Raw genomic sequence first — 111,944 nt, forward strand, 5'->3', positions numbered from 1 at the left:
GCGCAGCTCGACCGCCGCCGCGCCCGCCCGGAGGGCGACGGCGGTGAGGCGAGTTCTAACTCGCCTCACCACTCACGACCCGTCAGGGCGTGGGGAGGCGGGGGAGGATCGACGCCGCCGCGGTGCGGGCCAGGGCGCACGTGCCGTCGCCCGCCGTGCCCGCCGTCTCGACCACGCTGATCTCCGCCAGTTCGCGGCGGCCCGGCAGGCCCGGGGCCGGCTGGGTGGTGTCGACCAGGCAGAACGCGCCGGCCGCCCGGACGCGGGCGTCGCGGCCGCCGAGCTGTTCGGCCGGGCCGCCCGGCTCCGTCGTCTCCACCGTCAGCTTCAGGCTCACCTTGCCGCGGATGCAGCTGTGCCCGGACAGGCCGGTCGCGGTCTGGCTGGCGGGGCCGGCGGCCGCGTCGAGGTCGTGGTCGTCGAGCAGGGCGCAGGGCGCCACGCGGCCCCACGAGCGGTCCGGGAAGGTCAGCCGCCCGACCTTGCCCGCGGTGATCGCGGCCAGCGCCGAACCGACGGCGGCGTCCGCGACGCCGCAGCGTCCGTCCTGGTCGGAGCCGTCGTCGGTGACCGACAGGTCCAGCCGGTTGCCGTCGGCGAAGGTGATCGCGCGGGTGCACGCGCTGCGGTCGTTGAACATCGACTGCTGGATCGCGACGCCGTCGGGCACCGGCCCGGGGTAGGCGTAGGGCTTGATGTTCGGGTCGGAGTCGAAGGCCAGCGGCCCGACGAGGATCGTCCGCGGCCCGGCCTGGGCGTGGCAGTTTTCGAACGTCGGGACGGCGACGGCGCCGGGCGCCACCGCGGGCACGTCGAGCAGGCTGCAGTAGTCGACGTTGCCGAAGTCGCCGAGCGCGCCGGCGGCGGTCAGCGGCGAGGGCCCGGAATTCGGGTCGGGCGCGGCCTGTGGAGCGGCGCAGCCACCCGCGAGCAGGGCGCAGAGCATCGCGACGGCCAAGCTTTTCGGACGCGGGTACACGGGGTGCAAGTATCACCACATCGCGCGGAAAAACCAGCCCTGACGGGGACATCTCTCAATATTCTCCGGATCGCCGCGAATGAACCCGCAGTTCAGGCGGATTTCGGAGGACGCACGGGGGTTTCACCGAAGTCCTGAACGATTTTCGGCTTTGCTGTCCCCTAAGGGAGCGATCCTTCCCGCGAGCGATGCGGAAGCGGGTACTCCGGTGGTGAAGTGGAGCTATCGGAAGTTCGAGGAAAGGGAAAGACGATGAGCGCACCGGTCACACGACGGCTGTCCCGTCCGCGCCACGGCCGCATGATCGGCGGCGTCTGCGCCGGCCTGGCCCAGCGGTACGGCATGAAGCCCGGCACCGTGCGGCTGCTGGCCGTGCTGTCCTGCCTGCTGCCCGGGCCGCAGTTCGTGGCCTACCTGATCCTGTGGGCGGTCATCCCGTCGGAGTGAAGTGTTTCGCGGAAGATCGTTCGCTGCGCCGGTGATCCGAGGAGATCACCGGCGCACTGCTGTCCGCACGGGGGTGTGACCGAAGGCGGCGCTTTCTGCGTCAGGGGCGCCAGCAGGACATCGCTTCGTCGACCTCGTCCACTCCCAGCGGCGGCCTCGGCAGCTTCGACGGCTTGCCGGGTTGCGCGCGCAGGCCGTCCAGGAGCATCGCCAGGCAGCGGCGCCACAGGTCCGGCTCCACCGCGGAGGTGAACTCGATCACCGAGCCGATCATCATGTGCAGCAGCGGGGTGTCCGTCGGGGAGAAGTCGGCGCGCAGGCCGCCCGCCTCCTGGGCCCGCTCGACGAGCCGTGTGATCAACGGCACCAAGCGGGCTTTCTCCTCGGCCACGTGCTCGTGGCCGAACTTGTTCGACAGCATGATCTCGCGCAGCCCGCGGTCGCCCGAGTGAAGCTCGATCGACTTCCAGGTGAAGTCGACGAACGCCTGCCACGCGTCCTCGGCCTTCAGTGCCTCTTCGGCGAGCGTGCTGATTTCCTCCATCCGCTCGGCGAACATCGCTTCGACCAGGTGTTCCTTGCTGGGGAAGCGGCGGTACACCGTGCCGACGCCGAGGCCGGCGTGGTGGGCGATGTCGTCCAGCGTGGCGTCGAGCCCGCGCCGGCCGAACACCTCGCGGGCCGACGCGAGGATGCGACGGCGGTTGAGTTCAGCGTCACGCCGCAGCGGCCGCGCCGGTGCGGCGGGACCAGCGTCCCGTGCCATGCCTCCAGTCTAACCCGAGAAGTAGAGGCGTCCTCTCCGGTTCTTGTGTACCTTGGACCGCGTAAGGGGAGATACCTACTCCACATAGTCTTCTGATCACTTTCTGTGAGGACACTCCATGCCCGAGTCCACGCTCGCCGTCGCGCCGTCGGGGGACACGCGCGCCGCCGAGAACCCCCACCACGCCAGACGCTGGCTGATCCTGGTGATGATCGGCATCGCGCAGCTGATGGTCGTGCTGGACGCGACCGTCGTGAACATCGCGCTGCCCTCGGCCCAGGTCGACCTGGGCTTCTCCAACGACGCCCGGCAGTGGGTCGTCACGGCGTACGCGCTCGCCTTCGGCAGCCTGCTGCTGCTCGGCGGCCGGCTCGCGGACCTCTTCGGCCGCAAGAACACCCTCCTCGTCGGCCTGGCCGGCTTCGCCGCGGTGTCCGCGCTCGGCGGCTTCGCGACCAACATCGAGATGCTCCTGGTGGCCCGGGCGGCACAGGGTGTGTTCGGCGCGCTGCTCGCGCCCGCCACGCTTTCGCTGCTGACCACGACGTTCACCGACCCGAAGGAACGCGGCCGCGCGTTCGGCGTGTTCGGTGCCATCGGCGGTGGCGGCGCGGCGGTCGGGCTGCTGCTCGGCGGCGTGCTCACCGAGTACCTCGACTGGCGCTGGTGCATGTTCGTCAACATCATCTTCGCGGTGATCGCCTTCGTCGGCAGCTCGGTCCTGCTGAGCAACCAGAAGGACGCGGGCCCGCGGCCGAAGCTCGACCTGCCGGGCACGGTGACGGCGTCGGCCGGCCTGTTCGCGCTGGTCTACGGCTTCGCCAACGCCGAGTCGGACTCGTGGTCGGCGGTCTCGGTGTGGGGCTTCCTCGCCGGCGGTGTGGTGCTGCTCGGCGTGTTCGTGTGGCTGCAGCAGCGCGTCGAACACCCGCTGCTGCCGCTGCGCGTGCTGCTCGACCGGGACCGCGGCGGCTCGTACCTGGCGATGTTCCTGCTCGCCATCGGGATGTTCGCGATCTTCCTGTTCCTGACGTTCTACGTGCAGCAGAACCTGCAGTTCACGCCGATCCAGAGCGGCGTCGGGTTCCTGCCGATGGTGGCGACGCTGATGCTGTCCGCCACGACGGCGACGGCGGTGCTGCTGCCGCGGGTCGGCCCGAAGCCGCTGGTGCCGACCGGCATGGCGATCGCCGCCGCCGGCCTGTTCTGGCTGAGCGGGATCGGCCTCGACAGCACCTACGCCTCCGGCGTGCTGGGCCCGCTGCTGGTGATGGGCTTCGGCATCGGGCTGGCGATGGCGCCGGCGATGAGCGTCGCGACCTTCGGCGTCGAGGCGCACGACGCGGGCGTCGCGTCCGCGGCGGTGAACACGATGCAGCAGGTCGGCGGCTCGATCGGCACGGCGTTGCTGTCGACGCTCGCCGGCAACGCGGCGACGGCCTACCTCGTGGGCAAGGTCCCGACGCCGCAGCTGGCGGCCGAGGCCGCGATCGAGAGCTACACGACGGCGTTCACCTGGGCCGCGGTCATCTTCGTGGCGGGCGCGGTGCTCAGCGGCTTGCTGCTGCGCCCGGGCGTCCCGAAGGGCGAAGCGGCGCCGGGCGCCGTGCACATGTAGTTCCCCTGACGTGAAACGGGCCTCCTCCTCTCGGGGAGGCCCGTTTCACGTCACCAGGCCGTGGCGGTAGGCGTAGACGACGGCCTGGACGCGGTCGCGCAGCTGCAGCTTGGTGAGGATGCGCGACACGAACGTCTTCACGGTCTCCTGGCTGATCACGAGCCTCGCCGCGATTTCGCTGTTGGACAGGCCGTCCGCGATGAGGCGGAGGACCTCGAGCTCGCGGGGTGTCAGCGGGACGTCGGGCACGCCGCCCGGGGTGGGCCGGATCCGGGCGGCGTGCCGGCCCACCAGCTGGCGCGTCACGTCCGGGTCCAGCAGCGCCGCGCCGGTGGCCACGGTCCGGATCCCGTGCAGCAGCCGGTCCGGCGGCGCGTCCTTGAGCAGGAACCCGCTCGCGCCCGCACGCAGGGCCTCGTAGACGTACTCGTCCAGGTTGAACGTCGTCAGCACCAGCACCTTGACCGGGTGCGGCACGCCGGCCCCGGCCAGCAGGCGGGTGGCCTCGATACCGTCGAGCACCGGCATCCGCACGTCCATCACCACGACGTCGGGGTGCACCCGGCCGGCGAGGTCGACCGCGGCGCGCCCGTCCCCGCACTCGCCGGCCACCTCGAAGTCCGGCTGTGCGCCGATGATCGTCACCAGCCCGGTGCGGATCAGCATCTGGTCGTCGCAGACGAGGACCCGGATCGGCGCGGTCACGACCGGCTCCCGGTGGGGATCCGGGCCCGCACGACGAAGCCGGCGCCGTCGTGGGCGTCCGCGCTGAAGTCCCCGCCCAGCACGCCGACCCGTTCGCGGAGACCGGTGAGGCCGCGGCCGCTCCCGCCGGGTGACCCGCTCCGCGAGCCGGACCCGGCCGTGCTGATCTCCACCTCGATCTCCCGTTCCCCGTGGCGCACCCGGACGGCGGTGCGGCTGCCGTGTGCGTGCTTGAGCGCGTTCGTCAGTGCTTCCTGCACGACCCGGTAGGCCACCAGGTCGGCGCTGCCCGCCGACTCCGCCGGCGTGCCCTCCTCGGTGAATTCGACCGGCTGCCCGGCCTGGCGCGCGTGCTCGACGAGCGGCCGCAGCCCGCCCGGCGGCGGCGCGGCTTCGGGGTCGTGGCCGGGGTTGAGCAGGTCCAGCAGGTGCCGCAGGTCGGCGATGGCCCGGCGGCCGGTGCCGGTGATCGCGGTCAGCGTCGTCTCCAGGCGCTCGGGCGCGGCGGTGAGGTACCGGGCGGCTTCGGCCTGCACGACCATCGCCGTCACGTGGTGGGTGACGACGTCGTGGAGTTCGCGGGCGATGCGGGTGCGTTCGGCGGTGAGGGTGTCTTCGGCGACGCGCCGGCGGCGGCCGGCTTCGGCCATCCGCGTCAGGCGCAGCCACGCGCCGATGCCCCACGCGAACACCAGCAGCAGGTAGAACGTCACGAATTCGGTCACCGGCTCGAAACCGAGCCGGAAGAGGACGACCGCCAGGACCGCGTAGGCCGCGGAAAACAGCAGTGCGGTGGTGCGCCGGCGCCGGGCCACGTGGGCGCCCGCGCTCACCAGCGCGATCGCCAGCACGGTGCCCCCGACCGAGTGGTAGCCGCGGATCTGGTCGGCGGCGAAGCCGAGCGACACCAGGGCGAGGCACAACGCCGGCCACCGCCGCCGCCCGGCGAGCGGCAGGGTTTCCAGCAGCAGCACCCCGGCGGCCGCCGCGTCGAAGGGCCGCGCCGGCACACCGCCGAGTTCGGTCCCGTGGTTCTGCAGCGCCGGCACGAACGACGCCACCAGGAACAGCAGCCCCAGCGGGAGATCCCGGACCACGACGTCCAGCCGGCGCCAGCGCGCCAGGAGCGGCCGGTGATCGATCACCGGGCGAGTGTAGTGACGCTGTCGACCCGCCCGGCGCGCCCGCGGCGGGGCACCAGGCGGCCGCGGCGGTGGGCCAGCCACAGGAACGCCGTCGTCCCCAGGAGGCAGAACAGCACCGCGTACAGGCTGCCCTCCGGCCCGAAGCTGCCGCCGGTGATGACCGCCGGGCCCGACGTCACGGCGTCCAGCAGGCCCTGCGGGGTGCCGTTCCCCGACACCTCCGTGCCGAAGAGCCCGGCCGCGGCGAAGTTCCAGCCGAAGTGCACGCCGATCGGGACCCACAGCCGGCGCGTCGCGACGTACGCGGCGGTCAGCAGGCCGCCGGCCTCGATTCCGATGGCGAGCGCACCCCAGAGGCTGGCGTGCGGGTTGAACAGGTGCGACAGGCCGAACAGCACCCCGGTCAGCACCAGCGCGATCCCGGTGCCGGTGCGTTCTTCGACGATCCGGAACAGCACACCGCGGAACAGCAGTTCCTCCGTCACCGCGGCGGCGGCCATGAAGCCGACCAAGCCCACCGTGCCCGGCACCGAGCCCCAGCCGCGGACCTCGTAGTCCCCGAGGAGCGCGATGTTCGCGATGACGATCCCGAACAGCACGACCCCGGCCAGCACCCCGCGCGCGACGGCGCGCCCGGCACCCGGACCGCTCAGTTCGGTGACCGGCCGCTGTTCGGTCCGCCGCACCACCCAGCGGTAGACGACCACCGTCAGCACGGCGGTCACCGCGCCGAGGACGAGCGTCAGCCACGGATTGCCCTGCACCGCCGAGACGACTTGCCCGCCTGCGAACGCGACCGCCGCGACGGCCAGCAGTTGCCAGACCAGCCTCATTGTTTGCTCCTTCGCCGATTCCGCGGCCGATGTCCCGCGGCTGCGACGAACGCTAGGGATCCGGCGACCGGGAATCGTCCCCTCGCGGTGGACACCTGCGGGTAGCTCGCACGGGGGACAGTTGAACCTTTCCGTCCCTCCGCGCACTAGAGAGACTGAGGACGGGCGAAGGAGGACCGCGTGGGGGCGTCGAGAGACCTCGATTTCAGCGAGTACTTCGCCGCGCGCGTCCAGCGTTTCCGGCGGGTGGCGTTCGCCCTCTGCGGCGACTGGCACGGCGCGGAGGACCTGGTGCAGGCGATGTTCGTCCAGCTGTACCGGCGCTGGCGGCGCGTGCGCCCGGACACCGCCGACGCGTACGCGCGCCGCATCCTGCTGAACCTGTTCCTGGCCGGACGGCGGAAATCCGGGCGGGAGTACGTGACGGCGGTGGTGCCGGAAGCGGAGTCGCCACCGGGCCGGGACACGCCGTTGCGGCTCGACGTGGAGCGCGCGCTGACCGGCTTGACGCCGCGGCAGCGCGCGATGGTGGTGCTGCGGTTCCTCGAAGACCTTCCGGTGAGCGAAGTGGCAGCGCTGCTCGGCGTCGCCGAAGGAACGGTCAAGTCCCACACGGCCCGCGGGGTCGAAGCCCTGCGCGCGGCCCTGCCGGCGCCGACCGCCGAGGAGTGGTGATGGAAGAGATCCGGTCCTTGCTGACGGCGTACGTGACGGAAGACGAGCCGCCGATCGGCCTGTCCGGGGAGGCGGTCCTGTCGGCGGCCCGCCTGGCGCGCCGGCGTCACCTGCTGACGGGGGCGGTGGCGCTGGCCGTGGTGGTGCTGGCCCTGGGCCTGGCGGTGGTGGTGCTCCCGAACCGTCATCCGACGGCGAGCTCACCGTGCCCGCCGGCGTCCCCGGGCGAGTCACGCTCGGCGCTGGTCGACCGCCTGAGCTGCGTGGTCGGCCGCGCGGTCCGGTGGTTGCTGCCGTCGGATGCGGCGATCACCCGCTTGACGATCCCGGGGGAGACGCCGCCGCCGGACCCGTTCCACCTGATCGCCGACGCGATCGGGGAGGCACCGCAGCAGGCGTTGTTCCACATGGGGGTCCGGGTGACGGACGCGCGCGGTTCGGGTTCGGTGTACGTGCTGATCGTGCCGGGCACCATGGGGCCGCCGTGCGGCGAACCGGGCGAGATCCAGTGCCGGACGGAGCAGACGCCCCAGGGCGTGTTGCGGCTGTCGACGGTGCGCACGGGTGAGGTGGTGAAGAACCAGGCGACGCTGGCCGGACCCGATGTGCTGGTGCAGTTCTGGTCGAACAACAGCGGGGTGCTGGAGCGGACCGGGGTTTCGGTGCCGAAGCAGCGCCCGGAGCCGACGTTGACGCTGGAGGACGTGCGGGAACTGGCGTTGACGCCGGGGCTGGGCTTCTAGGGCCGCCGGGAACGCAGCTTCTCGATGACTTCGTCGTCCCAGCGGTGGGTCCTGATCAGCCGGTAGCGTTCCGCCGCCACCCACATGTACGCCTCGGCGTCCGTGCGGTCCCCGATCAGGCCCGCCTGGCGCAGCATCGCCACCACCGGCCCGAACTCCTCCTCGAACCACCGCTGCGCCACGCTCGCCCGGTCGCAGAACTTGCCTTCGTCCTGCATCAGGCGGAAGCCCCACGCCTCCACGTGCTCGCCCAGCTTCGCGTAGTCCCACGGGTCCGTCACGATCACCGACGCGCGCGCGTGGCCGGTCAGCGGAACGCGCTCCAGGAACAGCCGCCGGTAGTCCTTGACGATCAGGTCGCCGCGGTGGCGGATCCCGCTTGGGTCCAGTTTGGTGCGGACCACCGTCACCGATGCCTCTATTGTGGACAGTCCCTGGGCGAGGGCGACCGAGACCCGGTGGTGGCCGTCGATGACGAAGTGCAGTTCGCCGACGCGGTAGACCTCGATCGGGGGGATCTCCTCGCCGCGGCGGGCCGCCAGGGCCAGGCGCTCCCAGCGCTCGCGGACCCGGGCCGACGTCGGGCGGAACCGGCGGTCGAAGTCGCGGCTGCGGTCGACCGTGCCTGCGATCGAGTCCAGTTTGATCACCCGCAGGCCGATCCGGTGCTCGCCGAGGTAGCCGAGCGCCTCCACCACCTCGTGGAACGGCAGCATGATGTTGACGTCGTCGGGCTCGCGGCGCAGCCACGTCGAAAGCCGCGAGAGCACCTGGCCCCGGCGCGCGCGGAGGAAGTCGTTCTCCGCGTCGGCGCGGGGAAACCCCGTCTCTTTCACGATATCTCCATGATCCGGTGGCCCACCACGTTGCGGATCCGCGTCGAGCCGACGACCCGGTCCGGCACCGGCTCGCCGTGGGGGTGGATGTGCCCGTGCAGCAGCCACTTCGGGCGCAGCACCTCGATCGTCCGGTGCAGGCACGCGAACCCGCGGTGCGGCGGGTCCGCGCGGTCGCCGAGGTCCAGCGGCGGCGAGTGCGTCAGCAGGACGTCGACGTCCCTGCCGTCCCGGCGCCGCCGCCACCGGGCGCGCCGCACCAGGCCGCGGGCCCGGCGGGCCTGCTGGCGCTGCGTCCACTGGTTCGGCCCGTCGTTGTAGCGGATCGAGCCGCCGAGCCCGGCGAACCGGAGGCCGGCGACGTCGACGACCCGGCCGTCGGCGTTGACGCCGCCCGCCGGGCCCGGCCAGACCGTCGGGAAACCGTCCTTCATGGACAGCCCGCCGTAGCGGGTGTAGCCGCTCAGGTCCGGGTCGTGGTTGCCCGGCACGAACACGCACGGTGCGTCGAGCGCGCTGGCCAGGAACGCGAGGTAGTCGTAGGGCAGGTCGCCGGCGCCGATGACGAGGTCGACGGAGACGGCGCGGACCGCGTCGGTCCACAACCGCTCGTCGACCTCGTCGGAGACGACCAGCGCTTTCGGCATGCGCCCAGGGTACGACGCCCGGGCCGTCGGTGAGGCTTGTTCAGCCGTCGGCCGCCGCATGGCTTCTGCAGCGACGCGCAGCTCCCAGCGCGGGCCGCGGCGGCCTGACCAGAACAAGCCTCATTTCATCCCGTGCGCGAAGCCCGGGTCGGCGACGATGACGAAAGTGATGACGAAGATCCACACGAGGCTGAGCGCGAGCGCCCAGAACTTCAGGTTGGACAGCATTCTGGACATGACGGTTCTCCGAAGGAATCCGGTGGAACGAAAGGGGACCTAGAGCCAGCCGTTCTTCCGGAATATTCGGTACAGCAACAGGCAGATCGCCAGGATCACCGTGATCACCAGCGGGTACCCGAACTTCCAGTGCAGCTCGGGCAGGTAGTCGAAGTTCATCCCGTAGATGCCCGCGATCATCGTCGGCACGGTGATGATCGCCGCCCACGACGTGATCTTGCGCATATCGGTGTTCTGCTGCAGGGAAATCTTCGCGACCGTCGCGTCGACGAGCGTGGACAGCAGTTCGTCGAACGCCGCCACCCGCTCGGACACGGTCGTGAGGTGGTCGGCGACGTCGCGGAAGTAGGAGCGGACCTCGTCCGGCACCAGCCGCGTGTAGCCCTCGGCCAGGCGCTGGACCGGCGTCGCCAGCGGCATCACCGCGCGGCGCAGCTCGAGGACCTCCCGTTTCATCAGGTAGATCTGCTCGGCGCTGATCTGCGACCGGGGCGCGAAAACCTGCGCCTCCATCACGTCGATGTCGTTCTCGATCCGGCCCGTGACGTCGAGGTAGTGGTCGACGACGTGGTCGGCGATCGCGTGCACGACCGCGGCCGGCCCCAGCTGCAGGCGCTCGGGGTCGTCGTCCAGCTCGCGGCGCAGGCGCGCCAGGCCCGAGTGGTTCCCGTGCCGCACGGTGATCACGAAGTCGCGGCCGAGGAACACCATCAGCTCGCCGGTCTCGACGATCTCGTTCGCCGTGGTGGGTGATTCGTGTTCGACGTACCGGACGGTCTTGACCACCAGGAACAGCGTGTCGTCGTAGCGCTCCAGCTTCGGCCGCTGGTGCGCCTCGAGCGCGTCCTCGACCGCCAGCTCGTGCAGCCCGAACGTGTCCGCGACGCCCTGGATCTGCAGGGCGTCCGGCTCGTGCAGCCCGATCCAGACGAATCCTTCGTGCCGCTTCCGGACCTCTTTGATCGCCTCGGAGTGGGTCCAGCGGCCGGGCAGGCGCTTTCCGCCGACGTAAACGGCGCAGTCGACGACGTACGCGGACAGTGGCACCGGAACCGGGCGGACCGGGACCGTGCCCTTGTTGCCGCGGCCGCGCAGGCCGCCGAGCGAGGGAATGGCAGGCATGGGATCTCCTGGTGTCGTGCGTGGTCGTGCGAGACGACTGACCAGGGGCGGAAATGCGTCCGCCCGGCGACACACCAGCGTTCCCGGGACGAGAAGGCCTACCAGGAGATGAGCCGGCCGGCGGGTGTGGTGGGAACGCTGGGACTACTAGGGAGCGGACTATCGCCACTACTCATCGAGTTCCTCACCTCCTCCGGGCCGGTGCAACGTGGCGGGGCTCGCGTTGACGCGCGAACACCGATGGTTGAGGGTACTCCTCACCACGGATGCGTGTCGGACCAGGCTCACGCGGTGTTACGCGACGGGAGTAGACGAGTGCAGTTCGGGCGGTACTACGAGGAGTTCGAGGTCGGTGCGGTCTACAAGCACTGGCCGGGCAAAACGGTCACCGAATACGACGACCACCTGTTCTGCCTGATCACCATGAACCACCACCCGCTGCACCTCGACGCGCACTACGCGGAGGAGACGACCGACTTCGGCAAGAACGTCGTCGTCGGCAACTACGTCTATTCGCTGCTGCTCGGGATGTCCGTGCCGGACGTTTCCGGCAAGGCCATCGCGAACCTCGAGGTCGAATCGCTGAAGCACGTCAAGCCGACCTTCCACGGCGACACCATCTACGGCGAGACCGAGGTGCTCGACAAGACGCCGTCGAAGTCCAAGGACGACCGCGGCGTCGTGTACGTCGAGACGCGCGGCTACAAGCAGGACGGCACGATCGTGTGCACCTTCCGGCGGAAGGTGATGGTGCCAAAGCGCTCGTACGGGGACACTCGGGGCGGCGAACAGCCGGGCCGGCCGGTGCCGCACGAATGAGGCTCTGATGGACCTGGACGGGATCAAGGGGATACTCCGCACGTTCGCGGAAGTCGAGGCGCGCGGGGTCTCGCCCCTGTACGAGCACTTGGCGCTGCAGGCGGCCGCGGACGACGACGTCGCCGGCCTGCTCGCCGCGGCCCGCGACGGCGAGGTCCGCGCGACGCTGCTGATGGCGACCGCGCACCGGCTCGTGCAGGCGGACCCGATCCACCCGCTGTCGCGCTACTACCCGTCACTGGGCGGGTTCGACGGCGTGGATTCCGACACCTGGCCGCTGTTCCGCTCGTTCCTGCTGGAGCGCGCCGAGAAGGCGCGCGCGTTGATTTCCTCGCGCTACACGCAGACGAACGAGGTCCGGCGGGCGGCGTTGCTGTACCCGGGTGTGGCGCGGGCGGCGCGCGAAGCGGGCGGGAAGGTGTCGCTGCTGGAGGTGGGCTGCAGCGCGGGCCTGCTGCTGGGCCTCGACCGCTTCGGCTACCGCTACCAGTGCGACGGCGGCGACCAGCTGACGGCCGGTCCGGCGAAGGCGGCGGTGGGCCTGCACTGCGCGCTGGACCTGGCCCCGGGCGCGGTGGTGCCGAAGCTGCCGAAGAAGCTGGCCGTGCTCGACCGGGCGGGTCTGGACCGGGCCCCGGTGGACCTGTCGGACGAGGACGAGCTGGCCTGGCTGGAGGCGTGCGTCTGGGCGGACCAGCCGGACCGCATCAGGCTGCTGCGCACGGCGGCGGCCGAGCAGGCGCGCCACCGGCCCCGGCTGATCACCGGGGACGGGGCCGACGACCTGGCATCGGCGGCTTCGACGCTGGAGGGGCCGCTGGTGGTGATCACGAGCCACGCGCTGGCGTACTTCCCGGCGGAGAAGCGCGCGGAGTTCGTCGCGACGCTGGCCGAGCTGGCGGCCGCGCGGCCGGTGTGGTGGGTCTCGGAGGAGTTCTACGGGGCCGGGCTGGAGACGGTGCTGCCGGGGCGGTCGGACCTGGCCGGTTCAGACGGGCTGGCGACGTTGGGCGTCGTGCGGTGGGAGGACGGGAAGCCGGAGGCGCACGCGCTGGCGCGGACGGCGCCGCACGGGCAGCGGATGACCTGGTTGCCGCTGTAGTCAGGCCCGAGGCAGCGCATTCCAGTCGCGGAGGGTGACGTAAAGCAGGTCCACCAGCTCCCCGGCCGCCTCCAAGGCGGCAAGGTCTGCCGCATCGGACCAACGCGCCTCCGATGCGTCGTCACCAGCCGTGAGGATTCCGCCCGCGACCTCGCAGGCGTAGTCGAAAATCTCGTACGGCCCCCGCCGGACCGAGCCGACCAGTGTGCCCGGAATCACGTCGAGGCCCGTTTCCTCCGACAGCTCCCGGATGACCGCGGTTTCGTCCGTTTCGCCCGGTTCGACTCGGCCACCCGGCAGCGACCATTGCCCCGAACCGGGGTCGTTCCGGCGCCGGATGAGCAGCAACCGGCCGTACGCGTCGTGCGCGATCCCGCCGACGCAGCGGATCGTGGTGCTGGTGAGGCCCTCCATGTCCCGAAGGGTAGACGGAACCGGCCCGGAGGCGGGCGAGCTGTACACGGAGAGTAGCCGTACGGTACACTTCGGACCGCGTGCTGACCCAAGCGCGGGACTTTCCTCCCGCGCGCCTGTTCAGTGCGGTACAACGTAAAAAGTCAAGTTCTCTGCAGTTGTCCGGTGTCACCGTAAGAGACGGGATTTGATCGCGGTGAACGTGAAGAAGATTGCGGGCCTCGCCGGTATCGCGTTGGTGCTGTTCTTCGTCATCGCCCAGCCTGGGCAGGCTGCCGGCCTCGTCGGCAACATCATCGACTTCCTCCGCAGCTCGGCCGAATCGGTGATCACCTTCGTCAGCAGCGTGTTCAAGGGCTGATTGCGGGGTTACCCTCGAACCATGTTCGCGCCACGCGACCCCGACGAGTACCTCCTCGACACCGAGCGGCGGGTCATCCGCATCCGCCGCCACTGGGCGGTGCTCCTGTGGGACACCTTCGAGGCGGCCGCCCTGCTGGCCGTCTGCGTACTGGTGTCCTACCTGCTGCCGCCGGCGCTGTACATCGGCCAGAACATCCTCTGGTACGTCGCGCTGCTCGTCGTCCTGCGCTTCGCCTACGTGGTGATGGAGTGGTGGGTCGAGCGTCTGGTGGTCACCGACAAGCGGTTCGTCATGACCACCGGCGTGTTCACCACCAAGGTGCTGATGATGCCGATCAGCAAGGTCACCGACCTCAGCTACGTCCGCACGGCCACCGGACGCATGATGGGCTACGGCACGATGGTCGTCGAATCCGCCGGTCAGATCCAGGCGCTGAACAAGATCGACTTCCTGCCGCGGCCCGAAGAGTTCTACGACACGATCTCGGAGCTGGTCTTCGGCGACAAGCAGAAGCAGGCCGAACGCTTCTCGATGATCAAGGCCCAGCGCGCCGCCCGGGGCAAGAAGCCGGTCGGGTGACGTGCGCCGGGGTGTCCCGGCCGCAGTGTGACGCAGTGCATCGTCGACAATGGACACGATGCGCATCGACCTGCACGCCCACTCCACCGCTTCCGACGGCACCGACTCGCCGGCCGGGCTCGTCGCCGCGGCCGCGAACGCCGGGCTCGACGTCGTCGCGATCACCGACCACGACACCACCGCGGGCTGGGCGCCCGCTTCCGAAGCGGTGTCACCAGGCCTGACGCTGGTTCCCGGCGCCGAGCTGTCCACGGTGTCGACCGACCCCGAGACCGGCCGCCAGATCAGCGTCCACCTGCTCGCCTACCTCTTCGACCCGACGTCCGAGCCGGTCGTCGCCGAGCAGACCCGGCTGCGCCTCGAGCGCCGCACGCGGCTGCGCCGGATGGCCGAACGGATGGCCGCCGACGGTCTGCCGATCGACATCGACGAGATCTTCGGCCTGCTGCCCGAGGACTCCCCGCCGGGACGCCCGCACCTCGCGCAGGCGCTGGTCCGGGCCGGGCTGGTCAAGTCCGTCGACGAGGCCTTCGCCGACTACCTGAGCCCCCGCCGCGGCTACTACGTCGCCCGCCGCGACACGCCGGTCGAGGAAGCCATCGACATGATCGCCGCGGCCGGCGGCGTCACGGTCGTCGCACACCCCTTCGCCTTCAGCCGTGGCGCCACCATCAGCGAGGACACCCTGGCCGGGCTGGCCGCGCGCGGGCTCACCGGCGTCGAGGCCGACCACCCGAACCACGACGCGCCGACGCGGGCCCGCACCCGCGAGCTGGCCGGCGAGCTCGGGCTCGTCTTCACCGGGTCCAGCGACTACCACGGCACCAACAAGACGATCGCGCTCGGTGAGTGCACCACCGAACCCGGGCAGCTCGAGGAACTCGTTTCGCGCGCCACGGGGTTCCAGGTCGTGAAGGGCTGACATGGCGCTCTTCGACGCGAAACTGTTCATGAGTGCGACGATCACCCTGATCGTCATCATGGACCCGCCCGGCACCGTGCCGGTGTTCCTCAGCCTCGTCGGCCGCAAGCCCGTGGCCACCCGGGCGCGTGCCGCCCGGCAGGCCGTCCTGGTGTCGCTGCTGGTCATCAGCCTGTTCGCGATCGCGGGCCAGGCGATCCTGGCCTACCTCGGCATCGGCATCCCCGCGCTGCAGGGCGCGGGCGGGCTGCTGCTCCTGCTGATCGCGCTGCAGCTGCTCACCAGCAACGGGCACGAACCCGAGGCGGCGGCCGAGGACGTCAACGTCGCGCTCGTGCCGCTCGGCACGCCGCTGCTGGCCGGGCCCGGCGCGATCGCCGCGACCATCGTGTTCGTCCGGCAGGCGGACGGGCACGTCGGCGCGTACATCGCCCTGGCGCTGGCGATCGTCACGACCCACTTCGTCATCTACCTCTGCATGCGCTACTCCGGCCTCGTCATCCGGCTGATCAAGGAAAGCGGCATCACGCTGCTGGCCAAGGTGGCCGGCCTGCTGCTGGCGGCCATCGCCGTGGAGCTCGTCGCGAACTCCGTCCGCGGGTTCATCGCCGGCGGGAACTGACCGCCACCCGGGTTGTCCTGCCGGACAGGATCCGCCCGGTTCGTTGACATCGTTGGCACCACTGCCGCAGATTGATTTTCAGCTCAGTGGTTGAAACGATTCAACTCCGTGCGGAGGCCTCGATGAAGTGGCTCAGAGCATTCCTCCCGGTCGCGGTGCTGGTGGCGAGCGGCGTGGCCGCCGCGCCCGCCGGCGCGGCGCCCGGCTGGCAGAAGTACGTCGTCGCCCCTTCGAGCCGGGACGTCCGGCCCGTGAAGGTGCTGTCCACGACCGGGGACGTCACGAACCCGGACGGCCTGCTCGGGCGCGGCGTGGCGACGTTCAAGCGGCAGGCGTCGCCGCCGAAGCCGGTGTGGCCGGCCGGGACCACGGCGGCCGCCTCGTCGTTCCACGCGCCGAACAACGGCGGGAACGGCCAGCCCCGGACCTACGACCCCGGCAACGCCGTCGACGGCGACACCGGGACGTTCTGGAACGACGACACGATCGGCGCCTACCCCGACGTCCTGACCATCACCGCGGGCGCGCCGGTCGCGCTGCCCGGCGTCACCGTTCTGTCCAATGTGGACGGGGTGCCGCAGGACTTCACGGTCGAGGTCCTGGACGCGGGCGCGTGGCGGGTCGCGGCTTCGGTGACGGGGAACACCGCCGTGCAGCGCGCGGTGACCTTCGACCGGCCGGTGACGACCGCGCAGGTCCGGATCACCGTGACCAAGGACCAGAACACGCCGTCCGGCGAGTTCAGCCGCGTCGCCGAGGTCTGGCCGGGCGTGGTCGCCGACCCGCCGGTGCCGACCGCCGTCGTCGACTTCGGCAAGGTCGTCGCCGGTTACCCGAAGATCGCCTTCGCGGGCGCGTCGGCGAACCGGCCGGGCGTCCGCCTGGCGTTCTCCGAGACCCTGCAGTACCTGGGCGAACGCTCCGACTTCACGCGTTCGGACTTCTCCGGCGGCCCGGGCACGGACCAGTACGCCGTGCCTGCGACGCCGACGGTGTGGCGCGACACGAAGGGCTGCGCCGCCGGTACGCAGGTGTGCGCGGACGGCCTGCACGGCTTCCGGTACCTGCGGATCAGCCTCGACGCGCTCGCGTCGGACGCGCCTTTGGCCCAGCCTTCGGGCGAGGTGCGGATCAGCGGCGTCTCGCTCGACTTCACGCCGTTCCTCGGCACGCCGTCGACCTACCGCGGCTGGTTCGAGTCGTCCGACGAAGAACTCAACAAGTACTGGTACGCGGCGTCCTACACCAACGAGCTGGGCATGGACACCTTCCGTGAGTCCGATGTGGACCCTCGGGGCGCGTTCTCGCCGTCGCTGGACGGCAAGCTGGTGCTGCACGACGGCGCGAAGCGCGACCGGGACCCGTACGTCGGCGACGTCGCGGTGTCCGGCCTGACGGAGTACCTGACGCACCAGGACGGCACGGCGGCGAAGAACGTCCTCGCCGACCTGGCCGACCACCAGCGCGCGGACGGCTGGATCCCGCCCGCGTCGATCAACGGCTACACGCTGCCGCTGTTCGACTATCCGCTCTGGTGGGTGACCTCCAGCTGGGACTACGTGCTCTACACGGGCGACACCGCGTACGCGTCTTCGTACTACTCGCACCTCGTGAAGACGCTCGACAGCTGGTACCCCTCGGTCACCGATTCGCGCGGGTTGCTCGCGAAGGGGCTTAACGGCACAGGCGGCTACGGCGACTACGCGTTCCTGCCGCGTACGGGCGAAGTGACGTACTACAACGCGTTGTACGTCCGGGCGCTTCAGGGCGCGGCGGGCCTGGCGCGGGCGACGGGACACGCGGCCGACGCGGAACGCTGGCTCTCGCGTGCTTCGGGCGTCGCCGCGGCGGTGAACCAGTATCTGTGGGACCCGGCGGTGGGCGCGTACCTCGACTCGGCGACGGGCGCGGTGCGGCACGGCCAGGACGGCAACAGCCACGCGATCGTCGCCGGGATCGCGTCTCCGGCGCAGGCCACTTCGGCGTTGGCGCGGCTTGCGGCGGGCGCGTTGCCGTACGGGAACCCGTTCATGGACAACGACACTCTCGTCGGCGACGGCACGAAGCGCGTGTACGCGTTCACGTCGTTCCCGGAGCTTCAGGCGCGGTTCCGGAGCGGGCAGGCGGCGTCCGCGATCGACCAGATCAAGCGGATGTACGGCTGGATGGCCACGCACGACCCGGGCATCACGGCGTGGGAGGGCATCGGCGAAGGCGGTTCGCACTACGAGCAGGGGTACACGTCGGCCGCGCACGGCTGGTCGACCGGCGTCGTGCCGGCGCTGACGAACGAGCTGCTGGGCGTCTCGCCGACGTCGCCGGGCTTCGCGACCTGGACGGTTTCGCCGCACCCCGGTCCGGTTTCGTGGGCGCGAGGAGCGGTGCCGACGCCGAAGGGCGCGTTGTCGGCTTCGTGGTCGCAGCAGGGTGCGGTGTTTTCGTTGACGGTGACCGCGCCGCGCGGGACTTCCGGGTCGCTGGTGGTGCCCGGCGGCCGGTTGGTGCTGCTGGACGGGCGAGCGGTGCGGGCCGCGGGTCCGTTGACCGTTTCCGGTGGCACGCACACGGTGCTCGTCGTGCGGTGAACGGGCTTTCCGCGCGGGGCGACCTCGCCCCGCGCGGAAAGTGTCGGTGACATCTGGGGCTTCGCCCCAGGTCGGGGGCTCCGCCACCCGAACCCCCGAAAAAAGTGTCGGTGGTGGTGCGTAGCGTGGGCGCCGTGAAGGACCAGATGGGCTTCGACTTCGGCGTCGCGCAACCGGTGCGGCTCACGAAGGTCTCGCCGGCGCGGCTGGCGACCTTCGACGACTGCCCGCGCCGGTACCGCCTCGCGTACCTCGAACGGCCGACACCGCAGCGCACCGGACCGTGGGCGCACAGCACGCTCGGGGCGGTGGTGCACAACGCGTTGCGGGCGCTGTTCGACCTGCCGGCGCTGAAGCGGGTGCCGCAACGGGCGGTGGCGCTGGTCGCCGAGTTCTGGAAGGACGCGGGCTTCGAAAGCGAGGAGCAGGCGGCGCGGTACCGGGCGCGGGCGAAGGGGTGGGTGGCGGAGTACGTCGAGGACAACGACGTCAGCCACGACCCGGTCGGCCTCGAGCGGTGGGTGTCGGCGCCGGTCAGCTCGACACCGGGGGAGCGGCCGTCGATGATCATCGAGGGCCGCGCGGACCGCATCGACGCGCGCGACGGCTCGCTGGTCATCGTGGATTACAAGACGGGCCGCCGTCCACCGGACGAGTACGAGGCCCGGGCGTCGCAAGCGCTGGCGTTGTACGCGGTGGCGGCGGCCCGGACGTTGCGGATGCCGTGCACGACGGTGGAGCTGCACCACCTGCCGACGGGCACGATAGCGGCGGCGGAGCACACCACGGAGAGCCTGCAGCGGCAACTCCAACGCGCCGAAGAGACGGCCGGAGACCTGCGCCTGGCCACGGATACCCTGGAGGCGGGCGGCGACGGGGACGTGCTGTTCCCGCCCCGCCCGGACCGGCGCTGCGCCTGGTGCGACTTCAGGCCGAGCTGCGCGGCGGGCCAGGAAGCGGCCCCGCAGGCGCAGCCGTGGGACCTGCTCGCGCCCTGAACGGGAGGGAACGTGGCTTCACCGGACACCGACGAACTGGCGACGATCCCACTGCCGGCGGGAGGGCAGGAGGGCGGAAAAGCCCAGACGACCCCCGGTCGCCCCGCTACACCGGACGCCGGGGCAGCGGTGCCGGCTGACGGCGGGCAGGTGGGGCGCGCTGCCGGACCAGGGCCGGCGCGGGCCGAGGCCGGAAATGCTTCGGCGGCTCCCGGCCGCCCTGCTTCGCCGGCCGGGTCGGCGGCTGAGGCAGAGGCAGCGCGGACCGAGGGTGGTCCGGCCGTGCCGGCCGAGGGCGGGCAGCTGGAGCGACCCGAGGTCGGCCGGGTGGCGGCCGCGCCGCTGGACCGGGCTGAGCCTGAAACCGCGCCGCAGGATCGGGTTGAGCCCGAGCGGATCGAGCCGGACGGCACTGCCCCCGCGGTCTCCGCGCCTGCTCGGCAGGGCGGCCGTTGGTGGCGCGGGTTCACCGGCTCGCTGGCTGCCGGGCTTGCGGTCCTCGCCGTCGGGGTGCTGGCCGTGGCCGGGATCTGCCGGTTCACGGGTGCGCCGGGCCCCGGCCCGACCCTGCTGATCGGCCACCCGGTGGCGGCGGTGCTGGCCCTGGTGGCTCAGCGAGTCGCCGATCGTCGCAACGGGCCCGCGGCCGTGGGAGCGGGTGTGGCGGTCGTGCTGTTCACCGTCTCCGCGCTGACCCTCTTCTGGCTCGCCTGACCCCGGCCCGACGGCTCCCGACCGCGCGAGTTACCCCCGCAATCACGAGTGATGCCCGTCCAATCACAGGTGATGCCCGCTCAATCACGAGAGATGCCTCTTTGCGCACGTCAGCCCGCCTCGCACCGCGTGGCTGATGCCGGATCCCGGGTGACCGGAACCCGAACTCGCGTGATCAGGCAGGCATCTCACGTGATCAGGCGGGCATCTCGCGTGATTGGAGGGGCATCACGCGTGATTGGAGGGGCATCACGGCCGGTTACTTCAGGGCCGCCAGCGTTGTTCCTCGCTGCTCGAGCAGCACCGGACCGGCCGCGGCCAGGCGGACCTGGCCCGTGTAGCCGTGGCGGTCCACGCCTACCGTGCGGATCGTCGATCCGTCGTTCTCGTTCAGGACCGCCAGGCCGCCCTTGATCGGGACCACCAGCTGCTGCGCGAACGTCACACCCGGGCCCAGCGCGCTGCTCAACGTCCAGCGGGGCGCGAGGTCGTCGCGGGACAGGGCCACCACCTTCGACCCGCTGAACCAGTACACGTTCGCCGCCGTCTGGGTGGTGGCTTCGACGCCCGTCGGCGGGTCGGCCGCCAGGTCGGCCGGGGGGACGTCCAGGGGGTACGCCGCCCGCTGGGTTCCGTCGCCGTTGTAGATCACCAGGAGCTTGCGGTCCGGGAGGACCACCGCCGTCAGGTCGCCCGACATCGCCACCACGCGGGCTCGCTTGCCCGCCAGCACCGAACTGAAGCTGACCTGCGGCTCGTCGTCCTTCTCCGGGGCCGCCTTGTACACCGTCAGGCGGTCCGCCGGGTCGCCCGGGCACCGCTCGATCACGCCGACCTTGCCCGAGGCCGCCGCCACCGTGCCGTACGTGCAGCCCGTTCGGGGCTGCTTGCCCGCGTTGACCAGCGCCGGGACCTCGCCGTACTCCGCGCTCTGCACCAGGTCGTCGCGCCAGGTCGTGAGGAGCTTCTTGCCCGTTGCCGTCACGTGCGAGCCGTCGTCGACCAGCTGGGTGCCCAGCTCCGCGTTGCCGTTGCGCTGGGCCGTGATGCGGCCCGTCGCCGGGTCCAGCTGCGTGACCTCGCTGCAGTTGCGCGTCTTGTGGTAGACGGCGTTCAGCCGGCCCCACACCTGGTCCAGCGTGCACAACGGCAGGTCACGCGCGTAGTGCCAGCGGATCTGCCCGGTCAGCGGGTCGCGGGTGGCGACCTCGCCGCCGTCCGCGGTGGCGACCGAATCGCCCGCCACCACCGGGACCGGCGTCGCGCCGCTCGGGGCGCTCCAGATCTCCGCCATCGACCCCGGCACCTTGTCCGGTGCCGCGGGCAACGGCGGGGGCGGGGCCGCCTCGGTCCGGTCGGTGGCCGCGCTGTCGCTCGTCACACCGATGACCAGCGCGACGGCCAGCACCGCCACCGCGATCAGCGCGGCGAGCACCCGGTCCCGCCCGCGGTTCCACGGCGATCGGCGCGCCTTGACCCGCGGTGCGGGCGGGGTGACCTCGACGTCTTCGAGGACGTCCTCGGAGCCGTACTCGGGTTCAGGCGCGCTCTCAGGCGCCTTCTCGACGTCGCTCACGTACCTGAACCCCCGATGGAGAAGCCTCAGTCTGCCGACGCAGGTGTATCAGACGTCGCGGCCGGGCGGCGACGGCGGCGTCGGCGAGCCGGCCGCTCGGCGTTTTCGCCGGCTTCCTTCTCGACGGCCGGCCCGGTCGCCTCCGGGGCGTTGCCGGTGCGGGTGCGGCGACGGCTGCGGGTCCGGCCCTCGGCCGGCGGCGCCTCACCGTCGGCGGCCGGCGGGGCCGCGGCCGCGTTGTCCGCGGCCTCGATCGCCTCGGCCGAACGCGCACCACCGCGGGTCCGCTTGCGGGGGGCCCGGGTGCGCTTGCGCGGCGCCTCTTCCGAGGCGGCCTCGACGGCCTTGCCGCGGCCACGCGGGCCGCGCTTCTTGCCGCCCAGGTCTTCTTCCTCCTCGGCGGCCAGGCCCGCGCGGGTGCGGTTGGCCAGCGGCAGCCGGCCCTTCGTGCCCTCGGGGATGCCCAGGTCCGCGTACAGGTGCGGCGACGACGAGTACGTCTCCACCGGCTCCGGCTTGTCGAGGCCCAGGGTGTCCGAGATGAGCTTCCAGCGCGGCATCTCGTCCCAGTCGACCAGGGTGACGGCGACGCCGGTCCGGCCCGCGCGGCCGGTGCGGCCGATGCGGTGGACGTAGGTCTTCTCGTCGTCCGGGCACTGGTAGTTGATGACGTGCGTGACGTCGTCGATGTCGATGCCGCGGGCCGCGACGTCGGTCGCCACCAGCACGTCGACCTTGCCGGAGCGGAACGCGCGCAGCGCCTGCTCGCGGGCGCCCTGGCCCAGGTCACCGTGCACGGCGGCGGCGGCGAAACCGCGCTCGACCAGGTCGTCGGCCACCTTCTGCGCGGTGCGCTTGGTGCGGCTGAAGATCATCGTGAGGCCGCGGCCTTCGGCCTGCAGCACCCGGGCGATGACCTCGGGCTTGTCCATCGAGTGCGCCCGGTAGACGAACTGGGTGGTGCGCTCGTGGATCGCGCTCGCGTCGTTCTCTTCGGCGCGGATGTGCGTCGGCTGGCGCAGGAACGTGCGGGCCAGCGTGATGATCGGGCCGGGCATGGTGGCCGAGAACAGCATCGTCTGCCGCTCGTCCGGCACCATCCGCAGGATGCGCTCGATGTCGGGCAGGAAGCCCAGGTCGAGCATCTCGTCGGCCTCGTCGAGCACCAGGCCGCGGACCTTGCCCAGCACCAGGTGCTGCTGCTCGGCCAGGTCGAGGAGCCGGCCCGGGGTGCCGATCACGACGTCGACGCCCTTGCGGAGCGCCTCGATCTGCGGCTCGTACGGGCGGCCGCCGTAGATGGCCAGGGTGCGGATGCCCAGGTGCTTGCCGGCGCCCTTGAGGTCGTTGGCGACCTGGATGCACAGCTCGCGGGTCGGCACCACGACCAGCACCTGCGGGGTGCCGTCGCCCGGCACCTCGACGCGGTGCAGCAGCGGGACGCCGAAGCCGAGGGTCTTGCCCATGCCGGTGCGGGCCTGGCCGATGAGGTCGTCGCCGGCCATGGCCAGCGGCAGGGTGAGCGCCTGGATGGCGAACGTCCGCTCGATGCCGGCCTCGCCGAGCGCCTTGACGATCTCGGGCTTGACGCCGAAGGACGCGAAGGTCGGGGCTTCGGGCTCGACCTCGACGCCCGCCTGCAGCGGGTGCGAGGTGTCGAGCGCGGCCGGGCCGGTCTCGCTGTGTTCCAGCGCGACGGCGGGGGGCTGTTCGGTTGTGGGAATTTCTGCGGTCAGGGTGATCGCCTCTCTCGTGACCAGCGCGCACAGCCGTGGGTCCGCTCGACACTCGACCGGGAGTAAACCCTGGTCCCTGGCGCTGTTCTGAAGCGCGGAACCGGTCCGCCCCGGGAATGCCGGAAGAGGCGTGCACGCACATTGCAGTACGTCGGCAAGCCGCGTGACCTGCCTGTTCCCGACGCCGGTATGGCGTACGGAAGCTTGATATCGGACGCCAGTGTACCTGGTCAGCAGTTTTTCGACAGTACCCGGCGCGCCGGAACCAGTGTGATCGGTCTCGTCCCGACACGCCCGGGTGCTTCGGCGATACCCTGCCCCCGTGACCGAGCCGAAAGAGATCTCCGAGGGCGTAGTCGACCTTCTGGGTGTGATCGCCTACCTGGAACTGTCCGCGTTCGACCGGCTGGCGGAGGACGCGCGCCACGCGCCCACGATGGCCGGGCGCGCCGCGCTGGCGACCATGGCGGCCGCCGAGATCGGTCACTACGGCCTGCTCGCCCAGCACCTGGCCGCGCACGACGTCAAGATCGAAGACGCGATGACGCCGTTCGTGGCGCAGGTCGACGCCTGGCACGCTTCGACGCCGCCGAAGTCGTACCTGGAGTCGCTGGTCAAGGCCTACGTCGGCGACGGGCTGGCGGCCGACCTCTACCGCGAGATCGCCAGCTGGCTCGACCCGGAGACCAAGGACCTGGTGCTGACCGTGCTGGCCGACACCGGCCACTCCGCGTTCGCCGAACGCGAAGTCGCGGCCGGCATCGAGGCCGACCCCAAGACCCGCGACAAGCTCGCCCTGTGGGGGCGCCGCCTGCTCGGCGAGGCGCTGACCCAGGCCCAGTACGTCGTCGCCGAGCGCGACGGGCTGGCCGAGCTCATCGTCAACGGCTCGGGCGACCTCTCCGGAATTGCCGCGCTGTTCCGGCGGTTGCAACAGGGGCACACCAAGCGCATGCAGGCGCTCGGCCTGGGCTGATCCCGATGGAGTACCTGGACGTGACGACGCGGTCGGGCGCGGTCATGCGCCACCGGAACGAGCCGGTTCGGTTAGCCTTGCCGGGCACATCCCTTACGAATTTTCAGCGGAGGTCCCACGTGGAGGTCAAGATCGGCATCAAGGACACGCCGCGCGAGCTGGTGGTGTCCAGTGGCCAGTCTCCCGAAGAGGTGGAGAAGCTGGTCGCCGAGGCCCTGACGGCCGGTGACGGGCTCTTCCGCATCAACGACGAGAAGGGGCGCAAGTACATCGTCCCCTCCGACCGCATCGCGTACGTCGAGATCGCCCCCTCGGACGTCCGCAAGGTCGGCTTCGGCGTCGGCGACTGACCCACAGCCCGCAACAGCCACCTCGGGACGTTCCCGGGGTGGCTTTCGCGTGCCCGGGTTTCACCGGATTGTGGTGTTCTGCTTGGAGTGTCGCTTTTCCGCGGCTTAGCTTCGGCCGGTGACCACTCTCGAGCCGGCCGCCGTCGCGGATCTCGTGCGGAGCACCCTCTCCGCGCACAAGTCGCTGTTCCTCGCCACCTCGGGCAGCACCGGGCCGTGGGTCGGCGGGGTGTACTTCGCCGAGAGCGGCGAGTTCACCCTGAACCTCGTGCTCGAGGACCGCGGCCGGACGCTGGCGGCGATCCGGGAGAACCCGGTCGTCTCGGTCGTGGTCTCCACGGGCTCGCCGATGCAGCCGTTCCTGCAGGCCCAGGCGTTAGCCGAGATCGTCGGCCGCGACGAGGACGCGCGGGCGCGCGAACTGCTCGTCACCAAGGTCCCGGAGGCCGCGCCGTTCCTGGCCGCGCCGGTCACGGCGGTCCGGCTGATCATCCGGAAGTGGCGGGCCACGGACATCGCGAACGGCGTGCTGCCCGGCGTGGAACTGCCGAGCCCGCGCCTGCCCTGACCGCTAGGCGTTCAGCTCTTCCAGCGTCGTCGGCACGTGGAACGGCGGGGTGCTGGTGCCCGTGATCCGGTACCGGCCCCACGGGTCCGGGTCGGACAGCTCGCCTGTCGCCGAGTGCGAGCCCGTCTGGATCGACACGGCCTTCTTCTTGCCGCCCGCCAGCGCGGTCAGCTCGTCGTTCACCGCCACCCGGCCGTACCAGCGGTAGTAGCCGTCGATCGGCTGGAAGTAGCCGCGCAGCTCGACCGCCGCCGTCAGGGTCACGCCGTCGACCACCAGGGTGGCTTCGCCGCTGTAGCCGTCTTCGTCGTGCTCGCTCATGAGGTTTCCTCCAACGACTCCGAGGTGCGGCCCAGCTGGACCACCTTGTTGGCTTCCAGGGGCTGGTTCGGGTCGATGACCACGCCGTTCTGGCGGGTCAGCCCGTCGATCGCCGCCCAGATGATCTGGGTCAGGTACTCGACGACCGCGTCGCGGCTCATCGACCGGCGGGCCAGCCACCACTCGCCGGTGTTCTGGACCATGCCGACGATGCCGTGCGCCCACGGCTCGGCCGCGCCGGAGTCCATGTTGAACATCCGCATGTAGTCGCCGAGCAGCGCCGTCAGCGCCGTCGCGATCAGTTCCTTGTCCTCGGCCACCACGTCCGACGACACCGGCTTCTCCGGCCGCCCGTGCGCCAGCAGCCGGTACAGGTTCGGGTGCTCCTCGATCACCGTGAAGAACGCGTCGAGCGCCATCCGGATCCGCGGGACCGGCGCCAGTTCGGCGTTGATCGCCGGGATCAGCCGCTCGAAGAGGATCTCCGTGCCGCGCTGGCCGAGCGCCACGTACAGGTCGGCCTTGTCGTCGAAGTGCCGGTACAGCACCGGTTTCGTGACGCCGGCCTCCGCGGCGACGTCCTCCATGCCGAGGTCCGGGCCGTGCGTGTCGAGGGCCCGCAGCGCGGCTTCGACGAACTCCTTGCGCCGGGCGATCCGGTGCTTGCGCCAGCGGTCGCGCCGGGCGTCGCCGGTCGCTTCCTCGTCACGGGAGGACCTGCCGGGCTGCTTGCCTGAGCGCTTGACACGTTCGATCACGAGGGTCATGCTACGCACAGGTAACTGTTACCTCAAGTTACACATCCGGAAGGGGTGTCGGCAATGACGCGGACGCTGAAGGAACCGGACCGCGAAAAGACCGCGGACCGCCTGCTCAAGTCGTCGGCGAACAAGTTCTACGACCCCGACGTCGACATCGACTGGACCGCCCCGCTGGTCGAAGGCAAGCGGTTCATCCTCGACGAGCGCTCCTCGCTCTACGGCACCGAACTCTGGGACAAGCTGACCCCCGAACAACGCATCGAGCTGGGCAAGCACGAGGTCGCCAGCGTCGCGACCACCGGGCTGTGGTTCGAGATCCTGCTGATGCAGATGCTGCTCAAGGAGGTCTACGAGCAGGACCCGACGTCCGCGCACGCCCAGTTCGCGCTCACCGAAATCGCCGACGAATGCCGGCACTCGACGATGTTCGCGCGGATGGCGGCGCGGATCGGCTGCCCCGCCTACGGCCCGGTGCCGTGGCTGCGGCGCCTCGCGAAGCTGATGCCGACGATCTCCTACGGCCCGGCGCGCTACGGCGCGATCCTGGTCGCCGAGGAGGTCCTGGACCGGCTGCAGCGCGAGCAGATGAACGACGAAGGCGTGCAGCCGCTGGTCCGGATGGTCAACCGGATCCACGTCCTGGAAGAGGCCCGGCACGTCACCTTCGCCCGCGAAGAGGTCACGCGCGGCATGGCGAAGCTGTCGAAGGCCGAGATCGGCTACCAACAGTTCATCATCGCGGTCATCTCCTACTTCGTGACGCGGGCGTTCATCAACCCGGACGTCTACAAGGCGGTCGGCATCCGGCCGCGCGACGGCGTCGAGGCGGCCCTGAACAACCCGCACTGGCAGGGGACGATCGCCTGGGCCGGGGAGAAGATCATGCCGTTCCTGCAGGAGTCCGGGCTGGTGGGGCTGCCGGGGAAGTACTTCTGGCGCAAGTCGTTCCTGCTCCCGGCGGGCCGATGACGACCGCGTCGCGGCTGCGGGACCCCTCGGCCGGGCACCGGTTCGTCGCGAGCGACGGCGCCGCACTGCACGTCACGCAGTCCGGGCCGGCCGACTCGGCCGTGACACTGGTGCTGGTGCACGGCTGGACGCAGGACCACCGCACGTGGGACTTCGTGCTGCCGCGCCTCGACCCCGGCCTGCGCGTGCTGCGCTACGACCTGCGCGGCCACGGCGGTTCGGCACCCGCCCGGCGCGGCGGCGCCACGATCGCCCGGCTGGCCGACGACCTCGCCGAGCTGATCGCCGACCGCGTCCCGGCGGGGCCGCTCGTGCTGGCCGGCCACTCGATGGGCGGCATGACGCTGATGGTGCTCGCCGAACGGCACCCGGCGCTGGTCAGCGAGCGGCTGGCGGGCGCGGCGTTCGTGGCGACGTCGTCGGGCGACATGGACCAGCTCACGCTCGGGTTCCCGGGCCTGGTCGGCCGGAGCGTCACGCGCTTCGAGCCGCGGGTGGCCCGGTTGCTGGCCCGCCTGCGGAGCGACACGCTGCGGCTGCGGCCGGGGATGGTCCGCTCGGGCGCGCGACGGCTCGTGTTCGGCGACCGCCCGGGACGCGCGCAGGTGGACAGCGTCGTCGAGCAGCTGCTGTGCGCGCACCCGGCGAGCGCGGGGATGTTCCTGGACGCCATCGCGGCGCACCGCGGCGTCGGCGGGCTGGGCGCGCTGTGCGACGTGCCGTCGGTGGTGCTGGCGGGCGAGAAGGACCGGCTCTGCCCCCTGGCGCACGCGAAGGTGATCGCGGACGAGCTGCCGCACGCGGAATTCGTCCGGTTCCCGGGCGCCGGGCACATGCTCCCGCAGGAGCGGCCCTTCGAGGTGGCCCGCCGGATCTCGGCCCTGGTGCGGGTCGCCGCCGCGCGCTGAGCGCATGGACTATCCGGTGAGTTCGCGACCGCACCGGTGAACTATCCGGTTAGTCCGGCAACGGACTAACCGGATAGTTCACAATCCTGCCGCCGCCCGCTCAGCTGTCCTTGAGCGGGAAGCCGCCACCGATGCCGCGCCAGGCCAGGTTGGCCGTCAGGGCCACCGCCTCCTCGCGGCTCATCGACTGGTGGTGGGCCAGCCAGAAGCGGGCGCTGACCTGGCTCATCCCGACCAGCCCGACCGCCAGCAGCCGCGCCTTGTCCTCGTCGAGGCCCGCGTCCGCGGTGATCGTCTCGGTGATCGCGTCCACGCTCGCCGACGTCGCGCGGTCGACCGCTTCCTGGACGGCAGGCTCGCCGCGCAGGTCGGACTCGAACACCATCCGGAACGCGCCCGCGTCGTTGCTGACGAAGTCGAAGAACGCGCCGACCGTCGCCGGGACGCGCTGCTTGTTCTCCGTCGTCGAGTCCAGGGCGTTCTGGACGCGCTTGACCAGCTCGTCGACGTGGCTTTCCAGCAGCGCGATGTACAGATCGAGCTTGCCGGGGAAGTGCTGGTACAGCACGGGCTTCGAGACGCCCGCGACCTCGGCGATCTCGTCCATCGCGGCAGCGTGGTAACCGTTTTCGGCGAAGACCCGCTGCGCCGCGGCGAGGAGCTGGGCCCGGCGCTCGGTCCGGGGCAGCCGCACCCCACGTTGCTGCAACCGCGTCATCTCCGTCATGCTTCGTCCTCCCGTCATCTCTTCTTCGACGGGCGGGGTCGCCACCGCGTGAAGTCGCCCTGAAGATTACTCGCCGGTACGTGTGCCGCGCCAAGGGTCGGGCATTCTGGATCCGTGAACACCCCCGTGCCGGCGCGGGCGCCGCTGACCCACGTGCCGCTTTCGACCAGGGCCCTGCCGTCGCTCGACCCGGTCCCGCCGCCGTGGCCTGCGGCCTTCGAGGAGGTCGGCACCGCCCGGCTCCACGTCCGCCGCACGCCGGGCCCGGACGGCGTGCCGGCCGTGTACGTGCACGGCCTCGGGGGTTCGTCGACGAACTGGACCGACCTGGCCGCGCTGCTCGCGCCGGTCGCCGGCGGCACCGCGCCCGACCTGCCCGGCTTCGGCTACTCCGAGCCCGAAGCGGGCTTCGACTTCACGCTCCAGGCGCACGCCGACGTCGTGGCACGGCACATCGAGGCCGTCGGGGCGCCGGTGCACCTGTTCGGCAACTCCATGGGTGGCGCGATCGCGCTGCTCATCGCGGCCCGGCGGCCGGAACTGGTGGAGACGCTGACGCTGATTTCGCCGGCCGTGCCGGACCTGCGCCTCGACCCGCGGCGGCTGTCGGACCCGCGGATGGCGCTCGCCTACCTGCCGCTGGTCGGCGCGCGCGTGCGGGCCCAGCTGGCCGCGCTCGGGCCGCGGGAACGCGCCGCGCAGGTCATCAAGCTGTGTTTCGCCGACCCGTCGCGGTTCCCGGAAAGCCGGCTCGACGAGCTGACCGAGGAACACGGGGCCCGCGCCGGGTTCGCCTGGGCGGCACCCGCGATGGCCCGCAGCACCTTCGCCATCTTCCGGGCGTGGTCGACGCTGGGGAAGGCGTCGCTGTGGTCGGTCGCGCCGCTCGTCCGGGCGCCGACGCTGGTCGTCTGGGGGCGGGAGGACCGCGTCATCTCGGTGAAACGCGCCGCGCGGACCGCGCGGGCCATCCCGCGGGCCCGGTTGCTGGTGCTCCCGCGCACCGGTCACGTGGCCCAGATGGAACGCCCGGTCGTCGTCGCGAAGGCCGTCCTCGGCATGTGGGAGCACGTCGAAGCGGGCTCTTGGTAAGCCGATCGGGGGATGCCGAGTTCACTCGATGATCCGCCAGTCGGCGAGAGCGGTGCCTCGCCGCTGTGGCACCCTGGTGCGGTGGACCGGGTGAAGCAGGACGCGCGAGGCGAAGATCGGCGGGCTCCCCACCGCGCGTCGGCCCGCCGGACGCCGGAGCCCGCGGACGCCCCGCGCACCGGCCAGTACCGCCCGTCGAAGGCGCCGGCGCAGCGTGTCGGCGAAGACCGCTACCGCCCGGGCAGCCGCCGGACCAGCGCCGAGCCGCTGAGCGCCTCCTGGAAACCGCAGGTCGACACCGCGCCGGAGAAGAAGGCCGAGGAGCCGGCGAAGTCGGGCATCGCGAAGCTGACCAAGACCTACGGCTGGCGCGTCTACGCCCTGCCGATCCTGGTGATCCTGACCGTCCTCGTCGTGGTCAACACGGCCAACAGCCCGGCCCAGCCGATCGCCGAGCAGGGCACCGGCGCCGGGCCCGGCGCCGAGTCGGCGGGCGGCGACTCCTCCGGCGGCGCCATCGACGGCAACGGCGAGCAGGCCATCCCGGAGAACCCGGCCACCCCGGTCGACCTGAAGGTGCCGACCGCGGACCTGCCCGAAGGCATCCCGTTCACGCAGGCCGGCGCGGGCAAGTGGCACGTCGTCCCGGGCAGCGGCCCGAAGATCGGCAACGGGAAGCTGTACACCTACACCGTCGAGGTCGAGGACGGGATCGACCCGGCGAGCTACGCCGGTGACGACGCCTTCGCCACGGCCGTCCAGGGCACCCTGTCGAACCCGGCCCAGGGCTGGACCTGGGACGGCAAGATCGCGTTCCAGCGGGTGGACGGCAACTTCCCGAACCCGTCCTTCCGGGTGAGCCTCACCACGCCGGAGACCACCCACCGGCCGGACGCCTGCGGGTTCCAGATCAAGTTCGAGGCATCCTGCTACCGCAAGAGCCTCGGCCGCGTGCTGATCAACCTGGCCCGCTGGGTGCGCGGCGCCAAGGCGTACGGCGCCGACATGACCGGGTACCGGCAGTACGCCATCAACCACGAGGTCGGGCACGCCCTGGGCAACCAGCACGTCGGCTGCGGCGGCAACGACCAGCCCGCGCCGGTGATGATGCAGCAGTCGTTCGGCGTCTCCGACGACTACGTGTCGATGCTCAACGACATCCCCGGCGGCGACAAGGGCAAGGTGGCCAAGGACGGCCGCGTCTGCAAGACGAACTCCTGGCCCAACCCCACGCCGTAGGGTGTCCCAGCATCTGGACCTGGGAAGGCTTATTTGCCTGCGCGCGTTGTGCATAGTGGGATGGACGCGATCCGCGCGCGAGATGGAGGACCCATGTCAGCACTGCCGCCGCTCGTCGAGCCGGCTGCCGAGCTCACCAAGGAAGAGGTGGCCCGGTACAGCCGTCACCTGATCATCCCGGACGTCGGGGTGAACGGGCAGAAGCGGCTGAAGAACGCGAAGGTCCTGGTGATCGGGGCCGGCGGCCTCGGCAGCCCCGCGCTGCTGTACCTGGCCGCGGCCGGGGTCGGCACGCTCGGCATCGTCGACTTCGACGTCGTGGACGAGTCGAACCTGCAGCGCCAGGTCATCCACGGCCAGTCCGACGTCGGCAAGCTCAAGGCCGCGTCCGCGCAGGAGTCGATCGCGGAGATCAACCCGCTGGTCAAGGTGCACCTGCACACCGACCGGCTCGACTCGTCGAACGCGCTGGAGATCTTCGAGCAGTACGACCTGATCGTCGACGGCACCGACAACTTCGCGACGCGCTACCTGGTCAACGACGCCGCGGTGATCCTCGGCAAGCCGTACGTCTGGGGCTCGATCTTCCGGTTCGAGGGCCAGGTCAGCGTGTTCTGGGAGGACGCGCCGAACGGCAAGGGCCTCAACTACCGCGACCTCTACCCGGAGCCGCCGCCCCCGGGCATGGTCCCCTCCTGCGCCGAGGGTGGCGTGCTGGGCGTGCTCTGCGCGTCCATCGGCTCGATCATGGTGACCGAGGCGATCAAGCTCATCACCGGCATCGGCGAGCCGCTGCTCGGCCGCCTGATCAGCTACGACGCGCTGGAGATGAAGTACCGCGAGGTCAAGATCCGCAAGGACCCGGAGACCCCGAAGATCACCGAGCTGATCGACTACGAGGCGTTCTGCGGGGTGGTTTCCGACGAGGCCGCGCAGGCGGCTTCGGGCAGCACGATCACCCCGGCCGAGCTCAAGGCCAAGTTCGACAGCGGCGAGAACTTCGCGCTGATCGACGTCCGCGAGCCGCACGAGTACGAGATCGTCAACATCAAGGGTGCGACGCTGATCCCGAAGGACCGGATCCTTTCGGGCGAGGCGCTGGCCGAGCTGCCGCAGGACAAGCCGATCGTCCTGCACTGCAAGTCCGGTGCCCGGTCCGCCGAGGCCCTCGCCGCGCTGCACGCGGCCGGCTTCAAGGACGCGACGCACCTCGGCGGCGGCGTGCTCGCCTGGGCGAAGCAGATCGACCCGAGCCTGCCCACCTACTGACAGTGTGTCCGTGAAGGCCGCCTCCGGCTTCGGAGGCGGCCTTCACGGCGTTTCGCCCGAGTCGAGCTCCAGCGCTCAAAACGGTACGTGAGCAGCGCGTCTTCTCATTCGTGGCACATCCGGCCAGGTAGCGTCAGGTCCGTGCGGTCAACCCTCGAACGCCCTCCGGCGCACGTCTGCGCGGCCTTCGGCGGCGTCGCCGGCAGCTGCGCGCGGCTGCCGGACTCGGCGGCGTGGCGCTGCGGCGACCTCGTGCTCAAGCCGGTCACCGACAAGGCCCGGACGCTCTGGACCGCCCACGCGCTCGACTACGTCCGCGAGCCGGGCCTGCGGGTCGGGAAGCCGGTCCGGTCCACCGACGGCCGCTGGATCGTCGGCGGCTGGACGGCGTCGCGGTTCGTCCCCGGCACGCCGGAGCACCGCGGCGACCCGTCGGTGCTGGCCGCGGTGAAGCTGCACCGGGCCACCGTCGGCCTGCCGCGGCCGGACTTCCTCGACGCGCGCACCGACCTCGATGCGGTCGCCGACCGCGTCGCCTGGGAAGAGCTCGAGGTCCCCCTGGACGAGACCAAGGGCGGCCGCTGGTTCGAAGTGCTCGCCGGCGCCCGCCGCCCGGTCAACCTCCCGCACCAGGTGGCCCACGGCGAGCTGCTGGCCGGCCTGCTGTTCGACGGCGACGACGTCCCCGGTGTCGTCGACTTCGTGCCTTACTACCGCCCGGGCGAGTACGGCGCGGCGATCGTCGCGGTCGACGCGCTCGCCTGGGGCGGCGCGGGCCGTGACCTGCTCGAACGCTGGGCGCACCTGCCGGAATGGCCGCAGCTGCTGCTGCGCGCGGTGCTGTTCCGGCTGGCGTCCAACGCACTGAACCCGCGTTCGACGCAGGCGTCGCTGGACGGCCTGCGCGCGGCGGCGCGCGAGGTGTCCGGCGTCCTATAGCTGTTGACGCGGCTGGGATGATGATCGCGTGATCACCTACCGAAAGGGCCATGCCGCGTAGGCGCCCCGGAAGCCTGCGCCGCACCCGCCGGCTCGATGTAGCGGGGCCGCCGCCGGCCAAGATCCCCCAGCTGTCCCGCCGCGCGCAGCGGCAGCTCGCCTTCGCCGAAGCGGACGCCGGGCTGGTGCCGGGTGCCGTCGCCCGCGCGCTCCGGAACTGGGAGTACTTCACCCGGCCGCCGTTCCGGTTCTGGCGGCCGGACTGTCCCTGCCCCGGCTGCGATCCGCTCGCGGACCGGGCCGATCTGGCTGAGCTGCTCGGCACGCTGCCACGCCGGGAGCGGGCCCTGGTCGGGGCCGTCCTGGCCAAGGCCGACCGCCGGTTCCTGGCACGGACGCTGCCCGACCCGTTTCCCCCGTGGGCCGAGTGGTGGTTCGAGTGCCGGCTCGCCGACCAGTACGGCTGGGGACCCTTGTGACCGAGGTCGCAGGATCGCCGGTCATCTCGGATAAAGCGCCGCTGACCTCCGGACTCCCGGCAGGTGGACGGCGATCTCACCGGCCGGGCGCCGGAAACACCGCCGCAATGTCAACTGCCTGAAACATTCGGTCGAATCCGGTTAACACGGCCTCCTTAGCGTCAGGGCAAGCCCGAACCGCCGAGGAGGTGCCCGATGCCGCAGGTCGACACCCACTGCCCGTACTGCGCGCTGCAGTGCGGGATGAGCCTCGACGGCGCCCGCGTGACGCCGCGGGACTTCCCGGTCAACGCCGGCGGCCTGTGCCAGAAGGGCTGGACGTCCGGCACCCTCCTCACCTCGCCGAAGCGGCTGACCACCCCGATGCTGCGCGTCAACGGCGCGCTCGAGCCGGTCAGCTGGGACTTCGCCCTCGACCACGTCGCCCGGAAGCTGCAGGCGATCCAGGCCGAGCACGGGCCGGACGGCGTCGCGATCTTCGGCGGCGGCGGGCTGACCAACGAAAAGGCGTACCTGCTCGGCAAGTTCGCCCGCGTCGCCCTCGGCACCTCGCAGATCGACTACAACGGCCGGTTCTGCATGTCCTCGGCCGCCGCCGCCGGGATCAAGGCGTTCGGCGCCGACCGCGGGATGCCGTTCCCCGTCACGGATCTGAAGCAGGCCGACGTCGTGCTGCTCGCCGGGGCGAACCCGGCCGAGACGATGCCGCCGTTCACCCAGCACCTGCGTGGCACCGACCTGATCGTCGTCGACCCGCGGCGCACCCCGACCGCCGAGCTGGCGAGCCTGCACCTGGCACCCGCGCCGGGCACCGATCTCGCGCTGGCGCTGGGCATCCTGCACGCCGTCGTCGAAGGCGGCCACCTCGACCAGTCCTATGTGGACGACCGGACCAGCGGCTTCGCCGAAATGTGGCGGATCGCCGCGAGCTGGTGGCCGGAACGCGCCGAGCGCGTCACCGGCGTCTCGGCCGCCGACATGCGCCTCGCCGCCGAGAAGCTCGCCAACGCCCGCAACGCCTACGTACTCACCGCGCGCGGCACCGAGCAGCACGCCACCGGCACCGCGACCGTCGGTGCCTGGATCAACCTCGCGCTGAGCCTCGGCCTGCCCGGCCGCCAGGGCTCCGGTTACGGCTGCCTCACCGGCCAGGGCAACGGCCAGGGCGGCCGCGAGCACGGCCAGAAGGCCGACCAGCTGCCCGGCTACCGCAAGCTCGATGACCCGGCCGCGCGCGAGTACGTCGCCGGCGTCTGGGGCGTGGATGCGAGCAGCTTGCCCGGCCCCGGCCGTTCGGCCACCGAACTGCTCGAAGCGCTCGGTCAGGAGAACGGCCCGAAGGCGCTGATGGTGTTCGGCAGCAACGTGGTCGTCTCGGCGCCGCGCTCGCAGCGCGTCCAGGACCGGCTGGCCTCGCTGGACTTCCTGGTCGTCGCCGACTTCGTGCTGTCGGAAACCGCGGCCCTCGCCGACGTCGTCCTGCCGGTCACCCAGTGGGCCGAAGAGGACGGCACACTCACCAACCTCGAAGGCCGGATCCTGCTGCGCCGCAAGGCGTTGACGCCGCCGCCGGGCGTTCGCTCCGACCTGGACGTCCTCCACGGACTGGGGCAGCGGCTGGGACAGCCGGAGAACCGGTTCCCGGCCGACGCCGAGACGGTGTTCGAGGAGCTGCGGATCGCGTCCAAGGGCGGCATCGCCGACTACTCCGGCGTCAGCTACGACCGGCTGCGCAACGGCGAGGCCCTGCACTGGCCGGTTCCGGAGAGCGACCACCCGGGCACTCCGCGGATGTTCCTCGAATCCTTCGCCCACCCGGACGGCCGCGCGCGGTTCGTGCCGGTCGAGCACACCGGCCCGGCCGAGCTGCCGGACGACGAGTTCCCGTTGCAGGCCACCACCGGCCGCGTGCTGCAGCACTACCAGTCGGGTGCCCAGACGCGGCTGATCGGCGAGCTGAACGACGTCGTCCCGGAGGTGTTCGTCGAGGTCCACCCGGACACCGCCAAGCGTGCGGGCCTCGAAGAAGGCGACCGCGCGGTGGTCCGGTCCCGCCGCGGCGAAACCGTGGCGCGCGTCCGGTTCACGCAGTCGTTGAAGCCCGACCTGATCTTCCTCCCGTTCCACTTTCCCGGTGAGCAGCGCGCCAACCTGTTCACCAACCCGGCGCTCGACCCGGTCTCCCGGATGCCGGAGTTCAAGGTGTGTGCCGTGTCTCTCGAGTCAAAAACAGTGGTGCGAAGCGCCTCCGTTGAGGGTGGTGGCGGGGGCATGGATGGAGTGGATGGTGCCGCATGAGCCCCCGTGAAGTCGTCATCGTCGGGTACGGCATGGCCGGAGCCCGGCTGGCCGACGAGATCCGCCGCCGGGACCCGATCGCCGAGCGGGTCCGGCTGACCGTCCTCGGTGCCGAGAAGCACGCGGCCTACAACCGGGTGCTGCTGTCCGCCGTCGTCGCGGGCGGGATGAGCGCCGAAAGCGTCCGCCTGCACGACGACGAGTGGGCTCAGCGCCACAACATCGACCTGCGGCTCGGCGTCGACGTCGCCCGGATCGACCGCGAGAAGCGCTGCGTCGAGCTGGCCGACGGTTCCTCGATCGACTACGACGCGCTCGTCCTCGCCACCGGCGCCAACCCGTGGATCCCGCCGGTGGAGGGCCTCGAAGCCGGGCCCGGCGTGGTCGCCTTCCGCAGCCTCGACGACTGCGCCAAGATCCTCGACGCCGCCCGCTTCGGCGCGCCGGTCGCGGTGCTCGGCGGCGGGCTGCTCGGCCTCGAAGCCGCCCGCGGGCTGGCCGGGCGCGGCAACCAGGTGACCGTCGTGCACCCGCTGGGGCACGTCATGGAACGCCAGCTCGACCCGGCCGCCGGGCACGTACTGGCCCGCCAGCTCACCGACATGGGCGTGACGTTCAAGTTCGGCGCCACCGCCGCCCGCTACCTGCCCGGCGACGGCCTCAAGCTCGACGACGGCACCCTCGTCCCGGCCGACCTGGTCGTGGTCGCCGCCGGCGTCCGCGCCGAGACGAGCCTGGCCGAGGAAGCCGGGCTCGACGTCGACCGGGGCATCCTCGTCGACGACACCCTGCGCACCAGCGACGGCCGCATCCACGCACTCGGCGACTGCGCCCGCCACCCCGGCGCCCCGGCCGGGCTGATCCAGCCCGCCTGGGAACAGGCGTCGGTCCTGGCCGACGTCCTGACCGGCACGAACGCGGCCGCCCGCTACCGCGGCACGACCGCCGTGACCCGGCTCAAGGCCCGCGGCATCGACCTGGCCGCGCTGGGCGAGACCCAGCTCGAAGCGTCCGACGGCGGCGCCGAGGTGCTGACGTTCAACGACCCGACCGGCGGCCGGTACGGCAAGCTCGTCGTCCGCGAAAACCGCGTCGCCGGGGCGATCCTGCTCGGCCTGCCCGACGCGGCCGCCACCATCACCCAGTTCCACGACCGCGGGACGCTGCTGCCGGACGACCGGCTCGCCGTCCTGCTCGGCCGGGCGCTGCCCAGCGGCAGCACCCCGGCGGCCAGCCCCGCCGACCTGCCCGCGGCCGCGGTGATCTGCCGCTGCAACAACGTCACCAAGGGCCGGCTGATCGAAGCCTGGAAGGCCGGGGCCACCGACACTCCCGCACTGGCGCGGGCCACGCGAGCCACGACGGGATGCGGCGGGTGCTCGGACACCGTCGGCGGCATCGCGAACTGGCTTGCCGCGCAGTGACCGATCCCCACTGACCACCATGAACCGCCGCACGAAGGAGAACGCCGTGGCCCACCAAGGAAAGCACTGGATCGAACACTGGGAACCCGAGAACGAAGCGTTCTGGGAGTCCACGGGCAAGAAGGTCGCCCGCCGCAACCTGTGGTTCTCGGTCTTCGCCGAGCACGTCGGCTTCTCGATCTGGACCCTCTGGTCGGTCATCGTCCTGTTCATGGGCAAGGACTACGGCTTCTCCGCCGCCGACAAGTTCCTGCTGGTTTCGACGCCGACGCTGATCGGTGGCCTGATGCGGCTGCCGTACACCTTCGCCGTGGCGAAGTTCGGCGGCCGCAACTGGACGGTCGTCTCGGCCGTGCTGCTGCTGATCCCGACCACGCTGGCCGCGGTCGTGCTGCACCCCGGCACGTCACTCGGCACGTTCCTGCTGGTCGCGGCCCTCGGCGGGGTCGGCGGCGGCAACTTCGCCTCGTCGATGACGAACATCAACGCCTTCTACCCGGAGAAGCACAAGGGCTGGGCGCTGGGCCTCAACGCCGGCGGCGGCAACCTCGGCGTCGCGGCGATCCAGCTGGTCGGGCTGCTGGTGATCGGCACGGCGGGGGCCACCGCGCCGCGGCTGGTGCTGTTCATCTACCTGCCGCTGATCGTGGTCGCCGCGCTCTGCGCGTACTTCTTCATGGACAACCTCGCCACGATGAAGGGTGACACCAAGGCGATGCGCGAGGTCGTCAAGGACCCGCACACGTGGGTGATGTCGTTCCTCTACGTCGGCACGTTCGGCTCGTTCATCGGCTACAGCTTCGCCTTCGGCCTGGTGCTGCAGAACCAGTTCGGCCGCACCCCGCTGCAAGCGGCCGCGGTGACGTTCCTGGGCCCGCTGCTCGGCTCGCTCTCCCGGCCCACCGGCGGCTGGCTGGCCGACCGGATCGGCGGCGGCAAGATCACCTTCTTCACGTTCATCGGGATGGCGCTGGCCACGGTCGTGCTGATCATGGCGTCGACCTCGAAGTCGCTGGTGCTGTTCACGGTCGCGTTCGTGGTGCTGTTCGTGCTCACCGGCATCGGCAACGGCTCGACGTACAAGATGATCCCGGCGATCTTCCGGGCCAAGGCGAAGGTGGCGATCGCGAACGGCGCCGAGGAGGCGGCCGAGCTGCTCAAGGCGCGCCGCCTGTCCGGTGCGCTGATCGGCCTGGCCGGCGCGATCGGGGCCGAAGGCGGCCTGTTCATCAACCTGGCGTTCCGGCAGTCCTTCGCCGACGCGCACAGCGGGGTGCCCGCCTTCATCGGGTTCCTCGTCTTCTACGGGCTCTGCTTCGCCGTCACCTGGGCGGTCTACCTGCGGAAGCCCGCCGAACAGCCCACGAGTGAGCGCGGTCTGGCGCTCGCGGGAGCGGAGGTCTGAGATGCCCACCTTGGTCGTCGCCGGACACGGCATGGTCGCCCACCGGCTCGTGGAGGCGGTGCGCGCGGAAGACCCCTCCGGTACCTGGCACATCGTCGTCCTGTGCGAGGAGCCGCGCCCGGCGTACGACCGGGTGGCGCTCACGTCCTACGTGGACACCTGGGACCCGGCCACGCTGGCGCTGCCCGGCTCGGACTACGCGGGTGACTCGCACGTCGACCTGCGGCTCGGCGAGCTGGCGGTCTCGGTGGACCGGTCTTCGAAGACCGTCACCACGGCGTCCGGCGACGTCGTCTCCTACGACGCCCTGGTGCTGGCCACGGGCTCGCGGCCGTTCGTGCCGCCGGTGCCCGGGCACGACTTGGACGGCTGCTTCGTCTACCGGACCATCGAGGACCTCGACGCGATCCGCGCGGCGGCGATCGACAAGCCGGGCCGTGGACGGCGCTCGGCCGTCGTCATCGGTGGTGGCCTGCTCGGCCTGGAGGCCGCGAAGGCGTTGCGCGACATGGGCTTGTCCCCGCACGTCGTCGAGATGGCGCCGCGGCTGATGCCGCTGCAGGTCGACGAGGGCGGCGGCTCGCTGCTGCGGCGGCTCATCACCAACCTGGACGTCACCGTCCACACGGGAACGTCCACCGACGCCATCGAGGCGGACGGCGCTCGCTTGCTGGCCAAGCTGGGCAACGGCACCGAACTCGACGTCGACCTCGTCGTGTTCTCCGCCGGCGTCCGGCCGCGCGACGACCTCGCCCGGCAGTCCGGGTTGGACCTCGGCCCGCGCGGCGGTGTGCTGACCGATTCGTCGTGCCGCACCAGCGACCCGGCGATCTACGCGATCGGCGAGTGCGCCGCGGTCGAGGGCAAGGTTTACGGCATCGTGGCGCCCGGGTACGCGATGGCGGAGATCGTCGCCGCGCAGCTCACCGGCGGCGCCGGGACGTTCCCGGAGCCGGACACGTCCACGAAGCTGAAGCTGATGGGCGTCGACGTCGCTTCCTTCGGCGACGCCCACGCGAAGACCGAGGGCGCTTTGGAAGTCGCCGTCAACGACGCGGTCGCCGGGACGTACAAGAAGCTCGTGGTCACCGACGACGGCAAGACGCTGCTCGGCGGGGTGCTCGTCGGCGACGCCACTGAGTACAACACGCTGCGCGCGCTGGTCGGGCGGCCGCTGCCGGCCGAGCCGGGCGCGATCCTCGCCCCGGCGGGCGGCGGGGCCGCGGTCGGCGTCGACGCGCTGCCCGACGCGGCGCAGATCTGCTCGTGCAACGCGGTGTCCAAGGGCACGATCACGAACGCCATCCACGAGGACGGCTGCGACACCGTCCCCAAGCTCAAGGCGTGCACCCGAGCGGGGACCGCCTGCGGGTCGTGCGTCCCGCTGCTGAGCAAGCTGCTCAGCGCGGCCGGCGTCGAGCAGTCGAAGGCCGTCTGCGAGCACTTCCCGCAGTCGCGCGCCGAGCTGTTCGAGATCGTCCAGGCCACGCAGATCACCACGTTCAGCGAGCTGATCGGCCGGTACGGCTCGGGCAGCGGCTGCGCGATCTGCAAGCCGGCGGTGGCGTCGATCCTGGCGACCCTCGGCAACGGGCACGTGCTCGGCGGCGAGCAGATGACGTTGCAGGACACCAACGACCGGTACCTGGCGAACCTGCAGCGCAACGGCACGTACTCGGTCGTCCCGCGGATCCCCGGCGGCGAGATCACGCCGGACAAGCTGATCGTGATCGGCGAGGTGGCGCGCGACTTCGGGCTGTACACCAAGATCACCGGCGGCCAGCGGATCGACCTGTTCGGTGCCACCGTGGACCAGCTGCCGCTCATCTGGCGCCGGCTCGTCGACGCCGGGTTCGAGTCCGGGCACGCCTACGGCAAGGCGCTGCGGACGGTGAAGTCGTGCGTCGGGTCGACGTGGTGCCGCTACGGCGTGCAGGACAGCGTCGGGCTGGCGATCGAGCTGGAGCTGCGGTACCGCGGCCTGCGGTCGCCGCACAAGCTCAAGGCGGCGGTGTCCGGGTGCGCGCGTGAGTGCGCCGAGGCGCGGAGCAAGGACTTCGGCATCATCGCCACGGAGAACGGCTGGAACCTCTACGTCGGCGGCAACGGCGGCACGACCCCGCGCCACGCCGACCTGCTGGTGTCCGATGTGGACTCCGAGACGCTGATCCGGACCATCGACCGGTTCCTGATGTTCTACGTGCGCACCGCCGACCGGCTGCAGCGGACCGCGCCGTGGATCGAGGAGATGGAAGGCGGCCTCGACCACCTGCGCGCGGTGATCGTCGACGACTCGCTCGGCATCTGCGAAGACCTCGACGCGGCGATGGCCAAGCACGTCGACAACTACGCCGACGAGTGGAAGGGCGTCCTGGAGGACCCGGAGAAGCTGGCCCGCTTCACCTCGTTCGTCAACGCGCCGGGTACGCCCGACCCGGCGATCTCGTTCCGCGAGGAGCGGCAGCAGAAAGTGCCCGTCATGCTCGGAGTGCCGGAGGTGCGTCGATGACTACTTCGATCCAGCGAACCTGGACGGCGGTCTGCCCGGCCGGCGCGGTGCCCGAGCACGCCGGGGTGGCGGCGCTGCTCGACGGCGGCGTGCAGGTGGCGATCTTCCGGCTGCCCGGCGACCGGTTCCACGCTCTGTCGAACTGGGACCCGTGCAGCGGCGCGGCGGTGCTCTCGCGCGGCATCGTCGGCGACGCCGACGGCGTGCCGGTGGTGGCGTCGCCGGTCTACAAGGAACGGTTCGCGCTCGAAACCGGCCAGTGCCTGGACGCTTCCGGCGTTTCGGTGCCGGTGTACGAGGTGCGCGTGCGGGAAGGCGTCGTCGAAGTGGAGAGCCCGTGAGCGATGTGCTCCCACTGGCCGGTTTCGTGATCGGCATCACCGCGGCGCGCCGGGCTGACGAGCTCGGCGCGCTGCTGGTGCGCAAGGGGGCGAGCGTCCGCTACGGCCCGGCGATCCGGATCGTGCCGCTGACGGACGACACCGAGCTGCACGCGGCGACGGCGCGGCTGCTCGAATCGCCGGTGGACGCGGTGGTCGCGACCACCGGCATCGGCTTCCGCGGCTGGCTCGAAGCGGCCGAGGGCTGGGGGCTGGGGGATTCGCTGCTGGCACGGCTGTCCTCGGCGTCGCTGCTGGCCAGGGGGCCGAAGGTCACCGGCGCGCTCCGGGCGGCCGGGCTGTCGGAGGCGTACTCGCCCGCGTCGGAGAGCAACGCGGAGCTGCTGCAGCACCTGCTCTCGTCGGGGGTCGACGGGCTGCGGATCGCGGTGCAGCTGCACGGGGAGCCGCTGCCGTACTTCGTGGACACCCTGCGCGCGGCCGGCGCGGAGGTCATCGAGATTTCGGTGTACCGCTGGGTCGGCCCGGTCGACCCGGGCCCGGTGGACCGGCTCCTGGACGGCGTCCTGGACGGCTCGATCCACGCACTGCCGTTCACGAGTGCCCCGGCGGCGGCGTCGCTCATCGCACTGGCCAAGCGCACGGGCCGGCTGGCGGGGCTCGTTTCGGCGCTGTCCGGCCCGGTGGTGGCGGCGTGCGTGGGCCCGATCACGGCCGGCCCGTTGGCCGCTTTGGGGGTGCCGACGGTCCAGCCGCACCGCGCGCGGATCGGCGCGCTGGCGCGGACGGTGGCGGAGACGCTGGTCGCGCGCTCGCCGCGGCTGCGCGCGGGCGGGCGTTCGATCGAGCTCCGCGGCCAGGCGGCCATCGTGGACGGGGAGTGGCGAGAGGTGGCCCCGGCACCGATGGCGCTGTTGCGCGCGTTGGCGGCGACGCCGGGCCGGGTGGTGTCACGGCGCGAGCTGATCTCGGCGTTGCCGGGGGGCGGCGAGGAGCACGCGGTGGAGACGGCGATCGGCAGGCTGCGCACGTCGCTGGGGGGCGGGAAGGTGGTCCAGACGGTGGTGAAGCGGGGATACCGGCTGGCTGTCGACGTCTGACGGCGTGTCAGCGGCCGTGTCAGTGCGGTGGCCTTCCGGTGTCAGCGGGACCGGCGAAGGTGGTCTCACACCACCTACCGAGGAGATCCCGATGCAGAACTTCACCACCCCCGCCCCGATCGCCACCGTTCTCCACATCCCCGCCGGCCGCGTCCGGTTCGCCGCCTCGCCCCGTGAGGACACGGTCGTCCAGGTGCTCCCCGCCGACCCGGCGAAGAGCCGCGACGTGAAGGCGGCTTCGCAGGCCGAGGTGGCCTTCGACGACGGCGTCCTGCGCATCTCGCTCGAGGCGAAGAACCAGTACTTCGGCCCGTCCGGTGCGGTGGACGTCACCGTCGAGCTGCCCGCCGGTTCATCGGTCGACGTCACGGCCGCCAGCGTCGAGCTGCGCGGCGTCGGCCGGCTCGGCGGCGTCACCGTCGAGGGCGCCCACGGCGAGGTGGTCTTCGACGAGGCCGCGGGCCTGCGCCTGAAGTCCCACGCGGGCGACGTCTCGGTCGGCCGGCTGACCGGCTCGGCGGAGATCACCACCGGAAAGGGCGACATCCGCATCGCCGAGGCGTCGGCGGGCAACCTGGTCCTGAGCACCCAGGCGGGCAACATCACGGTCGGCGCGGCCCCGGGCGTCTCGGCCTCCCTCGACGCGGGCACGACGTACGGCCGGATCAGCAACGCGCTGAAGAACGAGGGCACGGTGGGGTTGACCATCCGGGCGACCACGTCCTACGGCGACATCGACGCCCACAGCGTGTGAGGCGGGCAGCGCCGTCCGCGGGGACCGTTCCGGACGGTCCTCGCGGACCGGTGCCGGCCGGCTTCGGCGCCCGGAATTGTCGGTGCCTTCCGGTAATGTGGATTACGGGGGGTGCCCCCGCGGGCCGGGGTCAGCCTGCCCAGGTGACCGCGTGCTTCTCGAACCCCCGCGCGGCCGCCACCCGGGCCGCTTCGGCTTCCGCTTCCTCGCGGACCGCCGGGCGCAGCGGGTCGAACGCCGTCAGCGTGAACGTCAGCTTCGCGCCGCTGCCCTTCGTGCGCCACGTGCCCGCGATGTCGCCGTCCGCCAGGAGGACCCCCGGGTTGCCCAGCATCTTCCAGACTTCCTTGCGCCGCGCCGGGTCCGGGACCAGCAACGCCTTGTCGCGGGCCTGGATGAACGGGTCCAGCGGGGGCAGCAGCCGCACCAGTTCCGGCTCCGGCGGGTTCTCCAGCGCCTTGAGGCGATCCGCCGGCAAGTAGCGGGTCTTGCCCTCGACCTCCACCGAAGCCAGGTCCGCCGGCCACGTCCGGTCCACCACCGCGCGGGCCGTGCCCGCGTGCTCCGCCGCTTCGCCCGGGGACGCCGGGCCGTTGAGCCGCAGGTACCGCTCGATCACCGCCGTCGCCGCCGCCGGGTCCGGCGTCTTCCGCAGCCGGCCGCGGCCCTCCAGCGGCGCCAGCGTCGCCGGGGACGCCCCCGCCACCAGGCGGACGCCGGCGTGCGGGGTCGCGATGCGCATCAGCTGCTCCTGGATGTGCGTCGCGTTGCAACCCCGGCACCACCGCGAGAACGACGGCGGCAGCACCTTCGTGACCGCCGCCGAAGCCGCGCCCTTCGTCATCGGTTCCGTGACGACCTTGCGGAGCGCGGCGGCCGCCGTGAAGACCACCTCGGTCGCGGGCAGCCCGGTCGCCGCCATTTCCTTGCGCTGCCACAGCATCCGCGCCTGCGCGTCCGCGTCGTCCAGCGGGATCAGCGCCCGGATCGCCTCGGACAGGTCCGAGCGCAGGTGGTAGTGCGGCGCGCCGCGCAACGTCCAGGCCAGGACGAGCCGTTCGTCGTCCTCGGGGGACACCGGGCCGTCGAGCCGGGCGGCGAGGGCGAGCAACGCGGTGTCGCGCATGCTGTCCTGCAGCCCGGCCCGGACGACGGCGAGGTCGGCGACGTCCTTCGCCGAGCGGTGCAGGCCGTGCTCGGCGATGCGGTAGGCGAGTACCTGACGGCGGTCCACTTGCAGCTCCTAGAACGTGTACTCGAACGTGTAGGCCACCTTGTCCTCGCCCATGGCGCCCCCGGCGGTGCCGCTGCCGGTGATCCCGGCCAGCTCGCCGGTGCCGGAGCCGGGGACGACGGCGAACGTCGAGGCGATGCCCTTGGCGTCGAACGTGTACTCGTGACGCACGATGAACGTCCCTTCGCGACCGTCGACTTTGCCCTCGAAGCGCTCGAAGCACGGCGACGTCGTCTGGCCACTGTCGTACCCTTCGCCCGCGTAGTACAGCAGAAGGTCGCAGATCGACTCACCCTCGATGACGCCTTCATACGCGAACGTGGCGTGCGCGTACGCCACCCGCGGGCCGCCCTCGACGCCGCTGAGGATCTTTTCTTCCCAGTTCTTCGTCGTGAATCCGTTCATGGGGATCACCCTGCCGGGCATACCTGTCAGCTTGTGTCAGGTATTTCTGCCAGAATTCGAGGCATGCGCGCCAGCCGTCTCCTGTCCGTCCTCCTGCTGCTGCAGAACCGCGGCCGGATGACGGCCGAGGAGCTGGCCGAAGAGCTCGAGGTCTCGGTGCGGACGGTCTACCGGGACATCGACGCGCTCTCGGCGTCCGGCGTCCCGGTGTACGCCGACCGCGGCCGCACCGGCGGCTACCGGCTGGTCGACGGCTACCGCACCCGGCTCACCGGGATGACCGAGGAAGAGGCCCAGTCGCTGTCGCTGGCCGGCCTGCCCGTGGCGGCGGCCGAGCTGGGCCTCGGCACGGTGCTGGCGGCCGCGCAGCTCAAGCTGTACGCCGCGCTGCCTGCCGAGCTGCGCGACCGCGCCGGGCGCGTCGCCGAGCGGTTCTACCTGGACGTCCCCGGCTGGCACCGCGGCATCGAAAGCCTGCCGGCGCTGTCGGCGATCGCCGACGCCGTGTGGTCGTCGCACCGGATCCGGATCCGCTACGAACGGTGGGGGCAGCGGGTCGTCGAACGGGACGTCGAGCCGCTGGGGCTGATCCTCAAGGCGGGCAACTGGTACCTGGCGGCCCGCTGCGACGGCACGGACCGGACGTACCGGATTTCGCGGGTGCTGGAGCTGACCGACCTCGGCGAGACGTTCGAGCGGCCGGCCGGGTTCGACCTCGCGCGGTACTGGCAGGAGTGGTCCGAGCAGTTCGAACGCCGGATGTACCCGCGCGTCGCGGTGGTGCGGCTTTCGCCGCGGGCCCAGGCTCTCGTACCGTTCTACGCAGGTTCTGTCGGCGCCCGCGCCCTGCGCGAGTGTCCGAACGAGCCCGACGCGGACGGCTGGCTCACCGTGGAGCTGCCGGTGGAGCCGGGCGAACCGGCCATCGGCGAGCTGCTGCGCTTCGGGCCGCACCTGGAGGTCCTCGAACCGGCGGACCTGCGGGCGGAGCTGGCGGAAGCGATCGAGGAGATGGGCGCGTTCTATGGGTGAGCTGAGCGGCATCGCGATCGGCGTCACGGCGGAGCGCCGGGCCGGCGAATTCATCACGGCCCTCGAGCGCTACGGCGCCGAGGTCCGGCACGCTCCGACGATCACCATCGTGCCCCTGGATGCCGACCCCCAGCTGCACGAGGCCACCCTGAAGCTGGTGATGTCGCCGGTCGACATCACGGTCGTCACCACGGGCGCGGGCTTCCGCGGCTGGCTGGACGCGGCCGAGGGCTGGGGCCTGCGGCCGCAGTTGCTGGACCACCTGCGGGAGTCGCGGATCTACGCCCGCGGCCCGAAGGCGGTGGGTGCGGTCCGCGGCGCCGGCCTGCGGGAGACGTTCTCGGCCGCGTCGGAGTCGAACGCCGAGCTGTTCGAGGCCGTCGCTTCGGCGGGCGTGCTCGGGCAGCGGACGGCGGTCCAGCTGCACGGGACACCGCTGCCGGAGTTGACCGCGCCGCTGGTGGAAGCCGGCGCCTGGCTGACCGAGGTGCAGCCGTACCGGTGGACCTCGCCGCCGGACGTGACCCCGGTGCACGAGCTGATCGACGCGCTCGTGGCGGGCGAGCTGGACGCACTGGCGTTCACCAGCGCCCCGGCGGCGGCGAACTTCCTGACGCTGGCCCGGTCGTACGGGCGCTACGACGAGGTGCTCGCCGTGCTGCGCGGCCCGCTGGTGGTGGCGTGCGTGGGGCCGGTGACGGCCGCGCCGCTGGCGGCGGCGGGCGTCGAGACGCTGCAGCCGGACCGCCAGCGCCTGGGCGCGCTGGTGAAGCTGCTGGTCACGAAGCTGGGCAAGGAGTAGCCCGGCCTAGAACAACGACCCCTCGGCTTCCTCCTCTCCGTCCGGTTTCCACCGGTACTTCCGCAGGTCCACGCGCTGCCCGTCGGCCAGCACGCCCTCCGCCCGCAGCCGCTCCAGCTGGTCGTGGACCAGGTGCGGCGCCGGGGTGCCGTTCGCGCGCAGGATCCGGTGCCACGGCAGGTCGTGCCCGTCCTCGGCCAGGATCGCGCCGACCATCCGCGGCGACGGCGCCCCGGCGAGGGCCGCGATGTCGCCGTACGTCGCCACCGTGCCGGCCGGCACCGACTCGATGATTTCCCGCACGCGCTCGTGCAGAACGTCGTCCATACCGACACTGTGCCGTACGGGTACGACACTTTCCGCAGCCGTCCGCCGCACCGGGAGCGTCCTTCGCCGTTGTCAAGCGTGCCGGTGCACCACCCGGGGGACCGGGCGTGGTTCCATCGCGGGGTGAACGGGAGGCGAACGGCGCAGGCGAACGCGCGGCTGGTGCGCACGCCGGTCACCGCCACACCCTCGTTCACCTGGGACGAAGGCGCCCGGCGGCTGCTCTCCGCGCCCGGCGGGTTCCGCCGCGTGCTCGGCGGCCCCGGCACCGGCAAGACCGCGCTGCTGGCCTCGGCCGCGACCCGCCGCATCGCCGAGGGCGCCGACCCCGAGAGCGTGCTCGTGCTCACCACGTCCCGCCGGTCCGCCGACGCGCTGCGCGCCGACATCACGCGGCGGCTCACCGCCGATCCCGAGCTCGCGCGGCCGCTGCCCCGGACCGTCCGCGAGCCGCTCGTGCGCACCGTGCACTCCTACGCCTACTCGCTGCTGCGGCTGGAGGCGATGGCCGGCGAGCTCCCGCCGCCGCGGCTGCTCGCCGGTGCCGAACAGGACGTCGTCGTCCGCGAGCTCCTGGCCGGTGACCTCGACGAAGAGGCCGGGTACTGGCCCGAGCAGCTGCGGCCCGCCCTGGTGGTCCCCGGGTTCGCCGAAGAGCTGCGTGACCTGCTGATGCGCGCGGCCGAGCGCGGGCTGGGCCCCGAGGACCTCGCCGAGCTGGGCCGCCGCCGCGGGCGCGAGGAGTGGATCGCCGCCGGGCAGTTCTGGGCGCAGTACGAAGAGGTCACGCAGCTGCAGGGCGCCGGCGGCAACGCCCTGGGCGTGGCCAGCGCGGCTGCCCTGGACGCCGCCGAGCTCGTCACCTCCGCCCTGCTGGCCCTGGAGGACGACGACGAGCTGCGCGAACGCGAGCGCACCCGCGTCCGGCACCTGTTCGTCGACGACGCCCACCACCTCGACCCGCTGCAGACCAGCCTGGTCCGGGTGATCGGGCACACCGCGGCCGAGTTCGTCGTGGCCGGCGACCCCGACCAGAACGTGTTCTCCTTCCGCGGCGCCGACGCGCGGCTGTTCGCCGACGCCGACCCGGACGGCAGCCGGACCGTCACGCTCACCACGGCCCACCGGCTCGCCCCGGCCGTGCGGCTGGCGGTGGCCAAGATCGGCGCGACGCTCCCGGGCGCGTCACCGCACCGCAAGATCGTCCCGCCGAAGGGCGCGACGGGCGGCAACGTCCGTGTGCGCGTGATGCCGACCCCGGCCGCCGAGGCGAGCTGGATCGCCGACCAGCTCCGCCGCGCGCACCTCGTCGACGGCGTGCCGTGGTCGGAGATCGCGGTGCTCGTCCGGTCGCCGGCGCGGACTTTCCTCGTCCTGCAACGCGCGTTGCGCGCCGCCGGCGTCCCGATCGGCTCGGCGACCGAGGAACTGCCGCTGGCCAAGCAGCCCGCGGTGCGGCCGCTGCTGGCCGTGCTGAAGCTCGCGCCCGCGCCGGACCTGCTCGACGTCGACCTCGCCGAAATGCTGTTGTCGTCGGCGCTCGGCGGCGCGGACCCGCTGGCGCTGCGGCGGTTGCGGCGCGGCCTGCGCCGGCTCGAACTGGCCGGCGGCGGCCAGCGGTCGAGCGACGAACTGCTCGTGGAAGCGCTGCGCGGCGGCGACATCCTCGCCGGGCTGGCCGACGCCGAAGCCGAGCCCGTGCGGCGCGTCGGCGGGCTGCTGCGCGTCACGCACCAGGCCGTGGCCCGCGGCGAGGGTGTCGAGCAGGTGCTGTGGCAGCTGTGGCGGGAAAGCGGGCTGCAGGAGAAGCTGCTGAAGCAGGTCGAGCGCGGCGGCTCGCTGGGCGCGCAGGCCGATCGCGACCTCGACGCCGTCGTGGCGTTGTTCGACGCCGCGGGCCGGTACGTCGACCGCCTGCCGCGTGCGAGCGTCGCGTCTTTCGCGGATTACCTTGGTGCGCAACGGATCGCGGGCGACACGCTGGCACCGGCGGCCGTGCCGTCCGACGGTGTCTCGCTGCTCACCGCGCACGCCGCCGCCGGTCGCGAGTGGACGGTCGTCGCCGTCGCCGGTGTCCAGGAAGGCGCCTGGCCGGACCTGCGGCTGCGCGGATCCGTGCTGGGCGTGGAGCGGCTCAAGGACCTCATGGCCGGCGTCGACGACGACGCCGTCTCCCAGACCGCGCCGATCCTCGCCGAGGAGCGGCGCCTGTTCTACCTCGCGATGAGCCGGGCGAAGCAGACACTGCTGGTCACGGCGGTGTCGGGGGAGGACGAGCAGCCGTCCCGGTTCCTCGACGACCTGGAGGAGAACGGCGCCGACGACGGCGGGCTCGACTCGCGGATGAAGCCGCCGGGCCGGTCGCTGGTGCTCGCCGAGCTGGTCGGCGAGCTGCGCGAGGTCGTCTGCGACGACAAGGCGGAGCCGGCCCGCCGTCGCCGCGCGGCGAAGCAGCTGGCGCGCTTGGCCGACGCGAAGGTGCCGGGCGCGCACCCGTCGACGTGGTACGGCCTGCTCCCGGCGTCCAGCGACGAGCCGGTGCACCCGCCGGGCGACCTCATCCGGATCTCACCGTCCACAGTGGAAATCCTGACGAAGTGCCCGCTGCGCTGGATGATCGAGCGCCACGGCGGCAGCGACCCGGCGCAGCTGGCGGCAGTGACGGGAACACTGGTGCACGGGCTCGCCCAGGCCGTGGCGTCCGGCAGCACCGACGCGGAGCTGCAGGCGGCGCTGGACGAGGCATGGGTGCGCGTCGACGCCGGGGCGCCGTGGTTCTCCCGGCGTGAACGGCGCCGGGTCGAGCAGATGCTGCGCAACTTCACGACGTGGCTGGAGCAGAGCCGGGCGGAGCTCAAGGAAGCGGGCGTCGAGCAGGACATCGAGGTCGAGCTGCCGGCGGGGGGTGCGGACGAGGTCCGGGTGCTGCTGCGCGGCCGCGTCGACCGGGTGGAGCTCGACGCCGAGGGGCGGCCGGTGATCGTCGACATCAAGACGGGCAAGGTCCCGGTGTCCGGCGCGGACGCCGAGGCGCACCCGCAGCTGGCGGCGTACCAGCTGGCGGTGCTGCTGGGCGCGATCGAGGGCCGCACCGAGGCCGGCGGCGCGCGGCTGGTGTACGTGGCGAAGGCCAACAACAAGACGGGATCGACCGAGCGGTCCCAGCCACCGATGGACGAGGTGGCCGGCAAGCAGTGGCTGGAGCTGGTGCAGAAGGCGGCGGCCTCGGCGGCCGGGCCGGACTACCAGGCGCAGGAAAACCCGGACTGCGACCGGTGCCCGGCCCGTGGCTGCTGCCCGCTCCGGCCGGAGGGGCGGCAGGTGCCGGGACCGTGAACTATCTGGTGAGTTCGTTCGGTGGTGCGGGGAAGCGTGCGCGGGCCGGGGTTGTGGACTATCTGGTGAGTTCGTTGGCCGTGGCCGGGCCAGGCCTTGGCGGAGTGCGTCCGTGAGCCCGCTCCTCGTCGCCAACCCCGTCGAGCCCGCCGAACTCGCCGATGCGCTCGGGCTGCACCGGCCGACGCCCGAGCAGGCCACCGTCATCGCCGCGCCCGTCGAACCGTCGCTCGTCGTCGCCGGCGCCGGGGCCGGGAAGACCGAAACCATGGCCGCGCGGGTCGTCTGGCTCGTCGCCAACGGGATCGTCAGCCCCGACCGCGTCCTCGGCCTCACCTTCACCCGCAAGGCCGCGCGCCAGCTCGGCGAACGCGTCCGGGCGCGGCTGCGGCGGCTCGCCGGGTCCGGGCTGCTCGACCGGCTGGACCCCACCGGCGGGCTGCGGTCCACTGTGGTCGCCGGCGAGCCGACCGTCCTGACCTACCACGCCTACGCCGGGCGCCTGCTGTCCGAACACGGCCTTCGCCTGCCGGTCCAGCCCGGGGTGCGGCTGCTGTCGGAGACGTCGTCGTGGCAGATCGCGCACCGCGTGGTGTCCACTTGGGACAACGAGCTCGACACCGACCGCGTCCCGCCGACCGTGACCGCCGACCTCCTCGCCCTGGCCGGGGAACTGGGCGAGCACCTCGTCTCGACCGAGCAGCTCGCCGAGTACACGACCTGGCTGTGCCGCGTCATCGAAAACGCGCCGCGCGCCAAGGGGCAGCGGGCCGCGCTGCCGCAGAAACTCACCGAAATCATGGCGGCGCAGCACTTCCGGCTCGCGCTGCTGCCGCTCGTCGACGACTACCACCGCCGCAAACGCAACGAAGGGGCGCTGGACTTCGCCGACCAGATGTCGCTGGCCGCCCAGCTGGCGGGCGGGTACCCGTCGGTCGTGCGCGGAGAGCGGGAGCGCTACGGCGCCGTGCTGCTCGACGAATACCAGGACACCGGGCACGCCCAGCGCGTGCTGTTGCGGGCGCTCTTCGGCGGCGTCGAAAACCCGCCGATGCCGGTGACCGCGGTCGGCGACCCGGCGCAGGCCATCTACGGCTGGCGCGGCGCCAGCGCGGCCAACCTGCCCCGGTTCACCACGGACTTCCCGCGCTTCGACGGCGAACGGCTCGTCCCCGCGCACGAATTCGGGCTGCTGACCAGCTTCCGCAACCCGCCGGAAATCCTGGACCTCGCCAACGCCATCGCCGAACCGCTGCGGGCCGGTGGCCTCGGCGTCGAACGGCTGCGGGCGCGCGAAGGCGCCGGAGCCGCGGACATCGCGTGCGCGCTGCTGCCGGACATCCGCGCCGAACGCGAGTGGGTCGCCGAGGCCGTCGCGCGGCGCTGGTACGCCCACCAGGAGGGCACCGGCAAGCCGCCGACCGCCGCGGTGCTCGTGCGGCGCCGCGCCGACATGGCCCCGATCGCCGCCGAGCTGCGGGCCCGCGGGCTGCCGGTCGAAGTCGTCGGGCTCGGCGGGCTGCTGGACGAGCCCGAGGTCGCGGACCTCGTTTCGACGCTGAAGGTGCTCGCGGACCCGCTGTCCGGCAGCGCGGCGGCCCGGCTGCTGACCGGGGCGCGCTGGCGGCTCGCGGCCGCCGACGTCGCCGCGCTGTGGCGGCGGGCCGGCGAGCTCTCCAGCCCGGAAAAGGCGGACACCCCGGAGCTGGTCGCCGAGCGCGTCGAGCAGGCCGGGCTGATCGACGCCATCGACGAGCCGGGCGATCCGGCGCGGTACTCGGAAGAGGGGTACAAGCGCATCCGGCGGATCGGCTGGGAGCTGGCCGCGCTGCGGCGGCGGCTCGACCAGTCGCTGCCGGAGCTCGTCGCCGACGTCGAACGCACGATGCTGCTGGACGTCGAATCGCTGGCCCGGCCCGGATCCGCGGGGCGGGCGCACCTGGACGCGTTCGCGGAAGTCGTCACCGACTACGCCGAGACGGCACCGACGGCGACCCTGCTGTCCTTTGTGGACTATCTGAACACGGCCGCGCACGCCGAGGACGGGCTCACCCCGGGCGAGGTCGAGGTCGTGCCGGACCGGGTGCAGGTGCTGACCGTGCACTCGGCGAAGGGCCTCGAATGGGAGGTCGTCGCCGTGCCGCACCTGGTGCACGAGGTCTTCCCCGGGCGGCGGCGGTCGTCGTCGTGGCTGCGGACCGCGACCTCGCTGCCGGCCGCGTTGCGGGGAGACGCCCAGGATCTGCCCACATTGGACATCGCGGAGGGGTACGACCGCAAGGAAGTCCAAGAAGGACTGGAGCTGCACGAAGCCGGGTTCGTCGAGCGGGAACAGGCGGAGGAACGGCGGCTCTGCTACGTCGCGCTGACGCGGTCCGAGCACGCGCTGGTCGTCTCCGGGCACTGGTGGAACGAGAGCAGCAGCCGGGCCAAGGGACCGTCGGAGTTCCTCACCGAGATCGCGGACGTCCTGCGCGAGACCGGCGCCGGGCAGCTCGCCGAGTGGGCGCCGGAACCTGCCAAGGACGACGAAAACCCGCTGGTGTCGGACTCACGGGCGGCGCGCTGGCCGGTCGACCCCCTCGCCGACCGCCGCACCGGCGTGCAGACCGGCGTGGAGCTCGTCTCAGAGGCGCTCGCTGCCGCCGAACCTTCCGACGAAGAGGACGACGACCCCGACGGCTGGGTGACCGACACCGACGTCCTGCTGGAGGAGTGGGCGCGCAAGGACGACCACGTCAAGCGCGTCCCGCTGCCCTCGCGGCTTTCGGTGAGCCAGCTGGTCGCCCTGGCCGACGACGCCGCCCGGCTCGCCGGCGACCTGCGCCGGCCGCTGCCGGTGGAACCCAACAGCTTCGCCCGCCGCGGCACGGAGTTCCACGGCTGGCTGGAGCGTCGCTTCGCGGGCGACCAGCTCATCGAGATCGACGACCTCCCGGGCGCGGCCGACTTCGGCGAAGCCCCCGACGCGGACTTCGAGGAACTGCAGGCGGAGTTCGAGAAGAGCGAGTGGGCGGCGCGGGTCCCGGTGGCGGTGGAGGTGACGTTCTCGGCCGACGTCGAAGGCATCACCCTGCGCGGCCGCATGGACGCGGTCTTCGCCGACCCCGACGGCGGCTGGACGGTGGTCGACTGGAAGACCGGCGCGGTCCCCCCGGAGTCCCGCATCCCGGCGCTGTCGGTCCAGCTGGCGGCGTACCGCATGGCATGGGCGGCACTGAAGGAGGTCCCGGTCGAGCAGGTCCGCGCGGCGTTCCACTACGTCCGCGCGAACCGCACGATCCGCCCAGCCGACCTCCTGGACCCGCAAGCCCTCCGCAACCTCCTCCGCAACCTCCCCGAGGCGTGACCCGCAAGTCGACACGCGTGATTGCGAAGTCGACACGCGTGATTGAGAGGTCGACACGCGTGATTCGGGGGACGACACGCCGGGTTGCGGGGCCGAGCCGCCGTGTCGACCCTTCAATCACGCGAGTTGACCCTTGAATCACGCGTGTCGACCGGCTGATCACGCGGGTCAGGCGTTGTCGCGGACCTTCAGGGCCCAGGCGATCAGCGGCCACTGCAGCGGCAGGCGGGCCCAGGCGATCGCGCGGCGAGGGGCCGGGGCCGAGCGGGCGTCCACGGCCATCTTCACGTTGCCCGGGAAGACGCCCAGGAACAGCAGGGCCGCCGCCAGGCCGCCCAGGCGGCGCGTGCGGGGTGCCGCCACCGCCGCCGCGACCGCCAGTTCCGCCACGCCGGACCCGTACGTCCACGCCCGTCGCGACCCCGGCAGCGAGCGCGGGATCAGGCCGTCGAACGGCTTGGGGACGGCGAAGTGCAGGACGCCCATCGTGCCCAGCGCGCCGGCGAGGAAGTGTGCGGGCCGTTGCGAAGATGCCATGGACTCATCGTTTCACGCGGCGGGCGGGTCTCCGGTTCGGCTATCCTCCGGGCGTGAGTGACGCTCGACACCAGCCAGCATGAAAGCCCTGAAGCGGTTGCCGCTGGGCAGTCTCACCGATCGGCCCGATCACGAGCTCGTCGGCATCCTGCGGATGCCGGAGCTGACCGTCAGCCCGCTGCGGTCGATCGTCAAGCGGATCATCGGTGCCCTGCTCGCGCTGCTGGCCACGGTGGTCATCGTCTACGTCGACCGCGACGGCTACCGCGACGCCAACGGCGACGGCCTGTCGCTGCTGGACAGCCTGTACTACGCCACCGTCTCGCTGTCGACCACCGGCTACGGCGACATCGCGCCGGCCACCTCGTCCGCCCGGCTGGTCAACGTCCTGGTGATCACCCCGCTGCGGGTGCTCTTCCTCATCGTCCTGGTCGGGACCACCCTCGAGGTGCTCACCGAGCGCTCCCGGCAGGCGTTCAAGATCCAGAAGTGGAGGACGAAGGTGCGCGACCACACGGTCGTCGTCGGGTTCGGCACCAAGGGCCGGTCCGCCGTCAACGCGCTGCTCGGCGACGAGAACGCCGAACCCGGGCAGATCGTCGTCGTCGACACCGACCAGCAGGCCCTCGACGCGGCGAGCGCGCTCGGCCTCGTCACCGTGCACGGCTCGGCGACCCGGTCCGACGTCCTGCGCGTCGCCGCGGTCCAGCACGCGCGCGCGGTCGTCGTCGCCCCGAACCGCGACGACACGGCGGTGCTCGTCACGCTCACCGCCCGCGAGCTGGCGCCCCAGGCGCACATCGTCGCGTCGGTGCGGGAGGCGGAGAACGTCCACCTGCTCAAGCAGTCGGGCGCCAACCAGGTCGTCGTCTCCAGCGAAACGGCCGGGCGGCTGCTCGGCATGGCGACGTCGACGCCGCTGGTCGTGGACATCATGGAGGACCTGCTCACGCCCGAGTCGGGGCTGGCGATCGCCGAACGGCCGGTCGAGCCGTCCGAAGAGGGCGGTTCGCCGCGGCACCTGTCCGACCTGGTCCTCGGCCTGGTCCGCGACGGCGTCCTGTACCGGGTCGACGCGCCGCAGGCCGACGCCATCGAGCCCGGTGACAAGCTGCTCTACGTCCGGAAGGTGACGCAGGCGGAGAAGATCGAGCGGTGACCAGGCCGCCTGGGTTTCGGCCGCGGAATCTGGAACCATGGCGGCGTGCCCCCGCGATCCCTCGCCCTGAAGTGGCCCACGGTGGCGATCCCGGCCGCGGCGGGCGTGCTCGTCGTGCTCCTCGCCTGGCTCGCCGGGCCCGGGCTGCTGGGCATCAGCAGCAACGCCGTGGGTGCGCCGGTGCAGGCGGAGGTGACCAAACCGGCGTCGTGTGACAAGCCGGACGCGAAGGAAATCGTGCGGTTCACCGTCACCGGGAAGGCCCACGAAGGCACGCTCGACGGCTGCGGGCACGGCCAGGGCGAACGCGTCGAGGTCGCCGTGCCGGAGGCGCTCCCGGACCAGGGCCCGGTCACCGTCACCGCCGCGGACACCTCGCCGGGCGCGTCGGACGCCCGGCGCCCGCTCGGGCTCGCGCTGCTGGTGTTCGCGTGCTTCTCCGGCGGGATGTTCGTCTACCTCTGGCTCAGCATCCCGCTGCGGCCGAAGGCGCCGAAGCCCGCGAAGGTCAGCTGACCTCGGACGACGGCGCCGCGAAGGTGTTGCAGTCGGCGATCCGGTTGCTCGTCGCGCCCGCCCGCCACCACGACGCGTAGTGCGCGTTCGTCCCGTGGTCGTGGCTGCGGGAGGTGTTGTCGCCGCGGGTCTCCTGGTCGTTCCAGGCCTTGTTGTACATGTCGCGGGTGACCGTGCCGCCCTGGTCGACGTGCGCGCCGAGGAACATCCCCGAGAAGCACTGGGCCTGCAGTTCCTTGCGCCGCGAAATCTCGAGCCCGGCCGGGCTGTTCTGCCCCGCCTCGTAGATCTTCTGCCAGGCGGCGTCCATCAGCCCGGCGACCTCCTGGACGTGGTGGCCGTACTCGTGGGCGAACAGGGCCAGGTAGACGCCCGGGTTGTTGCCGTACTGGTCGGTCTGCAGGCCGCGGAACGGGACGTACAGGTTGTTTTCGCAGTAGTACGCGGCGGTCGCGATGCCGACCTGGATGGTGCCGCACTCGGTCTCGAAGCTCGCGCCGGTCGGGAAGTGCAGCGCCGGCGGCGTGAACGGCAGGTGGTAGGCCTCGAGGAACGGGCCCCACGCTGCGTCGAGGCACTTGCTCGCCGCGGTGAAGAACGCTTCCGCGCCTTCCTGCGTGCTCTGCCAGGGCGGCAGCGTGCAGACGCGGTTCTGCAGGCCGGCGTTGGGGTCCTGCAGGATGGGGTGGTCGGCGAGCTTGAGGATCTTCTGCGGGCCGGTCGGGCTGGGCGTCGACAGCTCGGTCGACGGGCTCGACGCCGACGCCGGGGCGCCCGCGCCACCGGGCGGGAGCTGCGAGGGGATGTCCTGGGACGACGGCGCGTCGCGGAAGTTCGCGTTCGCCAGCGGGGTGTCGGTGCGGTTGAGGGCCACGATCGCGACCAGCCCGAGCACCAGCACGGCCACCGCGCCGAGGCACACGCCGATGACGGCGGCCGGGGACCGGCGCTTCGGGACGGCCACGGTGTGGGGGCGGCCGAGCCACGGGAGATCCGGTTGCGCACCCGGCACCGGCGGCGGCTGGACGGTTCCGCGAGGCGGTTCCTGGCCGTAGGGCGGTTGCGTCACTAGGCAGTCCCGAAGGGTCTCGGTACGGACCGGGGGTACCCGATCCCGCCATTCAGCATATCGGGGGAACGGGTCGGCTCGCACCCGTCCGTGCGCACGGTGTCACGGCGACCCGACGTCACCCCAGGTCTGGCCGGGTGCCAGGGGCTCTGAGAGAGTGTTCGCAAGCAGGTACTGCAGGCGAGGGGCTTCGATGACAGACACCGGTGGCGCGCCCGGCGGCGAGGGCGCCGACACGCCGACACCGAGCCAGGGCATCCCCCAGGCTCCGGCCCCCGGATCGGGTGAGCCCAGGCCACCCGAAGATCACGCGCCGTCACTGGCGACGCCGCCGCGAGGCTGGCAGGCGCCGGACACGCAGGCCACGCCGCCGCCCGGCTGGGAAGCGCAAGGCGCGCCGGCCGCGCCGCCGCCGGGCTGGCAGGCGCCGAACCAGCCGCCGAACCAGCCTCCCGCGTACGGCGGGCCCCAGTTCGCGCAGCCGCGCTGGAACCCGCACGGGCTCGGCAAGCCCGGCGTGATCGCGCTGCGCCCGCTGAACGTCGGCGACATCCTCGACGGCGCGATCACCGCGATCCGCCGCCACCCGCTGCTCGTGCTCGGCATCGGCGCGGTGGTGGCGGTGATCAGCGCGGCCATCACGTTCCTCGTCCAGAAGTTCGTGCTCGGCGACCTGGAGAGTTTCGCTTCGACGGTCGAGCTCGGCCCCGCCGCGACCGACGCCGAGCTGCGCAACGCCGTCTTCGGCACGTTCGGCGACGCCGCGATCGCGCTCGTGTCGACCACGCTGGTCTCGACGCTGCTGCTGACCGTCACGACCGGCCTGATGGCCGCGGTGATGGGCCGCGCCGCGCTGGGCCGCGAGGTCACCTTCGCCGTCGCCTGGCGGGATGTGCAGCCCCGGCTGCTGCCGCTGCTCGGCGTCGCGTTCGTCTACGCGCTGCTGACGACCATCGGCGTGATGCTGTGCATCATCCCGGGCGTGGTCGCCTGGGTGTTCTGGGCGCTGGCCGCCCCGGCGCTCGTGCTCGAGCGCGGCACGTTCCGGCAGGCGTTCTCGCGGTCGGTCAAGCTGGTCAGCGGGGCGTTCTGGCGGGTGTTCGGTGTCCTGCTGCTGGCGCAGATCATCCAGTCGTTCTTCGAAAGCATCATCCAGCTGCCGTTCACGCTCGGCAGCGGCGTGTTCGGCCAGATCCTGAACCCGGCCAAGGTGACCGTGCCGAGCACCGGCGACCTGCTGCTGGCTTCGGCCGGGCAGATCATCGGCGGCACCATCGCGATCCCGTTCGTCACGCTGGTCACCGTGATCGTCTACCTCGACCAGCGGATGCGCCGCGAGGGCATGGACATCGAGCTGGCCCGCGCGGCCGGGGTCCAGCCGCCGCAGGCATGGTGACGTTCCGGCTCACTGACGTCCCGGTCGACATCGACCGGGACACCGCCCGGCGCGCGGCGGCCGAAGAGCTGAGCGATCCGAAGTACCAGGACGCCAAGCCGAACGTCCTGCAGCAGGTCGGGCAGTGGCTGGGCGAGCAGCTGGAGAAGCTGCTGAACAGCCTGTCTTCGGGCGTCCCGGGCGGGATCTTCGGGCTGCTGCTGATCGTCGTGCTGCTGATCGCGCTCGTCGTGGTGATCCGGCTGCGGACCGGCAAGGTCGCCCGCGCGGCCCGGGCCGATCGCGTCGTCTTCGGCGGCGCGCGCCGCAGCGCCGCCGACTACCGGCGGTCGGCCGCGGAAGCCGCGGCCGCGGGCCGGTTCGACGACGCCGTGCGCGACCGGTTCCGCGCCGTCGTGCGGGCCCTGGAGGAACGCGCGCTGCTCGACACCCGGTCCGGCCGGACGGCGGACGAGGCCGCGGCCGAGGCGGGCGTGCTGCTGCCGAACGTCGCGGACCGGCTGCGGCAGGGGGCCCGGCTGTTCGACGACGTCCACTACGGCGGCCGCGAAGGCACCGAAGCGGCCTACCAGGCGCTGTCCGAGCTCGACGAACGCTGCCGCCGTGAGCGACCGGTCGCCATGGCGGGCTCGTGACCACCACCGCCGTCTCGCCCGACCTGCGCCGCATCTGGCGTGGTGCTCGCATTCCGCTGGCCCTGGTGGCCCTGGTCTTCGCCGCCGGTGCCGTGCTGCTCCTCGCCCGCGGCGAGCAGACCCACGGCGCCCTCGAACCCGGCTCCTACGAACCCGGCGGCGCGCACGCCCTCGCGCAACTGCTCGACGACCAAGGCGTCGACGTCCGGACGGCGCACACGCTCGCCGAAGCGGACGACGAGATCGGCAAGGACGCGACGCTGCTCGTCACCCAGCCCGACCTGGTTCCGGCGAAGCGGTTCGACGCGCTGCGGGCCGGCGCCGGCGACGTCGTCCTGGTGACGCCGGGAACGCGGACGCTGCACGACTCCTTGCCGCTGGTGCGCGCGGCCGGCCACAACGACGTCGGCACGCTGAGCCCGCAGTGCACGGTCGCCGCGGCGGTCGCGGCGGGCGACGTCACGCTCGGCGGCATCGGGTACGCCTCACCCGGCGCGCGGTCGTGCTACCCCGGCGAGGACGGCGGCGGCACGCTGCTGCAGCTCGCCGACACGGGCGGCACGACGACGCTGCTCGGCTCGCCGGCACCGCTGACCAACGCGCGGCTCGCCGAACAGGGCAACGCGGCGCTGGCGCTGCACCTGCTGGGCGCGCACCCGAAGCTTGTCTGGTACCTGCCGTCGGCGACGGACCCGGCGCTGGACGACACACGCAGGTCGTTCTTCGACCTGATCCCGGACGGCTGGTACTACGGCGCCGCGCAGGTGGGCGTCGCGGTGGCGCTGCTGGCGCTGTGGCGGGCCCGCCGGCTCGGCCCGGTCGTCACCGAGCCGCTGCCGATCGTCGTCCGGGCGGCCGAAACGGCGGAGGGCCGCGCCCGGCTGTACCGGCGCGCGAAAGCCGCCGGCCACGCGGGTGAGACGCTGCGGGAAGCGGCACGGACCCGGCTGCGCACGACGCTGGGCCTGCCGCGCGACGCCGGCGCGCAGGCGCTGGTGACGGCGGTGAGCACGCGGACCGGCCGCCCGGCGAACGACGTCGGGGCGGTCCTCTACGGCCCGCCGGTGCCGGACGACCCGGCGCTGGTCCGGCTGGCGGGCGAACTGGACAGGGTGGAACGAGAGGCGGGGCGAACTTGACCAGCGGTACCGAGAACGCGACCGGGGCCCGCGACGCGCTGATCGCGTTGCGCGCCGAAGTCGGCAAGGCCGTCGTCGGCAACGACGCCGCGGTCACCGGGCTGATCCTGGCCTTGCTCTGCCGGGGGCACGTGCTGCTCGAAGGCGTCCCCGGGGTGGCGAAGACGCTGCTGGTGCGCGCGCTGAGCGCAGCGCTGGACCTGGAGATGACGCGCGTGCAGTTCACGCCGGACCTGATGCCCGGCGACGTCACCGGCTCGATCGTCTACGACGCGCACAGCGGCGAGTTCTCCTTCCGCGAGGGGCCGGTGTTCACGAACCTGCTGCTCGCCGACGAGATCAACCGGACGCCGCCGAAGACGCAGTCGTCGCTGCTGGAGGCGATGGAGGAGCGGCAGGTCTCGATCGACGGCAAGTCCCGGCCGCTGCCGGACCCGTTCATCGTGATCGCCACCCAGAACCCGGTCGAGTACGAAGGCACCTACCCGCTGCCGGAGGCGCAGCTGGACCGGTTCCTGCTCAAGCTGACCATGCCGGCGCCGTCGCGCGAGGACGAGATCGGGATCCTGTGGCGGCACGCGCAGGGCTTCGACCCGCGCAACCTCGCCGCGGCGGGGCTCAAGGCGGTCGCCGGCGCGGCGGAACTCGCGGCCGCGCGCGAAGCCGTGGCCCGGGTGACGGTCGGGCCCGAGGTGATCGGGTACGTCGTCGACCTGTGCCGGGCGACGCGGCAGCTGCCGTCGGTGCGGATCGGCGTTTCTCCCCGTGGCGCCACGGCGTTGCTCGCGGTCGCGCGCGCCTGGGCGTGGCTCGCCGGGCGCGACTACGCGACGCCCGACGACGTCAAGGCGCTCGCCCGGCCGGCGCTGCGGCACCGCCTGGACGTGCGGCCGGAGGCCGAGCTCGAGGGCGTCACCGCGGACGGCGTGCTGGACCGCGTGCTCGCGTCCGTGCCTGTGCCGCGCTGACATGGCCGTCACCGGAAGGCTCGGGCTGCTGGCGTTGTTCGGCGCGCTGGTGGTCGGGCTGCTCCTGCCGTCGACGACCGGGATCCTCGTGGTCGGCGCGGTGCTGCTGGTGCTCGCCGGCGTGGACCTGGTGCTGGCGGGAAGCGTGCGGGCGCTGACGTTCCGGCGGTCGGGCGACACGTCGGTGCGGCTCGGCGAGCCGTGCGAGGTGACGCTGGTCGTCGCGAACGCCGGCCGGCGGACCGTGCGGGGTGCGCTGCGGGACGCGTGGCCGCCTTCGGCGGGGGCCGACGACCGGCATTCGTTGCGCGTCCCGGCAGGGGAGCGGCGGGCGCTGGTGACCGCGTTGCGGCCGTCGCGGCGGGGCGACCGGACGGCGGCGCGGGTGACGGTCCGGTCGGTGGGCCCGCTGGGGCTGGCCGCGCGGCAGGGTGCGCACGAGGTGCCGTGGACGGTCCGCGTGCTGCCGCCGTTCCACAGCCGCAAGCACCTGCCGTCGCGGCTGGCGCGGCTGCAGCAGCTCGACGGGCGCAACGCCGTGCTGATCCGCGGCCAGGGCACGGAGTTCGACTCGCTGCGCGAGTACGTGATCGGCGACGACGTGCGGTCCATCGACTGGCGGGCGACCGCGCGGGCGGCCGACGTCATGGTCCGGACCTGGCGCCCGGAACGCGACCGGCAGGTGGTGCTGGTGCTCGACACCGGCCGCGTCTCGGCCGGCCGGGTGGGCGACGCGCCCCGCCTCGACGCGGCGATGGACGCGGCGTTGCTGCTGGCCGCACTGGCTTCCCGGGCGGGCGACCGCGTCGACCTGCTGGCCTACGACCGCCGGCTGCGGGCGGCGGTGCAGGGCTCGTCGGGGGCTTCTCTGCTGACGTCGCTGGTGAACGCGATGGCGCCGCTCGAGCCGTCGCTGGTCGAAACGGACGCGCGCGGGATGGTCGCGGAGGTGCTCAAGCGGACCCGCCGTCGCGCGCTGGTCGTGTTGCTGACCGGGCTGGACGCGGCACCGCTGGAGGAAGGGTTGTTCCCGGTGCTGAGCTCGCTGACCGCGCGCCACGAGCTGGTGGTGGCGTCCGTGGCGGACCCGCGGGTGGCGGAGATGCTGGCCGGCCGCGGCGACGCGGACGCGGTCTACGACGCGGCATCGGCGTCCCGCACCACGGCCGAGCGGCTGCGCATGACCGAGCGGCTGGCCCGCCACGGCGTGAGTGTGGTCGACGCGGTCCCGGCGGAGCTGCCGCCGGCGCTGGCGGATCGGTACCTGGCGCTGAAGGCCGCGGGCCGGCTGTGATCAGGAAGCCAACACGCGTGATCCCGAGGTCGACACGCGTGATCCCGAGGTCGACACGACCGGCCTTCGCCGTGTCGACTCTCTGGACACGCGTGTCGGCTTTCTGATCACGCGAGTTGACCGTTTCCGCGCGGCGGGCCTAAGCCGCTTCGGGGAGTGCGTCCCCGGCGTCGCGCGCGTCGAGGTCGCCGACTTCGCCGTCCTTCGCCGCGCGGCGGCCGAGCGTGAAGACGTACACCAGGAACAGGACTTCGACCGCCGCGCCGATGCCCACGCGCAGCCACGTCGGCCAGCCCGACGGCGTCACGAACGCCTCGATGACCCCGGACACGAACAGCACGCACGTCAGCCCGAGCGCCATCACCACCACCGACCGGCCCTGTTCGGCGAGGGCGGCGGTGCGGGAGCGGCGGCCCGGGTCGACCACCGTCCAGCCCAGTTTCAGCCCGGTGCCCGCGGCGACGAACACCGCCGTCAGCTCCAGGAGGCCGTGGGGGAGCAGGAGGCCGATCATCACGTCGCCGCGGCCGGCCGCGCTCATCGCGCCGATGATCACCCCGGCGTTGAGGGAGTTCAGCCAGAGCGCGCCGATCACCGGCAGGCCCAGCGCGATGCCGAGGAACAGGCAGGTCGCCGCCACCCAGGCGTTGTTCGTCCAGACGTGCGTCGCGAAGGACGCCGCCGGGCCGGTCGAGTAGTAGGTTTCGGCCTGGCCGCCGGGTTTGGTGAGTTCGTTCAGCTCGTCCGGTGACGCGATCGAGGCCCGGACGACCGGGTCGCGCGCGACCCAGACGGCGATCACCGCCATCACCGCGATCGACACCAGCGCGGCCGGGATCCACCACCGCCGGGACAGGTAGACCGCGGCCGGGAACCGGCGCGTGAAGAACCGGGCGACCTCGCGCCAGGCGGGGCTGTGCGACCCGGCGACCGCCGACCGGCCCCGGGCGACCAGCCCGGACAGCCGTCCGACCAGCGCCGGGTCCGGCGCGACCGACCGCACGATCGACAGGTGCGTCGCGGCCCGCTGGTAGAGCGTCACCAGCTCGTCGGCTTCGGGCCCGGTCAGCTTGCCGCCGCGGCGCGTCAGCTCGCCGAGCCGGTTCCACTCCGCCGTGTGCGCCGCGACGAAGACGTCCACATCCACGCCACCACCCTATCCGTCGTTACGCTGGGGTTCGTGCACGAGGAATCGGAGCTGGTCACCGGCGAAGCGGTCGTCCTCGACCTGCGGGTGGCCAAGCTCGCCAGCCGCGCGGTGGCGATGGCCTTGGACGTGCTCCTGCAGTTCGTGGCGCTGGTCGGCCTGGCCATGGTCCTGGCGTTCGCGCTGCCCGCCACCGACGAAGGGCTGTTCGTGGCCCTGCTGCTGGTGTGCACGGTGCTGGTCATGGTCGGCTACCCGGTGGTGTTCGAGACGCTCTCGCGCGGCCGGTCGCTGGGCAAGATGGCGGTGGGCCTGCGCGTGGTCCGCGTCGACGGCGGCCCGATCCGCTTCCGCCACGCGCTGGTGCGCGGGCTGGCCGGCTTCGTCGTGGACTTCTGGGCGCTGGGGTTGTTCGGCGCGGTCGCGGTGATCGTGTCGCTGTGCTCGTCGAACGGCCGGCGCGTCGGCGACTTCCTGGCCGGCACGCTGGTGGTCCGCGAGCGGGTCCCGGCGAGCGCGGGCTACGCGGCGATCAGCATGCCGCCGGGGCTCGAGAGCTGGGCGGCGCAGCTGGACCTGACCCGCCTCCCGGACGACCTGGCCCTGGCGAGCCGCCAGTTCCTCGCGCGGTTCGGCGAGCTGCGGCCGGAAGCGTCGCACGCGCTCGGGTGGGGGTTGGCGCAGCAGGTCGGCAACGCGCTGGGGACGCCGGTGCCGCCGTCGGTGCCGCCGTGGGCGTTCCTGGCGGCGGTGCTGGCCGAGCGGCGCAACCGCGACCACGCCCGGGCGTTCCGCGGTTATGCGGCACCGGGTCAGCCCGCGGCGCCGGGTTTCGCTCCGGCGCCGGGTTATCCCGCGGCTCCCGGTTTCGCTGGGGCGCCCGGTCAGCCCGCGGCGCCCGGTTATCCCGCAGCGGCCGCCGGCCGGTACCCGGAGCCGCCGACGCCGCCGTCCGGGACCGCGGTGCCCGTCGAAAACCCGTTCACGCCACCGAGTTAGGACACCTCGGCCGAGGCCGAAAGCCACGTGTTGCACTGCTGGTTGCGGTTCTTGGTGGCGCCCTGCTGCCACCAGGCGATGTTGTGCTTCGCGCTGCCGTGGTCGCGTTTGCCGTTGCGGGCGTAGTCGTCGCCGCGGTCCTGGGCGTTCCATGCCTCGTTGTAGATGTTCTTGTCGACCGAGCCGCCCGAGACCGACGCCGAGCCGAGGAACATGCCGGAGAAGCACTGTGCCTCGAGTTCCATGCGCCGCGACAGTTCCAGGCCGGCCGCCGAGTCGGCGCCGGCGTCGTAGCGCTGGTTGCCGTACGCCTCGTCGATGCCGGCCAGGTTCTGCACGTGGTGGCCGTATTCGTGGGCCAGGATCGACAGGTACGGGCCGGGGTGGTTGCCCCACGTCTCGAGCTCGATGCGGTCCATCGGCAGGTAGATCGTGTTGTTGTTCGGGCAGTAGAACGGGGTGACGCCGGTGGTGGTGCCGCCGCTGCCGCACGGGGTCGACGACTCCGACAGCGACCGCGGGACGGCCAGGTTCGGCGTCCGGAACGGCAGGTCCGCGCCGCCGAGCATGCGCGACCACATCGCGTCGAGGCAGCCGATCCCGGACTGGAAGAACTTCGTGGCGCTGTTCTGGTCGGTGGCCCAGCGGCTCAGCGAGCACGGGATGTTCTGCAGGCCGTAGTCGGCGCGGGCGAACAGCGGGTTGTCCCCGGTGGCGGCGACCGGCCGCGGGCCGGCCGGTGGCTGCGACGTCGGGGTCCGGCGCTCGGTGCTGCGGGACGTGGTCGTTTCTTCGGTCGACGAGGTGGTGGTGGCCGAGGTGGTCGCTTCGGTGGTGGTTTCGCCGGTGGTGCTCGGGTAGGTGCTGGAGTAGCCGGCGTCGGCGACGTGCTGCGTGCGGTGCCCGGAGAGGGCGACGGCGGCCACCAGGCCCCCGGCCACGGCGACGATCGCGAAGACGGCGACGGCGACGATGACCCCGGCGTTCGACTTCTTCGCGACGTAGGGCCGGTAGCCGGGAGCGAAGCGCGGCCCGAAGTACGGCGGAGCGGCGTAGTGCGGGGTGAAGGTGGGAGGCGGGGCCGCGGTCGGCGGCGGCAGGGGAGCCCGCGCGGGCGGCGGCGCGGGGTAACGGAAGGTCGGCGGTCCGCCGAACCCGCCGGGAGGCGGCGAGTGGCCCGGAACCGGTCCACCCGGTCGCGGCGCGGCGCCAGAACCCGGCGGCTGCCGGCCGGGCGCGCCGAAGGGATTCGACGGAATGCCTGGCCCGGGTGCGCCGCCCTGGCCGGGGCCACCTCCGCCAGTAGCGCCGCCCGGCCCGCCGTGGCCCGGCAGCGGCCTGACCCCAGGCGGCGGCAACGGCCGTGCCCCCGGTGGCGGCAACGGCCGTGCCCCCGGTGGCGGCAGCGGCGGCCGGCCCGGCGGCGGACGGCGCGGGTCGTGCGGACCAGGACCCTGCGGGCCGTGCGTCATCGAGTGGGACCCCCCCGTGCGTTTTCCCCGTCGGAAGCGGCGTACCTGCGGTGATCGCGCCGTTCCGGGCGTCAGCATAGATCGGGTGCTCTAGGGTGTGGTGCTGTGTCGAGGAAATGGGCGGCCGCCGCCGCGATCGCCGTCGCGGCCGTCGTGGTGAGCGCCGGGCCCGCCGCCGCGCAGGGGCCGTCGGCCGGGCCCGTCCTGCCGAATCTGCCCGCCGACCAGGTCAAGAAACCCCAGCTGCTCACCGGGCAGGACGTGCAGCCGCCCGAAGGGGCCACCGCCGACGTCGCGCTCAAGGTCCTGCGCGACGGCACCCTTTCCGTCACCGAACACGTCACCGTTCCGGGCGGGCAGCAGCTCGTCTCCCGCGTGCCGCTGCGGGTTCCCGCGAGTGACGAGCAGGACCGCGTCTTCGCCGTCCGGGACGTCAAGACCGAAGGCGCCACCAGCGAGCTCACCGGCGACCAGCTCGTCCTCACCTTCCGCGGCGGCACCGGCAGCGTCACGTTCACCGTCGACGGCGCCGTCGCCGACCAGAACGGCCGCCAGCAGGCCCGCTGGCAGGTCGCGAGCGGCTTCGACACCCCGCTCGCCAAGCTCACCGCGTCGTTCCTCGCGCCGACGCCGCAATTGTCCCCTGTGGACTGTTTCGCCGGCCCGGTCGGCTCGAACCAGCGCTGCACCCTCGCCGAGCTCGACCACACCGGTGTCGTGCGCCTCGAGCAGAACGACGTCCGGCCCGGCGACCGCGTCGACCTCCTCGTCGGCCTGCCCGCGAACACCGTCCCCGCCACGGCGAAGTTCGCGGACATCGGCCTGCTCGCCAACGCCTTCGCGCTGACGCCGCCGACCGGAATCGCCTTCGCCGTCCTGCTCGTCTTCCTCGTCGCGGTCGCCCTGTTCGTGTGGCGGCGCCGGAAACAGGACGCCGGCGCGCTGCACACCGCCACCGGCCCGGTCGAGGTCCTGCTGCGCGACGGCGGCCGCGTCTGCTTCGCCAGTCCCGACGGTGTGCTGCCCGGCCAGGTCGGCACGGTCGTCGACGAGACCGTCGACGTCGTCGACATCAGCGCCACCGTCGTCGACCTCGCCGTCCGCAACTACCTGTGGCTGGCCGAGGTGCCGGGGCCCGACTGGCAGCTCGCCCGCCGCAACCCGCCGGACGAGCACCTCCACGACTTCGAACGCGCCGTCTGCGAAACCCTGCTGCCGCCGGGCACCGACACCGTGCTGGTGTCGCAGCTGCGCGCCCGCGGCGGGCTGGACCTGCGCCGGATCAGTGACGCGATGTACGCCGACGTCGTCACCAAGCGCTGGTTCTCCCGCCGCCCGGACACCGCCCGCAGCCGGCTGACCTGGCTCGGCGCCGGCATCTTCACCCTCGGCCTGGTCGCCACCGCCGTGCTCACCTTCACCGTCGGGTACGCGCTGCTCGGCGTGGCCGTCGCGCTCGCCGGGCTCGCCGTCGCCGCGGCGGCCGCGCTGCTGCCGTCGCGGACCGCCCGAGGCCGGGCGCTGGCCGGCCAGGTCCGCGGGCTGCTCGACTACCTGCACACCGCCCGGGCCGAGGACATCCCGCCGGCCGACCGCGAGCTCGTCTTCTCCCGCTCGCTGCCGTACGCGGTGGTGCTGGGCGACACCGAACGCTGGCTCGGCACCTTCGCCGGGCTGAACCCGTCGGCGGACGGTTCGGCCGGGCTGTACTGGTACGGCGGCATGGAGGCCGAGTCGGACCTGCGCCGGTTCGGCGCGCACTTCCCGTCGTTCCTGACCGCGCTCGACGGCGTGCTCACCGCCGCCGCGGCCCGCTGACCGTGCTCGCCGGGGCGCTCCTGGCGCTCGTCCTGACCGCGGGCCCGGCGGACCAGCCGCCGCTGCCCACCGTGCCGCAGAGCGCCGAGATCCAGCTCAAGGTCCAGCGCGACGGCTCGTTGTCGGTCGCCGAAGCGATCTCCGTCCCCGAGGGCATGACGATGGACCGCCGGGTCCCGCTGCGGGTCCCGGCGGCCCACCACCGCGACCGCGTCTACGGCGTCCGAGACGTCGTGCTGGAAGGCAGCGGGACGGCGAGTGTTGACAACGACGTCTTCACCGTCCACCTCACTCCGGGCACCTCGATCGTGCGGTACACAGTGGACGGTGCGGTCGCCGGGAACCAGGTCACCTGGGAGCCGGCCGGCGGCTGGAGCGCCGACCTGAAGTTCGTTCGCGCCTCTTTCGCGGCCCCGAAGATCCCGGTCGCCGTCGACTGCGTCATCGGCGACCTCCCGTGCGCGGCCGCGCAGATCGACCACGCCGGCCTGACCCGGTTCAGCCAGCAGGACCTCGCCGCGGGCCGGCGGATGACCGCGACCGTCGAGCTGCCCGACGGCACCGTTCCGGCGAACGAAGTCCTCGTCCCGGCGAAGACGCTCGGCGGCGCGTTCGTGGTCACCACCCCGGTCGCCTGGGCCTGGGCCGCCTTCGGTGTCCTCCTCCTGGCCGCGGCCGCATGGGTCCTCCTCGCCCGCCGAGGGCACTTTCACGTGAAAGTGCCCTCGCCAGGCGGGCACTTCCACGTCAAAGCGGGGGAGTTCGCGTCGCCCGCCGGGGTGCTGCCGGGCCACGTCGGCCTGCTCCTGCGCGGCCGGGCCGGGCCGCTCGACCTGGCCGCGACCGTGCTGGACCTCGCCGTCCGCAACTACCTCTGGGTGAGCGACGGTCCCACGCTGGCCCGCCGGAACCCGCCCGACGAGCACCTGACCGGCTTCGAGCGCGCGGTGTACGAAGCCGTCGTGCCGGACGAGGCGGTGACCCTCGCCGAACTGCGGCAGCGGCACCTCGAAGTCCCCCGCGCCGAGCTGGCCGCCGACGTCGTCCGGCGCGGCTGGTTCGCGACGCGGCGCCTGGGCCGGGCCGGGATCCGGATCTTCTGCTACGGCGTGTTCCTCACCGTCCTGCTGGCCCTGACCGCCGGCTACGCCCAGCTCGGCGTCGTCCTCGCGCTGGCCGGGGCCGTCGCCGCCGGGACGTCGGCGGCCCTGCCCGCGCGCCGGCGAGCGGGCGCGGACGTCGCGCGCCGGCTTCGCGGCGTCGCCGAGATCCGGGTGAAGGACCTCGGCAAGCCGCAGCGCGAGCTGGTCTTCTCGCGCGGCCTGCCGTACGCGCTCGCTCTGGGCGAACTGGCTGTCTGGGTGGCCGCGTTCGACGGCCTCAAGCAGCCGCCACCGGTCTACTGGCACGCCGGCGACATCACCCCTGACCAGGCCGGATCCTTCGCGACGGCGTTGGCGGGCACCTTCGCCGCCGCCCACCGTGGTCACCTTCGCGAGCTCGTGAGTGGTAAGGCGGGTTAGAACACGCCTTACCACTCACGAGCCGGGACGCCGGGACGGGCGGGGTCGTCGTAGGGTGGGGCCATGGCCGATCCCCAGCTCGTCCGATACACCCTCGACAACGGTCTGCGCGTGGTTCTCGCCCCCGACGCGACCGCGCCGGTGGTCGGCGTCAGCGTGCACTACGACGTGGGTTTCCGCTCCGAGCCGGAGGGGCGCACCGGTTTCGCGCACCTCTTCGAGCACCTGATGTTCCAGGGCTCCGAGAGCCTCGAGAAACTCGCGCACTTCCGGCACGTGCAGTCCAGCGGCGGGACCTTCAACGGGTCCACCCACCCCGACTACACCGACTACTTCGAGGTGCTCCCGAGCGCCGCGCTCGAGCGCGCGCTGTTCCTCGAAGCCGACCGGATGCGCGCACCCAAGCTGACGGCGGAGAACCTGGCGAACCAGATCGACGTCGTCAAGGAGGAGATCCGGCTCAACGTGCTGAACCGGCCCTACGGCGGGTTCCCGTGGATCACCCTGCCGCCGGTGCTGTACTCGACGTTCCCCAACGCGCACAACGGTTACGGCGGCTTCGAGGACCTCGAAAGCGCCACCGTCGAAGACTGCGCGGCGTTCTTCGACACCTACTACGCGCCGGCCAACGCCGTGCTCACGGTGGCGGGTGACTTCGAAGTGGACAACGCCAAGAAGCTGATCGAAGACCACTTCGGCGACGTCCCGCACCGGCCGGCGCCGCAGCGGCCGTCGTTCGCCGAGCCGCTGCCGACCACCGAGCTGCACGGCGAGATCGAAGACGCGCACGCCCCGCTGCCCGCGCTCGGCATCGGCTACCGGATGCCGGACCCGATCAACGACGTCGACGGCTACCTGGCCTACCTCGTGCTGGCCGGCGTGCTCACCGACGGCGACGGCTCCCGCCTGCAGCAGCGGCTGGTGCACCGCGAGCCGCTGGTGGTCGACATCGGCGCGGGCGCCGGGCTCTTCGGCCCGTTCGAGGCCCGCGACCCGGACACGTTCACCATCACCCTGATCCACCCGCACGAGGTGTCCCGCGAGCGCGTGCTGGCCGCGCTGGACGACGAGCTGGAGAAACTCGCCGAGACGCCGCCGAGCGAGGAGGAGCTGCGCAAGGTCACCGCCCGCTGGACGGCGAGCCTGCACTCCGAGCACGACCGGCTGGTGTCGCGGACCCTGGCCCTCGGCTCGTTCGAACTGCTCTACGGCGACGCGTCGCTGGTGTACCGGCTCGCGGACCGGATGTCCGCCGTCACCGCGGAAGCCGTGTCGGCGGCGGCGAAGGCGCTGCGCCCGGACGCGCGCGCCGTGCTGGTGGTCAAGCCCGCTTCGGAAGGGAACAACGAGCAGTGACTTCAGCAACGCACCGCAGCGCCGACGAGATCGGCCGCACCGCGCGGGGGCCGCGGCCGCTGCCGCCGCTCGGGCAGCAGCGGGCCGCCGCCGATCTGTCGCATGTGGACACGACGCTGGCGAACGGCCTGCGGGTGGTAGCCGTGCGCAAGGCCACCGTGCCGATGGTCGAGGCGCGCCTGTGGATCCCGTTCGCGGGCGACGACGCGCTGCACCCGGCGACCGCCGAGGTGCTCGCCGAGACGATCCTGACCGGCACGGCCCGCCGCAACCGCATCGAGATCGACGCCGAGCTGGCCCTGATCGGCGGCGACATCGGCGCCGGCGTCGACCCGGAACGCCTGGTGCTGACCGGGTCCGCGCTGGCCGACAAGCTGCCGACGTTCCTCGACGTGCTCGGTGACGTCCTCACCGGAGCGACGTACGCGGACGAGGAGATCGCCCGCGAGAAGGAGCGGCTGGTCGAGCGGATCGCCGTCTCCCGGACGCAGCCCCGCACGATCGCCCGCGAAGCGCTGCAGAAGCACCGCTACGGCGACCACCCGGCGACGCGCGAGGTCCCGAAGGCCGAGGACGTCGCCGTCGTGACGGCCGAGCAGGTCCGGGCGCTGCACCAGGCGTCGGTCCTGCCGCGGGGCGCGGTCATGGTGCTGGTCGGCGACCTCGACCCGGAAGGCGTGATCGGGGACCTGGAGAAGGTGCTCGGCGGCTGGGCGTCGGACCGGTCCGCCGTGCGGCTGCCGCCGCTGCCGGACCTGACCGGGCCCGACGTGCTGCTGGTGCCGCGCGCGGGCGCGGTGCAGTCGCAGATCCGGCTCTCGGCGCAGACCGTGCCGCGCACCGACCCGGGCTACGCGGCGCTGCAGCTGGCGAACCTGGCCTACGGCGGGTACTTCTCGTCGCGGCTGGTGGAGAACATCCGCGAGAACAAGGGGTACACGTACTCTGCGCACTCCGGTTTCGAGTTCACCGACGGCACGGCGGTGGTCAACGTCGACGCGGACACCGCGACCGACGCGACGGCCCCGGCGCTGCTGGAGACGCGGTACGAGCTGGGCCGCCTCGGCCAGGTGCCGCCGTCGGGCGACGAGCTGGAGTCGGTGCGGCAGTACGCGATCGGCTCGCTGCTGACCTCGACGTCGTCGCAGTCCGGGCTGGCCGGGCAGGTGCTCGCGCTGGCTTCGACCGGGCTGGGCCTGGAGTGGCTGAGCGAGCACCCGGCGCGGGTGGCGGCGGTGACGGCTTCTGATGTCGCCGAAGCCGCACTGAAGTACTTCGCGCCCAAGCGGTTCACGGGCGTGGTGGTCGGCGACGCGGCCGTGCTGGAACGAAAGCTCCTCGCGCTCGGCGACGTCGTCGTGGGCGAGCCGGCCTGATGTCCGTCCCGTTCACCCTCGGTGCGTTGCCGACCCTCTCCCGGTCCACAGTGGACCGTCAGGAGGCGCTGCGCACCAACCCGGCGCGGCTGGTGTCGCGGTGGCCGGACGCCCGGGTCGTCCTCCTGGACGACACCGGGCGCACCCCGGTCGTCGAAGGAGCGTCGACGCTGGCGTTCCGCAAGGCGGTCGACTTCGGCGCGACGCCCCCGGCCGACGCGGTGTTCCTCGGCGAGTGGCAGGGCGTCGACTACTGGTCGCTGCCGGGCGGCCCGTCGGACGAAGCCGACACGGTGAAGATGGCCGGCAGCTGGGGTTTCGTGGAGGAGGTCCCGCGCGCGGACGGCGAGATCTGGGTCGAGCTGCGCGGCTACGGAGACCTGCTGGACGACACGTCGGCCGGGCTGTTCACGACGGCCCAGGCGTTGCGGTTCTGGCGCCGCCAGGCGAAGTTCTGCACGCGCTGCGGCAGCCCGACGGAGCTGATCCAGTTCGGCTGGGCGAGCAAGTGCACGAACGACGGCCGCGAGGAGTACCCCCGCACGGACCCGGCGGTGATCTGCCTGGTCCATTCGACGGAGGGCGTGAACGGCTCGCACGTGTTGCTGGCCCGCCAGCCGATCTGGCCGGCGGGGCGCTACTCGGTCTTGGCGGGCTTCGTCGAAGCGGGCGAGTCGCTCGAGGCGTGCGTGGTCCGCGAGATCCGCGAAGAGGTGGGCGCCGAGGTGTCCGGCGTCCGCTACCTGGGCAGCCAGCCTTGGCCGTTCCCGCGCTCGATCATGCTGGGTTTCACGGCCCGAGCGGACCGGTCCCTGCCGCTGGTGCCGGCGGACGGCGAGATCGAAGAGGCACTGTGGGTGTCGCGCGCGGAGGTGCGCACGGCGTTCGAGAACAGCTCGGTCCGCGGCGAGGGATCGAAGCCGACCCCGATCGCGAACGGCGCGGCGGAGATCATCCTGCCGGGCAACTCGTCCATCGCCCGCGTGATGCTCAAAGCCTGGGCGGACGCGGAGGAGTGAGCGAAGTGGGGGGGGGGGCGGCGGGGGGCGGGGCCGGGGCGCCGCCGCCCCCCCCACCAAACCGGAAGGAAGCCATGGCCACCACTGGACAGACCGCCGCCGGCGTGACGGTCCCCGACACCAAACTCGCTCGCGAAGCCACCGAACTGGTGCGTGACTGCACCACCGAGCTCGTGTACCACCACTCCCGCCGGGTCTTCTGGTTCGGTAGCCTGCAAGGCCGGAACCGGGGGCTCAGCTTCGACGCGGAACTGCTCTACCTCGGGGCGATGTTCCACGACCTGGGGCTCAACGCGCAGTTCGGCGGCAGCGGCCGGCGTTTCGAGGTGGACAGTGCCGACGAGGCCCGCCGGTTCATGCAGGGCCGGGGCGCGCCGGAGGACAGCATCCGTCGCGTGTGGACGGCCATCGCCCTGCACACCACCCCGGGCATCCCGGAGTTCATGGAGCCCGAGGTCGCACTGGTCACCGCCGGGGTCGAGTACGACGTGCTCGGCATCGGGTACCACGACATCGGCGCCGCCGACCGCGCCGAGATCACCGCACTGCACCCGCGGCCGGACTTCAAACGCCGCATCCTCGATGCGTTCACCGAAGGCATCGCGCCCAAGCCGGCGACCACGTTCGGCAACGTCAAGGCGGACGTCCTGGAGCGATTCGTACCGGGCTTCCGCCGGGGCAACTTCGTGGACGTCATCGAGAACTCCGACTGGCCGGAGTAGGCCCGTTCGAGTTCGTGAAGGCCACCTTGAGGGACTCAGTGTCCCCCAAGGTGGCCTTCACGCATCTCGTAATCGGTGGGCAGACAGTGCTATGCTTAATCCGACAGGTGCCGGATTAGCGTCCGGGTGGCCCCGGGAGAAGGGCGAAACGGTGAACGCTTCACTTTCGCGGCTCGGCGCGTCGGCGCAGGACTACGAACGGATCGGCATCAGCCCGGACGCGGTGGCCGTCTGGGAGGACGGGGCCCGGACCGATGGCGGTCCGGGCACGTACGAGTGGTGGTACTTCGACGCGCACCTCGACGACGGCGCCAAGCTGGTGGTGGTGTTCTTCACCAAGCACTTCACCGACATCGGCAAGCCGCTCGCGCCGATGATCCGCATCGACCTCGACCTGCCCGACGGCACCACGTACAACAAGATCGCCGAGTTCGCACCGGAGGACTTCACCGCGTCGACCGATCGATGCGCCGTCCGCGTAGGCACCAACTCGTTCAGCGGCGACCTGCACACCTACAAGATCATCGCGACGGTCGAGGACGTGTCCGTCCAGGTGAGCCTCACCGGGGAAGTCCCGGCGTGGCGGCCGGGCACCGGCCACCTGTACTTCGGCGCCGATGACGAGCACGAGTTCAACTGGCTGCCCGCGGTGCCCCAAGGGAAAGTGGACGTGACCTACCGCGTGGCCGGAGTGTCGGCTGGCTCGTCCGGCGTGGGGTACCACGACCACAACTGGGGCAACGCCCCGATGAACTCGTTGATCCACCACTGGTACTGGGCCCGGGGACAGGCCGGTCCGTACACCGTCGTCGCGTCCTACATCACGGGAGAACGGAAGTACGGCTACGCGGAGCTGCCGATCTTCCTACTGGCCGAGAACGGCCGGATCGTCGCCGACGACGCGGGCAAGGTGACCTTCGAAGAACTCGGCACCTACACCGACACCACGACCGGGAAGCCGGTCGCGAACATCACCCGTTACACCTGCGCCGACGGCGACGACCGTTACGTCGTAACGTTCACCCGCCACCGGGACCTCACCGCGGACCGGATGATCGACCAGATCCCGGGGATGAAGAAAGTGGCCGCCAAGCTCATCCGCTTCGACGGTGCCTACCTGCGCTTCACCGGGGAGCTGCGGGTCGAGCACCTCCGCGCGGGCCACGTCGTGGCGAGCCACGCCGACTCGGCCATCTGGGAGCTGATGTACCTCGGCCGGACGCGGACCTGACGGGTCAGTCCGCGGTCGTGAGCAGCGCACCGACCACGACAACGAGGACCGTCGCGAGCGCGATCACCGTCGTCGGGCCGGTGACCTGCAGCAGCACGGCGCCCGTGGCGGCACCGGCCAGCATCGCCAGCACCGAGCCGAGCCGCCGGGGGGCCCGGGCGCCGGGCCCGCCCGCGAGCCGGCTGTCCGCGGCCAGGCCGGTGAGGCCGAGCGTGAGCACGGTGGTGGTCAGATCCGCCGCGCCGAGACGGCGGACAGTCGCGTTCTGCAGCCCGAAGGTCGCGGCGAGGACGGCGGTGGTGACGAGCGCTCGGTCGCCCGTGTATCCCAGCACACCGGCTCCGCCGAGCACCGTGACCGCCGCGAGGACCCCGGCCTGGACGGCGAACACGATCCGAAGCCAGTGCCGCGGCCGGCCGTCCAGGTGGCGGCCGAGCCGCCCGCCCACGACCGCACCGACGAAGAACGCGCCGATGCCCACTGCCGACGCCGGGATCGAGAGCCCCGCGTTCGTCTGCAGCGCGAAGCCGAGGAAAACGACGTTCCCGGTCATGTTGGCGACGAACACGTGGCCCATCCGCAGATAGCTGACCGCGTCGATCAGACCGGTCACCGCGGTCAGCGTCAGCAGGGCGCCCACCAGCCTGGGTGACCCGATCCGCAGGTCGATCGCCATGGCAGCTCCTCTCAGTGGCGGGACGCGAGGATCGTCTCGACGACCGCCGAGAAGTCGGGATCGCCGGCCCGGTCCGCGGCCGCCTGCTCGAGCCAGCCGACGGTGGCCGCCGCGATCGGCAGCTCCTCGCCCGCGAGCCGGGTGACCAGGCGCAGGTCCTTGAGCGCGAGACTCAGCTTGAAGTTCGGCGGGTAGGCCTCGGCCTCGATGTTGGCGCGCTTGGCGTGGACGGTCGGTCCGAGAGGGGACTCGGCGAGGACGTCCAGCAGGGTCGTGCGGTCGAGCCCGAGTGTGCGGCCGACCGCGAGCGCCTCGCCGAGTGCGGTGATCCCGACGCCGAGGGCCAGGTTGACGACCACCTTGGTCGCCGCGCCCGCGCCCGGTCCGCCGACGTGGTGCGGCGTGCCGAGGACGGCGAGCAGCGGCCGCACCGACTCGAAGTCCGCCGCGGTCGCGCCGACGTAGATGATGAGTCGTCCCGCGGTCGCCTCCGGGACGCTGCCGCGCACCGGCGCGTCGACGAGGGTGACGTGGCCGGGCAGCCGGCGGGTGATCGACCGGATCTCGAGCGGGCCGACGGTGGACATGTCGATGAGCACCTGCCCCGGCCGCACCGCGTCGAGCGCGTCCGACAGGACCTGGTCCAGCGCCTCGGGGTTGGCCAGCATCGTGATCACGGTGTCGGCGCCGGCCACCGCCGCGCCGGGTGTCTCCGCCGCTACGGCGCCCCGTTCGACGAGGGGTGCGGTCTTGCCGGCGGTCCGGTTCCACACGGTGACGTGGTGGCCGGCTTCGAGCAGCCGGGTCGCCATCGGCGTGCCCATCAGGCCGAGGCCGAGGAAAGCGAGCTTTGCCACGGAGTTCTCCTTTGCCCATGCGGGTCCCACCGAGCGGGACCACGTCTGCTTCCAGTCTCACCGCGCGTGGCGCCGGTGTCGTCGCCGCTGGTGTACATCTCGGCATTCCTGCCACCCGGCAGGGCAAACGGGCGCTGGCCGGGCAGACCGCACGGTTCACGGCCCCGATTCTTGGAGCAGGGGAAGAAACCGCGCCGCCCGCCACGGTCAGGGAGACGAGAAATGGACCGCACTGCTGCAGTTGCCACTGTCCACATTGCACGGAGGGACGTCGCGCGGAAGGCCGGTGGCCTCCGCGCGCGGGCCATCGGCCTGCTGGTCGCGGTCATCGCGGTGGATCAGGCGGTCAAGTGGTGGGCCTGGCGCCACACCGGCACCGCACGCATCAACTTCGGTGGCGACATCTTCGTGAACGCCACGATCAGCCAGTGGTACGCGAACCCGGTGAGCGGCGCGGTGCTCGATCTGCTGGATTTCGGGTTGCTGACGGCGGCCATCGTGTTCCTGGTGCACCGCCGCCGCCCGGTCGTCGTGCTCGTCCTGGGCGCCTTCACTATCGGGGGATGGGCCAGCAACCTCATGGATCGCCTCGGCCTGCACTACTGGACGGCGCCGGCCAGCGTCCGTGGCGCGGTCGACTTCATCCCCCTCGGGGACGTCTGCTTCAACGTTGCGGACGTGTTCATCCTCGTCGGCACGCTGCCGCTGGTCGTGGCCCTGTGCGCGACAAGCCGTTCGGCCACCACGGTTTCCGCGGCGCCGAGGGTGTACCGGCCGCGCCGGGCACGCGGGTGGCTGGCCGGGATCGCGACTGCGACGTGCCTGGTCGCCGTAGTCACCGTGGGGGCTGTCGACTACGGCGGGATCACCGTGCCGAACGCGGTGACCAGTGAGGCCGCCGCCCGGTGAGGACCAGGCGGATCTCGTCAGTTCCGGTCGGTGGGCAGGTGCACCAGCACCGTGGTGCCTTCGCCGGGCGGGCTGGTGATCTCGACCGTGCCGTCGAGGGCCTGGACGCGGTCGGTGAGGCCGACCAGGCCGGAGCCGTGACTCGCGGCCGCGCCGCCGACGCCGTCGTCGCGGACCGAGAGGCGCAGGACGCCGTTGCGGACGTGCACGTCGATCCAGGCGATGGTGGCCTCGGCGTGTTTGGCGGTGTTGGTGAGCGCCTCGGAGACGACGTAGTAGGCGGCGACCTCGATCGGTTCCGGCGCGCGGGCCGGGATGTCCACCTCGAGTTCCACCGGGACCACCGAGCGGCGGGCGAGCGCCCGGAGCGCGGGCGGCAGGCCGCCTTCGGACAGGATCGCCGGGTGGATGCCGCGGGACAGCTCGCGCAGGTCGTCGGTCGCGTTGATCAGCTCGCCCGCGATCTCCGCCAGCTGTGCGCGCAGCTTGGGTGGCGCGTCCGCTTCCGCGGCGCGCAACTCCAGTGTCATGGACACGAGCCGCTGCTGGATGCCGTCGTGCAGATCCCGTTCGATGCGCCGCCGGGCCTGGTCGCCCGCGGCCACGATCCGGGCCCGTGAGGCGGCCAGCTCCGCACGGCTCAGCTGTAAGGAGCCGGCCATCGTGTTGAAGCTGCGTTCGAGCACACCGATCTCGCCGACGCCACGCTCGGGCAGGCGCGCGCTGAGGTCCCCACCGGCGAGCCGGCCGGCCATGCCTGCCGCCCGGCGCACCGGCCCGACGATCGCGCGCGAGAGGTACACCGCGAACAGGACGATCAGCAGGACCGAGCCGCCGAGACCGATGGCCGTGGCGACGAACGCCCGGAGCGCCACCTCGCTGGAGTGGCTCTGCCGCGTCCCGGCGAGATCCTGTTCGGCGGCCGTGAACCGGTCGAACTCGCCCCGGATCGCGTCGATGCGCCGCACGCCGTCGTCGATGGTGGCGGGGGTACCGGCGGCGGCGAGGTTGAGCCGCGCGGCGTCGATGAGCGGGATCGAGTAGTCCTGGATGTAGGAGGCGACGTCCCGCTCGATCTGGCTCGCTGCCGCGAGTTGCTGGGGGTTGTCGGCCACCATCTGCGCCAGGGTCGCCGCCTGCGCGGGAAAGGTGGCCCGCCCCGACTGCCAGAGCGTGAGGCTGCTGTCCTGGCCGGTGACGAGGAAGCCGCGTTCGCCTGCCTCGATGTCCACGACCAGCCGCTCGAGCCGGTTGGCGGCCACGAGCACCTCTTCGGAGTGGAACGCCATCTGCTCCGACCGGCGCAGGTTCGCGTTGGTCACGAGCAGCACCGTGAACGCGGCACCGACGATCAACGCCAGCAGCCCGCTCGCCACGAGCATGCGACGCGTCAACCCGGCGCTCAACTCAGGCTCCGGTCCGTCGAAGCGGCCACGGAGTGCCACGACGTGGGACGCTAGACCATGTGGGAGGCTGGCCGATAGTGCTGGTCCCGACAATGGAGCTGCGATGCGGGTGATGCTGGCCGACGACGACGTGCTGCTGCGTGAGGGCCTGGCGAGCCTGCTCGAGCGGTCCGGCTTCGAGGTTGCCGGGCAGGCCGGCGACGCTGCGGCGCTGCTGGCGTCGATCCGCGAGAAGGCGCCCGACCTGGTGGTGGTCGATATCCGGATGCCGCCGACGCACACCACGGAGGGACTGGACGCGGCCAGGGAGATCCGCGCCGAGTTCCCCGACGTCGCCATCCTGGTGCTGTCGGCGCACGTCGAGGTCGAGCACGCGATGGAGCTGCTCGCCAGTGGGCGGCGGATCGGTTACCTGCTCAAGAGCCGGATCACCGACGTCGAGGACTTCATCGAGACGGTGGAGCGGATCGCCAAGGGCGGCTCGGTCGTGGACCCGGCGCTGGTGCGGGAGCTGGTGAACGCACGCAAGCGCGACGACCCGCTCGCCGTGCTCAGCGAACGGGAGCGGGAAGTGCTGGCGCTGATGGCCGAGGGCCGGTCCAACTCCGGCATCGCCCGCAGGCTGTGGGTCACCGAGGGGACGGTGGAAAAGCACGTGCGGCACATCCTCGCCAAGCTGAAGCTCCCGGAAGCCGAAGAGGATCATCGCCGGGTGCTCGCGGTGGTCACGTTCCTCGACGCCCGTTGACCTGGCCATCCCCGTCCTGACCGGTTTCGTCGCGGCCGAGCATGCCTCGGATGGCGGCCGCGGACAGCGCGGTCTTCGGTAGGAACCCCGCCGCCGGGCTCGCCGCGATGAGCTCGGCATAGTCGTCCTCCGCGTGGGTCGAGATCAGGATCAGGCGGGCGGCCGCGACGCCGGCGTCCCGGTTGAGCAGCCGGACCACGTCGAAGCCGCTCTGGCCGCCGAGATCGATGTCCACCAGCGTGACGTCCGGCCGCAGCTCCGCCACCCTGCGCAGCGCCTCGGCCGCGGAGGAAGCGACCCCGACGACCGCGACGCCCTGGCGTTCCAGCAGGCCGCGAGCGGCCTGCTGGAACTGGGGACTGTCGTCGACAATCAAGCAGCGGAGCACGACTTCAGCATGTCAGGGGGATTCCCGGTGCGCATTCCGGCTAGCGGGGATCCTTCGCGAGCCGGTCAGCCGCTGGGCCGGTGGGTGCCGGCAGGTACGGCGGGATGACCGGTGGCGGTGGCCGCGGATAGGCGCTGGCAGCGATGACACGGGGGCGGCCCGGGGCGATGCTCTGACGGCAACGACCTCGGTGAAGGAGACGCGCCATGCCGGACTGGTCCACGGTGCCCCCGGCGGGGACCCGGGTCCTGGTGACCGGAGCAGCGGAGGCGGGCGTTCTCGGGCTGACCAGGTCGCTCGCCGCGGAGTGGGCCGGTGCGGGGATCCGGGTCAACGCCGTGGTCCCCGGGCTCGTCGCGACACCGAAGGTGCTCGCGCTGCCGTCCGCGGTGCGCGACCGGCTGCTCGCGAGTGTCCCCATGCGGCGAGTCGCGGCACTCGGGGAACTCGTCGGTTCGGTGCTCTACCTGCTGTCACCCGCGGCGGGCTACCTCACCGGGCAGGCGCTGCGCCTCGACGGCGGTTCGAGGCTCGCCCAGGCCGGTCTCCACCATTGAAGGAGTAGCTCTTCCCGGCGCGGCAAGTGCGGGCCGGGTTCGTCGGCTACATCGTGCGCGGTTCGACGTGCACGGGGTGGGCCAGCACCGCATGGTGGAGGTAGCCGAGCTCGTTCCACGACGTGACGTCCGGTTGGGTGCGTCCGTGGTCATCGGTGGCCCGCACCCGCAGGACGTGGTCGCCGGGTGCCGGATTCCAGGTGAACTGCCAGCGCACCCACGCCCCCGGCGTGGCGGAGGACGTGATCGGCGCGTGGTGCCAGGGGCCGTCGTCGATGCGGTACCGGACCGACACGACCCGGTTCTCCCCGGCGAACGCGCGTCCCCGGATCACCTGTGGTTCCGCCCGCAGGCGGGCCGGCCAGGGCAGTTCCACCAGGCTGGCCACCGGGAGCGTGGTGATCGCCGGACCGAGTGCGGGTCCGGCCGCCGGGTGGTCCGGGCTGATCAGCACGTAGTCGTCGGTGTTCCACGGCACGTACAGGGGCTCCTCGGAGACCTGGATCCGGCCCAGCCACTTGATGCTGGCCGCGCCGAGCCAGCCGGACACCACCAGCCGGGCCGGGAACCCGTGGTCGGGCGGGAGCACCTCGCCGTTCATCGCCAACGCCACCAGCGTGTCGTCGGCCAGGGCCTTGGTCACCGGCAGCGGCCGGCGGGCCCGGATCGCGTCGAGTCCTTCCGGCATGACCTCGCACGCACCGGGGGTGACCCCGGCCGGGGCGAGCAGGTCGCGCAGCCGGACCCCGGTCCATTCGGCGGTGCCGATCGCGCCACGCCCCCATTGCGTGCCCGCGAACCGGCGGCCGAACTCCTCGCCCATCAACACTCGGCGGTTGCCCGCGCACTCGATCGTGCGAACTACGGACTGCAGGGGAAAGCGGCGCCACAGTTCGTCGTAGGTGTAGACGCGCGGTTCGCGCACCCCGTTTCCGTCGATGCGCAGGGTCCAATCCGCCGCGTCCAGGTGCGGTGTGGGGGCGTGGCTGCGGATGAAGAACCGGTCGGCCGGGGTGAGAAAGCCCGGCATCCGATCCGGCCGGGTCCCGTAGTCCAGGCCGGTGCCGGTGTCTTCCATCAGCTCGGGCGGGGTGGGTTTGCGGACATTGTGGACAGTCGCTGTCGGCTGCTGGGTCGTCATCCGGCTCTCCTTCAGTCCTGCTGTCCGATGAAGGACAGCCGCGCGCCGGCGGCGATCATGCTGCCTTCAGCAGCAGCTGGGCCGACGGGGTGAGCCGCACCGGCTCCGTGGTGCTGAGCAGGCCGATCTCGGTCAAGTGGTCAGCGACGAACTGGTCGGCGCAGTAGGCACCGTCGACGAACAGGGTGTGGCTGCTCCGCCGGCAGCGGCCGTCCGCCACCGCGTGCAGGACGGCCCGGTCGCGGTTGCTGAGGTGCGGGTTCTTCTCTGGCATGGCCTTCGTCTCCTCGTCCTCGAACGCTTCGACACGTGAGGTTCGGAAACAGCGTCGCGCAGTACACCCGGCACGGGCATCGCCGCTAGTGGCCGTTGGCGCCTGATGCTGTCCGGAGTCCGCGGATACCTGCTGGCATGCAGCCGTGTGCCGGCGGCTCGGTCATCGCCCGTCGCCGTGGCCGACGTTCGCCTGGAGCCAGGAGGACAGCGCGCCGGCGAGGCCGGGGTCGGCCTCGGCGCGTTTCTTGGCCCCGGGCGAGCTTCGGAGTCGTTTGACGACCTTGGTGTGGTACTCGTGGACGAGCTGGACAGCGGCGGAGGCGTCACGACCGGCGATGGCGTCCACGATGTCCATCCGCGCCTTGTGCAGCGACCGCGGCACCCGTCCCCATTCTTCGCCGCTTTCCTTGGCCAGTTCGACACTGAGGCCGATCTGGACCTCGGTGATGAACCGGCACAGCGCGGCGAGCAACGGGTTGTGCGAAATCGCGGAGAGCGTGACGAAGAACTTCAGCAGCGCTGCCGAGGACGATTCGACATCGCCGATCCGGCCGGCTTCTTCGGCTGCTGCGCGGAGTTCGGCGATGTCCGCCTCGGACGCGCGTTCGACGGCCTGCTCGACGGCGTAGGCATTGAGCGCGCCGAGCAGCCCGAACACGTCGGCGGCGGTCATCTTTTCGAACTGGACGACCGAGGCGATGGACATCGCGAGCAGGGTGTCACCGCGTGCGGTGACGGTGGTCCGGCTGCCGTTGCGGGTGCTGAGCAGGCCCATCGCGGTCAGCACGCGCACGGCCTCCCGGATGGTCGGCGGGCTGACGTCGTAGTGGGCCGCCAGCTCCCGCTCGGAAGGCAGGCGGGCGCCGTCGGGCAGTGCGCCACTGAGGATCTGGGCGCGCAGGTCTTCCATGATCTGGTCGGCGACGCGACCGCGGTGCAGCGGCGGTGAGGATCGCAGCACGGTTCCCTCCTCGAGACTCACTGCGATCTTACCTACCTGGTAGGCAGCGCCGGCGGATCGCCCGGCGCGGTAGATCCACAGTCGATTCACAGTCCGCAATCCTGGGCGCAAACCTACCAAGTAGCTAGTGTGGTTGCTAGGTGATCAGACAAGGAGGTGCGAGATGAAGATCGCGCCATACGACGAGAACGCGTACAAGATGGACCATCCCAGGGGCACGGTGTCCTTCAACTACCTGCTGATGGGTGGTGAGCCGGGCAAGCTGGAGAACTTCCGGTACATCCTGGGCCGCCAGGAGGGTGACTTCAGCATGCCGCGGCACCGGCACACCTTCGAGCAGATCCGGCTGCCCCTGGTGGGCGACATGAACCTCGGCGAGCAGGGCATCCTGCGCGAAGGCGAAATCGGCTACTTCCCGGAGGGACAGACCTACGGTCCTCAAGAAGACCCCCTGGGCGACCCGAAACAGCTGCAGCTGGTCCTGCAGTTCGGCGGCGCCGCAGGTCTCGGCATGGGTGCCGGGCGGGGCCGGGGCCCGGAGGCACGGCAGGACGGGGCGGCGCCGCGGCGCGAGCGTCGCGAGGTGAAGTTCCCGCGGCCGCGCTACCAGAGCGTGCTGATCATGAACCCGGCGCACTTCACCTGGCTGCCGGTGCCCGGATCGGCGGGTGTGGAGCGCAGGTTCTTCGGCTCGTTCACCGAGCGCGCCTTCTGGATCGAGTACCTCAAGGTCGCTCCCGGTGCGCGGTGGGCGTCCGCCACCGGCGCGGGCCGTCGGCTGATCGTCGCGTTGTCGGGCGAGGCCGAGGTGGCCGGCACGAAGATCGGCCGGCTGACCGCGCTGCAGGTGGAGGCGGGCGAGACGCTGGACGTCCACGCCACCGACGAGACCGTGCTCTACGTCGTGGGCCTGCCGCCCGTGCGGCGGCCGGCCGTCCCCTCGGACCAGTTCGACATCGTGAGCAGCGACGGTGGGATCGAGTTCGAGAACCCCCGCGAGCACGCGGAAAACGCAGCGGCAGGCGCTTGACCGGAATGTTGTCGTTGAGCCAAGCCTCGCAGATCGTGGACGCGGCGCTGGGCAAGGCGCGTGAACTCCGGCTGCGGTCGTTGACCGTCACCGTCCTCGATCCCGGTGGTCACCCGATCGTCGTCAAGCGCGAGGACGGCGCCGGAATCCTGCGCCCGCAGATCGCGCACGCGAAGGCCTGGGGCTGCCTCGGTACCGGGCAGGGCGGTGCCGCCGGAGCCCGGCACGCCACCCGTGATCCCGCGTTCTTCGCTGCGCTGGCCGCCATTTCCGAGGGTCGCGTCGCGTCGTCCCGGGGCGGCGTGCTGATCCGCGACGGCGAGGGCGACCTGCTGGGTGCCATCGGGGTCAGCGGGGACCGGCCGGAGAACGACGAGATGGTCGCCGTGGCCGGAGTGGAGCAGGCCGGCCTGGTCGCCGACGCCGGTCAGTGATCGAAAGTTCTTGGCAGTTGCTCGATCGAAAGCAGCTGCCCCAACGGAAGGTACGTTTGATGAACGACCGAGAAATGACAGATCACTCGCCGACCGGGACGGCGCGAGTACGCCGGCCCTGGCTGTCGAAGAAGAACTGCACCTGGGTCGCAGCCGTGGGGCTGACGTGCGTGGTGGCCGGTCTCGCCGGTGCTGGGACAGCCTCCGCGGCCACCCCGGCCGCGATCTCGCCTCCGGCCGGCGGGGGACCCGTGGCCGGGCCGTCGGCCGGCGGGGCGACCGGCATCGTCCAGTCCGAGTCCGCGTCGGGCTTCACCTTCGCGACGGCGACCGGCGTGGCGGTGACCGTGAAGGAGGACTCGGCCACGAAGTACAAGGTCGGCGTCTTTCCCGCCCCGGCGGGCGTGGTCAAGAAGGGCGAAAGTGTGCTCGTCCTGGGAACGGTCGACAGCGCGACCATCACGGCGACGCAGGTCGTCGTGCAGCCCTGGGGCGACGGCGGCGCCGCGGCGGCGGAGGCGGCGGGGGTGATCCCGTTCCAGCGGGGAGTGCCTTCGCCGGCGAAGTCGGTCGGCCGGATCCCCGACTACACCGAGGGAGAGGGGACGATCGTCAGCGGGGCCACCGCGGACCTGGCGACCGCGGCCGCGCAGGCCGTCGTCCCCGGCGGCATCGTCGACCGCGTCGTTCGGCTGAGCGACGGCGAGTACGAGGTCCACAACATCAGCATCAACTGGCCGCATCACGTCTTCGTCGGCCAAGGATTCCAGGTCCTCGGCTACGAATAGCCGCCGCGCGCGGCGGCCTCGGGGGCTCGCCGGCCGGCGTCGCTCTCCGGCGCCGGTGCCGCGGTGGCGGTGCGCTGCTGGGCGATGCGCAGCAGCGCCAGGAGGGCGAGGAAGAACATCCCGTAGACGGCGAGCAGCACGGACGTCTCGTAGATGTCGGCGGTGTGCCAGGTCGCGCCGGTGGCGTCGGTGACGGTGGTGTGCTCGGCGGTGAAGTACGTGGTGACGAACGAGATCGCCGTGGCGGCGTAGAGCACTACGGCCTGCAGGTCGCTGATCGTGGTTCGCTCGGGCTGGGCGGCCGGGCCGCTGCGGCGCAGGTAAAGGGCGAAGACCTGCATGAACAGGTACACGGTGAAGGTCCAGCCCAGGAAGTTGACCAGGGGCACGCCGAAGAAGCCGCCGCCGTTCTCCCAGATCCAGGCCTGGTGGATGGTCGAGGTGGCGGGGTCGAGCGCCAGGTCCCACGCGGTCATGGCGAACGCGCCGACGACGGGCGTGCCGATCGTGGTCAGCCAGGACGAGCCGCGGCGCACGTCGCCGAGCAGCGCGGTGGCCACGATCCAGGCCAGGTAGCCGGTGGCCAGGTAGGACGGGCCGATGAACCACGGGACCTCGAAGATCTTGCCGCCGCCCGTGTAGTGGTAGTGACCGAACGGGAAACCGGTCCCGATGGAGAGGTTCTCCAGGAGGTTGCTGATGACCAGGCCCGCCGCGACGAAGACGCCGATGGCACGCCGGCCGTAGCGCCGGGCGCCGTGCAGGAGCACGAAACCGACTTGCACCACGATCACGGGCAGCCGGATGCCCGCGCCGGGCACGAAGGCCGCGACGAGGAGGCCGGCCAGGATGACGGCGGTGAGGATCCACAGCGTTCGGGAGGAACGTCCGACGGTGGTCATGGCGCGGCTCCAGCTACTCGGCGGGTTTGGTGAGCAGACCGTTGAGGACGAGCGTGCTCAGCAGGTGGTGGTCTTCGGCGTCGTCGGCCCGGCCGAACAGGCGCGCCAGCGGTGTCTGGCTGTACATGGCCAGAGGCTTGGTGATGGCGAAGTGGAACAGGTAGAAGGGGATGTCGCGGAGCACGCCCTGCTGGACGAGCCGGTCGAAGACCGGACGCGCCGCGTTGTTGAGCGGGCTCATCAGCTCGTGGAGGTAGGCCAGGCGCGGTGAGTCGCGGCCGGCTTCGTAGTCGACGACCCGGCCGAGGTGCGGATGGCGGGCACTGACCTGGTGGAAGGCGCGCACGCTGGCGATCAGCCCGCCGAGGTCGTCGGAGGGCCGCTCGTGGGCGAAGGCCGCCATGACCTCCTCGTTCACCTGGGCGACCGCGGCGTCCATGACGGCCCGCCAGAAGGCGTCCTTCGTTCGGTACCGGTCGTGGATGAAGGTGTGTCCCATGCCGAGGCGTTCGTTGAGCTGCCGCACCGACACCGCCTCGTAGCCCAGCTCCGCGAACGCCTCGAGGCCGCGCTGCAGGATCTCCGCCAGCTCGGGAAGCGGTGCGTCGGCAGGGGGGCGGCCTGGTGCGCGCGGTGCTCTGGTCACGAAACCTCCTGTACTCGGCTGACCGGTGCCAACCTTAATCAGACAGTTGACGGATTACAAGCAACCGGCGGCGGCGCGGGGACGGCGGCAAGACGCGGACTGGTCGCTAGTGTCGCGTGACGCCGTTGAGGGCCATGTCGACGACATTGCGGACGAAGCGATCGTTGAGCGGTGCGTGGCCGTGCAGCAGGCGGTGGTAGAGGGGGCCGTAGAGCAGGTCGAGTGCGACGTCGACGTCGGTGCCGGCCGGGATTTCGCCGCGCTCCGCGGCGCGCCGGAAGATCTCGTGGCCTTGTGCGCGGCGCGGTTCGACGAACCGCTGCCGGTATTCGGCGGCGAACTCCGGGTCGGTCTGGGCTTCGGTGATGAGGGCCGCGAGCACGCGGCCGTAGGGCCGGCCGCCGGCGAGCCGGGCCCAGGGGCGCAGCAGGGAGAGGAGATCGCCGCGCAGCGTGCCGGTGTCGCGGGGCCGGGGGCGCGCCGCGGACCATTCGGTGTACAGCGCGTCGAGGGCCAGGGTCTGCTTGGTCGGCCACCAGCGGTAGATGGTGGCCTTGCTGACCCCGGCCCGGTCCGCGACGGTGTCCATGCTGACCTCGGAAAGGCCGTGGGTCAGCAGCAGTTCCGCAGCCGCGTCGAGGACGGCCTGATGCGCTTTCTCGCTGCGTGGCCGTCCTCGTTGCTGCTTTTCGGCCGTCATGCCGCGTGGGGTTCCCCGCTGGCCGCGGCGAGTACCTGGTAGAGGCCGGCGATGTCGCGGTGCTCGTAGCCCATCTCACCGGCCAGGCTGAGCATGTGCTCGGCTGCGGAGGCCGCGGGCAACGGGATCTGCGCGGCCTGGGCGGCGTCGAGGGCGAGGTGGATGTCCTTGTGCATGAGTTCGACATCGAACCACGCGTGCTCGGGCAGGTGGAGGGCGAGGGGGGCCCGCGCCTGCAGCATCGGTGACCCGATCGCCGAGCCGGTCATCACGCGGACGGCCAGTGCCGGGTCGATGCCACCGCGTTCGGCCAGGAGGAGCCCTTCGCTGAAGGCGAGCATCTGCGCGGCGAGGCTGATGTTGATCGCCAGCTTGAGCAGCAGGCCCTGGCCGTTTTCGCCGACGTGCGTGATCCGGTTGCCGAGCTGGGACAACAGCGGCGCGGCGGTCAGGAACGCCTTCTCGGGGCCGCCCACCATGATCGTGAGGGCGCCGGTCTCGGCGGCGGGGACGCTGCCGGCGACGGGGGCGTCGATCATGGTGGCGCCCACCGCCCGGACCCGCGCAGCCAGCCTGCGGCTGGCCCGCGGGCTCACTGTGCTCATCTCGACGTAGGTGGTCCCCGGCCGCAGTCCGGCCAGGATCCCGTCCGGTCCGCGGGTGATCGCGGCCAGCGCGTCGTCGTCGGTGACCATGCTGAAGACCACCTGTGAGGCCGCCGCGACCTCGCGCGGGGTGTCCCGCCAGCCGAGCCCGGCGTCGATCAGGCCGGCAGCCTTGGCCCGGGTGCGGTTGGTGCCGGTCACCTGGTTGCCGCTGAGCAAGCGGCGGGCCAGCGGTGCGCCCATGGCGCCGAGGCCGACGAAGCCGATTTCGGTCATTTCAGGACCTTCCTTCGATGAAGGTGACGTCGGAGCCGGTGAGCTCGAGGTTCGTCGCGGCGAGGATCGGGTCCACCTGGGCGGGCCGGCGGAAGCCGGTGATCGCGCCGTCCACGGCCGGATTCCGCAGTGTCCAGGCGACCGCGACGGCACCGGGCGTGGTGTCGTAGGAATCGGCGACCTCCTGCAGCCGGGCGGCGATCCCGAGATGGCGGGACAGCTGCGGCTCGGTGAACCGAGCGTCGCTCCGGCGCCAGTCGTCGGCGGGCATCGCCGCGATCCGCTCCCGGGTGATCGCCCCGGTCAGCAGACCGGAGCCCATCGGGGAGTAGACGATGACGCCGATGTCCTCGCGTTCGGCGAAGGGCAGGATCTCGTCCTCGGCCTCGCGGTCGATCAGCGAATACTGCGGCTGGAGCGTCTCGACCGGCGCGATCCCCTGGATGCGCTTCAGCTGGCCGGTGTCAAAGTTGGACACTCCGATGTGCCGCACGAGGCCGCGTTCCTTCAGCTCGGCCATGGCGGCCCAGCCTTCCTCGATGTCGCCCTCGGGGATGGGCCAGTGGATTTGGTAGAGGTCGATCGCGTCGACGCCGAGCCGCTTCAGGCTTGCTTCGGCTTCTCGCAGGATCGAGTCGCGCTTCAGGCTGTGGCGCACCCGCCCGGTGCCGTCGTCGAGCAGCGACGCCTTGGTGAACACGTACGGCCGCCGCGCGAGACCCTCCAGTGCGCGGCCGACGACCTCTTCGGAGCGGCCGAAGCCGTATGCGGCGGCTGTGTCGATCCAGTTGACGCCGAGTTCCAGGGCGCGGTGGATCGCGGCGACCGACTCGTCGTCGGCCTGCGGTCCCCAGCCGAATTCCCAGCCACCGCCGCCGATCGCCCACGCGCCGAAGCCGACGCGGGTGATCTCCAGGCCGGTGGTGCCCAGCGGGGTGGTCGCGAGCTGTGTTCGCTGCATGGGTTCCTCCGTTGTCCGGGCTGTCTCTTAATCAAAACTGTACTACCAGTTTCGTTATTCGACGGACGCGTCTCGTTGTCTCACCGCTCACACCGAGACCGGGACGTGGGTCGACGCGCCTGGCGGCCGCTTGTCCGGGGCGGCGACGCGCGTGTAGGAACGGATACCAAGCCGGATCAGTCGTTCCGGCTCCGGCCTCCGGTTTTGGGAGATGACGTGCCGCCCGAATTCACCAACAGCTCGCCCCACCACCCCGTTGTCCTGGCCCACCGAGCACAGCGACATGCCGATCTGCAGCTCCGGATCGCCGACGCGATCACCGCGTTCGCCGGCTCCATGCGGTTCGTCTACATCCACGCCGTGCTGTTCGCGGTCTGGATGGTCTTCATCGAGTCGGATCCGTGGCCCAAACTGACCCTGATCGTGTCCCTCGAAGCGATCTTCCTGTCGACCTTCGTCATGGTCGGACAGAACCGTCAGGCCGCGTTCCAGCAGGCCAAGGCCGACCACGATTTCACTGAGCAGGACCAAGAGCTCAAGACCAACACGGAATTGACCCGTGAGATCCATGTCCTCACGGTTGAGCTTCACCGGCGCCTGATCGAGGACGTCGACCACGATTGACCTTGGTACGGCACCGTCATCCCGGAGAGCGGCCAACTCCGCTACCCGCTAGCAGGAAGCCGGACCCCCTTCTGGCCGTAACCCGCGGATGGCGGCTGGTGGGGATGCGTGACCGCGCCACGAACAGAGATCCTTTCATTGCCGGCAAAGGATGTTACCCGAGCAGGAAGAAGGGTCTCGTGGGCAATCCGCTGCGGATCGGCGCCAGTCCGGTGGACTACGTGCTGGTTTTCGTCTACTTCGTCGTGGTGCTGGGGATCGGTGTGGCCGCGCGCCGACGAGTCTCGGACAGCCTCGACTTCTTCCTGTCGGGGCGGTCGCTGTCCGCATGGGTCACCGGCCTGGCGTTCATCTCGGCGAACCTGGGCGCCGTCGAGATCATCGGCATGTCGGCCAACGGCGCCGAGTACGGCATGCCGACCGTGCACTACTACTGGATCGGCGCCATCCCGGCCATGCTCTTCCTGGGCGTGGTGATGATGCCCTTCTACTACGGCTCGAAAGTCCGCAGCGTCCCGGAATTCATGCTCCGCCGCTTCGGCCCCGGCGCGCATCTGGTGAACGCGATCAGCTTCGCCCTCGCGCAGGTGCTGATCGCGGGCATCAACCTGTTCCTGCTGGCCACCGTGGTCAACGGCCTGCTCGGCTGGCCGTTGTGGGTGGCCCTCCTCGTCGCCGCGGCGATCGTGCTCAGCTACATCACCCTGGGTGGGCTGTCGGCGGCCATCTACAACGAGGTCCTGCAGTTCTTCGTCATCGTCGCCGCGCTGCTGCCGCTCACCCTCATCGGGCTGCACCGCGTCGGCGGCGTCGGCGGCCTGATCGACAAGGTGACCCACAGCGCGGGCGGTGGCGCCGAGCAGCTCAGATCGTGGCCGGGCAACCAGCTCTCCGGGTTCGGCAACTCGTTCCTCTCGGTCGTCGGCATCGTCTTCGGCCTGGGTTTCGTGCTGTCCTTCGGTTACTGGACGACCAACTTCGTCGAGGTCCAGCGCGCGATGGCCACCAAGTCGATGTCGGCGGCGCGGAGCACGCCCATCATCGGCTCGTTCCCGAAGATGTTCATCCCGTTCGTCGTGGTGGTTCCCGGGATGATCGCCGGCGTCCTCGTGCCCGAGATCATGCGGATCAAGGCAGGCGGCCAAGCCGAGGGCGTCACCTACAACGACTCGATCCTGCTGTTGTTGCGCGACGTGCTCCCCAACGGCCTCCTCGGCGTCGCTCTGGCGGGCCTGCTCGCCGCGTTCATGGCGGGGATGGCGGCCAACGTGTCGGCGTTCAACACCGTCTTCAGCTACGACATCTGGCAGCGGTACATCAAGAAGGACCGGCCCGACGGCCACTACCTCAAGGTCGGCAGGTGGGCGACCGTCGTCGCGACGGTGCTGGCCATCGGCACGGCGCTCATCGCGTCGGGCTACAGCAACCTGATGAACTACCTGCAGACCCTGTTCGGGTTCTTCAACGCGCCACTGTTCGCCACCTTCATCCTCGGCATGTTCTGGAAACGGATGACCGCGACCGCGGGCTGGGTCGGTCTGGTGTCCGGCACCGTGAGCGCGGTCATCGTGTGGGTTCTGGACCAGGTCGGCGTCATCAGCCTGCCCGGTCAGGGCGCGGCGTTCGTGGCCGCCGGGGTGGCGTTCGTCGTCGATGTCGTGGTCAGTGTCGGAACCAGCTTGGCGACGGCGCCCAAACCGGCGGCCGAGCTGGCCGGGTTCGTCTACTCGGAGACACCCGTGGCGCAGCGCACCGACCCGGAGGCGAGCCGGCTGCCCTGGTTCCGGTCGCCGGCCAAGCTCGCGGGCATCTCCCTGGTGCTCGTCATCGCCCTCAACCTGATCTTCCGATGAAGGAGCAGCACATGAGCGACGCACGGCACAGCGCCGGGGCCTTCGACATCCGCAACGTCATCGCCGCCCTGTTCGGCTTCTACGGGATCGTGCTGATCGTCATGGGGATCGTCGCGGACTCTCCCGCCGACCGGGCCAGGACCGGCGACGTGAACGCCAACCTGTGGGCCGGCATCGCCATGGCCGTCGTCGCCGTCATCTTCGTGGTGTGGACCCGGCTGCGCCCGGTGATCATCGAGCGGGATCCGGAGACCCACGGACGACCGGCCGCTCGCGGAGGGCTGTCATGAGTGACCACGAGTCAGGTGACCTCGATGCCGTGGCACGGCGATCGCTGTCGAGCGGAAGAATCGGCTGGATCGCGGCCGTGTCGATGTGCGCGGTGCTCGGGCTTTCCGCCTGTGACGGCACTTCCTCGTCGTCGACAGCCACGTCACCGTCGGCGACAGCAGGCCCCGGCACGCCCGGCTCCGGCGGCGGATCCAACGCCCGGTCCGGACCGGCGGCGGGCGGGGCGGCCGGCACGGTCGACAGCGTGTCCGGGCCGGGCTTCACGATGACGACATCGGCGGGGCAGAAGGTGACCGTGAACGGGACGGGCTCGACGGCCGTGAGTGCCGTCACGACGGGCGAGAACGTGCTCGTGCTCGGGACGACCGACGGCACGACCATCACGGCCACGCAGGTCATCGCGCAACCGCATGGTGACGGCGGTGCCGCTGCCTCCGCCGCGGCGGGAGTGGTCCCCTTCCAGCGCGGTGCACCCGCCGTGTCGAAGCAGGTCGGTCGGATCCCGCCGAACTACAGCGAGGGTTCCGGGACGATCGTGAGCGGCACGACCGCGAACAAGGCGACGGAAGCCGCGCTGGCCGCCTACCCGGGAGGCGTCGTCGACCGGGTGGTTCAGCTGAGCAGCGGCGAGTTCGAGGTCCACTACATCGGCGTCGGCTGGCCACACCACATCTTCGTCGAACAGAACTTCGCGGTCGTCGGCGCCGAGTAGTCACTCGGATCGTCGAGTCCCATCCGGAGGACTGGCCGCCGCACTGACGGCGCGTTTGTGGGCGGTGTCCACCGCAGCCGACAGTGTGGCGATGTCGTAGGCGCCGTAGTGCCGCCGCCCGTTGACGAAGAACGTCGGCGTGCCGGAGACGCCGCTGAGGTCGGCCGACTCGACATCCTCCGCCACCTGGCCGGCGCCGGTGTGCCGGCGGAGGTCCTCGCGGAATCGGTCGACGTCGAGGCCGAGTTCCCCGGCGTGGGTGACCGGGGCGTTCTCGGGGCCGCGGATGTGGTCGCGGCCCGGGTCGGCTGGTGCGGCGAGGTCGACGAGAGTCTCGCCGGTGCCGAGCAGCGCGCGGATACGCCGATGTGACGGGAGCAGGCCGGTGACCCAGGAGAGGACCCACGTGCCGGCGACGCGACCACCGCGGCGGACAGGATGCCGAGCTTCGCCTCCTGCAGCTGCTCGCCGGTGAAGGAGAGTGACGCCACCAGCAGGGCGACGGTGAAACCGATACCGGCGACGGTGGCGCCGCCGGCCACGGCCGCCCATCCCACCGGTGGGCGAAGCCGGCCGCGGCTGAGCCTGGTGACGAGCCACGAGAGGCCGAGGATCCCGAGGGGCTTCCCGAGGACGTACCCGGCCAGGATCCCCAGCGTGATCGGCGCTGTGCAGGCGTGGGCGAGGAAGCCGGGGCTGAGGCTGATCGTGATGCCGGCGTTGGCGAGCGCGAAGAGCGGCACGATCACGTAGCTGGTCCACGGGTGGAAGCGCTGCTGGAGCAGTTCGTTCGGGGAGAGCGCCGCGGCGACGCCGGTTTGTGCCGACCGGGCGAGCTCCGGGGTGGGCTGTTCGCGGAAGAGCCGGAAGACCTCACTCGCCCGTTCGAGGTCGCCGCGCGCGGCCGGGTAGGCGAAGGTGAGCATCCCGATCGCCAGGCCGATCACCACCGGCTCCACCCCGGAGAGGCTCAGCGCCACCCACGCCGCTGTGCCCAGCAACGCGTACACCAGGCCGAGCCGGACCCCGGCGGCGCGCACGAGCAGGACGACGCAGAAGACGCCGAGCGCGACGAGCAACGGCAAGATGGTCACCTTCCCGCTGTACACGGTCGCGATGACCGCGAGCGCGACGAGGTCGTCGACGACGGACACGGTCAGCAGGTAGGTCCGCAGCCGCGCCGGGAGACGGTGCCCGGCCAGCGCGAGTATCCCGAGCGCGAACGCCGTGTCCGTGGACATGACCACGCCCCAGCCGTGGGCGGAGGGACGTCCGGCGTTCACGGCGAGGAAGATCGCGATCGGCATGAGCATCCCGCCGAGGCCGGCGGCCAGCGGCAGCGCGAGCCGGCGCCGGTCACGTAGCTCGCCCATGTCGAACTCGCGCCGCGCCTCCAGCCCGACGACGAAGAAGAACAAAGTCATCAGGCCGCTGTTCACCCACCAGCGCAGGTTCTCCGAGATGCCGTGGTCACCGACCCGGATCGACAGCCGTGTGTCCCACACCGCCTCGTACGACGCGGGCTGCACGTTGGCCCAGACGAGTGCGAGGACCGCGGCGGCCAGCAGCACCACCGCGCCGCCGGTCTCGGTGCGCAGGAACTCACGCAGCGGCGTCCGGACGTTCCGCGCCCACGCGGTCCGCTCGGCGAAGGTCCGGCCGGGTGCCTGACGTTCTGCCATACCCGCTCAGCTTGCCGTGGAGGCGTTCCGGAGGTGGGCAACGAACGTCGCCGACTCGCGTTCCAGCCTGGTTCCGTCCGACAACCCGAACAAACGATACATGGCGGACCTTCAGTCTCGAGTCGGGCCGGCGTGGGGCAGGCGCCAGCGGAACGGCGTGATGAGCTGGTCGACGGCTGGGTGCGGGCCCCAGGTGCCCGGCTCGTAGGGCTGGACCGGGGGAGGGTTGTCCAGGAGCGGGCCGGAGATCTCCCACAGGCGTTCCACCGCCGCGGCCCGGGTGAACAGGGACTGGTCGCCGAGCATGGCGTCCAGGATGAGCCGCTCGTAGCCTTCGAGACTGTGGGTGGCGCAGAACGAGTCGGCGTAGCGGAAGACCATCCCGGCGGCGCCGAGCCGCAGCTGCGAGCCGGGTTCCTTGGCGAGGAAGTCGACGGCGATCGAGCCGGGGTCGGCGAAGTCGATGACGATCTCGTTCCGCCCGTCCCGGGCGCCGATCGGGAACATCCGCAGGGGCGGTTCGTGGAAGCCCAGCGTCACCAGCTGCCGGCTCGCGGCGAGCTTCTTGCCGGAGCGCAGGAAGAACGGGACGCCGGCCCACCGCCAGTTGTCGATCTCGACCCGCACCGCCGCCATGGTTTCGGTCCGGGAGTCCGGGGCGACACCTTCCTCGTCGCGGTACCCGGTGTACTGGCCGCGGACGACGTGCTGCACGTCGATGGGCCGGAGCGCGTCGAAGACCTTGGCCGTCTCCTCGCGCAGGTGCCGGGCGTCCAGTGTGGTGGGTGGCTCCATGGCCAGAAATCCCAATACCTGCAGCAGGTGCGTGACGATCATGTCCCGGTAGGCGCCGGTGTGGTCGTAGAAGCCGGCGCGGCCCTCGATCGAGAGCGTCTCCGGCACGTCGATCTGCACGTAGCTGATGTGGTTGCGGTTCCAGACCGGCTCGAAGAGGCCGTTCGCGAACCGGAAGGCCAGGATGTTGTCGACGGACTCCTTGCCGAGGAAGTGGTCGATCCGGAAGACCTGGGACTCGTCGAAGACCGCGTGGACCGTGTCGTTCAGCGCGCGAGCGGATTCCAGGTCGGTGCCGAACGGCTTCTCGATGATGACCCGCGACCCGGGCGCGAGGCTTGCGGCACCGAGCATGGTCACGGTCGGTTCGAAGGCCCCCGGGGGGACGGCGAGGTGGAACAGCCGTCCCGGTGCGCCACCGATCTCCTTCTCCGCCCGCTCGATCGCGGCGGCCAGCGCGGTGGTGTCGTCGGAGCTCGCGCTGGCGAAGGAGAGCGCCTGCCGGAATGTCTCCCAGGTCTCGCCGGCCGGTTGGCTGGTCCCGAACCGCTCGACCGCTTCGCGGGCGAGGTCGCGGAACTGCTCGTCGCTCAGGGTGCGCCGGGACGAGCCGATGATCCGGTACCGGTCGGGCAGCAGGCCGACCGCGGCGAGGTGGAACAGTCCGGGCAACAGCTTGCGCGCGGCCAGGTCACCCGTCGCCCCGAACAGGACGACGACGTGGTTCTCCGGCCGGGCGGATCCCGGCACTCGCGACGATGTCACTGTGGCCTCTTCCGCGACGATGGACACGTGCTTCAGTTCCCGCCGCCCTGCGCGGCGGCGGCCACCGGCTGCCACTCACGCCAGGTGGCCAGCCGTGACTCGTAGTCCGCGGTCGCGATGCCCAGTGGCGCCTCGCCGAGGAACAACCGCAACGGCGGGTTGGGGGAGTCGACGAGCCGCAACACGGCGTCGCGGGTCGCGGCCGGGTCACCGGGCGTGAAGCGCTGGGCGCGGGCCTGGATTGCCTGCTCGTGGACCGGTTCGTAGGCGGGCAATACGGTGGCGTGCTTGGCGGACGGGCCGGCCCAGTCCGTCGAGTAGCCGCTCGGCTCGATCAGCGTGACCTTGATGCCGAACCCGGCCACCTCCTGGGCCAGGCTCTGGCTCAGCCCTTCCAGCGCCCACTTCGACGCGTGGTAGGCGCCGGTGTTCACGAACGCCGAGATCCCGCCGATCGAGGACACCTGCAGGATGTGCCCGCTGCCCTGCTCGCGCAGAGAGGGCAGCGCCGCCTGGGTGACCCACAACGCGCCGAGCAGGTTCGTCTCCAGCTGCGCCCGGATCGCGGCTTCGCTGATTTCCTCGACCATGCCGAACTGCCCGTAGCCGGCGTTGTTCACGACGACATCGAGCCTCCCGAAGTGTTCGTGTGCCTGCCTCACCGCGGCGAAATCCGCGTCGCGGTCGGTCACGTCCAGCCGGATCGGCAGTATCGCCTCCCCGTAGATGGCCACGAGGTCATCCAGACTGGAGACATCCCGGGCGGTCGCCGCCACCGTGTCGCCGCAGTCCAGTGCCGCGATCGCCCATTCGCGGCCGAAGCCGCGCGAGGTGCCGGTGATGAACCAGGTCTTGGCGGCCATGGCAGGTCCTTCTCTCAGTCGGTTCCCGGGCTCTTGCCGAGTTTGTGTGTCACAAGGATCATCGCCCCGAACAGGACCGTGGCCCAGACGGCGAGCACCGCGATCGGCTGGAGGTGCTGGCAGTTCGCGAAGTAGACGGCGTTGCGCAGGGACGTCACGGTGGCGCCGGAGGGCAGCCACTGGGAGACGAACGCGAACGGGGCGGGCAGCAGGGGTGGTGCGACCGCGCCGCCGGAGGAGCTGTTGCCCAGCACGACGAAGAACAACCACGTCGGCACGATCGCCCAGCGGCCGATCAGCACGACCATCAGCGAACAGAACGACGCGACCGCCAGGATGTGCAGCGCGAGGATGCCCCAGCTCTCCAGTACCGGCAACGTGAGCCGGTGCAGCAGCAGGCCGTCGACGAGCGTGAAGACCAGCGACGCGCCCACCGCCAGGCCGGCCACGAACGCCGTCCACCGGCGCGGCGAGAACGGACCCGCGTTCGCGCCCACCTGGAAGACCGTGATGAACCCGACGATCGTCGCGACGAGCATGAGGTAGAAGATCTCCACGCCGTTCGGGTCGTGCGTCCCGAGCGGATGCGTGTCCACCACCCGCACCGCCGGATCGGCGACGGCGACCTGCTCCAGCACTCGCGCGACGGACGCTCCGGCCGCGCTGGACACGTACAGCGTGGGTGTCGGCGCGGTCAGATCGAGGGCCGCGTAGACGTCCTGCTCGTCGACCGCGTGCAGCGCGTCCGCAACCGAGCCGTACCGGTGGAAGGCCAGGCCGCGGCGGGCGACGCCCTGCACTGCGTCCACTGTGGACTGCTGTTCGGCCGGGCCGCCGACGAGTGCGGCTTGGATCTGGTGCGGCACCGGGTCGCCGAGCGCAAGCGAGTACGACGCGACGAACAGGGAGCCCATGACGACCGCCAGCACGGCGATGACGACCGCGCGTCGCGTGGCGGACCGGCGGTGCTCTGTCGGAGCGCTCATCGAGCCTCGTCTTTCGTCGTCGATCCGTCTACAACAGATTTCCGCACCGGGCACCGTTCGGGCATCGACGCCACCGGGTGAACCGGCATCCCGATAACCCGATTCGGGGGATTCCTGGTAGCCGGTATGTCATCGGTCCGGGTAGCGGGCTCGCCAGGCTCCCACCCGGCGGTAAGATCGACGGCAGGTTTCTCCACCGATGGCTGGGGAACGGGGTGTGTATGCCAGTTGACCAGGACTACCTCTTGCAGGCGCGACAAATGCAGGCGTTGTCGCTGGGCGTGCACATCCCCCTCGTCTGCTTCGGGATCGCCTTTCCCGCGCTCGTGTTGTTCTGCGAGTGGCGGTACCTGCGGACTGGCGACGGGGTTTTCCGGATGCTGGCGCGGCGCTGGTCGAAGGTGATGCTCGCGCTGTTCGCCGTCGGCGTGGTGACCGGGACGATCCTCAGCTTCGAGCTCGGGTTGCTCTGGCCGGGGTTCATGTCCGGTTTCGGTGACGTCTTCGGCCTCGGGTTCACGCTCGAGGGTTTCTCGTTCTTCCTCGAGGCGATCTTCATCGCGATCTACGTCTACGGCTGGGATCGCATCCCGCCACGGCTGCATTTCCTGTCCGGCGTCCCGGTGGCGATCGCGGGTGTGGCGGGATCGATGTTCGTCATCTCCGTCAACGCCTGGATGAACCACCCGCGCGGGTTCGAGCTGCGGGACGGCCGCGCGGTGAACGTGCACCCGTGGTCGGCCTTGTTCGGCAACTCCTACTTCTGGCACGAGTTCGTGCACATGTACTTCGCCGGCTTCATCGTCGCCGGGTTCCTGATCGCCGTGCCCTATGCGTGGGGTTTCCTGCGCGGGCGATGGGATCGTTATCGGCGCACGGCGTTGACGGTGGCGGTGTCGGCGGCCGCGGTCGCCGCGCCGCTGCAGGTGGTGATCGGCGACTGGGCGGCGCGGGAAGTCGCCGCTGAGCAGCCGGTGAAGCTGGCCGCGATCGAGGGTCTCGGGCAGACCACAAGTGGCGCACCGGAGCATCTGCTGGGGTGGTACAACGGCCACGAGGTGGTCTACGGCGTCGAGATCCCGCGGCTGCTGTCGCTGCTGGCGTTCCACAACGCGAACGCGACGGTCCAGGGCCTGAACACCGTGCCGCCGGACGCGGTGCCGCCGGTCAACGTCGTGCGGTTCGGCTTCCAGACGATGATCGGGATCGGCACGCTGCTGGCGTTGCTGGGCGTGGTGTACCTCTACGTCCGGCTGCGCCGCCGGAGATTGCCCCGCTCCCGCTGGTTCTACCGGGCCGCCGTGCTGGCCGGCCCGCTGTCGGTCGTCGCGCTGATCGCCGGCTGGATCACCACCGAGGTCGGGCGTCAGCCGTGGATCGTCTACGGGATCATGCGGACCGGCCAGGCGGTCACCGGCGCCGCCGGGGTCCCGGTCGGCTACGGCACCCTCGTCGTGGTCTACCTGGGGCTGGCGGCCGGCGTCGCGTGGCTGCTGCGCCGGTTGAGCCGGATCCCGTTCGAGGGGGACACCGATGGCTGAGCTCCCGATGGTGTTCATCCTGGTCGGCATCGTCGCGTACACGGTCCTCGCCGGCGCGGACTTCGGCGCCGGTCTGTGGACGCTGCTCGCGGGGCCGGGCCGGGAAGGGGCCCGCGAGCACGCGGAGCACACGATGGGGCCGGTGTGGGAGGCCAACCACGTCTGGCTGATCTTCGTGCTGGTGGTGTGCTGGACGGCCTACCCGGTCGCGTTCGGTTCGATCACCTCCACGCTGGCGGCCCCGCTGTTCGTCGCCGCAGTCGGGATCATCCTGCGCGGCGCCTCCTACGCACTCCGTGGCCAGCTCGACGGGGCTCCGGGCCGGCGGGCGGTGGAGAACCTGTTCGCCCTCTCCTCGGTCCTGACGCCGTTCGCCTTGGGCACGGTCGTGGGTGGGATCGCCGCCGGCCGCGTGCCGGTCGGCAACGCCGCCGGTGATCCGATCACCAGCTGGCTCAACCCCACGTCGGTGTTCCTCGGCCTGCTGGCCGTCGCGACCGGTGGCTACCTCGCCGCGGTCTACCTCGCCGCCGACGCGCACCGGCAGGGTGCGCGGGCCCTGGAACTCGGCTTCCGCACCCGTGCCCTCGTCTCGGGTGTGGGCGCGGGTCTGCTCGCGCTCGCCGGGTTGATCGTCGTCCGCTTCGACGCCCCGGCGCTGTTCGACGGCCTGACGCACGGGGGCGGCGTGGTGATGGTCGTCGCGTCGGGTGCGGCCGGCGTGACGACCCTGTTCCTCGTGTGGCGCAACCACTTCGGTCCGGCCCGGGTCTCGGCGGCACTCGCCGTGGCCGCGATCGTCGCCGGCTGGGCGCTCGCCCAGCGGCCGCGGTTCCTACCCGGCCTCACCATCGCCCAGGCCGCTGGGAACCGCTCGACGCTGCTCGCCCTGATCATCGCGGTGGCGGCCGGTGCGGTGGTGCTGGTGCCCTCGCTGCTCCTGCTGTTCCGCCTGTTCCTCCGCGGCCGCCTGGACCCGGGAGCCGTCCCTGGGGCGACCGGTCCCACTCCGCCGCACCAGGCCGGCGAGCGAGGTCACCGTGTGCTGGCCGGCGTCGCCGTCGCCACCCTGCTCGCCGGCGTGATCGTGACCGTCCTCGCCGACCCCGGCTGGATTCTCGGCATCGGCGTGGCCTGCCTGATCGCCTGCGCCCTGACCACCTTCACCCTCGCCACGGCGAACCAGCGAGAGGAGTGACGATCATGTCACCACCGGACCGGACCGGCGACGCGGAGCGGGGCATGTTGGGCGGGGCACCGGGGGAGCAGGCGCTCGGCCGCGGCCCGGCTCCCGGCGGTGAGTACTCGCGACACGAGTACGACCACCCGGCGGCGGGTTGGGGCGCCGCACGCAGTGTCGCCAAGGTGTTGCGGCGTGCGGGAGAGCCGGTGGAAGGTGTCCGCGCGCTGTTCGTGATGAACCAGGAGAACGGCGGGTTCGACTGTCCCGGCTGTGCGTGGCCGGACGACCCCGACGGCCTGCACCTGGACATCTGCGAGAACGGCGTCAAGCACGTCACGTGGGAGCTCGCCGAGGCGAAGGCCGACGCCGGCTTCTTCGGCGCGCACACCGTCACGGAGCTGGCCGGGTGGACCGACTACGACCTCGAGGCGGCCGGCCGGCTCGCCGAGCCGCTGAGCTACAACCCGGCGACCGACAGGTACGAGCCGATCTCGTGGGACGACGCGTTCGCGATGATCGGCACCGAACTGCGGGCGCTGGAAAACCCGAACCAGGCGTCGTTCTACACCTCGGGGCGCCTGTCCAACGAGGCGACGTTCCTGTACCAGCTGTGGGTGCGCGAGTTCGGCACCAACAACCTGCCGGACTGCTCGAACATGTGCCACGAGGCGAGTGGCCGGGCGATGACGGCGGCGATCGGCAGCGGGAAGGGCACGGTCGACCTGCACGACTGGCGGGGCGCCGACGCGATCTGGGTGATGGGCGACAACGCCGCCTCGAACGCACCGAGGATGCTCACCTGGCTGGCCGAGGCCGACCGGCGCGGCGCGGCGCTCGTCCACATCAACCCGCTGATCGAAGCGGCGTCCCGGCGCACGATCGTCCCGCACGAGTTCGCCGACATGGCCACCTTCCACACGACCCGCACCGGCACCAGGAACGTGCAGGTGCGGATCGGCGGGGACATGGCGCTCATGCGCGGCGTCGCCAAGGCGGTGCTGGAAGCCGGTCCCGGCGTACTCGACGAGGAGTTCATCGAGCGTCACACAGCCGGCTTCGACGAGTACCGCGCCCTCGTGGCCGCCGCCCCCTGGGCGGACATCGTCGAGGGCTCCGGCATCGACGAGCCCGCCATCCGCGCACTCGCGGACTCGTACGTGGCGTCCGAGCGCGTGATCATCGCGTGGTGCCTCGGGGTGACGCAGCACGAGCACGGCGTCGACACGGTGGGCGAGATCATCAACGTGCTCCTCCTGCGCGGCAACATCGGCCGCGAGGGTGCCGGCCCGTGCCCGGTCCGCGGCCACAGCAACGTGCAGGGCAACCGCACCTGCGGCATCGACCACCGTCCGGCGCGGGAGTTCCTCGACCGCCTCGGCGAGGTGTGCGGGATCGACCCGCCGCGAGCACACGGACTCGGGACGGTCCCGACGATCGAGGCGATGCACCGCGGTGACGTGCAGGTCTTCGTCGCCCTCGGCGGCAACTTCGCCCTCGCCACGCCCGACCAGCCCTACACCTACGAGGCGCTGCGCACCTGCGAACTGACCGTCCAGGTCAGCACGAAACTGAACCGAAGCCACCTCGTGCACGGAAAACGCGCCCTCATCCTGCCGTGTCTCGGCCGCACCGAGAAAGACCGTCAGGCGGCCGGCGAGCAGGGCATCACGGTCGAGGACGCGATGTCGATGGTGCACATCTCCTTCGGCATGAAGGAACCCGCTTCGCGGCAGCTGCGTTCGGAGTGCGCGATCCTCGCCGGACTGGCCAAGGCCACGCTGCCGGACAGCACCACGCCCTGGCAGGAGTACGCCGACGACTACGACCGCATTCGCGACACGATGGCCGAGGTGCTCGAGGGGTTCGACGACTTCAACACCCGCGCCCGGCAACCGCACGGCTTCCGCGTCCACCAGCCCGCGCGGGAACGGGTCTTCCGGACGTCCTCGGGGCGCGCCGAGTTCTCGCTCGCCGCGCTTCCCGGCGACCTCGACCCGGGCCACGGCCGGTTCATCCTGACGACGATCCGCTCACACGACCAGTTCAACACGACCGTCTACTCCAACGACGACCGCTACCGCGGCCTGAAAGGCCTGCGCACCGTCATCTTCATGAACGAGGACGACATGCGGGCGCGCGGCATCGACGAGTTCGACCTGATCGACGTCACGAGCTTTTCCAAGGACGGCAGCGAGCGGACCGTCCATGGTTACCGTGCCGTCAGCTACGAGATCCCACCGGGTTGTACGGCCGGGTACATGCCGGAACTGAACGTCCTGTGCGGCATCGCCGACTTCAGCACGCAAAGCGAGCAGCCGGTGACGAAACACCTGATCGTCGAGATCAACCGGCACACCACTTCGTAAGGGCGGTCAACCCCCGATGGGAAGGCTGACGGTGAGCGTTGTCCCCTCGCCGACGGGGCTGGCTATCCCGATCGTCCCGTCGAGGGCTTCGACGCGGTCGGTCAGCCCGATGAGCCCGGAGCCGCGGCTCGGGTCGGCGCCGCCTCGGCCGTTGTCACGGATGGCGAGTTCGAGGATGTCGTCCTGGATCGCGACAGTCACCTGCGCCGTCGAGGCGTGCGCGTGTTTCACAATGTTGGTGAGTGCTTCGCTGACGACGTAGTACGCGGCCACCTCGAGAGGTGCGGGCAGCCGCCCCCGGGTGCGCAGATCGAGGTCGACCGGGACGGGAGATCGTCGCGCGAGCGTCTTGAGGGCGGGCGTGAGGCCACCTTTCGCCAGGACCGCGGGGTGAATGCCGCGGGAGATCTCCACCAGCTCGTCGAGCGCGTTCGCCAGGCCGTTCGCCGCGCGAGTGAGCTCGTCCTTGAGCCGGTCCGTGGGTGAGACAGCCGCCTCGATCGCTCGGAGTTCCAGGATCGCCGTGACGAGCTGCTGCTGTACTCCATCGTGCAGGTCCCGTTCGATCCGGCGGCGTGTCTCGTCCGCCGCGGTGACGATCCGGGCGCGGGAGGCTGCGAGCTCCGCCCGGCTCCTGCCGAGCTCGGCCGTCCGCTCGGCGACCTTCACCTCGAGCTGGTCCCTGGCGTCCCGGAGCGCCTCTTCGGCCCGTCGGCGTTCCTGGATGAGCCGAGCGTTCTCGAAGGCCGTCGCGGCGTGGTTCGCGGCCAGTGACAGCAGCAACTGCTCGAACGCGGTCGGGAAGCCGGGGCGTTCGCTGGCGGCGGCGACCAGCCCGCCCTCGCCGTCGACGCCGATGCGGAGGACAACGCCCTTCGCCGGGGCGTCTCCGACATCGACCACGATCGGCGTGGCCTGAAACCGGACACTCGTGGCGGCGTGCCGGGCCAGCCAGTCCGGAAAGCCCTGCCACGCACTTCCCCGCGTGACGTCGACCGCGCCGGCACCGTCGAGCTCCCTCAGGCGCACGAACGCGAAGTCGACCTGCAACAGCTCGACCAGCGTGTCGGCAAGCCCCGCCGCGACGGCCGATGGTTCCCGCCCGACCCACATGGCCGGAAGGGCCGAGAGCGCCACAAGATCCCTGAGCACCGCGTTCAGGGTCTCGGCGTCGGCGTCGACGGGCATTCAGCGCGCTGCCTGCGATCGCTGCTCCCGCAGCTCGACGAGAAGCTGCTCGGGTTCCACGTAGAAGGGATTCTCGTGCAGCAAACCGCCGACGATCACCACGGGATGCGTCCGCAGGGCATACACGATCGTCCGTGCACCGAACTTCGACAGGTCATAGGCGCAGATCACGACGTCGTCGTACTTCGGGACGACGTCGTTGACCCGAGTCTCGAACTCGATCATGTCCTCGATGCCCGGCAGGTCCGCGAGCGCCCACTCCATCTGGGCGAGGAATCTCGTCGGGGCGTACCCCGAAGCAGGCCCGGACCGGAGCACGTCCTCGAACCCCTCGAACCAGACGTCCTGATCGAAATGGTCCGCGCTCAGCGGACCGTCCTCCCAAGGGCGTACTTCGAGCTGCCCGGAGCCGATGGCGCCGGCGACGTCGACACCCGCGTCGGCGAGGCGGGACAGGTGGTCCTCCCGCCGCTCGGGGTCGACGAGGTGAAAAGCCCGCTGCCCTTGGGAAAAGCCGTCGGTGATGAACGACCGGAGCACGCTGTAGTGCTCGTCCATGCTGTTGAACAACGCGCAGATGTGCCGGTTCTTCCCCACCGCGTCCAACGGAATCCGCAGTGAGGTTTCGGTGCCTGTCATCGCCCCCGCCTTCGTCCGGAAATAGACGACTGCAAACACGGAGTCTACCGCCGGACCGCAACGATGAGCCTTGTCCTGATGGGGTGATCCGCGTGGTCACCTGCTGGCGGATACCGGAGTTCCGGCCGGCACCAAGGCAGTCACCTCGCCCGGTAGAGCCTGGTCACGGTGGCGATGTCGGCCTGGTCCAGCCCCGAGCCAGCCGCCTTCTCGTACCGGCTTCGCACCACTGCGGCCGACGGGAGTTCCACCTCGGCCGCGTGCGCGACACCGATGGCCAGGCCGGCGTCCTTGGCGCCGAGCCCGGTGGTCCACCAGCCCTCCTGCGAGCCGGTCAGCACACCCTCGAAGCGGTTCTTCAACCCCGGCGCGACCATGGGACTGGCGCCCAGCAGCTCACGAAGCTGGTCGTCGCCGAGGCCGCCGGCCCGGCCGACAGCGAACGACTCGGCCAGGGCGACGACCTCCGACAGCAGCAGCAGGTTGGTCGTCAGCTTCGCGGTGATGGCCATCGAAGCGGTGTCGTAGCGACGCACGGTGCTCGACAGCGGCGCGAGCACCGGCTCGAGGCGGTCGACGAGCTTGCCGTCACCACCCGCGAGATACGTGGCCTGGCCGGCCCGCACCGCGACCGGGCTGCCCAGCACCGGCAGGGCGAGGAAACGAGGGGAGAACTCGGCAGCCAGCTCGCCGCTCAAGGTGGGCGAGACCGTCGAGCAGTCCACGTAGACGGTCCGATCGGCGACCGAGGCCCGCAGTTCCCCGAAGGCGACAGCCCGGACGGCGGCATCGTCGGCCAGGATCGTGATCGCGACCTCGGCACCCTCGACGGCCTCGGCGACACTGTCCGCTTCCCGGCCGCCCGCCGACACGATCTCGGCCGCCCTGCCCCGGGACCGGTTCCACACCGTCACCCGGTGGCCGCCCTCGAGCAGCCGCCCCGCGATCGCCCGGCCCATCCGCCCCATACCCAATACCGCGACGTCCATTCCAGCCTCCTTCGGCTCTGTCCTCAAGGCTGGCCCGCGAACGCCGGGTCGTCGTCGCAGCCAGCACCCATCCGGCTGTTCCTGCTGGCTGCGATGCCCGGCCGCGCTCACCGCGAGAAGCTGGTGAAGACGGCTTTGTCCGCCACGGATGCCGACCGAGGAGGAATGGTGACGAACACACAGCTCCAGCAGCGTCCCCGCTCGGCTGTCGACGCCAGAAGCCTGTGGACCGGTGGCGTGGCGACGGCGGTGGTGGCCGCACTCGTCGCGGTCGTCGGCGTGCTGATCGTCCGGGGAGTGTTCGGCCTTCCGGTCATGGCCCCGGGCAACGCCGGCTACGTGGGCGCCGTAGGGCTGGCCGTCTTCGCGGCGGTGGGCGGCCTGCTGGCCACCGCGCTCGCGCACGTGCTCCTGCTGCTCGCCCCACGGCCGATGGTGTTCTTCGGCTGGATCGTGGGGCTGGTCACCCTGGCCTTCGCGATCCGGCCCTCCACGGTGAGCGCCGGTGTGGCCGGCCACTTCGCGAACGCGGTTCTCTACGTGGTGCTCGGGGTGGCGATCGGCACACTGGTCGGCCGCACCGCCGGCCAGGCGGTGCGACCGCGTTGACCACGACGGTGGCCCGTCGGCCGGGTACGCGCGACACGGTTCGGCTCGCGTTGGTGATCGGCGCCCTGGGCGTGGTGTTCGGCGACATCGGAACCAGCCCGATCTACACCCTCCAGACCGTGTTCGCCCCCGGCGGTCCGCATCCGGTCCGAGTGAGCACGGAGAACGTGTTCGGCGTGGTGTCCCTCGTGTTCTGGTCGGTGCTGATCGTCGTCACGGTCACCTACGTGCTGCTGGCGATGCGGGCCGACCACGACGGCGAGGGCGGCATCATGGCACTGATCACCCTGGTACTGCGGTGGGCCGGTCGACGTGGCAGACGGAGAGCCGTCATGCTGGCCGGGTTGGGCATCTTCGGAGCTTCGCTGTTCTTCGGGGACAGCATGATCACCCCGGCGATCTCGGTGCTGTCCGCGGTCGAGGGCCTCGTGGTCGTCGAACCGGCGCTCTCGGACCTGGTCGTGCCGGCGACCGCGGTGATCATCGTGGTGTTGTTCCTGGTCCAGCGCAGGGGAACCGCGGCGGTCGCCCGGGTGTTCGGACCGGTGATGATCGTCTGGTTCGCGGCGATCGGCGCGTGCGGGGTGGCCGGTATCGCGGATCACCCGCAGATCCTCGAGGCGTTGTCGCCGACCTACGCACTCGGGTTCCTGGTGGGCCATTTCGGCACGGCCTTCTTCGCCCTCGCGACCGTCGTGCTGGCGGTCACCGGCGCCGAGGCCCTTTACGCCGACATGGGCCACTTCGGCCGGCGGTCGATCACCCGGGCCTGGGTGTTGATGGTGTTCCCGGCGTTGGTGCTCAGCTACCTCGGGCAGGGTGCGCTGATCCTCGACACCTCGGCCACCGTCAGCAGCCCCTTCTTCCTGCTCGTGCCCGTCTGGGGACGGCTGCCGATGGTGCTGCTGGCCACGGTCGCGACCGTCATCGCGTCCCAGGCGGTGATCACCGGCGCGTACTCGGTCGCCGAGCAGGCGGCCCGACTCGGCTACCTGCCGCGGCTGCGCGTGACGCACACCTCGGCGACCAGGGTGGGCCAGATCTACGTGCCGTGGATCAACTGGCTGCTGATGGTTTCCGTCCTCACGCTGGTCTTCGCGTTCCGCAGCTCGACGGCTCTGGCCTACGCGTACGGCCTGGCGGTGACCGGCACCATCACCATCACCACCCTGCTGTTCTTCTACGTTGCCCGCGGGCGGTGGAGCGTCCCGCGGTGGCTGGTCGCCCTCGGTGCGGCCCCGCTGCTGCTGGTGGACCTGCTGTTCCTCGCGGCCAACCTCACCAAGCTGCTCGACGGCGCGTGGCTGCCCCTGCTGATCGGCGGCACCGTGTTCGCCGTGATGAGCACGTGGCAGCGAGGCCACGAGATCGTCACCGCGGAGCGCACGCGGCGTGAAGGGTCGCTGCGCGAGTTCGTGGACCGGATGCGCGGAGACGGGTCGTCGCCCCTGCGCGTCCCCGGCACGGCCGTCTTCCTCAACCGTGGCAAGCAAACCGTGCCCCTGGCCATGCGGACCAACGTCGAGTACAACCACGTGCGTCACGAACACGTCGTGATCGTGACGGTTCAGACCGAGCCGGTGCCACGCGTGCCGGCGGACCAACGGCTCATCGTCGACGATCTCGGGCACAACGACGGGATCACCCACATCTGTGTCCGGTTCGGCTATCGGGAGCCCCCGGACTTATCCGCCGCGCTGAGCGCACTCGCCCCTTCCGCGACCGAGGGCGGGGCACAGCTCGACGAGGCGACGTACTTCCTGTCGAAGATCGAGCTCGAACGCGGCGACGCGCCGACCATGGCGTCCTGGCGCAAGCGGCTGTTCATCGCCACGTCCGCCATCGCCGCCGACGACACCGAGCACTTTGCCCTGCCCCGCGACCGCACCGTCGTCATGAGCTCACGCGTCGAAATCTAGCCGGCGCCCGCGATTCCGGTCAGCGGGTAGGCGAACCGGGCCCCTGTGCTGTTGCCGAGGATGACGCCGAACTCGTCCGGATCATGACCACGTGTTCGCGCTCGGAGCTGCCAACGCCGTGCCGGCCTACTACGACCGCCTACCCCGGGCTCTTTCGTGGGGTCATCCGGCCAGTCCGCCCAGTGCCGCGCTGAGACCGGCGATGATCGCACCGGCGAGAGTGATCGAGGCGACCGAGGACAGGAAACGGGTGTTGAAGAAGCGCCAGCGGATCCAGGCCAGGGCGAGCAGTTCGAACGCGATCACGCAAACCGCGACGATCAACGCGGCCTGGTACTGGGGGATCAGGAACGGCAGCGTGTGCAGGATCCCGCCCAGCAACGTGCCCGCGCCAGTGAGCGCGCCGCGCACGTAGGGGTTGCCCCGGCCGGTGAGGTCGCCGGTGTCGGACAGGCCTTCCGAGAACGCCATACTGACGCCCGCGCCGAGCGCGGTCGCAAGGCCCGCGAAGAACGCGTAGTGCGGGCTGTGCGTGGCCAGCACCACGGCGAAGATCGGCGCCAGCGTCGACAGCGAGCCGTCGATGAGTCCGGTCATCGCGGGCTGCACCCGCTGGAGCAACACCGAACGGGTCGGTGCCGGAATGAGGGCCGTCATCACGCCTCCGTCGTCTTTTCTGGTCTCCTTCCATCGTGCGGCTCCAGGCGGCGCACGTCGTCACCGCTAACGGAGAATTCCGGATTCCGGGTAGCCGCAATGCAAGGAGCCCGCGCAGTTGAGATGCTGGAAAAGCCCGCGTCCGGGTACGAGAAGGGCGACAAACATGAACGCGATAGGGCACGCGCTCGCGTTGGCCGGGTCGATGACCTGGGAGATCCTGTGGGCCGTGATCCTCGGGTTCCTGTTGTCCGCGGTGGTGCAGGCGGTGGTGCGCAAGGCCACGATCGTCCGGTTGATGGGCGACGACCGGCCGCGCACGCTCGCGGTGGCGTCGCTGCTGGGCGCCGCGTCGTCGTCGTGCTCGTACGCCGCGGTCGCACTGGCCCGCTCGCTGTTCCGCAAGGGTGCGAACTTCACCGCGGCGATGGCCTTCGAGATCGGCTCCACCAACCTCGTGGTCGAGCTGGGCATCATCATGGCGCTGCTGATGGGCTGGCAGTTCACCGCCGCCGAGTTCGTCGGCGGCCCGATCATGATCGTGCTGCTGGCCCTGCTGTTCCGGATCTTCGTCCGTAAGCGCTTGATCGAGAAGGCCTGCGAGCAGGCCGAGCGCGGCCTGGCGGGGTCGATGGAGGGCCACGCCGCAATGGACATGTCGGTCACCGGCGAGGGCTCGTTCCGGCGGCGCCTGTTCTCGCCGCGCGGGTTCACCTCGGTGGCGCACGTGTTCGTGATGGAGTGGGCAGCGATCCTGCGGGACCTGGTGGTCGGCCTGCTCATCGCCGGGGCGATCGGCGCGTGGGTGCCGGAGTCGTTCTGGCGGGCGTTCTTCTTCACCGACCACCCGGTGATCTCCGCGCTGTGGGGGCCGATCGTCGGCCCGATCGTGGCAATCCTGTCGTTCGTTTGCTCCATCGGCAACGTCCCGCTGGCCGCGGTGCTGTGGAACGCCGGCATCAGCTTCGGCGGCGTGGTCGCGTTCATCTTCGCCGACCTGCTGATCCTGCCGATCCTGAACATCTACCGGAAGTACTACGGCACCCGCATGACCCTGGTCCTGCTGGGCACCTTCTACGCCGCGATGGTGGGCGCCGGCTACCTGGTCGAGCTGCTGTTCGGCGTGACCAGCCTGATCCCGGAGCAGCGCTCCGCGACGGTGACGGCCGAGGGGATCTCGTGGAACTACACCACCTGGCTCGACATCGCCTTCCTGGTCCTCGCCGCCGTCCTGCTCGTCCGGTTCTTTCGCAGCGGCGGCCGGGACATGCTGCGCATGATGGGCGGATCACCCGACGCCATGGCCGGCCACGACCATGGCGGGCGCGAGCGCCACGGATCCCACGGCCAGGCCGGCAATGCCGTGCACGAGGACCACGCGGAGTGAAAGGCGTTGAGGCTGCCGCCGCATAGGCGGCCGACGGCAACGAACCCGGATCGGGATGCACAACCCTGCTCACCACCCACACGGCAGACACGCCCCATGGATGGCCGGCACAACCGCGGAGGGTGTGTTCAGCCCCACTGAACCCGTCGCGGCGTCCGGCTCGACCAGGCGACGACCGACTCGGACGCGGCGTGCTGCCCGACGACGATCAGGCGATGAATTCCTCCGGCCCCGGCCACGACCTGCTGCACCTATGCCGGGCGTGCTGGCGCCCGTGAACGCGACGCCGAGGGCGAGCAGCGGCGGGAGCGGTGCCGCCGGCGCACCGGTCCACCCACCAACCCGAACCGGTGCCTTACCGCCAGCCGGTAGCGAGATTGGCCGCTGGTCGGGAAGGCAGCGCGGCCGCGGGGTGGAAACGTGTTCGGTGCGTACCGGCAGAGAGGAAACGCCCATGTCCCAGGCGGACGGCCCAGAGCGGCGGATGCTCGGCGCGACACCGGGGGAGCCGGCGCTGGGCAGGGGCCGGCGCCTCGCGGTGGCGATCGCACTGCCGGGAAGGTTGGCATGCTGACCCCGCGCCGGCCGCCGGCGGTGAAGGCGGTCAACCTCCCGGCGCGACGCCCGGATGGCGACGCCCTCCGCGAGGCGGGGACGCTGTAGTGGACACAGTGGACGGTGTGCGCCGGAGCGGGCGGCGCTGGGTTCGTCCGGTCGCGGGTACGGTCGTGTCGGGTGTGCTCGTCGTTGCCGCGGCGACCCATCCGTCGGTGGTGACCGCGACGCTGCGGGTGCTGGTCGCGGTGCGTCCGGGCTGGCTGGCGGCCGCGGTGCTCGTCGAGGTGGTGTCCGTGCTCGCCATCGCGCAGCTGCACCGGGTCCTGCTCGGCGCGGCGGGTGCGACGAGGCCCCGGACCGGGGACTACCTGGCGGTGACCTACGTCGGCGGTGCGGTCAGCAGCAGCCTGCCCGGCGGACCGGCGCTCGCGATCGCCTACGTCTACCGGCAGCTGCGTGCTCGCGGTGTGGCGGAGGCTTCGGCTGCGTGGGCGCTGGTCGTCTCCGGTGCCGTGTCGACCGCGACGATCGCGTTGGTCGGCAGCGCGGTGCTCACGCTCGCGGGCCACCTCGATGCCGTGACGGTGGTCCTCGGCGCGGTC

107 protein-coding genes and 1 pseudogene (1 of these 108 running past the window's edge) are annotated in these 111,944 nt (G+C 71.5%); 66 read left to right on the forward strand and 42 right to left on the reverse strand.

The features are described 5' to 3' along the window. Positions 1-82: 82 nt before the first annotated feature. The gene (locus AB0M93_RS42890) at positions 83-946 is read right to left on the reverse strand and encodes a hypothetical protein (protein WP_364285750.1); all 864 of its coding nucleotides are present in this window, start codon (positions 944-946) and stop codon (positions 83-85) included. Between the two features lie 285 nt (positions 947-1,231). Here AB0M93_RS42890 and AB0M93_RS42895 point away from each other — a divergent pair, with 285 nt between their 5' ends. After that, positions 1,232-1,426, forward strand: a complete 195-nt coding sequence (locus AB0M93_RS42895) for a PspC domain-containing protein (protein WP_176172951.1) — start codon at positions 1,232-1,234, stop codon at positions 1,424-1,426. Positions 1,427-1,526: 100 nt separating this feature from the next. On the opposite strand, the gene AB0M93_RS42900 is transcribed toward AB0M93_RS42895, so the two are convergent. After that, positions 1,527-2,192 (reverse strand): TetR/AcrR family transcriptional regulator, encoded by a 666-nt coding sequence (locus AB0M93_RS42900; RefSeq protein WP_364285556.1) that lies wholly within the window; start codon positions 2,190-2,192, stop codon positions 1,527-1,529. 118 nt (positions 2,193-2,310) lie between these two features. On the opposite strand from AB0M93_RS42900, the gene AB0M93_RS42905 reads away from it, so the two are divergent. Beyond that, positions 2,311-3,810: an MFS transporter gene (locus AB0M93_RS42905; RefSeq protein ID WP_364285558.1), complete on the forward strand. Its 1,500-nt coding sequence runs from the start codon at positions 2,311-2,313 to the stop codon at positions 3,808-3,810. Between the two features lie 45 nt (positions 3,811-3,855). Here the strand turns inward: AB0M93_RS42905 and AB0M93_RS42910 are convergent, their stop codons facing one another. The 3 genes from AB0M93_RS42910 to AB0M93_RS42920 are packed head-to-tail and all read right to left on the reverse strand — an operon-like array spanning position 3,856 to position 6,493. Beyond that, positions 3,856-4,515, reverse strand: a complete 660-nt coding sequence (locus AB0M93_RS42910) for a response regulator transcription factor (RefSeq protein WP_364285560.1) — start codon at positions 4,513-4,515, stop codon at positions 3,856-3,858. Next, on the reverse strand, positions 4,512-5,660 hold the full coding sequence (locus tag AB0M93_RS42915) for a histidine kinase (protein ID WP_364285562.1): 1,149 nt from the start codon (positions 5,658-5,660) through the stop codon (positions 4,512-4,514). Before AB0M93_RS42915 ends, AB0M93_RS42910 begins: the two co-directional genes overlap by 4 nt. Further along, the gene (locus AB0M93_RS42920; protein ID WP_364285564.1) at positions 5,657-6,493 is read right to left on the reverse strand and encodes a CPBP family intramembrane glutamic endopeptidase; all 837 of its coding nucleotides are present in this window, start codon (positions 6,491-6,493) and stop codon (positions 5,657-5,659) included. The genes AB0M93_RS42915 and AB0M93_RS42920 overlap by 4 nt, the downstream gene beginning before the upstream one ends. Before the next feature lie 180 nt (positions 6,494-6,673). Between AB0M93_RS42920 and AB0M93_RS42925 the strand changes: the two genes are divergently transcribed. Both AB0M93_RS42925 and AB0M93_RS42930 read left to right on the forward strand, forming a co-directional pair. Beyond that, on the forward strand, positions 6,674-7,168 hold the full coding sequence (locus AB0M93_RS42925; RefSeq protein ID WP_364285566.1) for a SigE family RNA polymerase sigma factor: 495 nt from the start codon (positions 6,674-6,676) through the stop codon (positions 7,166-7,168). Then, complete coding sequence (locus AB0M93_RS42930; RefSeq protein ID WP_364285568.1) at positions 7,168-7,911, forward strand: hypothetical protein; 744 nt, start codon at positions 7,168-7,170, stop codon at positions 7,909-7,911. Before AB0M93_RS42925 ends, AB0M93_RS42930 begins: the two co-directional genes overlap by 1 nt. Here the strand turns inward: AB0M93_RS42930 and AB0M93_RS42935 are convergent. The 3 genes from AB0M93_RS42935 to corA form a co-directional block, all read right to left on the reverse strand. Then, the gene (locus tag AB0M93_RS42935; protein ID WP_364285570.1) at positions 7,908-8,747 is read right to left on the reverse strand and encodes a chromosome partitioning protein ParB; all 840 of its coding nucleotides are present in this window, start codon (positions 8,745-8,747) and stop codon (positions 7,908-7,910) included. The two genes, AB0M93_RS42930 and AB0M93_RS42935, sit on opposite strands and share 4 nt — an antisense overlap. Next, on the reverse strand, positions 8,744-9,394 hold the full coding sequence (locus tag AB0M93_RS42940; RefSeq protein WP_364285572.1) for a metallophosphoesterase: 651 nt from the start codon (positions 9,392-9,394) through the stop codon (positions 8,744-8,746). The genes AB0M93_RS42935 and AB0M93_RS42940 overlap by 4 nt, the downstream gene beginning before the upstream one ends. A gap of 276 nt (positions 9,395-9,670) precedes the next feature. Further along, the gene (gene corA, locus AB0M93_RS42945; RefSeq protein ID WP_364285574.1) at positions 9,671-10,753 is read right to left on the reverse strand and encodes a magnesium/cobalt transporter CorA; all 1,083 of its coding nucleotides are present in this window, start codon (positions 10,751-10,753) and stop codon (positions 9,671-9,673) included. A gap of 315 nt (positions 10,754-11,068) precedes the next feature. On the opposite strand from corA, the gene AB0M93_RS42950 reads away from it, so the two are divergent. Both AB0M93_RS42950 and AB0M93_RS42955 read left to right on the forward strand, forming a co-directional pair. Next, complete coding sequence (locus AB0M93_RS42950) at positions 11,069-11,572, forward strand: MaoC family dehydratase (protein WP_364285576.1); 504 nt, start codon at positions 11,069-11,071, stop codon at positions 11,570-11,572. 7 nt (positions 11,573-11,579) lie between these two features. Beyond that, complete coding sequence (locus tag AB0M93_RS42955; protein WP_364285578.1) at positions 11,580-12,674, forward strand: DUF2332 domain-containing protein; 1,095 nt, start codon at positions 11,580-11,582, stop codon at positions 12,672-12,674. Here AB0M93_RS42955 and AB0M93_RS42960 read toward each other — a convergent pair whose 3' ends face one another. Next, positions 12,675-13,088 (reverse strand): NUDIX domain-containing protein, encoded by a 414-nt coding sequence (locus AB0M93_RS42960; protein ID WP_364285580.1) that lies wholly within the window; start codon positions 13,086-13,088, stop codon positions 12,675-12,677. A 196-nt stretch (positions 13,089-13,284) separates the two neighbouring features. Between AB0M93_RS42960 and AB0M93_RS42965 the strand changes: the two genes are divergently transcribed. The 7 genes from AB0M93_RS42965 (at position 13,285) to AB0M93_RS42995 (ending at position 19,872) form a co-directional block, all read left to right on the forward strand. Continuing rightward, positions 13,285-13,449 carry a hypothetical protein gene (locus tag AB0M93_RS42965; protein ID WP_162472554.1) on the forward strand — a complete coding sequence of 55 codons (165 nt, stop codon included), beginning with the start codon at positions 13,285-13,287 and terminating at the stop codon, positions 13,447-13,449. Between the two features lie 21 nt (positions 13,450-13,470). Next, on the forward strand, positions 13,471-14,031 hold the full coding sequence (locus AB0M93_RS42970; protein ID WP_003095467.1) for a PH domain-containing protein: 561 nt from the start codon (positions 13,471-13,473) through the stop codon (positions 14,029-14,031). A gap of 49 nt (positions 14,032-14,080) precedes the next feature. Continuing rightward, positions 14,081-14,953, forward strand: coding sequence for a PHP domain-containing protein (locus tag AB0M93_RS42975; protein ID WP_364285582.1), 873 nt, complete (start codon positions 14,081-14,083; stop codon positions 14,951-14,953). Between the two features lies 1 nt (position 14,954). Continuing rightward, on the forward strand, positions 14,955-15,575 hold the full coding sequence (locus tag AB0M93_RS42980; RefSeq protein ID WP_364285584.1) for a MarC family protein: 621 nt from the start codon (positions 14,955-14,957) through the stop codon (positions 15,573-15,575). 122 nt (positions 15,576-15,697) lie between these two features. After that, positions 15,698-18,160 (forward strand): alpha-L-rhamnosidase C-terminal domain-containing protein, encoded by a 2,463-nt coding sequence (locus tag AB0M93_RS42985; protein ID WP_364285586.1) that lies wholly within the window; start codon positions 15,698-15,700, stop codon positions 18,158-18,160. A 146-nt stretch (positions 18,161-18,306) separates the two neighbouring features. After that, positions 18,307-19,158, forward strand: coding sequence for a PD-(D/E)XK nuclease family protein (locus tag AB0M93_RS42990; protein ID WP_364285752.1), 852 nt, complete (start codon positions 18,307-18,309; stop codon positions 19,156-19,158). 282 nt (positions 19,159-19,440) lie between these two features. Beyond that, the gene (locus tag AB0M93_RS42995) at positions 19,441-19,872 is read left to right on the forward strand and encodes a hypothetical protein (RefSeq protein ID WP_364285588.1); all 432 of its coding nucleotides are present in this window, start codon (positions 19,441-19,443) and stop codon (positions 19,870-19,872) included. Between the two features lie 259 nt (positions 19,873-20,131). Here AB0M93_RS42995 and AB0M93_RS43000 read toward each other — a convergent pair whose 3' ends face one another. Next, positions 20,132-21,448: a hypothetical protein gene (locus AB0M93_RS43000; RefSeq protein ID WP_364285590.1), complete on the reverse strand. Its 1,317-nt coding sequence runs from the start codon at positions 21,446-21,448 to the stop codon at positions 20,132-20,134. A 26-nt stretch (positions 21,449-21,474) separates the two neighbouring features. After that, complete coding sequence (locus tag AB0M93_RS43005) at positions 21,475-22,953, reverse strand: DEAD/DEAH box helicase (RefSeq protein ID WP_364285592.1); 1,479 nt, start codon at positions 22,951-22,953, stop codon at positions 21,475-21,477. Between the two features lie 553 nt (positions 22,954-23,506). Between AB0M93_RS43005 and AB0M93_RS43010 the strand changes: the two genes are divergently transcribed. The 3 genes from AB0M93_RS43010 (at position 23,507) to AB0M93_RS43020 (ending at position 25,078) form a co-directional block, all read left to right on the forward strand. Next, positions 23,507-24,160 carry a ferritin-like fold-containing protein gene (locus tag AB0M93_RS43010; protein ID WP_364285594.1) on the forward strand — a complete coding sequence of 218 codons (654 nt, stop codon included), beginning with the start codon at positions 23,507-23,509 and terminating at the stop codon, positions 24,158-24,160. A 119-nt stretch (positions 24,161-24,279) separates the two neighbouring features. Continuing rightward, positions 24,280-24,510 carry a DUF3107 domain-containing protein gene (locus AB0M93_RS43015; RefSeq protein ID WP_013223016.1) on the forward strand — a complete coding sequence of 77 codons (231 nt, stop codon included), beginning with the start codon at positions 24,280-24,282 and terminating at the stop codon, positions 24,508-24,510. 118 nt (positions 24,511-24,628) lie between these two features. Next, positions 24,629-25,078, forward strand: a complete 450-nt coding sequence (locus AB0M93_RS43020) for a pyridoxamine 5'-phosphate oxidase family protein (protein ID WP_364285596.1) — start codon at positions 24,629-24,631, stop codon at positions 25,076-25,078. Positions 25,079-25,081: 3 nt separating this feature from the next. Here AB0M93_RS43020 and AB0M93_RS43025 read toward each other — a convergent pair whose 3' ends face one another. Both AB0M93_RS43025 and AB0M93_RS43030 read right to left on the reverse strand, forming a co-directional pair. Beyond that, complete coding sequence (locus AB0M93_RS43025) at positions 25,082-25,399, reverse strand: DUF4873 domain-containing protein (RefSeq protein ID WP_364285598.1); 318 nt, start codon at positions 25,397-25,399, stop codon at positions 25,082-25,084. Further along, on the reverse strand, positions 25,396-26,166 hold the full coding sequence (locus AB0M93_RS43030; protein ID WP_364285600.1) for a TetR/AcrR family transcriptional regulator: 771 nt from the start codon (positions 26,164-26,166) through the stop codon (positions 25,396-25,398). The genes AB0M93_RS43025 and AB0M93_RS43030 overlap by 4 nt, the downstream gene beginning before the upstream one ends. Before the next feature lie 54 nt (positions 26,167-26,220). Between AB0M93_RS43030 and AB0M93_RS43035 the strand changes: the two genes are divergently transcribed. After that, complete coding sequence (locus AB0M93_RS43035) at positions 26,221-27,129, forward strand: diiron oxygenase (protein WP_364285602.1); 909 nt, start codon at positions 26,221-26,223, stop codon at positions 27,127-27,129. Further along, positions 27,126-28,037 carry an alpha/beta hydrolase gene (locus AB0M93_RS43040; RefSeq protein ID WP_364285604.1) on the forward strand — a complete coding sequence of 304 codons (912 nt, stop codon included), beginning with the start codon at positions 27,126-27,128 and terminating at the stop codon, positions 28,035-28,037. Before AB0M93_RS43035 ends, AB0M93_RS43040 begins: the two co-directional genes overlap by 4 nt. 100 nt (positions 28,038-28,137) lie before the next feature. On the opposite strand, the gene AB0M93_RS43045 is transcribed toward AB0M93_RS43040, so the two are convergent. Beyond that, positions 28,138-28,764 carry a TetR/AcrR family transcriptional regulator gene (locus tag AB0M93_RS43045; RefSeq protein WP_003095505.1) on the reverse strand — a complete coding sequence of 209 codons (627 nt, stop codon included), beginning with the start codon at positions 28,762-28,764 and terminating at the stop codon, positions 28,138-28,140. Between the two features lie 114 nt (positions 28,765-28,878). Here AB0M93_RS43045 and AB0M93_RS43050 point away from each other — a divergent pair, with 114 nt between their 5' ends. The 12 genes from AB0M93_RS43050 (at position 28,879) to AB0M93_RS43105 (ending at position 43,613) form a co-directional block, all read left to right on the forward strand. Next, a complete protein-coding gene (locus tag AB0M93_RS43050; RefSeq protein WP_364285606.1) occupies positions 28,879-29,856 on the forward strand; it encodes an alpha/beta fold hydrolase in 978 nt (325 codons plus the stop codon). Between the two features lie 81 nt (positions 29,857-29,937). Continuing rightward, the gene (locus tag AB0M93_RS43055) at positions 29,938-31,095 is read left to right on the forward strand and encodes a DUF3152 domain-containing protein (RefSeq protein WP_364285608.1); all 1,158 of its coding nucleotides are present in this window, start codon (positions 29,938-29,940) and stop codon (positions 31,093-31,095) included. A gap of 93 nt (positions 31,096-31,188) precedes the next feature. Further along, complete coding sequence (gene moeZ / locus AB0M93_RS43060) at positions 31,189-32,364, forward strand: adenylyltransferase/sulfurtransferase MoeZ (RefSeq protein WP_364285610.1); 1,176 nt, start codon at positions 31,189-31,191, stop codon at positions 32,362-32,364. Positions 32,365-32,505: 141 nt separating this feature from the next. After that, a complete protein-coding gene (locus tag AB0M93_RS43065; protein ID WP_364285612.1) occupies positions 32,506-33,303 on the forward strand; it encodes a TIGR02569 family protein in 798 nt (265 codons plus the stop codon). Between the two features lie 50 nt (positions 33,304-33,353). Then, positions 33,354-33,782, forward strand: a complete 429-nt coding sequence (locus tag AB0M93_RS43070) for a hypothetical protein (RefSeq protein WP_364285614.1) — start codon at positions 33,354-33,356, stop codon at positions 33,780-33,782. Between the two features lie 195 nt (positions 33,783-33,977). Beyond that, positions 33,978-36,080 (forward strand): molybdopterin oxidoreductase family protein, encoded by a 2,103-nt coding sequence (locus AB0M93_RS43075; RefSeq protein WP_364285616.1) that lies wholly within the window; start codon positions 33,978-33,980, stop codon positions 36,078-36,080. Continuing rightward, positions 36,077-37,504, forward strand: coding sequence for an FAD-dependent oxidoreductase (locus AB0M93_RS43080; protein WP_364285618.1), 1,428 nt, complete (start codon positions 36,077-36,079; stop codon positions 37,502-37,504). Before AB0M93_RS43075 ends, AB0M93_RS43080 begins: the two co-directional genes overlap by 4 nt. A gap of 19 nt (positions 37,505-37,523) precedes the next feature. After that, positions 37,524-38,909, forward strand: coding sequence for a nitrate/nitrite transporter (locus tag AB0M93_RS43085; RefSeq protein WP_364285620.1), 1,386 nt, complete (start codon positions 37,524-37,526; stop codon positions 38,907-38,909). A 1-nt stretch (position 38,910) separates the two neighbouring features. Beyond that, positions 38,911-41,418, forward strand: a complete 2,508-nt coding sequence (gene nirB / locus AB0M93_RS43090) for a nitrite reductase large subunit NirB (RefSeq protein ID WP_364285622.1) — start codon at positions 38,911-38,913, stop codon at positions 41,416-41,418. Next, positions 41,415-41,759 carry a nitrite reductase small subunit NirD gene (gene nirD, locus AB0M93_RS43095; RefSeq protein WP_364285624.1) on the forward strand — a complete coding sequence of 115 codons (345 nt, stop codon included), beginning with the start codon at positions 41,415-41,417 and terminating at the stop codon, positions 41,757-41,759. Before nirB ends, nirD begins: the two co-directional genes overlap by 4 nt. Further along, positions 41,756-42,859: a uroporphyrinogen-III synthase gene (locus AB0M93_RS43100; protein WP_364285626.1), complete on the forward strand. Its 1,104-nt coding sequence runs from the start codon at positions 41,756-41,758 to the stop codon at positions 42,857-42,859. The genes nirD and AB0M93_RS43100 overlap by 4 nt, the downstream gene beginning before the upstream one ends. Positions 42,860-42,950: 91 nt before the next feature. Then, positions 42,951-43,613 carry a DUF4097 family beta strand repeat-containing protein gene (locus tag AB0M93_RS43105; RefSeq protein ID WP_364285628.1) on the forward strand — a complete coding sequence of 221 codons (663 nt, stop codon included), beginning with the start codon at positions 42,951-42,953 and terminating at the stop codon, positions 43,611-43,613. Positions 43,614-43,743: 130 nt separating this feature from the next. Here AB0M93_RS43105 and AB0M93_RS43110 read toward each other — a convergent pair whose 3' ends face one another. Both AB0M93_RS43110 and AB0M93_RS43115 read right to left on the reverse strand, forming a co-directional pair. Further along, entirely contained in the window at positions 43,744-44,847 is a 1,104-nt protein-coding gene (locus AB0M93_RS43110) for a crosslink repair DNA glycosylase YcaQ family protein (protein WP_364285630.1), read from the reverse strand. Between the two features lie 9 nt (positions 44,848-44,856). Beyond that, entirely contained in the window at positions 44,857-45,252 is a 396-nt protein-coding gene (locus AB0M93_RS43115; RefSeq protein ID WP_364285632.1) for a DUF3224 domain-containing protein, read from the reverse strand. A gap of 63 nt (positions 45,253-45,315) precedes the next feature. Between AB0M93_RS43115 and AB0M93_RS43120 the strand changes: the two genes are divergently transcribed. Both AB0M93_RS43120 and AB0M93_RS43125 read left to right on the forward strand, forming a co-directional pair. Further along, entirely contained in the window at positions 45,316-46,284 is a 969-nt protein-coding gene (locus AB0M93_RS43120; RefSeq protein WP_364285634.1) for a YafY family protein, read from the forward strand. Further along, positions 46,277-47,086, forward strand: coding sequence for a uroporphyrinogen-III synthase (locus AB0M93_RS43125; RefSeq protein WP_364285636.1), 810 nt, complete (start codon positions 46,277-46,279; stop codon positions 47,084-47,086). The genes AB0M93_RS43120 and AB0M93_RS43125 overlap by 8 nt, the downstream gene beginning before the upstream one ends. A 6-nt stretch (positions 47,087-47,092) precedes the next feature. Here the strand turns inward: AB0M93_RS43125 and AB0M93_RS43130 are convergent, their stop codons facing one another. Further along, positions 47,093-47,413 carry an MGMT family protein gene (locus tag AB0M93_RS43130; RefSeq protein ID WP_364285638.1) on the reverse strand — a complete coding sequence of 107 codons (321 nt, stop codon included), beginning with the start codon at positions 47,411-47,413 and terminating at the stop codon, positions 47,093-47,095. 162 nt (positions 47,414-47,575) lie between these two features. Between AB0M93_RS43130 and AB0M93_RS43135 the strand changes: the two genes are divergently transcribed. Both AB0M93_RS43135 and AB0M93_RS43140 read left to right on the forward strand, forming a co-directional pair. After that, positions 47,576-50,749, forward strand: a complete 3,174-nt coding sequence (locus tag AB0M93_RS43135) for an ATP-dependent DNA helicase (protein WP_364285754.1) — start codon at positions 47,576-47,578, stop codon at positions 50,747-50,749. 112 nt (positions 50,750-50,861) lie between these two features. Further along, positions 50,862-54,098, forward strand: a complete 3,237-nt coding sequence (locus tag AB0M93_RS43140; RefSeq protein ID WP_364285640.1) for an ATP-dependent DNA helicase — start codon at positions 50,862-50,864, stop codon at positions 54,096-54,098. A 168-nt stretch (positions 54,099-54,266) separates the two neighbouring features. On the opposite strand, the gene AB0M93_RS43145 is transcribed toward AB0M93_RS43140, so the two are convergent. Continuing rightward, positions 54,267-54,635, reverse strand: coding sequence for a hypothetical protein (locus AB0M93_RS43145; protein WP_364285642.1), 369 nt, complete (start codon positions 54,633-54,635; stop codon positions 54,267-54,269). Positions 54,636-54,714: 79 nt separating this feature from the next. On the opposite strand from AB0M93_RS43145, the gene AB0M93_RS43150 reads away from it, so the two are divergent. Continuing rightward, the gene (locus tag AB0M93_RS43150; RefSeq protein WP_364285644.1) at positions 54,715-55,794 is read left to right on the forward strand and encodes a potassium channel family protein; all 1,080 of its coding nucleotides are present in this window, start codon (positions 54,715-54,717) and stop codon (positions 55,792-55,794) included. Positions 55,795-55,875: 81 nt separating this feature from the next. Further along, positions 55,876-56,310 (forward strand): hypothetical protein, encoded by a 435-nt coding sequence (locus AB0M93_RS43155; RefSeq protein ID WP_364285756.1) that lies wholly within the window; start codon positions 55,876-55,878, stop codon positions 56,308-56,310. Here AB0M93_RS43155 and AB0M93_RS43160 read toward each other — a convergent pair. After that, a complete protein-coding gene (locus AB0M93_RS43160) occupies positions 56,303-57,322 on the reverse strand; it encodes a neutral zinc metallopeptidase (RefSeq protein ID WP_364285758.1) in 1,020 nt (339 codons plus the stop codon). The genes AB0M93_RS43155 and AB0M93_RS43160 overlap by 8 nt on opposite strands. 250 nt (positions 57,323-57,572) lie before the next feature. Here AB0M93_RS43160 and AB0M93_RS43165 point away from each other — a divergent pair, with 250 nt between their 5' ends. Genes AB0M93_RS43165 through AB0M93_RS43185 form a run of 5 tightly spaced genes read left to right on the forward strand, consistent with a single transcriptional unit; the run spans position 57,573 to position 62,811 of the window. Then, the gene (locus AB0M93_RS43165) at positions 57,573-58,775 is read left to right on the forward strand and encodes a hypothetical protein (protein ID WP_364285646.1); all 1,203 of its coding nucleotides are present in this window, start codon (positions 57,573-57,575) and stop codon (positions 58,773-58,775) included. Beyond that, on the forward strand, positions 58,769-59,410 hold the full coding sequence (locus AB0M93_RS43170; protein ID WP_364285648.1) for a DUF4129 domain-containing protein: 642 nt from the start codon (positions 58,769-58,771) through the stop codon (positions 59,408-59,410). The genes AB0M93_RS43165 and AB0M93_RS43170 overlap by 7 nt, the downstream gene beginning before the upstream one ends. Continuing rightward, entirely contained in the window at positions 59,407-60,549 is a 1,143-nt protein-coding gene (locus AB0M93_RS43175) for a DUF4350 domain-containing protein (RefSeq protein WP_364285650.1), read from the forward strand. Before AB0M93_RS43170 ends, AB0M93_RS43175 begins: the two co-directional genes overlap by 4 nt. Next, positions 60,546-61,517, forward strand: a complete 972-nt coding sequence (locus AB0M93_RS43180; protein ID WP_364285652.1) for a MoxR family ATPase — start codon at positions 60,546-60,548, stop codon at positions 61,515-61,517. The genes AB0M93_RS43175 and AB0M93_RS43180 overlap by 4 nt, the downstream gene beginning before the upstream one ends. A gap of 1 nt (position 61,518) precedes the next feature. Further along, complete coding sequence (locus AB0M93_RS43185; protein WP_364285654.1) at positions 61,519-62,811, forward strand: DUF58 domain-containing protein; 1,293 nt, start codon at positions 61,519-61,521, stop codon at positions 62,809-62,811. A gap of 139 nt (positions 62,812-62,950) precedes the next feature. Here the strand turns inward: AB0M93_RS43185 and AB0M93_RS43190 are convergent, their stop codons facing one another. Continuing rightward, positions 62,951-63,958, reverse strand: coding sequence for a stage II sporulation protein M (locus AB0M93_RS43190; RefSeq protein WP_364285656.1), 1,008 nt, complete (start codon positions 63,956-63,958; stop codon positions 62,951-62,953). 33 nt (positions 63,959-63,991) lie between these two features. On the opposite strand from AB0M93_RS43190, the gene AB0M93_RS43195 reads away from it, so the two are divergent. Continuing rightward, positions 63,992-64,957, forward strand: coding sequence for an RDD family protein (locus tag AB0M93_RS43195; RefSeq protein WP_364285658.1), 966 nt, complete (start codon positions 63,992-63,994; stop codon positions 64,955-64,957). On the opposite strand, the gene AB0M93_RS43200 is transcribed toward AB0M93_RS43195, so the two are convergent. After that, on the reverse strand, positions 64,954-66,429 hold the full coding sequence (locus AB0M93_RS43200; protein ID WP_364285660.1) for a neutral zinc metallopeptidase: 1,476 nt from the start codon (positions 66,427-66,429) through the stop codon (positions 64,954-64,956). The genes AB0M93_RS43195 and AB0M93_RS43200 overlap by 4 nt on opposite strands. A 105-nt stretch (positions 66,430-66,534) precedes the next feature. On the opposite strand from AB0M93_RS43200, the gene AB0M93_RS43205 reads away from it, so the two are divergent. The 7 genes from AB0M93_RS43205 to AB0M93_RS43235 all read left to right on the forward strand — a co-directional run bounded on the left by AB0M93_RS43205 (position 66,535) and on the right by AB0M93_RS43235 (position 75,474). Continuing rightward, entirely contained in the window at positions 66,535-68,247 is a 1,713-nt protein-coding gene (locus tag AB0M93_RS43205; protein ID WP_364285662.1) for a DUF2207 domain-containing protein, read from the forward strand. Positions 68,248-68,249: 2 nt separating this feature from the next. Next, positions 68,250-69,770: a DUF2207 domain-containing protein gene (locus AB0M93_RS43210; RefSeq protein ID WP_364285664.1), complete on the forward strand. Its 1,521-nt coding sequence runs from the start codon at positions 68,250-68,252 to the stop codon at positions 69,768-69,770. Positions 69,771-69,833: 63 nt separating this feature from the next. After that, positions 69,834-71,126, forward strand: a complete 1,293-nt coding sequence (locus AB0M93_RS43215) for a pitrilysin family protein (RefSeq protein WP_364285666.1) — start codon at positions 69,834-69,836, stop codon at positions 71,124-71,126. Continuing rightward, the gene (locus AB0M93_RS43220) at positions 71,123-72,502 is read left to right on the forward strand and encodes a pitrilysin family protein (RefSeq protein WP_364285668.1); all 1,380 of its coding nucleotides are present in this window, start codon (positions 71,123-71,125) and stop codon (positions 72,500-72,502) included. The genes AB0M93_RS43215 and AB0M93_RS43220 overlap by 4 nt, the downstream gene beginning before the upstream one ends. Next, positions 72,502-73,521 (forward strand): NAD(+) diphosphatase, encoded by a 1,020-nt coding sequence (gene nudC, locus AB0M93_RS43225; RefSeq protein ID WP_364285670.1) that lies wholly within the window; start codon positions 72,502-72,504, stop codon positions 73,519-73,521. Before AB0M93_RS43220 ends, nudC begins: the two co-directional genes overlap by 1 nt. Positions 73,522-73,595: 74 nt before the next feature. Then, positions 73,596-74,243, forward strand: a complete 648-nt coding sequence (locus tag AB0M93_RS43230; RefSeq protein WP_364285672.1) for an HD domain-containing protein — start codon at positions 73,596-73,598, stop codon at positions 74,241-74,243. 151 nt (positions 74,244-74,394) lie between these two features. Further along, positions 74,395-75,474 carry a hypothetical protein gene (locus AB0M93_RS43235; RefSeq protein WP_364285674.1) on the forward strand — a complete coding sequence of 360 codons (1,080 nt, stop codon included), beginning with the start codon at positions 74,395-74,397 and terminating at the stop codon, positions 75,472-75,474. A gap of 4 nt (positions 75,475-75,478) precedes the next feature. Here the strand turns inward: AB0M93_RS43235 and AB0M93_RS43240 are convergent, their stop codons facing one another. Both AB0M93_RS43240 and AB0M93_RS43245 read right to left on the reverse strand, forming a co-directional pair. Next, positions 75,479-76,150, reverse strand: a complete 672-nt coding sequence (locus AB0M93_RS43240; protein ID WP_364285676.1) for a YoaK family protein — start codon at positions 76,148-76,150, stop codon at positions 75,479-75,481. 11 nt (positions 76,151-76,161) lie between these two features. After that, positions 76,162-77,037, reverse strand: coding sequence for an NAD(P)-dependent oxidoreductase (locus AB0M93_RS43245; RefSeq protein WP_364285678.1), 876 nt, complete (start codon positions 77,035-77,037; stop codon positions 76,162-76,164). Between the two features lie 192 nt (positions 77,038-77,229). Here AB0M93_RS43245 and AB0M93_RS43250 point away from each other — a divergent pair, with 192 nt between their 5' ends. Then, positions 77,230-77,916, forward strand: coding sequence for a signal peptidase II (locus AB0M93_RS43250; RefSeq protein WP_364285680.1), 687 nt, complete (start codon positions 77,230-77,232; stop codon positions 77,914-77,916). 17 nt (positions 77,917-77,933) lie between these two features. Here the strand turns inward: AB0M93_RS43250 and AB0M93_RS43255 are convergent, their stop codons facing one another. Further along, complete coding sequence (locus AB0M93_RS43255) at positions 77,934-79,322, reverse strand: CHASE3 domain-containing protein (RefSeq protein ID WP_364285682.1); 1,389 nt, start codon at positions 79,320-79,322, stop codon at positions 77,934-77,936. Positions 79,323-79,425: 103 nt separating this feature from the next. Between AB0M93_RS43255 and AB0M93_RS43260 the strand changes: the two genes are divergently transcribed. After that, positions 79,426-80,070: a response regulator transcription factor gene (locus tag AB0M93_RS43260; protein ID WP_364285684.1), complete on the forward strand. Its 645-nt coding sequence runs from the start codon at positions 79,426-79,428 to the stop codon at positions 80,068-80,070. Here the strand turns inward: AB0M93_RS43260 and AB0M93_RS43265 are convergent. After that, the gene (locus AB0M93_RS43265) at positions 80,048-80,458 is read right to left on the reverse strand and encodes a response regulator transcription factor (RefSeq protein WP_364285686.1); all 411 of its coding nucleotides are present in this window, start codon (positions 80,456-80,458) and stop codon (positions 80,048-80,050) included. The genes AB0M93_RS43260 and AB0M93_RS43265 overlap by 23 nt on opposite strands. 206 nt (positions 80,459-80,664) lie before the next feature. On the opposite strand from AB0M93_RS43265, the gene AB0M93_RS43270 reads away from it, so the two are divergent. After that, positions 80,665-81,015 carry an SDR family oxidoreductase gene (locus AB0M93_RS43270; protein WP_364285688.1) on the forward strand — a complete coding sequence of 117 codons (351 nt, stop codon included), beginning with the start codon at positions 80,665-80,667 and terminating at the stop codon, positions 81,013-81,015. A 46-nt stretch (positions 81,016-81,061) separates the two neighbouring features. Here AB0M93_RS43270 and AB0M93_RS43275 read toward each other — a convergent pair whose 3' ends face one another. The 3 genes from AB0M93_RS43275 to AB0M93_RS43285 all read right to left on the reverse strand — a co-directional run bounded on the left by AB0M93_RS43275 (position 81,062) and on the right by AB0M93_RS43285 (position 83,393). Continuing rightward, on the reverse strand, positions 81,062-82,156 hold the full coding sequence (locus tag AB0M93_RS43275; RefSeq protein WP_364285690.1) for a sulfite oxidase: 1,095 nt from the start codon (positions 82,154-82,156) through the stop codon (positions 81,062-81,064). A 55-nt stretch (positions 82,157-82,211) separates the two neighbouring features. Continuing rightward, the gene (locus AB0M93_RS43280) at positions 82,212-82,430 is read right to left on the reverse strand and encodes a hypothetical protein (protein ID WP_364285692.1); all 219 of its coding nucleotides are present in this window, start codon (positions 82,428-82,430) and stop codon (positions 82,212-82,214) included. Between the two features lie 162 nt (positions 82,431-82,592). After that, a complete protein-coding gene (locus AB0M93_RS43285) occupies positions 82,593-83,393 on the reverse strand; it encodes a GntR family transcriptional regulator (RefSeq protein WP_364285694.1) in 801 nt (266 codons plus the stop codon). Positions 83,394-83,556: 163 nt separating this feature from the next. On the opposite strand from AB0M93_RS43285, the gene AB0M93_RS43290 reads away from it, so the two are divergent. Genes AB0M93_RS43290 through AB0M93_RS43300 form a run of 3 tightly spaced genes read left to right on the forward strand, consistent with a single transcriptional unit; the run spans position 83,557 to position 85,645 of the window. Then, positions 83,557-84,423 carry a hypothetical protein gene (locus AB0M93_RS43290; RefSeq protein ID WP_364285696.1) on the forward strand — a complete coding sequence of 289 codons (867 nt, stop codon included), beginning with the start codon at positions 83,557-83,559 and terminating at the stop codon, positions 84,421-84,423. Positions 84,424-84,437: 14 nt separating this feature from the next. Further along, complete coding sequence (locus AB0M93_RS43295; RefSeq protein ID WP_364285698.1) at positions 84,438-84,857, forward strand: heme-binding protein; 420 nt, start codon at positions 84,438-84,440, stop codon at positions 84,855-84,857. A gap of 59 nt (positions 84,858-84,916) precedes the next feature. After that, the gene (locus AB0M93_RS43300) at positions 84,917-85,645 is read left to right on the forward strand and encodes a hypothetical protein (protein WP_364285700.1); all 729 of its coding nucleotides are present in this window, start codon (positions 84,917-84,919) and stop codon (positions 85,643-85,645) included. Here the strand turns inward: AB0M93_RS43300 and AB0M93_RS43305 are convergent. From AB0M93_RS43305 to AB0M93_RS43325, 5 genes are all read right to left on the reverse strand, one after another. Next, positions 85,636-86,547 (reverse strand): carotenoid biosynthesis protein, encoded by a 912-nt coding sequence (locus tag AB0M93_RS43305; RefSeq protein ID WP_364285702.1) that lies wholly within the window; start codon positions 86,545-86,547, stop codon positions 85,636-85,638. The two genes, AB0M93_RS43300 and AB0M93_RS43305, sit on opposite strands and share 10 nt — an antisense overlap. A gap of 13 nt (positions 86,548-86,560) precedes the next feature. Beyond that, positions 86,561-87,193: a TetR/AcrR family transcriptional regulator gene (locus AB0M93_RS43310; RefSeq protein ID WP_364285704.1), complete on the reverse strand. Its 633-nt coding sequence runs from the start codon at positions 87,191-87,193 to the stop codon at positions 86,561-86,563. Positions 87,194-87,299: 106 nt separating this feature from the next. After that, positions 87,300-87,893: a TetR/AcrR family transcriptional regulator gene (locus AB0M93_RS43315; protein WP_364285706.1), complete on the reverse strand. Its 594-nt coding sequence runs from the start codon at positions 87,891-87,893 to the stop codon at positions 87,300-87,302. Further along, positions 87,890-88,774, reverse strand: a complete 885-nt coding sequence (locus tag AB0M93_RS43320) for an NAD(P)-dependent oxidoreductase (RefSeq protein WP_364285708.1) — start codon at positions 88,772-88,774, stop codon at positions 87,890-87,892. The genes AB0M93_RS43315 and AB0M93_RS43320 overlap by 4 nt, the downstream gene beginning before the upstream one ends. A gap of 1 nt (position 88,775) precedes the next feature. Next, positions 88,776-89,735, reverse strand: a complete 960-nt coding sequence (locus tag AB0M93_RS43325; RefSeq protein WP_364285710.1) for an aldo/keto reductase — start codon at positions 89,733-89,735, stop codon at positions 88,776-88,778. A 216-nt stretch (positions 89,736-89,951) separates the two neighbouring features. Between AB0M93_RS43325 and AB0M93_RS43330 the strand changes: the two genes are divergently transcribed. The 4 genes from AB0M93_RS43330 (at position 89,952) to AB0M93_RS43345 (ending at position 93,215) form a co-directional block, all read left to right on the forward strand. Next, on the forward strand, positions 89,952-90,359 hold the full coding sequence (locus AB0M93_RS43330) for a DUF1003 domain-containing protein (protein WP_364285712.1): 408 nt from the start codon (positions 89,952-89,954) through the stop codon (positions 90,357-90,359). Between the two features lie 179 nt (positions 90,360-90,538). Next, positions 90,539-92,212, forward strand: coding sequence for a sodium:solute symporter family protein (locus AB0M93_RS43335; protein WP_364285714.1), 1,674 nt, complete (start codon positions 90,539-90,541; stop codon positions 92,210-92,212). A gap of 11 nt (positions 92,213-92,223) precedes the next feature. Further along, complete coding sequence (locus AB0M93_RS43340) at positions 92,224-92,502, forward strand: hypothetical protein (RefSeq protein ID WP_364285716.1); 279 nt, start codon at positions 92,224-92,226, stop codon at positions 92,500-92,502. After that, complete coding sequence (locus AB0M93_RS43345) at positions 92,499-93,215, forward strand: hypothetical protein (RefSeq protein ID WP_364285718.1); 717 nt, start codon at positions 92,499-92,501, stop codon at positions 93,213-93,215. The genes AB0M93_RS43340 and AB0M93_RS43345 overlap by 4 nt, the downstream gene beginning before the upstream one ends. Here the strand turns inward: AB0M93_RS43345 and AB0M93_RS43350 are convergent, their stop codons facing one another. The 5 genes and pseudogenes from AB0M93_RS43350 to AB0M93_RS43370 form a co-directional block, all read right to left on the reverse strand. Continuing rightward, positions 93,216-93,596 carry a DsbA family protein gene (locus AB0M93_RS43350; protein ID WP_364285760.1) on the reverse strand — a complete coding sequence of 127 codons (381 nt, stop codon included), beginning with the start codon at positions 93,594-93,596 and terminating at the stop codon, positions 93,216-93,218. Between the two features lie 44 nt (positions 93,597-93,640). After that, positions 93,641-94,897: pseudogene (gene nhaA / locus AB0M93_RS43355) on the reverse strand (Na+/H+ antiporter NhaA); the annotation flags it as partial. Positions 94,898-95,008: 111 nt separating this feature from the next. Continuing rightward, a complete protein-coding gene (gene zwf / locus AB0M93_RS43360) occupies positions 95,009-96,457 on the reverse strand; it encodes a glucose-6-phosphate dehydrogenase (protein ID WP_364285720.1) in 1,449 nt (482 codons plus the stop codon). A 32-nt stretch (positions 96,458-96,489) separates the two neighbouring features. Continuing rightward, positions 96,490-97,320 (reverse strand): SDR family oxidoreductase, encoded by an 831-nt coding sequence (locus AB0M93_RS43365; protein WP_364285722.1) that lies wholly within the window; start codon positions 97,318-97,320, stop codon positions 96,490-96,492. A 14-nt stretch (positions 97,321-97,334) separates the two neighbouring features. Continuing rightward, complete coding sequence (locus AB0M93_RS43370; protein WP_364285724.1) at positions 97,335-98,306, reverse strand: hypothetical protein; 972 nt, start codon at positions 98,304-98,306, stop codon at positions 97,335-97,337. Between the two features lie 221 nt (positions 98,307-98,527). Here AB0M93_RS43370 and AB0M93_RS43375 point away from each other — a divergent pair, with 221 nt between their 5' ends. Genes AB0M93_RS43375 through AB0M93_RS43385 form a run of 3 tightly spaced genes read left to right on the forward strand, consistent with a single transcriptional unit; the run spans position 98,528 to position 103,396 of the window. Further along, positions 98,528-99,847 (forward strand): cytochrome ubiquinol oxidase subunit I, encoded by a 1,320-nt coding sequence (locus tag AB0M93_RS43375; protein ID WP_364285726.1) that lies wholly within the window; start codon positions 98,528-98,530, stop codon positions 99,845-99,847. After that, positions 99,840-101,045 (forward strand): cytochrome d ubiquinol oxidase subunit II, encoded by a 1,206-nt coding sequence (locus tag AB0M93_RS43380; protein WP_364285728.1) that lies wholly within the window; start codon positions 99,840-99,842, stop codon positions 101,043-101,045. The genes AB0M93_RS43375 and AB0M93_RS43380 overlap by 8 nt, the downstream gene beginning before the upstream one ends. 5 nt (positions 101,046-101,050) lie before the next feature. Further along, positions 101,051-103,396 carry an FdhF/YdeP family oxidoreductase gene (locus AB0M93_RS43385; protein WP_364285730.1) on the forward strand — a complete coding sequence of 782 codons (2,346 nt, stop codon included), beginning with the start codon at positions 101,051-101,053 and terminating at the stop codon, positions 103,394-103,396. A 6-nt stretch (positions 103,397-103,402) separates the two neighbouring features. On the opposite strand, the gene AB0M93_RS43390 is transcribed toward AB0M93_RS43385, so the two are convergent. From AB0M93_RS43390 to AB0M93_RS43400, 3 genes are all read right to left on the reverse strand, one after another. Further along, entirely contained in the window at positions 103,403-104,584 is a 1,182-nt protein-coding gene (locus AB0M93_RS43390; protein WP_364285732.1) for a sensor histidine kinase, read from the reverse strand. Further along, positions 104,585-105,223, reverse strand: coding sequence for an MEDS domain-containing protein (locus AB0M93_RS43395; protein WP_364285734.1), 639 nt, complete (start codon positions 105,221-105,223; stop codon positions 104,585-104,587). Positions 105,224-105,363: 140 nt separating this feature from the next. Then, positions 105,364-106,323, reverse strand: a complete 960-nt coding sequence (locus AB0M93_RS43400; RefSeq protein ID WP_364285736.1) for an NAD(P)-dependent oxidoreductase — start codon at positions 106,321-106,323, stop codon at positions 105,364-105,366. A 57-nt stretch (positions 106,324-106,380) separates the two neighbouring features. Between AB0M93_RS43400 and AB0M93_RS43405 the strand changes: the two genes are divergently transcribed. Then, complete coding sequence (locus AB0M93_RS43405) at positions 106,381-106,821, forward strand: DUF6069 family protein (protein ID WP_364285738.1); 441 nt, start codon at positions 106,381-106,383, stop codon at positions 106,819-106,821. Positions 106,822-106,874: 53 nt separating this feature from the next. Then, positions 106,875-108,740: a KUP/HAK/KT family potassium transporter gene (locus AB0M93_RS43410; RefSeq protein ID WP_364285740.1), complete on the forward strand. Its 1,866-nt coding sequence runs from the start codon at positions 106,875-106,877 to the stop codon at positions 108,738-108,740. Between the two features lie 162 nt (positions 108,741-108,902). Here the strand turns inward: AB0M93_RS43410 and AB0M93_RS43415 are convergent, their stop codons facing one another. Next, a complete protein-coding gene (locus AB0M93_RS43415; protein WP_364285742.1) occupies positions 108,903-109,400 on the reverse strand; it encodes a hypothetical protein in 498 nt (165 codons plus the stop codon). A gap of 163 nt (positions 109,401-109,563) precedes the next feature. Between AB0M93_RS43415 and AB0M93_RS43420 the strand changes: the two genes are divergently transcribed. Together AB0M93_RS43420 and AB0M93_RS43425 are read left to right on the forward strand one after the other, a co-directional pair. Beyond that, the gene (locus AB0M93_RS43420) at positions 109,564-110,784 is read left to right on the forward strand and encodes a permease (protein ID WP_364285744.1); all 1,221 of its coding nucleotides are present in this window, start codon (positions 109,564-109,566) and stop codon (positions 110,782-110,784) included. A gap of 728 nt (positions 110,785-111,512) precedes the next feature. Beyond that, positions 111,513-111,944: the 5' end (the start) of a lysylphosphatidylglycerol synthase transmembrane domain-containing protein gene (locus tag AB0M93_RS43425; RefSeq protein WP_364285746.1), read on the forward strand. 657 nt of this gene lie beyond the right edge of the window; the window shows 432 of its 1,089 coding nt (coding positions 1-432); the start codon lies at positions 111,513-111,515; the stop codon falls past the right edge of the window.

The organism is Amycolatopsis sp. NPDC051102 (assembly GCF_040682815.1).
Classification (GTDB): domain Bacteria; phylum Actinomycetota; class Actinomycetes; order Mycobacteriales; family Pseudonocardiaceae; genus Amycolatopsis.

Bases quoted from the DNA above. Each gene is read 5' to 3' on its own strand.
- AB0M93_RS43420 (WP_364285744.1), top strand. From the start codon at position 109,564: ATGAACGCGATAGGGCACGCGCTCGCGTTGGCCGGGTCGATGACCTGG.
- AB0M93_RS43270 (WP_364285688.1), top strand. From the start codon at position 80,665: ATGCCGGACTGGTCCACGGTGCCCCCGGCGGGGACCCGGGTCCTGGTG.
- AB0M93_RS43345 (WP_364285718.1), top strand. From the start codon at position 92,499: ATGAGTGACCACGAGTCAGGTGACCTCGATGCCGTGGCACGGCGATCG.
- AB0M93_RS43085 (WP_364285620.1), top strand. From the start codon at position 37,524: ATGAACCGCCGCACGAAGGAGAACGCCGTGGCCCACCAAGGAAAGCAC.
- AB0M93_RS43300 (WP_364285700.1), top strand. From the start codon at position 84,917: ATGAACGACCGAGAAATGACAGATCACTCGCCGACCGGGACGGCGCGA.
- AB0M93_RS43025 (WP_364285598.1), bottom strand. From the start codon at position 25,399: ATGAGCGAGCACGACGAAGACGGCTACAGCGGCGAAGCCACCCTGGTG.
- AB0M93_RS43080 (WP_364285618.1), top strand. From the start codon at position 36,077: ATGAGCCCCCGTGAAGTCGTCATCGTCGGGTACGGCATGGCCGGAGCC.
- AB0M93_RS42900 (WP_364285556.1), bottom strand. From the start codon at position 2,192: ATGGCACGGGACGCTGGTCCCGCCGCACCGGCGCGGCCGCTGCGGCGT.
- AB0M93_RS43390 (WP_364285732.1), bottom strand. From the start codon at position 104,584: ATGCCCGTCGACGCCGACGCCGAGACCCTGAACGCGGTGCTCAGGGAT.
- AB0M93_RS42970 (WP_003095467.1), top strand. From the start codon at position 13,471: ATGTTCGCGCCACGCGACCCCGACGAGTACCTCCTCGACACCGAGCGG.
- AB0M93_RS43150 (WP_364285644.1), top strand. From the start codon at position 54,715: ATGAAAGCCCTGAAGCGGTTGCCGCTGGGCAGTCTCACCGATCGGCCC.
- AB0M93_RS43380 (WP_364285728.1), top strand. From the start codon at position 99,840: ATGGCTGAGCTCCCGATGGTGTTCATCCTGGTCGGCATCGTCGCGTAC.
- nudC (WP_364285670.1), top strand. From the start codon at position 72,502: ATGTCCGTCCCGTTCACCCTCGGTGCGTTGCCGACCCTCTCCCGGTCC.
- AB0M93_RS43045 (WP_003095505.1), bottom strand. From the start codon at position 28,764: ATGACGGAGATGACGCGGTTGCAGCAACGTGGGGTGCGGCTGCCCCGG.
- nirB (WP_364285622.1), top strand. From the start codon at position 38,911: ATGCCCACCTTGGTCGTCGCCGGACACGGCATGGTCGCCCACCGGCTC.
- AB0M93_RS43115 (WP_364285632.1), bottom strand. From the start codon at position 45,252: ATGAACGGATTCACGACGAAGAACTGGGAAGAAAAGATCCTCAGCGGC.
- AB0M93_RS42990 (WP_364285752.1), top strand. From the start codon at position 18,307: ATGGGCTTCGACTTCGGCGTCGCGCAACCGGTGCGGCTCACGAAGGTC.
- AB0M93_RS43280 (WP_364285692.1), bottom strand. From the start codon at position 82,430: ATGCCAGAGAAGAACCCGCACCTCAGCAACCGCGACCGGGCCGTCCTG.
- AB0M93_RS42960 (WP_364285580.1), bottom strand. From the start codon at position 13,088: ATGGAGGGCCTCACCAGCACCACGATCCGCTGCGTCGGCGGGATCGCG.
- AB0M93_RS43325 (WP_364285710.1), bottom strand. From the start codon at position 89,735: ATGCAGCGAACACAGCTCGCGACCACCCCGCTGGGCACCACCGGCCTG.
- AB0M93_RS43375 (WP_364285726.1), top strand. From the start codon at position 98,528: ATGCCAGTTGACCAGGACTACCTCTTGCAGGCGCGACAAATGCAGGCG.
- AB0M93_RS43040 (WP_364285604.1), top strand. From the start codon at position 27,126: ATGACGACCGCGTCGCGGCTGCGGGACCCCTCGGCCGGGCACCGGTTC.
- AB0M93_RS43200 (WP_364285660.1), bottom strand. From the start codon at position 66,429: ATGACGCACGGCCCGCAGGGTCCTGGTCCGCACGACCCGCGCCGTCCG.
- AB0M93_RS43290 (WP_364285696.1), top strand. From the start codon at position 83,557: ATGAAGATCGCGCCATACGACGAGAACGCGTACAAGATGGACCATCCC.
- AB0M93_RS43315 (WP_364285706.1), bottom strand. From the start codon at position 87,893: ATGACGGCCGAAAAGCAGCAACGAGGACGGCCACGCAGCGAGAAAGCG.
- AB0M93_RS43035 (WP_364285602.1), top strand. From the start codon at position 26,221: ATGACGCGGACGCTGAAGGAACCGGACCGCGAAAAGACCGCGGACCGC.
- corA (WP_364285574.1), bottom strand. From the start codon at position 10,753: ATGCCTGCCATTCCCTCGCTCGGCGGCCTGCGCGGCCGCGGCAACAAG.
- AB0M93_RS42920 (WP_364285564.1), bottom strand. From the start codon at position 6,493: ATGAGGCTGGTCTGGCAACTGCTGGCCGTCGCGGCGGTCGCGTTCGCA.
- AB0M93_RS42955 (WP_364285578.1), top strand. From the start codon at position 11,580: ATGGACCTGGACGGGATCAAGGGGATACTCCGCACGTTCGCGGAAGTC.
- AB0M93_RS43250 (WP_364285680.1), top strand. From the start codon at position 77,230: ATGGACCGCACTGCTGCAGTTGCCACTGTCCACATTGCACGGAGGGAC.
- AB0M93_RS42905 (WP_364285558.1), top strand. From the start codon at position 2,311: ATGCCCGAGTCCACGCTCGCCGTCGCGCCGTCGGGGGACACGCGCGCC.
- AB0M93_RS43005 (WP_364285592.1), bottom strand. From the start codon at position 22,953: ATGGCCGGCGACGACCTCATCGGCCAGGCCCGCACCGGCATGGGCAAG.
- AB0M93_RS43260 (WP_364285684.1), top strand. From the start codon at position 79,426: ATGCGGGTGATGCTGGCCGACGACGACGTGCTGCTGCGTGAGGGCCTG.
- AB0M93_RS43105 (WP_364285628.1), top strand. From the start codon at position 42,951: ATGCAGAACTTCACCACCCCCGCCCCGATCGCCACCGTTCTCCACATC.
- AB0M93_RS43240 (WP_364285676.1), bottom strand. From the start codon at position 76,150: ATGGCGATCGACCTGCGGATCGGGTCACCCAGGCTGGTGGGCGCCCTG.
- AB0M93_RS43305 (WP_364285702.1), bottom strand. From the start codon at position 86,547: ATGACCACCGTCGGACGTTCCTCCCGAACGCTGTGGATCCTCACCGCC.
- AB0M93_RS43030 (WP_364285600.1), bottom strand. From the start codon at position 26,166: ATGACCCTCGTGATCGAACGTGTCAAGCGCTCAGGCAAGCAGCCCGGC.
- nirD (WP_364285624.1), top strand. From the start codon at position 41,415: ATGACTACTTCGATCCAGCGAACCTGGACGGCGGTCTGCCCGGCCGGC.
- AB0M93_RS43370 (WP_364285724.1), bottom strand. From the start codon at position 98,306: ATGAGCGCTCCGACAGAGCACCGCCGGTCCGCCACGCGACGCGCGGTC.
- AB0M93_RS43075 (WP_364285616.1), top strand. From the start codon at position 33,978: ATGCCGCAGGTCGACACCCACTGCCCGTACTGCGCGCTGCAGTGCGGG.
- AB0M93_RS43170 (WP_364285648.1), top strand. From the start codon at position 58,769: ATGGTGACGTTCCGGCTCACTGACGTCCCGGTCGACATCGACCGGGAC.
- AB0M93_RS43165 (WP_364285646.1), top strand. From the start codon at position 57,573: ATGACAGACACCGGTGGCGCGCCCGGCGGCGAGGGCGCCGACACGCCG.
- AB0M93_RS42940 (WP_364285572.1), bottom strand. From the start codon at position 9,394: ATGCCGAAAGCGCTGGTCGTCTCCGACGAGGTCGACGAGCGGTTGTGG.
- moeZ (WP_364285610.1), top strand. From the start codon at position 31,189: ATGTCAGCACTGCCGCCGCTCGTCGAGCCGGCTGCCGAGCTCACCAAG.
- AB0M93_RS43070 (WP_364285614.1), top strand. From the start codon at position 33,354: ATGCCGCGTAGGCGCCCCGGAAGCCTGCGCCGCACCCGCCGGCTCGAT.
- AB0M93_RS42895 (WP_176172951.1), top strand. From the start codon at position 1,232: ATGAGCGCACCGGTCACACGACGGCTGTCCCGTCCGCGCCACGGCCGC.
- AB0M93_RS43125 (WP_364285636.1), top strand. From the start codon at position 46,277: ATGGGTGAGCTGAGCGGCATCGCGATCGGCGTCACGGCGGAGCGCCGG.
- AB0M93_RS42985 (WP_364285586.1), top strand. From the start codon at position 15,698: ATGAAGTGGCTCAGAGCATTCCTCCCGGTCGCGGTGCTGGTGGCGAGC.
- AB0M93_RS42975 (WP_364285582.1), top strand. From the start codon at position 14,081: ATGGACACGATGCGCATCGACCTGCACGCCCACTCCACCGCTTCCGAC.
- AB0M93_RS42890 (WP_364285750.1), bottom strand. From the start codon at position 946: ATGCTCTGCGCCCTGCTCGCGGGTGGCTGCGCCGCTCCACAGGCCGCG.
- AB0M93_RS43215 (WP_364285666.1), top strand. From the start codon at position 69,834: ATGGCCGATCCCCAGCTCGTCCGATACACCCTCGACAACGGTCTGCGC.
- AB0M93_RS43185 (WP_364285654.1), top strand. From the start codon at position 61,519: ATGGCCGTCACCGGAAGGCTCGGGCTGCTGGCGTTGTTCGGCGCGCTG.
- AB0M93_RS43395 (WP_364285734.1), bottom strand. From the start codon at position 105,223: ATGACAGGCACCGAAACCTCACTGCGGATTCCGTTGGACGCGGTGGGG.
- AB0M93_RS43365 (WP_364285722.1), bottom strand. From the start codon at position 97,320: ATGGCCGCCAAGACCTGGTTCATCACCGGCACCTCGCGCGGCTTCGGC.
- AB0M93_RS42930 (WP_364285568.1), top strand. From the start codon at position 7,168: ATGGAAGAGATCCGGTCCTTGCTGACGGCGTACGTGACGGAAGACGAG.
- AB0M93_RS43275 (WP_364285690.1), bottom strand. From the start codon at position 82,156: ATGACGACCCAGCAGCCGACAGCGACTGTCCACAATGTCCGCAAACCC.
- AB0M93_RS43120 (WP_364285634.1), top strand. From the start codon at position 45,316: ATGCGCGCCAGCCGTCTCCTGTCCGTCCTCCTGCTGCTGCAGAACCGC.
- AB0M93_RS43230 (WP_364285672.1), top strand. From the start codon at position 73,596: ATGGCCACCACTGGACAGACCGCCGCCGGCGTGACGGTCCCCGACACC.
- AB0M93_RS43145 (WP_364285642.1), bottom strand. From the start codon at position 54,635: ATGGCATCTTCGCAACGGCCCGCACACTTCCTCGCCGGCGCGCTGGGC.
- AB0M93_RS43340 (WP_364285716.1), top strand. From the start codon at position 92,224: ATGAGCGACGCACGGCACAGCGCCGGGGCCTTCGACATCCGCAACGTC.
- AB0M93_RS42980 (WP_364285584.1), top strand. From the start codon at position 14,955: ATGGCGCTCTTCGACGCGAAACTGTTCATGAGTGCGACGATCACCCTG.
- AB0M93_RS43385 (WP_364285730.1), top strand. From the start codon at position 101,051: ATGTCACCACCGGACCGGACCGGCGACGCGGAGCGGGGCATGTTGGGC.
- AB0M93_RS43320 (WP_364285708.1), bottom strand. From the start codon at position 88,774: ATGACCGAAATCGGCTTCGTCGGCCTCGGCGCCATGGGCGCACCGCTG.
- AB0M93_RS43130 (WP_364285638.1), bottom strand. From the start codon at position 47,413: ATGGACGACGTTCTGCACGAGCGCGTGCGGGAAATCATCGAGTCGGTG.